Raw genomic sequence first — 115,343 nt, 5'->3', positions numbered from 1 at the left:
CTTCAACCGCAGAACTGGCGCCTGCTTGTATAATTAAATCTAAATCGCATCCATATTCACCTGCACAACTATAAGAACCTAGCTCGAGTACGTACAGTTCTCTTTGAGATTCACAAATATCTATGGTGTATAATGCTTCTGGGTACCAATTTACACAAGCTAAAACTTTGTGTACATAATTTTCAAGATATCCACCTTTGATAATTTCATTAATCCGTTCTTCACCAACTAGGTATAGTGAACCTGTGATAACTTGGTTTTTATAGACAAAAAATCTCCATTCTTTGGTGATGGGTTGTTTTGGACTGACTAACACTAAAATTGTGTCATTGGTATTTAATTCAGATTTTAATGCTTTAATTGTATTAAGTCTATTTAAATTAAAGGTGCCAGCGTTGAATGGCTTCATATTGCTATCTGGTCGGATAAATACTTCACCGTCGGAGTTAAAATATTCGAGAATTTCGTCTTTCCTTCTAATTAGCTCACCTAAAGACAGAAAAAAGTATTTATTGTTGAGTAAAAACTGGCCAAAATAATTATAATATGTAGAGCAACGTAAATTCTTCTCATCCAAATAGGCGCCGGGTATCCAAGGAGTCTTTAGAACATTGCGACCTAAATTCAGAGTACCTTTAAATATCACACAATCATCCAGAGTAAAATACTCATTGGCACCAGAACTAATATACTTAAGATAACTAGTTTGTTTATAAAAATATCCATGTCTTTCTAAGGTATCGATAAATTCTTGATGACGGTCAAATATATCTTGTTCTATTAACCAATTAGCTTTTATCATAATTATTTTGTAGTAAGTACGTTCTGGTATTATGTTTTATAGGATAACCGAATAGAAAAAATAAATACCTTGTTTGAATATATAATTCAAACAAGGTTAAGCACAATGTATGGCGTTGAGAATCATTTAGTTAATTGTGACTGCATAGGAAACTATATTTTTTTATAGTTGATATTCATTATTCGCTCTTTACAGTTACTTGTCATTAGTAATTATATTGAAGTTAAACATGTGTCATAAATATAACATAAGTGTAATTACGTATGTAATCGAATGTAGATTTATATGTAGAAACGTTACATGGTTAGTCTTTACAGGCGCCAATATAAATAGGGATATCCAAAAGATAGAGATACAAAACTTAGTATCAGGTGTTATAGAAAAGATTTAAGGAGGTGCTATATTGAAAATTGTATCGTCATTGAATAAAGTATTGATATTAATAAGCGCGGGGCTAGGCTGAAAGAATACGCTTTTAAGTAGATGTTACAAGCTTGTTACTGTCAATAATATATAGACGTATAGTTCACATATTCCTCTTTCCTTTAATAGGAGGTTTACCAATGGTTGCGATTTTTGCTTTTTTGGGTGGATATGTATTGTTCTCAGCTTTGTTTGTTTCAAAAATGGAATAATAATAACCGTGTAGAGACGGAGACGCGACATGTCACGTCTCTACATTGTGTCGGTTTCAATTTCTGACCATCCGAGTACTTGTTCGTATAGGGTTTCGTATACAGAACTTATCTTGTTACCAGTCAGGCGCCGCGAATAGCGAATAACTTGTATAGGATATGCTATAGAGTCACTTAGCTTTGCTGAAAAATCTATACCTAAAATGCCAATGAAGTCAAATTGTGATGCTGTGTCTCGAAGTGTATCTAATAACTCGGTGTTATCGAGCGGACTGGCAAAACAAAGATAATTACAGTATTCTGAATAATTTTCCCAATTTGCGAAGTATTCTAAATCATCGGTGCAACTAATAATTTTGACGGCAAATAAGTCTTTTGGCTGTTTAAAATTCCACCGAACTACACCAACTAAATCTAAACGCAGTACTTCTGATTTGATAATAGGTACTTCTTGGTGCGTTGTCCAATGTTTTGGAGCGTGTCTAATATTTGTATAGTTTTGCATCCAAGTGCAATCTTCTTTAAGCGCACGTTTGATTGTCGATGCAATTTGACGACTTGTAAAGCGACTACTTGCTGCTGGTATCGCTTTAATTTCAAGTTCTCCTTGTGTTTGCTCAATAAATGTATTAAATGCCGTTCCTCTCCAATGCCCTAAATGTTCTATTTTTCCTTCTTGTCCTTTGTGCGGGCGCCCACGATTTGTGCGTGCTTCTGTAATCGGTGGTCTATAATCTTTTTCTAGGCGCCGACACTCTGCAACCGTTGCATCTCCAGAAAAAACTCGCTTTTTTAAAGTCTCAAATACCGGAGTTGGCGCCTGACGTTGGAGTTTTTCAAGTTTTTCTAAAGCTTCGGGTGGTATACGCGCAGCTTTATGAACTTCCTCTAAATCATCGTTTCCTGTTAACTTCAGAAAATACTTCGCAGCTTTGATAAATCGCCAAAGTAATGACGGTTCACGGTCGTTGGTAACAGCTAACTGTCGCACCCAAGCCGAAAACGAAGAAAAACCACCTTGTCTATAAAGCTTTTCTTGCTGTACATTCAACGTCAGCTTCGCCATCTCTGTCCAATCTGCCCGATTTTTAGTCAGTAATTGCGATAGACGATTTTCAATATCTGTTAATTTTGGTTCTTCTGGTTCTGTCGTTAACTTTTTGCTTGTTGCCATTTAAATCCTAGACAGAATTGTTGTAATTCTTAGTATTCTTGAGATATCATATTTAGCAAATATATTCAACAATTGTTATAAAAAGTTTACCAAGTTACATATTAGTTATTTTGATGCCATCTGGCAGTGCCACTAGCTTATACTTTTTGTCAGCAGTCGGGCGCCATTGAGTTGTTTCAATTTCACTTGCAGGAATGTATATTAAGATACCATCTTGGTTCGATGCGACAATTTCGGCATATTTATTGACCTTTGTATTTGATTGTTCAACTACGGTTGTTTCTTCTACTTCAGGAATAAGAGCATAATTAGAAATATAAATTTTATCATTTTCTCTATACCCTTGACAAAGGTATATTAGATTATTAGTCATTTTAAATTTATTATTTGTTTGCACAGGAATTGTGATATTTGTACTACCTTGGGCATTAAGTAAAAGCTCTACAGCACCAGTGCGGATTGTTTGCTTGACCCTAGCTTGAATAATAAATACTTCTGATTTAGCTTTTTGATTCAACTCAATAATGTGATAATAAATAATTTTTCCACCACTATCACAAATTGGAATTATCGAAAAGTATCCTAATTTATCTATAACATCAGTGTCTTGTGAACGATAATTACCTTTGATTTTAATCGGGAAAACCAATCCATCCGATTCGCACTTAAAATATTTTTCATTATCAACTAAAATAATTTTACCTATTTGCGTAAAATTGAGGTAAAATTTATTATTCCGGTTGCTTAAGTCATTGTTATTATCGTGCATATGTTATTTACTGCAAGCGCCATCCAATTATCTAGCATACAACAAGAGTTGTTAGAAAAAATTGAAAATCACTACCACTCAGGTAAAAAATCATGCTTATTGTTTTTGCCTACAGGTGGTGGAAAGACTGTGGTAGCAGCAGATTTAATCGCGCGTTGGGTACAAAACGGTAAACGTATCTTGTTTTGCTGTCACCGTACCAAGTTAGTTGGGCAAACAGTAGATAAGCTACAACGATTTTATGGCATTGCCTCAAGTGTTATCCACGGCGCCAACCCTGTCAATTATAAGGCGCCTGTACAAGTGGCAATGCTACAAACCCTTAGTAACCGTGACTTACCACCCGATATAGACTTAGTAATTTTCGATGAGGCACACACCACAAGTTACTGGGGCACTACATATAATATTATGCTGCACTACAGCGGTGGTGTATTTGCTCTAAGTAAATGTAAATTTTTAGGATTAACGGGTTCACCCTGGCGTACAAAACAACAGCAAGGTTTTTGTCAATTTTATGATTCTTTAGTAGTTGGCCCATACCTCGACGAACTAGCAGCGTTGGGTGAAGTTACACCAGTACGCCATTTTGGCTGGGGTGGTTTAATTGACTACTCAAAGTTGACGATGGGTACCGATGATTATACCGCCGAGTCATTAGAATTGGTGTGTGATGCCACATTTAACGAAAAAGTCGTGCTTGAATACAAACGGCATTACGGGCACTTAAATTCAGTAGTCTTTTGTGGCACAGTCAAACAAGCAACAGATGTGTATACACAACTTAATAATGCTGGTTTACGTACAGGTTTAATTGTTGGAACTACATCAACTAAAGAACGCGATGACCTGTACGAACAATATAATGCGGGTATTATTAAAGCACTAGTAGGTGTTTCAGTATTTACCGAAGGGTTCGATGCGCCTATATGTAACGCCGCAGTACTTGCTTACCCTACAGCCAGCTTATCCAAACTTTACCAGATGAGCGGGCGCCCAACACGAAAATATGCGGGTAAAACCTACGCTTATTTGCTTGACTTTTGTGATAATTTTTCAAGACTAGGATTTGTGACTGAGCATCATCCAATCTCATTATGTCCAATTGAAAAAGAACCACAAACATTTGAGCCAAAATTAAAATCGTGCCCACAGTGTAACGCTTTAATTAATCGCTACGCGCGAGTTTGTGAATGCGGCTATATATATAGTAAGTGTAGTAACCTTGCCGCTGAAATTAAATCGAGAAGTCGTAAACCTGATTTTAGCCAATACGGTGAGCTTTTAACTCTCTCTGAAAGGCACCAAGTCGCTTACTTACGCAGGAAACTACATAATATCATCAATAAAGGTAGTGACCCCAGCTTAGTAGTACGAATATTCTTTGAACATTACCGAAAAGTGGCGCCTGTTGAATGGTTCTTAGGTGCGGTGTTCGATGGCGATAAATCACCTGCAAAAATGCAAGTTTGGTATGATTATCTCAAAAGGGTACGACCGTTCGGTGATGAATGGTGGTATCAATATTGGATGGAAGCGGAGTTTGGGAATAAAGCTGTAAATTTTAATAATAATAGTAATTGGTGTAAATACTTTGGGTGTGGCGCCGATGCAACATGGGAAGAAGTATTTGAATCATATCGTATGCGAGTAGTGAGCGCGAGTGAAAATGACGTAGTAAATGCGAACGTCATGTTGACATATGCGGCTGTTGCATTAAAACAATGGGATTATGTAAATACCTTTACAGCCAACCGTGCGCGCGTTTCTGGGATACAAATGAAGATGCTACAACTAGCATCAGATGTAATTGCGGCAATAAAAGAGTGTAACGTCGCAAAATTAAAAACACTAATTAACCAAGACCTACATCTGTGGCAAAGCGCGATTAAATATTTGACACATGAAGAGCGCATTCAACTAACGAATCTGCTTAAATCTTATAATAATGAAGCAGAAGAAATTTTAACCCTAAACTCGAATAGTGTACAACCAACAGATTATATTGGTAGTTGGTGTTTATTGAATGATAACAGAACATGTTTAATAATCAAATTCGATAGTAGTAGTGGTCATTTTGTTGGCATGTTAGGAGAGAAATATATCAACTTTGGATTTAATAGTATTGATTTGATAGTAACTCTTGGTTTAAACATGAACGACGAAAAATTACCAACAGAAACACCACCATTGTGGTCAGAGATAATAGCAAAACAGGCGCCACCATTTTATAAACTATTAGATAAACTGTATATTTTTGCGAATCATCATCAAACTCGTTGCGAATTGGAATTATTCGCATCCAGTATAATTTATAAACGACTTGTAGATGACTTATTTAATGGATTATTGGCGCCGATAGCATCTATATTAAAACCAGAAGATTCTGGAAATCCTCCTAGATTGTTAGTGCGACAATTCCCACACAAATCCCTGGCAACGGATATAACGGATGTAACGGATGAGGGAAAGTGACATTTGGCGCCGTAATCTTAATATTAAGCGAGTATGTAATGTATAAAATAAGTTTACAAGCTTATACTGCTTCAGATATTGTTGACCAAGGAACTTATAATCTTTTTATTACAGAGACAGAACACTACAATCCCAAGGTTGAAGATTTTGAGTCTAGCGCGCATTTATTCCATAACGCTTTTCCTGCGGGGTTCGTTTGCTCCCTAGTTGAAGTATTTTCTGGCCCACCTAATGTAAGCTTTAAATGGCGCCATTGGGGAACTTTTACAGGACGTTATAAAGATTTTGAACCAACTGGAGAAACTATTGAAGTTGTTGGGATGAGTGTTGCGCGCGTTTCGGATGATTTAAAAATAGAATCTGTGGAACATTATTTTGATACAAACGCATTTCTAGAAAAATTAACATCTGGGCAAAAATCTAGTTCTGGTGACAAGTTGGAATCTGGTTGTCCTTTTCACTCGTAGTTGATAGTTTGATTAAGAGTCGGTGCGTGAGTACTCATACACCTACTCAATAATTCCGATTAAAATTTGCATCAATATATTTAAGTCGTCAGGTACACGGTACAATGCGATATCTTGGGTAATGTGCTTTTGCTGTGCTTCTAATTTACCAAAACTCCATGCATCACCGACTGTAACCGCACCGTATAGAATATCCAAGTCTTCAAAGATTGATAATGCAATTAATTCTGCTGATAATTGTGTAAATCCTCTTGATAAGTCATCATTTTTTGCTTCTACTACAAGAAAGTTTTTCTTTGCTTCTTCAATACTATTTATTTTACGCACCAGATAATCCAAATTACCGCGCAGTTGAGAACTAACTTGTAGTGGATATTCTAAACGCAGTTGGCACTTACAAAAACGCGCTAACTCAAATAATACAGGTGCCACTAATGTTTCGCGTCGTGCCGTTTCGCTGGATAATGTTACCAAAGGTAATAACTCTTCTATTTGCTCAAGTAAAGAAGGCAAACGCTCTGGGATACGTTGGGAGGAAGGTAACGTTAGACGTACACGTGAAAAGCTATAACCCAATTCCGCAAGAATATCTTCGGTTTCATAAGGTAACTCGAAGTAGGAACGGAATGTATAAGTTTGCCCTTCTTGAAGTATTTTAGGTTTAGACATAAAAATTCCGTTTAGCAAGCGGACGTTTTAATTATATCAGCTTGGCGCCTTCAGCAATATATATTCTACAGTTAATAAAAATAAAATATAAAGTATTATAGCAATTAAGTAAAGATATCAAATATTTCCTGATATAAAATTGCGTGTGAATCATTATCAATATTAAAATAGAGGAAAATATTACTACTGAATTTAAAATGCTTCATTTTACAAAAGCTTTTGTTTGCCTTGTTGTATTAATTACCTTTAATAGTCCAGCGTTTGCCCGTTCCAAACCCCGTGCAAAATATGGTTATCCAAGAGTAACAACAAGAGAAATTCCTAATTGCTATATGATAACAAAAGACCGCACCAAGCTAAATTTAGCACGTTTGTGTGGAGAAACTGTACCCGCGCAACAAATTGGCACCAACACATCACCCCCAACCCCAGTTAAGAAGTAGTTATTTCATTCATTCTTCCATAGTGATTTATCAACAGTTTTAGGAACTAACACCCATAAACTTTCGGGTACTACTTGAAAGTTCATTGGTGTTTTTCCTAAATAATCTCCGTCTACTTGTACAGGTAATAATTTCTTGCCTTTGATTTCAATTTGCTGTGCGCGGTAATATACTACTTTTGGGTCACGATTATAACGACGTGTAAATACCGATAATAGACGCAACGGCGCCACTAACATACTATGTCCTTTAATTATACAAACATCTAAAAAACCATCATTAACAATTGCATGGGCAGTTAATTTGACAATTCCACCATAAAGTTGACTGTTGCCTATTATGATTAATAGTATACGTCCACGTACTCGTTTACCATCAATACGGATGAATGAACGTACTCCTTGATAATTCCATGCAAGCTGTAATGTTTGTTTGACATAAGCAAATATACCCAATCGCTTCTTTTCTCCGGGGTTAATTTGTGCTGTGACTGCACCGTCAAACCCAATACCTGCCATTAACAAAAAAAATCTTTCTCCTGCTTTACCGACATCTATCAGTTCTAATTGTGCTGTTAAAAAAGCATTAGCAACACGATGCAAGTCCATTGGTAAACCTAATTCACGGGCCCAAATATTAACTGTGCCAATTGGTAGTACAGCTAAAGCCGTTCGTGTCCCTACCAATCCGTTTACAACTTCGTTGACTGTACCATCACCACCAGCGGCTACTACAATATCATACCCTTGTTCTGCGGCTAGCCGTGCTTGTAATATTGCATCACCAGGCGCCTTAGTTGGACGTACTTCGACATCCCATCCTTTGCTTCGCCATATATTAGCAGCGTTTTCCAAGGTTTGTTTAAGATTATATGCTTGACCTGCAAAAGGATTAAACAGTATGAGGACACGAGGTTCAGGAGGAAGCAGTACAGCCATGATTTAAACGATTCCTGGAGGTATCCATCCAATTTAATCGATATTTATATACTATGCTACGAGGCGCCTAAATCTATTCTTAAACTTATTGATTCACAATTGTATTTCATTCAATCTTGATAAAAGTTATATCACTATATGTCACAGCAGTTATCACGCCGTCACTTTATCAAAATGTCTCTCGCTACGACTGGCACCATTATTACTGAGAACGCTTTTAATAATAAAGCTTTTGGTCAAGCTCCTGGTATTGTTATTTCCTCTAAAAGGCGCCCACAAATACCGTATGGTGTAATGAGTGGAGATATAAATAATAACAATGCCGTAATTTGGAGTAAAACTAATAAGCCTGCCCAGATGATTGTTGAGTACTCAACAAACGAATTATTCCGTAATATCCGCAAAATAATTGGCACAATTGCTACTGATAAAACAGATTTTACAGCACGATTAAATTTATTAAATCTTCCCAAAGGTCAACAAATATTTTACCGCGTGCTTTTCCAAGATGTGACAGATAAAAATATATTTAGCAAACCAGAGATAGGAACTTTTCGCACAGCGGCTGATAATAAAACTAATAAAGATATCTTGTTTGCATGGTCGGGAGATACTGCTGGTCAAGGTTGGGGTATAAATCCTGACTTCGGTGGTATGAAAATATATGAAGCCATTAGAAAATTAAAACCTGATTTCTTTATTCATTCGGGTGATACAATTTATGCTGATGTGCCGATAGAAGCAGAAGTTAAACTTGATAACGGCAAAGTGTGGAAAAATATCACGACACCAGAAAAATCGAAAGTTGCGGAAACACTCAAAGAATTTCGCGGTAACTATATATATAACTTACTTGATGAAAACGTTTGTCGCTTCAACGCAGAAGTTCCCCAGTTAATACAGTGGGATGACCATGAAGTTCGGAATAATTGGTATCCTGGACAAATTTTTGACGACAAACGCTATCAAGTCAAAGATATGTCGCTACTGACAAAGCGGGCAAAACAAGCTTTTCTCGAATATACTCCCATACGGTTTGATGCCAATGACCCAGAAAGAATATATCGTGCATTTAATTATGGTTCGTTACTAGATATTTTAATGCTCGATGAACGCAGTTATCGAGGCGCCAATTCAGAGAACCGTCAACCGATAGCAAGCAAAGACACAGCATTTTTAGCAACACCTCAACTACAATGGTTAAAGCAAAAGCTATTAAATTCCAAAGCCACCTGGAAAGTAATTGCTAGTGATATGCCGATTGGTTTAATTGTACCCGATGGTAAAGTTAATTTTGAGAACTTTGCCAATGGCGATGGCGCCGCTTTAGGTCGGGAGTTAGAAGTTGCTGATTTACTAAGATTTATTAAGCAACGCAATATAAAGAACGTTGTCTGGTTAACAGCAGATGTACATTATGCAGCAGCACATTATTATGACCCGAATAAAGCGCAATTCCAAAACTTTAAACCTTTTTGGGAATTTGTAGCAGGCCCTCTTAACTCAGGAACATTTGGCCCAAATAAATTAGATAACACCTTTGGTCCCGAAGTCAAATATCAAAGCGTTTCTGCGGGGATAAAACAAAATCAGGCGCCTTCCGAAGGTTTACAATTTTTTGGAACAGTCAAAATTGGCGCCGATAGTAAAGTAATGACTGTTGAGTTGTATAATTTAGACGGGAAAAAGCTTTATAGTACAGATTTGCAGCCGGAAGTTTAAGTAAGATGTAACCTACATATGTATGGTGGGCATTGCCCACCCTACAAGTTTAATCTGGTTTAGGCAAGTCACCAAATTGTTCTTGATAACGAGCTAACAATGCTTCCAGTTCTTTAGCGCGTTGACTTTCTTGTTCCGCACGTTGACGTTCTTGTTCAACTAGTGCTTCTGCTTCCATCCGACGCAGAGTTTCAACTCGCAGTGCTTCGACTAACTCATCGGATACTAGAAGTTTTTCGCCATTATCCAAACGATAAAAGCCAATTAGTTTGCCTTCGACTTCTAGGCGCAGTTGCAATACTTCGCTACAGTTGTTTGTTATTCGCTCATAGCCATTATCACCTAACTTATAACCAATTAATTGCTCCTCTATCCATTCGGCTTTTGGGTCAAATAACCAATATTCCTGTATCTCAAGTTTTTCATACAGGTCTTTTTTACCTTCTTGGTCTTCTTTTTGCGTACCTGGTGAAGTCATTTCAAACACGACTTTTGGTACTTGCTTCTCTTCCCAAATGTTATAGTTATCTCGTCCGCCTGGTTCCACGTTGTAAATAACCATAACATCGGGCGCCACTCTTAATTTCGGAAAGTTTTCAGCGTAATATAAAAACTGGTTTGCTAAAACTGTTGCCCGACGACCCTGAAGATAAAGTCTCAAAACTTCCAAAGTCGTCAATATGGCAAACAAATGGTCGTATGTTTCTGCCACTGGTTCTCCATCACCGCTGGGATAAAATACTTGCTTTGCTTCTTGCTCTGGTTGGGATGTTGCGATATATGTAGTCATGGCGCCGCCCAGTTGATTTGAAACTTTTGTACTATTATAATAGAGATTATACAAATTGACGAAAACATCTTTTTTTGCGGCATAACACACCTGTTTGAAGTAACTTAGTAGCAAATTACTATGAAAAGCTAAATTACTAAAAGATATTGTGTGCCAGATATTAATGCGTCACTAAGAGGTTGTTTGAAAAGTAGCCAATAATGTCATGCTGAACGCAGTGAAGCATCTAGGTATAAGTATAAAACCTAGATTCTACCTCTAAGCAGTATTGACACAGGTGTTAAATTTATGAAAACACTTTCAACAAAGCTTTTTGAAACTCAGCCGCAGTCTTAAAACGAATTTCCGGCTTTTCTTGCAATGCTAAATCAATCACCTTTGCCAATTGTTCGGGAATAGGAGGATGATATTTATGAATATGAAATAATAATTGACGAATATGAAGATGAAGACAAATATAAAAACGAAGACGAAGACGAACAGATGTAACAAATAGCTTATCCGTTACATCCGCTCTTATCCGTTGCTAGCTACTTCATGTTCTAGCTAAAAGAGGCGCCGCAGCAAGTAAAGTTTGGGTATATGGATGTTGAGGGTTAGCAAAAATTTCTTCTTTGGCGCCAAGTTCAACAATTTTACCACCGTGCATTACAGCGATGCGGTCACATAAAAAGCGCGCTAACCATAAGTCATGGGTAATAAATAAATACGTTAGCTCAAATTCTTCCTTCAATTCCAGCATTAAATCTAAAACCTGTGATTGCACGCTGGCATCTAACATACTAACTGGTTCATCACATATTACTAGTTTAGGACGAGTAATTAATGCGCGCGCAATAGCTACCCGCTGCTGTTGTCCTCCAGAAAGGTCAGATGGGCTGCGTTCATAATACATTTCGGCAGGCTTTAAACCAACCCGTTCTAACATAGCTATAACTTGCTTTTTAGCTTCTTCGGGTGTAGCAATACCATGAATTAATAGTGGGTCGGCAATACTTTGTCCTACTGTCATTGCTGGGTTTAAGCAAGCGTGGGGGTCTTGAAACACCATTTGCATTTGGCGCCTTTCTTTTCGCATATCTTGACGCGATAATGTTGTAAGCTCTGTACCTAGGAATTCAACTTTACCAGCGGTAGGACGAATTAATTGTAGTATTGTGCGTGATAATGTACTTTTTCCACATCCTGATTCACCTACCAATCCAAGAATTTCCCCAGGATATAGTTCTAAATTTATACCATCTACGGCTTTAATTGTTTGACCTTGACCTTTAAATATACGCTCGATAAAGTTAGGTTCAATTGTATAATGCTGTTGGAGTTCGGTGACTTTGAGTAAAGGCGCCTGAGATTTTATAAGTTGTGTCTCTTTAGATGGTATTTGGTCGCTCGTGACTTCATCTATAGATTGAATATGTAAAGCTGCTTTCAATAGCGACTGTGTATATTGATGCTGGGGGTTGCGGAAAACATCGTTAGTTTTTCCTGTTTCGACCATTTTGCCAAAGTACATTACACCAATGCGAGTACAATACTCTGCCACCATTGCTAAATCGTGAGAAATAAGCAACAGTGCCATATTCTCTTCGCTACATAACCGGGTAAGTTCTTGTAAAATTTGTGCGGAAACGGTGACATCTAAACTAGTTGTTGGCTCATCGGCAACGATTAACTTAGGATTTAATAGTAATGCTAACGCTATTGCTACCCGTTGTCGCATTCCACCGCTAAATTCATGGGGATATTGGTTCCAACGTGTTGCAGGAATTTTAACTTTTTCTAGAGTTGCAATTGCTCTGTCTTTAGCTTCTTTATTTGACAACCCAGGTGCGTGTGCTTTGAGAGTTTCCAAACAGTGATTACCAATAGTCATTAACGGGTCAAGACGTGTCATTGGGTCTTGAAACACTAACGCGACTACCTCACCCCGAAACTGTCGCATTTGGGGAGGTGTTAAATCTAATACAGATTGTCCTTTATATATAATTTTTCCTTCAGTGCGCGAACCATTAGGGAGCAACCGCATTACTGCACGTCCAAGCGTTGACTTCCCACATCCAGATTCACCAACTAACCCCATACGCTCACCAGGTTGTAGCGTAAATGACACATCGTCTACTGCCCAATGTACATCTTCATCCGCACGCTGTGGGTATGCTACACGTAGATTTTCGACGCTAAATAAGTCGCTCATAGCTTAATTTATAGATATTTATAGTATTAGTTTGCAGGCGCCGTATCGGGAATTTAGTACTAACCCCCGATTAGTTTCCACACACTGTATCAGATTTCAGATAGAACACCAAGGTAAATGTTCCCAAATTGCACAAAATTTGATAGTAATGAGTAAATGTTGCTTTAAGATAATAACCAACTACAACAATAATGTAAGTACTACGTGTTTTTTAGGTAAGATGGGCAAACGTTATGCTCTGGATCCCACCAGAAAAGAGTCATTATGCCTTGGTCAAGAATTCCCCAAACTCTTTGTTTACCACTAAAACGCAAAGACACAAGTTGGTCTACATCATCTTGCTTGATTTCACGTAAACGTGTTTGAGCTTCTGTACATAAATCTTCTACGTTTACCGAATGATTGAATTTTTTGGCATCCACAAGAATTTCTGACCAGGTCATACTTTCAAAGTGAGCAAGTTTATCCTTCATATAAACAAGCGTCTCGGTATCTAAATTATGCCATCCGTAAGCACCTTCCATTTCTATTTTAGAAATACGCCAACACGGGTTCATTTTATTGTAACTATCTGGAGATGAAGCTATTTTTGGCTGCTTAGTTGGAAAAGGCGTTATTTTTGTCTTCGGCTGTTTCTTTTTGCTCATACAAAATAAATTCAAGACAGTTATAGGCTGCCGTAGTATTCTGCCATCGCAGCATGAGTAATTTCTTGGTTACCACGTTCTCCAAGCGCCAATCCCTGACGAGCATTTATCCAGGGGTCTTCTTTGTGCGTTAAATCACTTAACCACTGAGAAGAATGCTCACCATAAAAGTTGATAACTTTGTCAATTGTTTCACGTTGAGTTTCGGTAAGATTACTAGCATCTCCTTTCGGTAGGTGTGAAACCTTAAATTCATTTTGATGCGTATTGTATAAGGCTGGTACTATAGGTCCATTCGCCCATGCCTCAATCTTTTCATGAAAAAGAGGTTCTTCATCCTACACTAGAGACCACGCCTGGGAATAATAAACAAGCTTTTGAAGCTTCATTGCTGTTAATGTTCCCATTTTTTCTAAAATATAAGCTGCCACATCATAAACATTCGCCATAATTACACCTTGGTTTGCCCTTTCGCTAAAATCTATTTTAAAGATTTGACAATAAATACCCAATACATTCTATACGATTATTTTAGTATGATTGTACTGTCAAGATGCCTGTTGCAAAGCAGTAATAGTTACCTACTCGTTATCGGTTATATTCGTTGCTAGCACTGCCTCACAATAACTTATAAGAGTTGTAAGACGTTCTGATATAGTATTGAGTCGAGTTTGAGTAGTTGCTTTGGTACGCGCGCTGCCCAAAAAACTGATATCAATCTCCAAAAGCCGTAATTGCTTACTAGTTTCAGTACGGAACTTGACTTCTTGGGCATTATCGTTATCTAAAGGCACAATTTCTTGGGTGAAATATTGCTGTAATGAGGTAAGCTCGGTGCGAAGTTCAGCTACACTCAACCGATTGGCGCCTACCATTGAGCGTAATTCCATCAGTTCCGTAAAGAGTGTATTATATTTATCCTTAGTTAGAGACATCTAATGCTAATTAAGATACTATTAATGTCAAGTAATTTTTCCATACACTAATTCTCTCTTGAATTGGATGCCACAAATATTAATTATTTTGGGGCTTATTTCGCTATTGTCCCCATTATTTTCCTATCATTGCTTAATATACGCGCTCAAACTACATGAGCGCGTAGCTCCCAACAATTGAATGTAGTCATTTATTGACTGCTTGCATTCAAAAGACTTGATGCGGCGCCAACCGTATCAAGAGATTCCCCTTTACAAGAGCGGGAGTCAAAAAGCAAAGGACGCTTACACACCCATTATCTAAACCCAATTGTATGAGTGGCTTACTACTAAATACCCCAGTCGATATCACCCTTCCGGATTGGCTTAAAGATTGTTTAAAAAAAGGAACTGCTGACAAGGCGGAAGAGGAACGAAGGTCAGATGATAATGACTTGATTTGTCGGGCATTCCGATTTGCTTACGATTTGCACGACGGGCAACTTCGTAAGTCGGGAGAACCTTATATATGCCACCCGGTTGCAGTCGCTGGGTTATTGCGTGACCTAGGAGGCAGTCCTGCTATGATAGCAGCTGGATTTCTTCATGATGTAGTTGAGGATACAGATGTCACAATTGAGGAAATCGAGGAGCGATTTGGTGCCGAAGTACGTCGTTTAGTTGAAGGTGTAACCAAACTCTCGAAGATAAATTTTAAAACAAAAACTGAAGGTCAGGCAGAAAACTTTCGACGTATGTTTATGTCGATGGCGCAAGATATTCGTGTTATTGTTGTAAAATTAGCTGACCGCCTCCATAACATGCGAACAATGGAAGTTATGTCAGAAGAAAGTCGGCGCCGTAATGCCCAAGAAACGCGCGATATCTTTGCTCCTCTAGCGAACCGTTTAGGAATTTGGCGTTTTAAGTGGGAATTAGAAGATTTAGCATTTAAATATTTAGAACCAGAGTCTTTCCGGCAAATTCAAAACCTTGTTGCCGAAAAACGCGACGCACGCGAAGACCGTCTTAAGAAAGTTTCCGATACGTTGCGGACTCGAATGGTGGAAGCTGGTATTCAATGTACCGATGTTAGTGGTAGACCAAAGCATCTTTATAGTATTTATCAAAAGATGCAGCGACAGAATAAGGAATTTAACGAGATTTACGATTTAGCCGCACTCAGAATTATTGTAAATAGTAACGAAGAATGCTATCGTGCGCTCGCAGTTGTGCATGATGCCTTTCGTCCAATTCCCGGACGCTTCAAAGATTACATCGGTTTGCCCAAACCCAACCGCTATCAATCATTACATACCGGAGTGATTGGTCCTTGGGGGCGCCCTTTAGAAGTGCAAATTCGCACATTAGAAATGCACCGTATTGCCGAATACGGAATTGCAGCCCACTGGAAGTATAAAGAGACCGGTGGTTCTAATTTTACCCACATGAGTACGAACGATGATAAGTTCACTTGGTTACGTCAGTTAATAGAGTGGCAGAACGACCTCAAAGACGCTCAAGAATATTTAGAAAGCATTAAAGACAATCTTTTTGAAGATGATGTCTATGTGTTTACACCCAAAGGTGATGTAGTCCCTTTAAATCCAGGTTCGACCACCGTCGATTTCGCTTATCGTATTCACTCTGAAGTTGGCAATCATTGCTCAGGCGCCCGCGTCAACGGAAAAATGGTACCACTTTCCACAAGACTACAGAATGGCGATATCGTTGAAATCTTAACGCAAAAGAACAGTCACCCCTCTTTACACTGGTTAAACTTCGTTGCTACATCTGCCGCCAAAAACCGCATCAAACAATGGTACAAACGTTCACGTCGAGAAGAAAATATAGCACGTGGACGGGAGTTGTTGGAAAAAGAGATAGGTAAGAACGGATTTGAAAACGTTTTAAAGTCGGAACCAATGCAAGCAGTTGCCGAACGATGTAATTATCAAAACGTAGAAGATTTGATTGCTGCATTAGGTTACGGGGAGGTAACGCTCAACTTACTTTTAAATCGTTGGAGAGAGTTAGTAAGGTCTCAAGAAACAAACGTAATACCCTTACCACTACCATCATCATCACCCAAACGTGAGGCGCCTCCATCTTCGCGCATTAGCGACTCACCAATACTTGGGGTTGAGGGGTTAATGTATCACCTTGCAGGTTGTTGTACACCAATACCAGGTGAAAAAATTATTGGAGTAGTAACGCGGGGTAGAGGAATAACAATACATCGTCACGGATGTAGTAACCACGAACATATCGAAGGTGAGCGTTTGATTCCTGTAACATGGAACTTCAATATGGAGCATAATGCACGCTCTTTAACATACCCAGTGAATGTGCAAATTGAAGCATTAGATAGAGTTGGTGTACTGAAAGATATTCTTTCAAAACTCACTGACCAATGCATCAACGTGCGTCACGCTTCAGTAAAAACAGCTACTAATCAACCAGCGTTAATTGATTTGGGAATGGAGATACGTGATACAGCACAGTTAGAACAGGTGTTTACTCAAATTAAAAAACTGAGTGACATCCTCAATATTCGTCGTGTGGGCAATAACGAGGAATAGTGGTAACGTGGCAACGGATAAAACGGATGTAACGGATAATTTATTTGTTATGTCCGTCTTTATATAGGTTTTGTATTATAAAATCAGTAGAGACGTGTAATCCGCAGGATTTCCCGCAGTGATTAATCACGTCTCTACAAGATTTTCATATTGATGGATTAGCACAGCTTAATCTTATCGTAGGCGGTAATAATAGCGGCAAAACAAGTTTATTAGAAGCGATTTATTTACTAGTCAATCAAAATAACCCTCAGTCGGTGATTGATTTATTAGATAATCGAGGAGAATTTGCTCTATCTAAACATTCTACTACATCTCGCGGATATCAGATTAAACATTTATTCAATAATCATCAACTTAGCTTTGACCAAAATATTAAAATAGAATCTCATCATAAAAATCCTCTCAAATTACAAATCAAACTATCATTAGCTGATAATCAAGAAGAATATTCTCAAGATATTTATGAAAATGAATCACTGTATTGACACTTAACTTTGCTTATAATTCACATAAAGAAGTTAAAATACCAGTATCTGAAGATGGAACATTAGAAGCAAGACTTGCTAAAACAAAATTTGCAAAAGTACTATTAGGTTTTACTCCGGAAACTTGCAAATTTTTAACTACAGAAAATACTAACTTTAATGACTTAAGTTTACTTTGGGACGCTATAAATTTAACACCTCAAGAAGACGAAGTGATAAAAGCATTACAAATCATTGAACCAGATGTAGAACGTATTAGTTTTACAAGTAGTCGTTCAAATAGTAGCGTAATTATAAAAATGCGTGGACAACATACACCTGTACCTTTGGGTAGTATGGGAGATGGAATGAGGCGCCTTCTGACTTTAGCATTGTCTGCGGTAAACGTTGAAAATGGTTATTTATTAATTGATGAAATCGACACTGGTCTTTATTACGAATTCCAAACTGATATGTGGCGCCTAATTTTAGAAACAGCACAGCGACTCAACATACAAGTTTTTGCAACAACGCATAGCTGGGATTGTGTTCGTGCATTTGAAGAAGCATTAGAAGACGTATCTAATAGTACAATTGGTAAACTATTTCGGCTAGATGCTAAATATGGCAAAATCCGCGCGGTAGAGTATTTAGCCGAAGAGTTAAAGATTGCTGTGCAGCAAAACATCGAGGTGCGTTAATGCCGAAGAAAATTCAATCATCACAATTACTTGTTGAAGGAAAAAACGACAGACATGTTATTTGGGCTTTATGTTACATGTATCAGCTTCCAGAAACATTTTCTGTAGAAGTAGCAAATACAGATGAGACAGAAGGAATTGAGGCACTATTAGATGGATTACCATTGAAGCTAAGAGAGAAAAATTTGGAAATATTAGGAATTGTAATAGATGCTGACCAAGATTTAGCAGCACGTTGGCAAGCTGTGAAAAGTAGATTAAAAGCAAGCGGTTATCAAAATATTCCTGAAAGTTTACCACAGTCAGGATGGGTTTATGCTGAACCAGAATTACCTAAAGTTGGGGTTTGGGTAATGGCAGATAATCAGCTTCCTGGCATGTTAGAAGATTTTGTTAAGTGTTGTATCCCTAACGATGACAAACTGCTGACAAAAGCTGAACTCGTCCTACAAGAAATTGAACAAGCTAGTCTCAATCCATACACATTAATTCATCGACCGAAAGCATTAATACATACTTGGCTCGCTTGGCAAGAAAAACCTGGTATGCCAATGGGGCAAGCAATTACAGCAAGAGTATTAAGTCATGATTCGGCGCCTGCAACTTCTTTTGTGGAGTGGCTAAAATGTTTATTCAATCTGCCTTGATAACTTATAATTAAATATAGTTATACCAAATCAGGAACATCAAAGTACTGAGCTACCGTCATAATTTTATCCATCTATGACACGTGTTACATGTTACCAATTGATAAAGTCATTTTTCTGCTGTTTTTTCCGGCTTGCGTCGGCTTATTAACCCAAGTTATTTGGGGTATAGAGTTAACTAATCAATTGGTAGCATTAGGAACGTTTATATTTTGCATTGAACAAGCTCGAATGGCTGTAAAGGATTTACGGCAAATAGAAGATGCGAAAGCTTATGTTCAAGATGGGCGCTTAAATACTTTTTATAAAGTAACTATTATTACTATTGCTGTTGAGCTTTTAGGTTTTTATACTTCGATAATTTCTTTGGGGTGGGGGTCTATTTTAATTTTACTCAGCCAAATTTGGTTTAATTTGCTTGCTAATGTGAAAATAGAGTATATCAATCAAACTGATAATTATAATTTTTATAGTACACCTGCTGTTACTTTGTCGGCGCCTGTATCTTTGTTAGATGCAGCACCAAGCTTGAAAGTGCGAGCTTGGAAAGTTTCTGAACGTTTACCAGTTTTATTTGCTGATGTATTGGGATTAATTTTAATCAGCTTTTGGATGTTGCAAATTGGCTCTCTGTTTATATCTTGGATATTATTTGCAATGGTAATAGCTTATGGAATAGCCAAGTTAGTGCTGCTTTTCTCTCGCTGAATATTACTCGCAGCGACTCACTGCAAAACACAATCTTAACAAGGCGCCTGTTTTAATTGAGGGAATTCAAGTTTGGTTACGGTCAAACTCGTAATAAGACATGAGAAGGAATTAATTTAGTCTCTCAAAAAAATTTATAAGAATATCTATTTGTTTATACGCAAATACTCTTCTTTTGCAACTTTCCAGAGATGTTCATAATTTTATAAATTCGTTGATGCGGTAAAGTGGTTATACATGTTCATCCGACCAAATACATGCATCAAAATGTGTGATGCGTCCACGCGGTTCAACTGCTGTTGCTTCCGCAATAATTAATCCGGCGCCACCTACAGCACGGGTGCCGAGATGTACTAAGTGCCAGTCGGTAACTAGTCCATCATCTGAACTATATTGGCACATTGGCGATACACCAATGCGGTTACGTAAAGTAATAATTTTAAGTTTATACGGGTCAAATAAGTTTGGCATAATCCCCCCTAATAGTGCTGAGTAGAAAGTGCTGAGTGCTGAGTATCGTTAGAAGTAGTGAGTACTGAGTATAGTTGAAAGTGATTACTCAGCACTCATAACTCAGCACTCATAACTCCTAACTCTTCACTTTGTTACAAATACTGTGATAAAGTTTTAGTCAAGGTTGCTTTTGGCACTGCGCCTACGACCGTATCTACTTGCCGACCCCCCTTGAAGACCATTAGTGTTGGAATACTGCGAATCCCGTAGTGGCTGGCGACCGTGGGATTTTGGTCAGTATTTAACTTCACTACTTTTACCTGTCCAGAGTACTCGGCAGCAACTTCATCTACCACGGGAGTCACCATCCGACACGGGCCGCACCAGGGTGCCCAAAAATCAACTAGCACTGGCATTGAGCTTTCTAAGACTTCTTGCTTAAATGTGGCTTCTGTCACATTTGTAACGGATGACATACTCGCCTCCCAAATATTATTTCGTTAGTTCGGTTTTATCGAATAAATAAAATATAGTCCTTTTTGTCAAATAATGCAAGTATGAGATTTCTATATCACCCAGACCAAAAAGATATGACCTTAGCAGGAGTCCTATATGCTTTAGGCGACCCTGTACGGTTAGAGATTGTTAGACAGCTAGCGGTGACTGGAGAACAGTGCTGCGCTGGCTTTGATTTTGCAATTGCAAAGTCTACTATGTCAAATCATTTTAAGATTCTTCGTGAATCTGGTGTGGTGTTGACACGCAAAGAGGGAACGCAGCACATTAACACTTTACGACGTAATGATTTAGAGGTGTTATTTCCTGGTTTGTTGGATGCTGTCTTACGTTCTGCACTTCCCTTGGAATTTACTACAACCGATAGAGAAGCGTCCAGGGAACCTGCTATTGCATCAAGCAACTAACCGCACATTTGAGAAACCGGATTTTATCAACAAAAAAATCCGGTTTCTAGGCGCCTTCGCGAAAATATTTGGGAGTGGCGCCAACAATTTTGCGAAATTGGGAAGTAAAATGGCTGGGATTAGAAAATCCAACTTGATACGCAATTTCAGCTGCTGAATATTGCGTAACTTTTAATAGTACTTTCGCTCTCTCAATTCTTCGCTGTAAAATATAGTGATGAGGAGGTTCTCCAGTTAAAGATTTAAAAGCGCGGGCAAAATGGAACTGACTCATTGGTACTAAAGAAGCAATGGTTTCGATAGATAATTCGGATGCCAGGTTATCTTCGATATAATCTTTTATTTGCTTTAATTTAAGGGCACCAATAACACCAGCTTCTTGTTTGGGGGTTTTAATTATACCTGTATAGTTTCTAAGCAAATGCAGTGAGAGCAAGTTACGTAGAGACTCTACATACAAGTTTCCTGCCAAACCGCCGTTTATTGCCTCTGATTTTAATAACTGTGCGACGTGTAAAATTGTTGCATCTGGAAAAATAACTTTATGCTCTAACTCAATATTAGTCGAAAGTCCGCTTTCGCTGGCTAGGCGCCGGAGTAAGGTAGGTTCTAAAAGTAAATTTACATACTCGCTTTCTTTGTGTCGCTGATGCCAGACAAACTCACGTTCTGAGTATAAAAATACGCTTCCCGCAGGTAAAGTTGTTGTTTGTGACTTACCTCCATCCACCGACCATGTTACCTTTTCATGAGGGGTAAACGCGACACTTATGGCATTCTTGGGCATTGCAAAATCAAATAGCCCCACTTTTTCTAGACGACCATACTCAATAACTAAATCATTCCACTCAGCTTTGTAGATACATGCCTTTGGTTCAGTGTTAGGTGGTTGCATATAAAACTTTATTTAACAAAATTTTAATAATTTTTATTATATGTCACCGCCGTAACTTCAACAACACGATTATGAACTGATGTAACAAATAAGTGATATCACCCTTGAAACAAATTCAATATTTCTGTATTGTTTAATTATTTGTGCCCATAACGTCGTTGAATACTTTGGCGCCGTTTTGTAGTACGTACAGGATAATATATAAAACGAAGCTTTATTAAAAAGATGCTAGAAAATCAAGAAAAACAGGCGCTACCAATCAAAAAGCCGAAACCAACTATAGAATCTATAGAAAAGGATTCTAACACCTCAAGTTCTGAACTATTTTTTAAGGCAGTAGGTATCATACCTGCTATTGTAGACTTCGACGAAGAGCAAAAATATGCTACTATAACAGTTAGTGGTAATAAATATCCATTATTCTACATTCCCACCAACAAAGGATTAAAGGCTTTTGACGCACTTAAAAAGTGTGTCGCAAATCAAGGTAATCGTCAACGATTAATAGTCTACCCAAAAATAACTCACTTTCCAGGACGAGACAAAGCGCATCAAATCGGATTTCAGCTTGTAGCATTTGATGCAGGAAATAATGAAGGAATGTGTAGAGAGTTGAAAGACTTTGAATTTAAATTAAGTGGAATATGGCAATTTATCCCTGTGTGTCAGGTTCCTTGTATTTCTGTCTTCAAAAACTTTACAGAAGATAGATTAGAATATGTAAAAAAATCAGATATTACCAAACGTGTTAGGTACATGAAAGCTAGTCACATACCTTTATTTTGGAGAGATTCGCTCGTACCACCATTTAGATTTAATCCCAAAATACCGAAAGAAGAACAGAAAAGACCATACTTTGTTTCTGTAATAGCAAAGTTTCTTCCTCAAAAGAATGCGTTTGGTTTTGAGTCACTTGCTCAAATGCCATTAGAAGAACCACCCAAGTTTTTTAAAGCGAGTAAGAAAATGAAAGCTGATGCACTTAAATTACGTAAAGAAGAAGTTGCATCTCAAAAAGAATCAACTCCACAAAATGTTTAACTAATCGTTTATGTTATTAATTTTAGGGTGTAGAAAAAACTAACCGCAAAGTACGCAAAGTGCGCTAAGGAAGAAATAAGAAGAAAGAACACACCAAAACTTTTGACACGGACTACTAAACTAATTAGCGTGGGATTTTTGTTCTCACGCTTCTTTGTTTGTGTACAATAGCGGCGCCTTTTCTAAAGGGCAGATTAAAAATGATAGTCAAGCTGATTGACGTGCATTCGCAGCATTTTTTTGCGCTTCCGCATAAATTGCTAATGCAGCAGCCATATGTTGTTCTGCTTCCTCACCTTTTGATTGGAACCATGCTAAAGTTTCAAAATCAATACGAATGGCAACTGTTGCCAATGATGATGAAGGCTTTTTTAACTTTGCTTTTGAGAAAAACTCATCTGTAAGAGGTGGAATATCTGATGTGTCAATATCATCGTCAGTCATTGCATCAATTCTAGACCAGTCGGTTCTTGAGGTATTGTTCATAACGTTTCCTTTCATGAGTGAGTGCTTTTCTCAAAGAGATAATGCGAATTGTTTTATCATCAGGTTCGGTGTATACAATGACTACAATGCGTCCATCCAGCAATCCAATTCCTATCCATCGATCCTCGCCATAATCGTTACGTTCATCAAGCTCAACCGCTATCGGCAACTGAAAAACTCGATAAGCATCGGCAAAATCAAAACCGTGCTTACTTATGTTAAGCTCGTTTTTCTGCTCGTCCCACTCAAAATTCATGTATAAAATTTATGAGTTAAACTCATTACATTTATAATAAGTGCAACAGTTCTATGCAAGCGCTAAGTGTGAATTGAAGGCCAGGAACATAAACTATGTCCTCAATTTAACTATATTAACACAACTTGATTTGCTTAGGAATGCTCCTGATTGACAGACTAAAATATTTGTCTGAAGAATAGGTTTAGAATGAAAGTAAATATTTGTTTATTTATCTTTACTTTTGGGCATGAAACGCATAGTTTTGATTGCTGGGTTTGAATCGTTCAACGCTGACTTATATCGTAAGGCGGCTGAAATGGCTGTTTTACGTTGTCCTGAATTAGATGTGTGTGTATATAGCGACAGGGATATAAGTAGTAAGCGAGTTGAGGTGGAAGCAGCACTCAAGAACGCCGATGTGTTTTTTGGCAGTTTATTATTTGATTATGACCAAGTGATTTGGTTACGTGAGAGAATCGCACGAATTCCCATTAGGCTTGTGTTTGAGTCCGCTTTGGAATTAATGGCGTTAACTAAAATAGGCGCCTTTTCTATAGGTGATAAGCCCAAGGGAATGCCTAAGCCTGTACAATTTATACTTGATAAATTCAGTAATGGACGCGAGGAGGATAAACTCGCAGGTTATATCAGCTTTTTAAAGATTGGTCCCAAACTGCTTAAATATATTCCTGTTCAAAAAGTCCAAGACCTTCGTAACTGGCTGATTATATATGGATATTGGAACGCAGGTGGCGCCGATAATGTCGCATCATTGTTTTGGGCACTTGGCGAAAAATATCTAAATCTTAAAGTCGGAGAAATACCCCCACCTGTCGAAACCCCTAACATCGGATTATTACATCCCGACTACCAAGGATATTTTGAATCTCCACGCGAATATCTACAATGGTACCAATCACGTAGAGACGCGATTAATCGCGTCTCTACAGTTGTTGGAATTTTGTTGTATCGTAAACACGTGATTACCAAACAACCTTATATACCTCAACTCATCCGAAAATTTGAAAATGCCGGCTTAACACCGTTACCTATATTTATAAATGGTGTCGAGGGACATGTTGCTGTGCGTGACTGGATGACAAGCGAGCATGAAACGACTCAGCGTGCGTTGGGTAATACAGAAACACCCTCACTTTCCAAAGAAGCTGTAAAGGTGGATGCAATAGTTTCTACTATAGGTTTTCCGCTTGTGGGTGGGCCTGCTGGTTCGATGGAGGCAGGTAGACAAATTGAAGTAGCAAAAAGAATTCTTAGCAGCAAAAATATTCCGTACTTTGTTGCGGCGCCTTTGTTAATTCAAGACATTCACTCTTGGACACGTCAGGGTATTGGTGGTTTACAAAGTGTGGTTTTATACGCATTGCCGGAATTAGACGGTGCCATTGATACTGTTCCTTTAGGTGGTTTAGTAGGAGAAGATATATATTTAGTACCAGAACGTGTCAATAGATTAATTGGTCGGGTTAAAAGTTGGGTTAGTTTAAGACAAAAACCCGCATCGGAACGTAAAATAGCTGTGATATTATATGGCTTTCCTCCCGGATATGGCGCCACTGGTACGGCAGCTTTGTTAAATGTGCCTCGTAGTTTGGTTAAGTTTTTGGAAGCTTTGAAAGCACAAGGTTATACAGTTGGGGATTTTCCGGAAGATGGGGAAGAGTTAATTAAGCAAGTTAAAGAAGCTGATGAGTGGTTGGAGGACGGGCAAGATGCCCATCCCACAAGAAATGTGAATATTAAAACTCTAGAAAAATGGCTTGGTTATTTACAAACTACGCGCATTGAAAAGCAGTGGCAGTCTTTGACGGGTAGTGGTATTAAAACTTATGGGGATGAGTTTCATGTTGGTGGTGTGAGTTTGGGTAATATTTGGATTGGTGTACAGCCACCTTTGGGTATTCAAGGTGACCCGATGCGGTTGATGTTTGAACGGGATATGACACCACATCCTCAATATGCTGCTTATTATAAGTGGTTACAAAATGAGTTTCAGGCTGATGCGATAGTTCATTTTGGGATGCATGGTACTGTCGAATGGTTGCCTGGTTCCCCTTTGGGTAATACTGGTTATTCTTGGTCAGATATTTTATTGGGTGATTTGCCTAATCTATATATATATGCTGCGAATAATCCTTCGGAGTCGATATTGGCGAAGCGTCGCGGTTATGGGACGTTGATATCGCATAATGTTCCTCCTTATGGACGTGCGGGGTTATATAAGGAGTTGGTTGCTTTACGAGATTTAATTGCTGAGTACCGTGAGGAACCAACGAAGAATTATGTTTTGAAGGAAGCTATTTGTAAGAAGATTGTTGATAGTGGGTTAGATGTTGATTGTCCGTTTGAGGAAGCGCGCAAGTTGGGGATTAGTTTTAGTCCTGAGAATGTCAAGATGTTTAGTGCGCGTGTGTTTGATGATTATTTGGTGGAGTTGTATGAGTATTTGCAGGTTTTAGAGAATAGGTTGTTTTCTTCGGGGTTACATGTTTTGGGTGAGGCACCGGATGATGAGAAGATGGAGTGTTATTTGGAGGCTTATTTTGACGAACCGCAAAGACGCAAAGAGCGCAAAGAGGAAGAGGGAAGCATTAGAGAGTTGTTGATGCAAACTACTGATGAGTTGACGAATCTTTTACGGGGTTTGAATGGTGAGTATATTCCGCCGGCGCCTGGTGGTGATTTGTTACGTGATGGTGCTGGGGTGTTGCCTACGGGGAGGAATATTCATGCTTTAGACCCTTATCGAATGCCTTCTCCTGCTGCTTATGAGAGGGGTCGGGAGATTGCTAGGAAAATTTTGGCGCAGCATTTACAGGATAATGGGGAGTATCCGGAGACTGTTGCTGTGATGTTATGGGGGTTGGATGCAATTAAAACTAAGGGTGAGTCGCTCGGTATTTTGTTGGAGTTGGTTGGCGCCGAACCTGTAAAAGAGGGAACGGGGAGGGTTGTACGTTATGAGTTAAAGCCTTTGGAGGAAGTTGGGCGCCCGCGTATTGATGTTTTGGCAAATTTATCGGGTATTTTCCGTGATAGCTTTGTCAATATTATTGAGTTATTGGATGATTTGTTTCAACGCGCGGCTGATGCTGATGAACCTGTTGAGAAGAATTATATTAGAAAACACGCTTTAGCATTGAAAGCACAAGGTATAGAAAATGCCTCTGCCAGATTATTTTCTAACCCAGCCGGTGATTTTGGCTCCCTCGTTAATGACCAAGTTGTTGATGGTAACTGGGAATCTGGAGACGAGCTTGCAAATACTTGGCAAAGCCGAAATGCCTTTAGTTATGGTCGAAACGATAAAGGACAAGCGCGTAAAGAGGTGCTAAATACTTTACTCAAAACTACAAGTCAAATAGTTCAAGAAATAGACTCTGTAGAATATGGCTTAACTGACATTCAGGAATATTATGCTAACACAGGCGGTTTGAAAAAAGCCGCTGAAAAGCAACGCGGTAAAAAAGTCACAGCAAGCTTTGTAGAAAGTTTCTCTAAAGATACCACACCTCGAAAATTAGATGATTTATTAAGAATGGAGTACCGCACCAAATTAGTAAACCCCAAATGGGCTGATGCTATGGCTAACCAAGGTAGCGGTGGCGCCTATGAAATATCCCAACGCATGACAGCATTAATAGGATGGGGTGGTACCGTTGACTTTACCGATAACTGGGTTTACGACCAAGCCGCAGATACATACGCACTAGATGCCGAAATGGCAGAAAAACTACGCAAATCAAACCCCGAAGCATTCCGCAACATCATCAGCAGAATGTTAGAAGCACACGGACGCGGTTTCTGGGAAGCAAGCGAAGATAAACTACAAAAGCTCCGCGAACTATATGAACTAGCCGATGAACAACTAGAAGGAGTAACACCTTAACATCTGTAGAAATATAGCCTCTTGTGGAGCAGCCTTCCCAGGCTGCCCAAAGAAGAAGAGAAATATTTAGATTATAATTTAAAGTTGTTATTATATATAATGAAATTGAAACTAATTATGCAGTATCAAGTTTTTGTTAAAAGCCATACAGAGAATAAATTTATTGCCTCTATTATTGGCATTCCTGATAGCACGGTTGAAGGTGGTACAAAAGAAGAAGCTATAGCCCTTGCCAAAGCTGCTTTAGAAAAACAATTGGCATCAGGTGAAATAATTACAATTGATGTGGGTAAAGAGTCCTCTCAGCAAGAAACAGACCCTTGGCTAAAGCACATGGGTATTTTCGCATCAGACCCAACATTTGACGATTTTTTGTCAGAAGTTGCAGCTTACCGTCAGCAAGTTTCAGAGGATGAGGTTTTTGAATGAACTGCTACGTAATGGATACAGACCACCTCAGTATAAACCTCTTGTTTAAATTGTAAGTTTTTGCGCTAATATTTTTTTGATATTGGAAGCTTCATAGTGAAAATTGATTGTCATTACGCCATAAAAAATAAAAGATAAAAGTGTCATAATTATGAATACATTTACAGGAGATTTATAACCACCCAAAGTAATTAAACAAATCAAAATAAATAACCCAGATGTTATTGAACCCTTGATGTCGTCATCTAAAAGGCGCATTTTTAGCTCTATAATGACTCCGTTAGTATTTGGTTCAGACATTATTTTACCTTGAGTTAAGAGACATACTCTTTTATGCATAAACGGCCCCTCAACTTTGAAAAAATCTTCGTTTATTAACCGTACATGGTACTTCACATCAATGGCGCCAAATAATACTGGTATTTTTTCTACAATTCCCGTTTCAGAAATATCTATGAGTATTTGTTGTAACTTTTCCAGAGAAAGAGGTATGTAAAGATTTGAAATTTTATAGGGAACTAGCCACGAAAAAAGCTTTTTACTTTTTGAAATTATTTTTTTCATTTAGTTCTTATGTTATTTTCTATTCTTCACAACGCATCTAGAACCCAAAAACCGGGTTTCTTTGCATAAGTCCTAACAATTCTAAGTATTTAATCTTGACCCGACATCGTTTTATTTACGGATAATACGAACCGTTGTTGGCTGGTAAGCGTGAATACCGATAGTTCTCAATACTGCGTAGGTTTTGAGAATCTGTAGGTTGGATGGAGCGCGAGTGCGGAACCCAACATTTCCCTGATTTTGTTGGGTTTTCCTACGGATAACTACGCTCATGCTTCCTCAACCCAACCTACGTCTAAACGTACTTTTGAGCTTAACCGACGACTCCTCTCTGTGTTCTCTGCGTCTCTGTGGTTAATAATCAAGGTTTAATGACACGGTAATGCAAAAATACTTCTTGTTCGATTGTTTTTACTTCTAACAATTCTAAGCGCGGCGCCATTTTTTCTATAAATCCGGCGCCTCCTACTACTGTTGGTGCTTTAGTACCACCTAGTATTAATGGACATACTGTCAACCATAGTTCGTCAACTAAGTTTTGTTCTAGCATTGAGGACACTAGTTGACCACCACCTAGCACAGCCAGCTTTTCGATACCAATTGTTGCGAAATATTCGAGGGCTGCAACAAGATTAATTTTTGTTTGGGAAAACTTTAAATTATCTTTAAATACTAAAATTTGCTCAAATTCGCTTCGATGGCGCCAAAAACTCGCCCCTTCGTCGGTTGTGAGCAACCAGCGACGCACTGGCTGTTTAAAAAAACGAATTTCCGGATTTATGTTTGCCTTTTCTGTAATAACTATATGAAGAGGCTGTGAATCTTTACCCGAATTTTCTCTATGTTCGAGTAAATTGGAATCGGTGACAGTCAATGTTGTGCCATACGCTCGTAAGGTATTAGCGCCAAATAACACTGCGTCGGCAATGGCAATTTGTTTTTCTAAATGTGCTTTGTCATGTTTTGACCCGAAGCGCGCAGGTGAGTGTTGGAAATCTGTTATTTTGCCATCAGCACTCATTGCAAGAACTACTGTAACGTCAGGACGAGGTGTGAGCATTTTGTCAGGCTTTAAACATCTACTTATTGCAAATTTTAGGAAAATGTCTAACACACGTAGGTGCTAGATGGGTGTATAATTTTTAGTCAGGGTAGTAACCCTACATAATTTGCTGTTCCTTTTGTCACCAATAATCAATTTATGCTTACCTCATAATCATTCCTTAATAACTTTTTTCATGGAGTTAAGATATTGTAGCTGTTGTGGTTTGCATATGCTAAGTGAGATTGCCGATGCCTAAACCGCGTCCTTCATCGTTTCGTCGTTTACTGTTTTCCAGGATTCTGCTATTGTCAGTTCCGGTTTTGTTGACCGGAGAATTTATAGTCTTCAGGAAAGCACGTCAAACTCAGCTTGAAACTGCACGACAAAATTTGACCGAAAGTGCTGACATCAAGGCTGAAAAAATTACCGATAATGTTGAAAGTCTCAAAAGTAATTTACTTACAGCAACTCAAATTGACTTTATTCAGTCTGGTAACAGCGCCGCTGTGCAAGAATTTATTAATAAACTTGAAGAAAATTTATCTAATATTGAATGTGTTCAGTTTAGCGATTTAGAAAATCATAAAGTTCTCGCAAGTACTTGCGGAGACGAACTGCTCGATGATATTAAACCAACGGAAGCATCTAGTGGTGTCAGAGCTACAATCGTTATTCCACCCAAGGTTTACATTAAATCTATCAAAAACTCTGAACGGGGAACTCAAAATAAATTACAGCTTCTACTATCGGCGCCTGTGGAAGATGATAACACGGGTATAATTAGATATACGCTCTCTATTCAAGCCGAGTTGCAACAAAAAGTCAGAAAAAAACCAGGACTATTAACAGGGTCAACCGTAGTTATTTCGGATGATGGGACAATTTTGTCACATCCTATTGAAAAACGTGTAGGTACAAATATCGCTCAACATGCTGATGCTGCAAGGTTACAGCAAATTGTTAAAAATGCTATATCAGGTAAAAAAAATAGCTTACAGTTTTTCTTTGAGAAGCAAGGTGAAGAATTACTCGCAGGTTACACTGCAATTAAAAATCCTATTTCAGATGTCCCTGGTCAAAAATGGATTATTTTGGACGTTACCACTTTAGATAACGCTTTGTACGGTTTAATAGAACTTAAGGTTATTTTATTTATTTTAACATTAGGTTTAGTCGGCGCCTGTCTAGTAGCATCATTATGTTTAGCACGCTATTTAGCACGTCCAGTAGAAAAACTTTGTGATTATGCGTTAAATATCAATTCGAGTTCGCAGTCATTGCGTGTTCCCCGTTTTCAAATTCGTGAGTTCAACCAGCTATCTTTGGCAATTGACCACATGGTCGAACGATTAAGAAGTTGGGGAGAAGAACTTGAAATTGCTTGGCAAGACTCAAAAACAGCTAACCAAGTCAAAAGTCAGTTCATAGCAACAGCTTCACACGAATTAAGAAACCCTCTCAATACAATTATGACCTGCGTTAAATTGGTACGCGATAATTCGTGCGATAGTAGAGAAGAAGAACTCGAATATCTCAAAATTGCTGACGATACAGCAATTCATCTACTCGAAATAATCAACGATTTGCTTGATATTTCCAAAATAGAAGCAGGAAAACTATCGGTATTTATAGAGAAGATAGATTTACGTGACACATTAAAAGAAGTTATTAACTTACAGTCAGTCAACATTCAGCAAAAAGGGTTAAAGTTAAATATTCCAGAATTAGAAAATTCTATACCTGTGAATGCAGACCCTATCAAATTAAAGCAGGTTTTGATAAATATAATTAGTAATGCTACAAAATTTACAGAAGAAGGAAGTATTACAATTCTTGCTGAAATTATCTCTCAAGATGAATTGACAAGTAATCAATCACATGTGGTAATTAGTGTTATAGATACGGGCATTGGTATAGAACCAGACCAACAGCATAAATTATTCCGTCCCTTTGTAATGGTAGAAGGCGCCAAAAATCGTAAACTTGGTGGTACGGGGTTAGGACTAGCAATATCTCGCAACTTAATCGAAATGATGGCAGGTACAATTTCTCTAGAAAGTGCAGGTATCAATAAAGGCACTACTATCAAAATTACCTTACCCTTAATTAATGCCACTAATACTACAACAGAAAATATACCGCCAATAGTAATAACTGAAGTGTCAGCTATTAAACATCTAGTAGCTCAACCTTCAACACGTGAAGAAACAAGCATAGCTAATACAATTGAAAAATCAAGCTTTAACTTGTTAAACCGAAAATTAAAAACCAGCCATAACCACAAAACCAAAAGTAAATAGACATAAATAGTGTGAATGAACTAATATGATTTATAGACGGGCAAGGATGCCCGTTCCACAAGAATAATTGTAATAAAATTTAATAATCTAAATTAATTGGTATTCCTCCAGAATGGAGTGATTTTGTGAGGATAGTTAAAATTTGTACTAGTTCGGCGCCTCTGAATGCATCGGAGATAGTAGGGTAAGTGTTAGTTTGTATACATTGTAGGAAATGGCTGCAAACTTTTTGTAATGGTTCTGCTTTTTCGAGTTCTAATATCTGTTGATTTTGGTTGACTGGAATATATACATTTCCCTGTACTTCAAATTCTCCGTTTATTAAGGTTAACGGTGCCTGTGACATTTCGTCAAATATTAAGCTACCTTTACTACCGACAATACCAAGGCGCCTTTGTTTATCATTATTTAACCAGCATAGATGAATATGCGCGGTAAAGCCACTTTTGTAAGTCAATGTTGCCCAAACTAAATCAGCTAGGTTAGATTTTTGTTGTAGCCATACTGTACCAGTTGCTTGTGCTTTAACTGGGACTTCTCCTAACCAAGTATTAAAAATAGCAATATCGTGAATTGCCAAATCCCAAAGTGCATCAACGTCTTGCCGCACTGGTCCTAAGTGAGTACGAGTTGCGTAACCGTAGCGCAAATCACCAATACTTCCCGACTCAATAACACTTTTACCACGTTCAACAGCGGGATGAAACAAATAAGTATGGTCAACCATCAATATTCGTTGCTGCGCTAATGCTAACTCATATAGTTCACGACATTCCGAAGCTAAGAGCGTCAAAGGTTTCTCTGCTAGTACATGCAGGCGCCATTTTAAAGCATCTGCAATTAAAGAATAATGAGTGACTGCCGGAGTTGCTACTACTACTGCTTCGAGTTCATTAATATGTTGCAATGTTTGAGCATCAGTAGTTAGTACAATATCATTGCCCAAATTATACTGATATTTAACCGCTTCTAAGCGTTCTGGGTTGGGGTCTACGACTGCTTTTAAATTAGCTTGCGGATGCTCTAACAAAATCCTCAGCCAATGAACTCCCCAACGTCCAACCCCAATAACCGCAGTATTAATTTTATTTAACATAGCTTGATATTTTAGTTTTCATAACAATAAGTTAGTGTTATATTATACATTCACATTTAAATACAAGCCACTACTACTCCATGTCAAAAGTTTTGGAAAGTACTAAGAAAACAGCTATTACATCCGTTACATCCGTTACATCCGTTGCAAATTAGGCATTTTTCTGTTCCGAATCTAAAGCAAAAAAAGCTACTTTAGCGGCAGCTTGTTCGGCTGCTTTTATCGAGCGTCCTTTACCTTGACCAAGTTTTTTATCGTGCAACCAAACTTCGGCGCTAAAACGGTCTTCGTTGTGCTGCGCGTTGGTAATTTCTACGACTCGATACTCAGGCAAAACCTTAAATTGTGCTTGCGTCCATTCTTGAAGTGCTGCTTTGTAATTTAGACGTGCAGGGTCTTGACGTATTTGATTGGTAAGTTCTTTAAAATGTGAGTCTAACCAAGGTCGAATTAACTCTAAATTGTTTGTACTCAAGTATAAGGCGCCAAGAACAGCTTCAAAAGAATCTGCTAAACGTGACTCTTGACCAATTTTATCGGTTGTAGCGCTGCCAGCAACGAGTAAATATAACTCTAAACCATAAAAACGTGCGAGTTGAGCAAGAATACGGTCACTGACTAATACCGAACGAATTGCCGCAAAATCACCAACACGACATTCAGGATAACTCTCCCAAAGTACTACAGCTGCTGCCAAACGCACTACCGCATCACCGACAAATTCTAATTGCTCATAATTTGCTGACTCTGAAGCTGTTGGGTGAGTCAATGCCATATCGAGCAAATTCCATTTAATAGGTGCATCTATCGATAAACCTAATTTTTTAACTAAGTTTTCAAGTTGTCGTTGACGGCGTGGGTAAGCTATGGACATGTTGATTTTAGATTTTGGATTGCGCGATTTTAGATTTTATATTTTGCATTTTCGCTCTTAGGACTGATGATAAAGCCGAATCTAAAATCCAAAATTTAAAATCTAAAATTTTAAGAGAGAGTCGGACATAAGCCGGGTTCTGTTATCTAATAAGAAACACTACGTATAGCATCTCTATATTAAACGGCAGTTATCTATCTGGGACATTTGTTACCAAACGCCTCAAGCGGCTCATTTAACGGAACTGGTAAAAGACCAACCGTAGTTCCATTACCTTGCTTCCAACCGGGGTTTACCGAGCCAGCACCTCTCGATGCTGCTGGTGCGCTCTTACCGCACCTTTGCACCCTTACCAAGATTTTAGATTTTAGATTTACGATTTTAGATTAAATCCAAAATCCACAATCCAAAATCCAAAATCGATTGGCGGTATCTTTCTGTGGCACTATCCTCACGCTCGCGCGCACTGGGAGTTATCCAGCAAGTCTGGTCTTTCGGAAGCCCGGACTTTCCTCAGACTCTTTATAAAAAGAATCTGCAACCGCCTCGCCTACTCTCTCAATATATTAGTGTAGTCTTGTTTTCTGTATTTACCATTAATATTTGTTTTATCTTTTCTTATTCCAAGGCAGCGCGTAAGTCCAGGGTAGTTTACGGATGGTAAAGGGACAGTTTACTATACACATTGGTGGTTTATTTGACCCAGGTTGCAAACCTACACGTACTTCTGATATGCGGAGTACTAATTGTAACGAGAATTCTAAGGTTGTTTCCTCGTTCATGAATTTTTTGAACAATATTCGGTTGGCTTTTACCGGATTTTTTTCTAAACTCGCTATATCAACAATAGGCTTGGTCGCTGCGTAAACTCCTGTATCTTTATCACGCGTAAAAGCGTTTTCTGACGTAATGGACATTGTTAGCGTTTTTTCTGGCGCCACTAAACTCGGTGTTTGGGGCACTCCTAAGTCGCGCGTGATATCTGGAGATTTACGAATCACTCGCATTGATTGTTTACTATGCTTGATTACTATCGTACAATTATCCCAGTCTACATATACAGCAAGATTTTTTGATTTGTTCTCAACAAACATTAATAATTCTTTTAATTCACTCAGTTCATAAGTTGCCGCAAGTTTGAACGAAATTCCAACGTCATCCGCTATTTCTTGCTCTTTTAGTTGCTCATCAACGACTGCTTTTTGAAGCGTAAAGTTTATTTTGTCGGCGATAGATTCAATCATACGATTGATTGTATATGCTATCCCAATTATATAGAACGTAAGTACCAGTAAATTATTATCTTGCATAAGGTTTTAACTTTAACTCCCACCGCGTCACAAAAAGATAACTAAAAGAATAATAAGCGTATATTTTTGGCGCCTTGTCAAGGGTTATCATCCTTTAAGGAAGAAGCATTATCAAGCCATCCCCGCCGTTTGAATATCAATAGCAGCCCGATAGCGATGGCGCCCATTGAGCCAAGACAAAGAGGATACCCCCAGTACCAATTTAATTCGGGCATATTCAGTGGTGATTTTTCGGTGTTAAAGTTCATCCCATAAATGCCCGCAATAAAAGTTAAAGGAATAAAAATCGAGGACATCACGGTCAAAAATTTCATGATTTCGTTCATTTTATTACTTACTGCCGACAAGTATACATCCATCAACCCAGATGAGAGTTCCCGGTAAGTTTCGACCATATCTATTACTTGGATAGAGTGGTCGTAACAATCGCGTAAATATAGCCGAACTTCATCGCTGATTAAATTACCACTGTCTCGAATTAAACTATTAATGACATCGCGTTGGGGCCATATGGCACGTCGCAACTTTAAAAGCTGGCGCCGAATCTTATAGATTTTTCGCAAAGTCTGAGGAGTTGGTTTGATAATTACTTCTTGCTCTAGATCTTCGATTTTTTCTCCATATCGCTCTAAAACTGGGAAAAACCCGTCAACTATAGAATCTAGGAGCGCATAAGCTAAATAATCGGCACCGTGTTTGCGAATTATACCTCGATTGTGCTTTATTCGGTGTCGAACTGCTTCAAAACAGTCGCGTGTAGGTTCTTCTTGAATAGTCAATAAATAATATTTACCCAAAACGAAGCTGACTTGCTCGCTATAAAATCCTGAACCCTTGGGTTTTGGCATTACCATCCGCGCAATAATCACAAGCTGGTCTTCATAATCTTCAGTTTTAGGACGCTCTGCCATATTGACAACATCTTCTAAAACCAAACTATTTAGCTCAAACACACGACCTAATTCTTCAATCACTTCAGGACTACCTAATCCTTGTACATCAACCCAAGATACAGATTGAGTATCTAGAAACTCTCCGCACTGCTGAGGAGTGATATCTTTTTTGTTTATCAAATATGTTTCGTTGTAATCAACTAGACGAATTTGAGTTTTCACAGCATCCTCTTGTATGTTGATTTGTCCTGGAATTTCTCCTGGCTGATGATAAAAATCTTGTATATCGTCTTCTTCTTCTTGATGTTGCATTCTCGTAAGCTTTTGCAATGATTTACGTAAATTTAGCTTCATATTTTTTTACATTCTAGGCTAGCTTTTGAGAAACCTGTTTTCTTCAAGAAACCTGGGTTCTTAGTCAATATAAATTTACATTACATTACAATTGAGGTTAAAAAGCCATAAAAAAGCAGCTTGTCTTAGATTAAAACAAACTGCTTTGAAGATTCTAATATTGGTTAGACTGAATTAGGTCAGCCATTGGTAAAACTTATGTGTTCCGTACGGCAATGAAATTACATCATACCCATGCCGCCCATACCACCCATACCCATGCCGCCCATGCCGCCCATGCCGCCCATGCCGCCCATGCCACCCATATCGGGAGCAGCAGCTTTCTTCTCAGGCTTTTCAACGACAATTGCTTCGGTTGTTAATACCATACCCGCAATTGAGGAGGCGTTTTGCAGTGCGGACCGTACAACTTTCGCTGGGTCAATAATACCAGCCGCGATTAAATCTTGGAATTCGTTTGTTGCGGCGTTGTAACCGATGTTGAATTCAGATTCGCGAACGCGAGCGACGATAACCGAACCTTCAACACCTGCGTTATCAGCCATTTGGCGTAAAGGCGCCTCTAATGAACGGGCCACGATGTCGGCGCCGATTTTTTCTTCATCACGAAGACTGTTTTTAATGGCTTCAACTTGTTTCGATAAATAAATTAAAGTTGTACCACCACCAGGCACAATACCTTCTTCAACTGCTGCTTTTGTCGCGTTTAAAGCATCTTCTATACGTAGCTTACGGTCTTTTAATTCGGTTTCGGTAGCGGCGCCAACTTTGATTACCGCAACACCACCAGCTAATTTAGCGATACGCTCTTGTAGCTTCTCTTTATCGTAGTCAGAGTCAGTTTCTTCAAGCTGTCTACGAATTTGACTAATGCGCTTTTGAACGTCGTCGCCATTTTCACCAGCAGCAACAATGGTGGTGCTTTCTTTATCGATGGTAATTTTACGTGCGGTGCCAAGCATTTCTAAGGTCGCGGTGTCCAAACTCAAGCCGATATCTTCGGAAATCATTTGTCCTTTGGTCAAAACCGCAATATCTTCTAACATGGCTTTGCGACGTTCGCCAAAACCAGGCGCCTTAATCGCACAAACAGATAGCACACCTCTAGCTTTGTTAACAACTAAAGTCGCTAACGCTTCACCTTCAATGTCTTCAGCAATAACCAATAAAGGTTGACCACTGCGCGCTACTTTTTCTAGGACAGGTACTAAATCTTGAATGCTGCCAATTTTTTTATCGGTAATCAGGATACGAGCATTTTCATACTCCACCGTCATCCGGTCATTATTAGTAATAAAGTAAGGAGAAATATAACCACGGTCGATTTGCATCCCCTCAACTACTTCGAGTTCAGTATTAAGAGACTTTGACTCTTCCACGGTTATTACACCGTCTTTTGTCACCTTCTCCATTGCTTCGGCTAACATGGCGCCAACTTCTTCATCATTACCAGAAGAAACAGTCGCAACTTGGGCGATAGCACTACCTTCAACTGGTTTGGCAACTTTAGCTATTTCTTTAACTAATGCTTCTACAGTTTTGTCAATACCTCGTTTGATAGACATTGGGTTACTACCAGCAGCAACGTTGCGTAAACCCTCTTTAACCATTGCCTGCGCTAGGACTGTAGCAGTTGTAGTGCCATCACCAGCAATATCCTTAGTTTTTGAGGCAACTTCTTGTATTAGACGGGCGCCAGTATTTTCTAACGGGTCTTCCAACTCAATATCTTTAGCGACAGTAATACCATCGTTGACAATCTGTGGAGCTCCATACTTTTTCTCTAAAAGTACGTTGCGTCCTCTGGGTCCCAATGTGATTTTCACAGCATCAGCCAGAGCATTGATACCACGCTCTAACGCTCGTCTCGATTCGTCGTTAAATGCTACAATCTTCGCCATATTGTACTTGTTAAATCCTTACGTTTAACAATTTAGCACTCAACGCTCACGAGTGCTAAGGAGTGAAAACCGTATTTATCTAAGAAATAGATACAGATAAATTCAAAAAAAATGATTAATATACAGTTGTCCGTAGAGTTCATTAATATTATTTACTGAGTCGGGAGATGAATATAAACGGGTTTCTTCAGTCTCTCGGAATAGCCGACCCTGGCGGTTCCGGCTGGTTGGCAGTGGTGTTTACCTTTATGCTGGCTTGGATTGTAACATGGCGATTTATTCCCACTGTTCGGAAATTTGCCCTACGTGTGGGATGGGCCGACCAACCCAACGCGCGGCGCCTCAACCGAGAACCATTACCAAACGCAGGAGGTTTGGCGATATACACAGGTGTAATAGCAGCGCTGGTACTAGCAAGCTTACTGCGACCAATTGAGGTTCAAAATGTATTAATACAGGTTTTAACAATCTTGTTAGGAGGTTCAATCCTAGTCTTAATTGGTTTTATTGATGACCAGTTTGGCTTACCATCGTCCGTGCGAATGTTAGTGCAAGTACTAACGGCACTATTACTCGTAGCTAACGGTATTACTATTCAAATAGCAATTGGCACTCCAATAGACTCAACCCTGTCGATTTTAGTTACCGTACTCTGGGTGGTAGGAATTACCAATGCCATTAATTTAATGGATGGTATGGATGGGCTAGTTGGAGGAATTGGATTTATTACAGCGATGAGTTTGCTTGCAGTGAGCGCCCAAATTCCTAACCGTGCTGCGGCAACATTAGTTTTAGCAGCTTTAGGGGGAGCCGCGCTAGGCTTTTTGCGGCATAACTTTCATCCATCGCGAATAATTATGGGGGATGCAGGTGCCTATTTTTTTGGTTATGTTTTAGCAGCAACAGCAATATTAGGAAAACTTCAAGCTTCTACTATTTTTGCACTGGTGCCTCCAGTCTTATTTTTGCTACTACCTGTACTTGATACAACTCAAGTAATAGTTAGGCGCCTAATGGCAGGTAAAAACCCAATGAACACTCCGGGTAAAGACCACTTGCACCATCGACTACTAGCATGGGGTTTATCGCAGCGTCATGCAGCTTTTACATTATGGTCTATTGCCTTATTCTCAAACTTATTAGCAATGCACTTTCAGCGCTTAAATTTAATGCAAATAGCTGCAACTGTAAGTAGTATAATAGTATTGTTAGCCTTTACCGTATGGCAACGCATCCGAGCCGCAAAAATGCCAATCATTAAAGAGTAGCGAGTGCTGAGTGCGCTCGTGCTGAGTATAATTAAGAGTCAGTAATTCAGAGTTAGAAATTAAAACTCAGCACGAGCGCACTTTCTACTCAGCACTCTTTAAGCCATCACCATTCCGCCATCGACGTTAAATACTTGTCCGGTAATGTAGGCGCCTGCGGGGTCAGATGCTAAAAAACGCACCATACCGGCTATTTCTTCAGGTTTACCAAAGCGTGCGAGTGGGATAAATTTGAGTATTTCTTCTGTGTTGCTGAGTTTGTCGGTCATATCAGTAGCAATAAAACCAGGCGCCACAGCATTAACTGTAATGCCACGTGATGCTAGTTCCTTTGCGACTGTTTTTGTAAAGCCAATTACACCAGCTTTGGCAGCACTATAATTTGCTTGTCCAGGATTACCCATTTGTCCTGCTACAGAGGTAATATTTACAATTCTCCCTGAACGCTGCTTGAGCATGATTTTACTGGCTGCGCGTGTACAGTAAAACACACCTGTTAAATTCAGGTCTATCACAGCTTGCCAATCTTCAGGCTTCATTCGCAGTAGTAATGTGTCGCGCGTAATGCCCGCATTATTAACTAAAATATCAACGCGCCCAAATTTTTCCATAACGGCATTAAATAGCGCATCCACTTCTGATACTGAAGAAACATCAGCTTTTATCGCAATTGCAGTTCCACCAACATTGGTAATTATATCAACTACTGCATCAGCAGCACTATTGGATGCGGCATAGTTCACCACTACACTTGCTCCAAACTTCGCCAACTCAATTGCACTCGCACGCCCAATACCTCTAGAAGCACCTGTAATAATTGCAACTTGTCCACGTAGAATTTGCAGGTTTTCTGGCAATTCCATCCTTTGTTCCTCCCGATTTTATTCTCATAGCGCGCTTGCATCAATCTTACAGGTTAAGGGGAATAAACAAGGAACCATAATTAAATATCTATGAAGGAAAATTATATATCGACTAAAAATCTATTTTATAAACTAGCCTTATGCATCTCTTAAATTTATACAGAGTATTTAAAACACAATTAAAAAATAAATTGTATTTTGTTGATTTATTGGTATATTTATTACCAGCACCACTTCTGTATAAACGTCAACTTAACAGTTTGTAACAATGTGTTTTGTATAATAAAATACATTTGTCTTTATGTTAAAAAATGTTAAGGAGGAATTATTAAGAATTGGTAATTAGTTGTTCCTATTAAAGACCTGGCTATAAATTTATGACTCCTTTGTACCAAGTTAGTGATTCTCCTGCGGTTGTCAGTAAGAAGTATTTTTCGCGCCGCGAGTTAATGCCTTCGCAAAATAGTAGCGTCTGGCAAATTCAAAGTGGTTCTGTACGAACTATGACTTATTTAGATGATGGTACAATTGTAACTTTGGGAATTTGGGGTGCAGGAGATATTGTTGGCAGTGCCTTATCGACTATAGAGCCACACATTATAGAATGTTTGAGTGCGGTCGAAGCTGTAGCGCTACCTTTAGACCGTCAAAACAAGATGGTGGAAGCATTAGCAGCACACGTTGAGCAAGCAGAAGAATTGATGGTAATTCGTAGCTACCGAACAGTAGATTCGATGTTACTAAAATTATTAGGATGGCTGGCTAAAAGGTTCGGGCGCACTGTTGATAATGGACAGTTGATTGATTTACGTCTTACGAATCAAGATGTAGCGGAAATACTTTGCTCTACTCGCGTTACAGTGTCGCGTGTTCTGACGCAGTTTGAAGACCAAGGTATAATACAGCGACTTCCTTTACATCGTATTGTTTTGTGTAACCAAGAAACTTTGCGTCGTGCTGGTTAATATCGTTAATTGCATGTGAAGTTCAGATGTCGGCGACGAAAGTGTTAACCAACTCAAATATCTACTTTAAAATGTGTCCTTTCGGAGGCACGTAGGGTGGGCACTGCCCACCTTACTATTTGGATATAATATAAGGATTTCCATCTCGAAACGCTAATAGTTGACCTGGTTGAATTTGTGTCCAAACTTCATTATCAGTCAGAGGTGTAGTGGCTATTACAGCTACTCGGTCATCTGGTGTAGTAAGTTCATTAAAATCTACTGTTATATCCTCGTCGATAAGATGAGCGCCAGCAAACGGCGCCTGACGTACTATATAACAAAGCTTAGTTGAACAATGAGCGAAAAAGTAATCACCGTCAGATAGTAAGTAATTAAAGATACCTTTTTTTGCTATATTTAATGTAATATCCTCAAGTACTGAATATAATTTTTCAATTGGTGGTCTGCCTTCTGGAAAAGCTTTGCGTAAAGTTTCGAGAATCAAACAAAACGCTTTTTCACTGTCAGTATTACCAACAGCAATGTAAAAACTAGAACTATTGACCTCAAATCCTGGCAAATCACCATTGTGGGCAAATACCCAATATCTTCCCCAAAGTTCACGTCGAAAGGGATGACAATTTTCGAGGTTAATTTCACCTTGGGTAGCTTTACGGATATGAGCAATGACATGGGTTGAGTGGATAGGGTAACTTCTTACTAGTTCCGCAATCGGTGATGCCACAGATGATTTGGCATCAAGAAAAATTCGACACCCTTTACCTTCAAAAAACGCAATACCCCAACCATCTTTATGGTCATCTGTTTTGCCGCCCCTTGCACAAAACCCCTCAAACGAGAAGCAAATATCTGTCGGGACATTACAATTCATTCCCAGCAACTGGCACATGGTCATTAGGCCTAATTTTGAGTCATCTTCATTTGCTATAGAATACTTTACTATTTCAACGTTGTTTAGTTCTTACCTCACAGAAACCCCAGAAACCGCGTTTCTTTATCGATGACCTCTAATATAAATAAGATTTTACTTAGAAACCCGGTTTCTTCTTGCGATTTTTGCATTTACTTGATTCAAAATAATTTTAATCGAGTTAAGTATTTTTAATATAAAGTATTCAAACTCCCGGTAAAAGTCTGAGATTTATGAGGATAATATATTGAAATGTAACAATCACTCGTTTCTGATTAAGAATTGTTGCAGGTGAATGATCCCGTTGCTAGCGTATGCGAGTAAGGCAAATTTTTACTAAGTCTTTATATTTACCCTAGGAGGACGCTGGAATTCATGTAAGGTATTTCTGAAGAATGCAACTATAAGCTAATTCTGGAGAATATAGGATTATGCGACTGATGCTAATGTTTTAGATGTTTACATGCGCGCAACTGTTTTCGGAATTTACGCTTCGTTTCCTATACTCGTTACTCGTTGAGAGATGATGTAGTTCCACTCGTAATGAGGGAATATTTGCCTGAAATTTTCACTTTTTATGTCGCCACTACAGCAACAACATGACATAGAAGACACGAATATTAAATAATTGGAGTGAAGTGAAATGAATATTCAAGGAAAAACTGTCCTAGTGACAGGCGCCTCTCGTGGTATTGGGCGTGCTATCGCGATTGAATTTGCACAACAGCAAGTCAAAAGATTGATACTGGTGGCTCGAAATCATCAGCGATTAAGTGAGGTTGCCTGTGAAGTGAAGAAGTATGGTGTCGATGTCATACTGCTACCTTTGGATTTAACTCAATTGGTCGAAGTGGATATTGCAATTGCTCGGACTTGGAAAGATTACGGTCCCATTCATATGCTCATTAATTGTGCTGGAGTTGCACACCAAACTCCTTTCTTAGAGTCCAAACTTAAGAGCGTGCAATCTGAACTACAAACTAATTTAATCAGCATGTACGCAATTACCCGATTAATTGCTCGACGTATGGTGACACAGCGTCAAGGAGTTATCGTCAACGTCTCTAGTTTGATGGGTAAAGTTGCTGCTCCTACAATGGCAACTTATTCTGCCACCAAATTCGCAATCGTTGGATTTACTCAAGCACTGCGTTGTGAACTTGCTGTACACAACATCAAAGTCTTGGCACTGTTACCATCACTCACTGATACAGATATGGTGCGTGACTTTACATTATTTCGCTGGGTGGCGCCTGTTTCACCTCAGCAGGTAGCGAAAACGCTTGTAATTGGATTAAAGCAAGAATCTACTACGGAAATACTTGTGGGATGGCAAAGTCATTTGGCGGTCTTATGTAACCGTATTGCCCCTTTTGTAATGGAAAAGATTATTTCCCTTGCTGCTCCTTTATCTCGACAATCTAAGTACTATTTGAAGTTAAAGGAGGCTAAGGCGGATATTTAAAGAGTTTTTCTAAAGTACTAGAAACTGGGTTTTCGCAGAAACCCGGTTTATTTGTATAGAAACAAAATAAATACCATAAATATATGATGGTAAATTGCGACTTTATGATTCAAAATTGTACAGGAAACCAAAAAAGGTAATATTGTACGAAACAGAAATGGCACAGAAGACAAAAAAAGTATTACAACAATCAGGAGTAATTCCATACCGCGTTCAGAATGGAGCTACTGAGGTCTTATTGATCACAACTCGAAATCAACAAAATTGGGTTGTTCCGAAAGGAGGTGTGGTCAATGGCATGAGCGCTCCTGACTCTGCGGCAAAAGAAGCCTGGGAAGAAGCTGGAGTTATTGGGCAAGTAAACCCAAATCAAATTGGCACTTATGAATATCAAAAAAATGGCAAAACTTATACCGTTCAAATGTACTTATTGCCCGTTGAAGTAGAAAGCGATAAATACCCAGAAGTTGGGCAACGTGTTAGACGATGGGTCAATGTTAACGAAGCAGTACGGCAAGTCAAGAAATCATCACTTAAGCGTATCCTGAAAAAATTTGTCTCGCAGGCACCTAGCAACGGATTATAAACGGATGTAACGGATAGTTAATTTTACATAATACATCCGTTGCATTCGTTTGAAGAATAAACTAAAAACTCTTATCGGTGGAATGATGCAAAAAGGCGCCAATCGTCATATACTAGTACAAGGGAACCACATAAGAAGCAGGAATGTCTGATTTAATTTTATTTTGGCATCGTCGCGATTTACGCATTGCTGACAACACCGGACTTGCAGCAGCAAGGGAACGAACACGCAAAGTAGTAGGGTTATTTTGCCTTGACCCAAACATACTAGAGCGTGATGACATTGCTGCGGTAAGAGTGAGTTATTTGATAGGCAGTTTAGCTGCACTGCAAAAACGTTATGAGTCAGTGGGTAGTCAACTGTTGATATTACACGGCAACCCAACGCAAGCTATTCCAGCACTTGCTGATACTTTAAAAGCGCATAGCGTTTTTTGGAATTGGGATGTTGAACCATATTCACATGAACGTGATACTAAGATTATCGGTGCTTTGAAAGAAAAGGGAATAGGGTTTATTGAAAAAAACTGGGATCAAATTTTGCATACCCCAGAAGAAATAAGTACTGGTTCCAAGGCGCCGTATACTGTTTATAGTCCATTTTGGAAAAATTGGAGCAGTAAACCCAAAGCTCAACCTGTGGCAACATTGAGTGATGCAGAAGGTTTGACGGAAGCAGAACTTGAAATAGCGCGTATAGCAGGAGTAAAAGAGTTACCAAGTGCTACAGACTTAGGATTTGTTTGGGATGGTGGCATGTCAATAGAACCAGGTGAAGTTGCCGCACTCGAACGCTTAGAAGAATTTGCTTACAATGCTATAAATAGCTACAAGGAAGACCGTAATTTCCCTAGTATTAATGGAACTTCAAGGTTAAGCGCTGCCTTAAAATTTGGAGTTATTGGAGTGCGAACGGTATGGAAAACTACGCTTGACGCAATGGAGAATAGTCGTAGCGAAGAAACCGAAATAAGTATTCGTACTTGGCAGCAAGAAATTGCATGGCGTGAATTTTACCAACATGCAATGTATCATTTTCCTGAACTTGCCGAAGGCGCCTTTCGTGAAACATTCAAAAATTTTCCTTGGCAAACCAACGAAAAATATTATCAAGCATGGTGCGAAGGTAAAACAGGTTATCCAATAGTCGATGCAGCAATGCGTCAAATGAACGAATTAGGATGGATGCATAACCGTTGTCGAATGATAGTAGCAAGTTTCTTTACAAAAGACTTACTACTCGACCCGCGTTTGGGTGAAAAATACTTTATGCAACGACTCATAGACGGGGACTTATCGGCAAATAACGGTGGTTGGCAGTGGAGTGCTTCGAGTGGGATGGATCCTAAACCAGTGCGAATATTTAACCCCGCTTCTCAAGCACAAAAATTTGATGCAGAAGCAGAATATATACGTGAATGGGTACCCGAACTGCGTTCTGTAGACACCGAGTATTTAGTAACAGGGAAAATTACACCCCTAGAACGCGATGCTTTAGGTTATCCTCAACCAATTGTAGACCATAATAAGCAACAGCGAATCTTCAAAGAAATATACCAGAGACAAAAAGGCGCCATTCCAGATTTAGGAGGAGCTGGCAACGGATTATAAACGGATGTAACGGATAAGTTATCCGTTACATCCGTTGCATCCGTTGCTAATCTTGATCACCAACTGAACTATCACGTTTTGGAATCAGCTTTTCTGCACAATCTTCAGAAACAATAATATATTCCGTCTCACGTTCGGGTTTTTTGCCCCACTCATCCAATACATCTTTAATTAATACTTCTTGCGTCCATATTTTCGTAACAACAGTCAAAGGTAATGCCAGTAACAACCCCAAGAAACCGAAGAAATTCAAGAAAAACAACTGGGCAATTAAAGTTACAGCAGGCAGTAGCGAAACTTTTTGCGCCATAATCAAGGGTGTAATAAAGTTACCTTCGGTTTGCTGTATTACAAAATATACTACAAATACAGCCGCAGCCTTCCACGGTGCATCTAACAGGGCAATAGCCATTGCTGGAATAACGCTAATTGTTGGGCCAAGGTTAGGAATTAAGTTCATAAAACCTGATAGCACAGCTAAAGCTAACGCTGATGGTACACGCAATATCAACAAGCCAATCATGCTCATCGCACCAACATATAGCATAGCAATACCGGCGCCTGCTACCCACCCTTCTAACGACACCTCACATTTATCTAAAATACCATCAACTCGGCGCCGATAAAACGAGGGAAATAAACGTACAAATAATTTACGGTAAGCTTGCGGTTCAGATAAAAACATCCCCGTCAAAACCAGCACCAGTAAAATTTTGAGCAGAGCTTCCAATGAACCAGAAAGAAACGCAAAAGAACTACCCAACGCACGGTTGACAAACGGTTGTGCTTGTTTAATCAAACTATCAACATTTGGTATATAAGGTGCCACCTGTGCTGGTACACGAGCCTTAAAAACATCAAGCCAATTATTAAAAAGCTGTATACCTTTGGGTACACGAAAAGTCAACTCTTGAAACTGCGTAATAAAAGGAGGTACAACAACCAGGAAGAAACCAATAATTACCGCGAAAAAAATACCTACAGACAGTAGAACAGCACCACCACGCTTTACCCCTTTACCTTGGAACCAAATAGCCAAGCGGTTTAAAGTAGTGGAAATTACAACAGCTGCAAACATCAGCAACAGCACATCTCGAATTTGCCACAATATATATAAAGAGATAACAATGGCGATTAAACCAATCCACTGACCTAATTTCACACCCAACTCCCAACTTTTAGCGAACTATTTTACTAACGATGTAGCTAGATTAGCCGATTTTATCCCTTTCGCCCAGTAATTGTAATGGTTCGTTAGTTAAAGAGGCGCCTGGTACGATAACTGATAATGCGATTATTTAAATTGACCATTTTCTAGTTGGGGAGGCATTCTATTCACTTTAATACATATACGTTAATTGTAATTTAACTTTACGAAAAAATTCAAAAACGCGCGCAGGCGTAGTTTTAAATGTGCGCCAATGGCGCACAAATTAATTAGTAAATTTGTTTTATAATACAGACTCAAGAATTTTCAACCATTTTTCGCTTTAATCAAACGGGCGCCCAGCAAAACTGCCATTATTATACTGGGGGATAATACGAGAATTAGGGCATTTATATCTGTTGCAGGAACTAAGATATCTGGTTCAGCATATTTTATCAAAAATGACAATACCCCTGAGAGCAACATGACTTTAATAATTAATCCAATCTGATTTTCCATAAAATCTATTCTATTAAAAGTACGGCTATACGAATCTTCTGGGACGGTTGACGCGAACGTCTATAAAGCTAAACTCTCTCTACAATAGAACTATTCATAATCCTTTACAATGTTTCTCATAATTAACTTGCAAGGTTATCAGGGATTTTGAGGATAAACCCTTAAATATAAATAAACGTTACATGCTGGAGGAATATATTAATGCCGGTAGAGACTAATAATAACAAAAATAAGATGAAGCCACCCCGTGTTAGGCAGTTTGGTGGTAGTTTATTAGTTCTGTTAACGTTGCTGTTGGTGCTAAATTTAGTCGTTCCTAGCTTCTCTGGTCCTAAGTTACCTCGAATTGCTTACAGTGACTTTATTGTGCAAGTGCAAGCAGGTAAGGTAAATAAGGCAATTGTAGGTCAAGACCGAATTCAATATTCCATTAAAACTCAAACTCCTGAAGGTAAAGAGGTCGAACAGGTTTACCAAACAACACCTGTTGCAATAGACCTTGACTTACCTAGAATTTTACGCGATAACAAAGTCGAATTTGCGGCGCCTCCTCCAGACCAAAATGGTTGGATAGGCACTTTATTAAGTTGGGTTTTACCTCCGTTAATATTTGTCGGTATTTGGGGTTTCTTCCTTAACCGTCAAGGTGGTGGGCCTGCTGCTTTAACTGTTGGTAAAAGCAAAGCGCGTATTTACTCTGAAGGTAGTACTGGAGTCAAATTTAGCGATGTTGCGGGTATCGAAGAAGCCAAAGCTGAATTAGAAGAAGTTGTAGACTTCCTCAAAAACGCTGATAAATATACTCGTTTGGGTGCGAAAATTCCTAAAGGCGCCTTACTTGTTGGACCTCCAGGAACAGGTAAAACTCTCTTAGCAAAAGCAATTGCTGGTGAAGCTGGTGTACCTTTCTTTAGTATCTCCGGTTCTGAGTTTATCGAATTATTTGTAGGTGTTGGCGCCGCACGTGTACGTGATTTATTCGAGCAAGCTAAACAACAATCTCCCTGTATTGTATTTATAGACGAGTTAGACGCTTTAGGAAAATCACGGGCAGGAAGCGGTGGTTTCTATGGTGGAAACGACGAACGCGAACAAACCCTCAACCAGTTACTCACAGAAATGGATGGGTTTGACGCTAATACAGGTGTAATTATTATTGCCGCAACCAACCGTCCCGAAGTTTTAGACGCTGCGCTACGTCGTCCTGGACGCTTTGACCGTCAAGTAGTTGTAGACCGTCCTGATAAAATTGGTCGTGAAGCAATTCTCAAAGTTCACGCACGTAACGTTAAATTAGACACAGATGTTGATTTAGCGGTTATTGGTACAAGAACACCTGGTTTCGCTGGTGCTGACTTAGCGAACTTAGTCAACGAAGCTGCATTAATGGCAGCACGTAACAACCGCGATGCTGTAAAAATGGCTGACTTCAACGAAGCTATCGAACGGTTAGTAGCTGGTTTAGAAAAACGTTCACGTGTTCTTAACGAAACCGAGAAAAAGACCGTTGCTTATCACGAAGTTGGTCACGCTATTATTGGCGCCTTAATGCCCGGTGCTGGTAAAGTAGAAAAAATCTCAATAGTTCCCCGTGGTGTAGGTGCTTTAGGATACACAATTCAAATGCCAGAAGAAGACCGCTTCTTGATGATAGAAGACGAGATTCGGGGTAGAATTGCAACATTGCTAGGTGGACGTTCGGCAGAAGAAACCGTATTTGGCAAAGTTTCTACTGGCGCCAGTGATGACATTCAAAAAGCAACTGAACTCGCAGAGCGCTACGTAACTTTATATGGTATGAGTGACCAGCTTGGTCCAGTAGCGTTTGAAAAAATGCAACAGCAATTCATCGAAGGATATCCTAACTCACGGCGCCAAATTAGCCCAGTAGTGGCCGAGCAAATCGACCGTGAAGTTAAAATGATAGTCGATAACGCTCATCATATCGCCTTAAGTATTCTCAAAGAAAACCGTGAATTATTAGAGAATACAGCCCAAGAGTTATTAGAACGCGAAGTTCTTGAAGGTAATGACCTACGTAGTAAACTCGAAACTGCAAAGGCGCCTTACGATATGACAGAGTGGTTACGCAGCGGTAAGTTAGACGAAGATAAACCGTTGATGCAAACTTTAATGAATTAACAGTGCTGAGTAGAAAGTGCTGAGTGCTGAGTAAAGTTGAAAGTGTAGAGTTTTAACTCAGCACTCAACACGAGCGCACTTTTTACTTATATTTTTACTTATATTGTTGGGTTAATTCGTCTAATTCCCCAACTTCATTCTCATTTAATCGCCAACCAAAGGTGCCAGCAATCGGAATTACATTACCTCTTGTTGAATGAGTTTCTTTTTAAGAAATTTAATAATGATTATCAATCAAATAACATTAACTTAACATAAAAATGCAATTCATTATATCCTTCTAACAGAGATAATTATATTGGTAATCCAGCATAATTAAATTATCCGAGCCAATGTAAGTACTATGACACAATTATCTCAAGGGCACCGCACACTCCCACCACGAACTCCAGTTGATCTAGAAGTTATTAAACGCGAGCAAGAGGCTCAAGAAGCTCTCGAAAATCGGTGTCGTCCGGTGTTTGAGCGTCTTTGCTCTACTCTTAGAGAAACATACCCGAATTGGTTTATTGCTATTGACCCTGATACAAAGGACTATCTATTAGACCCAACCCTGCGTGGTGTTTGCGAAAAAATTAGCCAAGCACCTAAAGGAAAAACAATCCGAATGATTTTCTGCCTCAACGATACAGGAACCTGTGGCAGGATATGATTCAAGGTACATTTGGGGAAAACGGCGAACTGTTCTTTGAGCTTCAACTAGTTCCTTCTTCTGGTAAGTCGTTTGCGGCTCCAGTTTTGTTAGATACTGGCTTCACTAATGGGTGGCTGGTTATAAATCAGCAAGACTTTGAAGCATTAGATTGGTCAGTTATTTTAGCGCAAAGCAAAATGCGGACAGCACGCGGAGAAGGAAATTTCTACATTTACGAGGGGAAAGTTATTATCGATGAGGTTGAGGTGACTATTCCTGTGCATGTGGGACGTAATGTTCCTGAAACTGCGATGGGTTCGGCATGGCTTGATGTTATGGAGTTGATTGTTAACAAGCAGGAAGGCATATTGACCTTAGACTTCATTGCCGCTTCATAACATCTTACGTTTGCTTCTGCGGTATAATTATGTCGCCCATCGGCGACATAATTATATCTATTTCCATTGTTGGGTTAGTTCATCTAATTCTCCAACTTCATTCTCATTTAATCGCCAACCAAGGGCGCCTGCATTTTGTACAACTTGTTCAGCAGTTTTGGCGCCAGCGATAGGAATCACATTACCTTGGCAAATTAACCAATTTAAAGCGACTTGTGCAGGGGTGCGACCGTATTTTTCTCCAAATTGACGCAATAAAGATAACACTGGCTCAATCTTTTGTAAATTTTGTTCTTTAAACCTAGGGTCTACTTTTCTTGCACCCGTAGGGGTGGCGCCACCAGAAGCACTATATTTACCAGTAAGTAAACCTTGTGCCAAAGGACTATAAGCCAAAATAGTCACACCTAATTCACGTGCGGCATTCGTAATACCTTTACTTTCAACTTGGCGAGTAATTAATGAATAGCGCACTTGGTTAACAGCCAAAGGTACACCACGTCGAGCAAGTAATTGATGAGCTTCACGCATTTGCTCTTCTGAGTAATTACTAACACCAACAGACGCAATTCTTCCCCGTTGTACTTCATCCGCAAGCGCATTCATTAGAGTATGCTGGCTCATTAAAAAAGCAAAAGGCCAATGCACCTGATATAAATCAACTCTTTCAAGCTGTAGACGCTTAAGACTTGCTGTTAACGCATCAGAAACAGCTTGACCATTAAAACGCCACGGCATTGGGCCAAACTTAGTAGCAATTTGTACAGGTCTATCAGTTTCCTTAATAAATTGCCCTAAAAACTTCTCAGATAGTCCCGTTCCGTAAATTTCTGCTGTATCAAAAAACGTTACACCTGCATCTAACGAAGCTTTAAACGCATTTTGTAATTCGTCGGCGCCGTAATTGGTGCCATAATTCCAAAACAACTTATCACCCCAAGCCCAAGTACCAATACACAGCGGTGTTACTGTTGGGCCATTTTGCCCCAGTCTAATCGTTTCCACAGTTAGCTTAAATTTGTAATTTACATTTCTTTACCTTTCTAGTTTATCGCTGCTTCATAAAAAGTAACATATAACTGAAGGTTAACTTTGAATGTGCTATTGAGAATATTCTCATTAAGTCTCAATAAGTATTGTCTTATAATTAGATTTAATTTCTAAATATAAAAATTATAATTCAAGACAGCATTTTAATATAGTAAATGTAATGTATAAAACAAAAAGCACAATTTTAAGTTGCTTATTTATAGCTTTAAATTTCTGCACCCAAGCAGCTGCCACAACTACAGCAAGTGAATATCGACAATTAGGTTTATTATATCGACAACAAGGGCGCCAGCAAGAAGCAATTGCAGCGATGAAAAAATCTGTAGAACTGGAACCTGAAAATATTACAGGAAAAATTAATTTAGGTTGGACATTGCACTTATCAGGACAAGAACAGCAAGCAGCCAAATATTTATGGCAAGCAATATACCAACAGCCACTTCAATATTCAGCTTACAACGCATTAGGTATAGTTTATCTTGTAGATGGAAACTTACCTGCTGCGATAGCAACTCATACTTGGGCAGCTATTTTAAAACCTAAAAACGAAATAGCGTTTTACAACTTAAGTTTATCGCTACATCGACTAAAAATATTTAACATAGCTATTGCTACAGCTAATTACGCAGCATCCTTAGAACCAAACAATCCACATCCTTTAATTGCCAGCGCTATCGCACACTGGGATAGCGGTAAACATAATTTAGCTAAAAAGACTTATCAAAAAGCCATTTATTTAGATAATAGATACAAAAATAGCTCCTTTCTTATAAACCTTAAACAAGCAGCTTTTACACAAGAGCAAATCAATACAGCAAAAATTATTGCTAAATAACTTCTTCCTCATTGGTTTAACGGCGCCTAACATTACCTAACATTATTTTATTGCGCTCCTGTATTGTTCATGTATTCTATAAATTAATTACTTAAGTATGCATCAAAAATTTATACTTATAATATTCCTTCATACTCGTCTAGATAAATGAAATTGGCGCCGAGTAAATTGACGCATGTTTTTATCGATACATTATGTACTGTCAATTTTGATGTTGCCAAAAAATCAGTATAAATAAACTAGTGAATTGTGCTAATCTTTCAATTAAGGCACCGAAGTATCGGATGCATGTAGATATTTGCCGCGTTTAGGATTGTTATATTGGATAAATATTTGAATAATGTTACCAATATTCGGTAGGATAATAAATCAGCTCTTCCTCAAGTAAGTGATATTGCATTAAATGCTGAACCCAAATCTAGATGAAGTGCAGCTAACGAAGGACGATTACGAACGTTACTCCCGCCACTTAATTTTGCCAGAAGTTGGTTTGGAAGGACAAAAACGCCTTAAAGCTGCGAGTGTGTTGTGTATTGGTACAGGTGGACTAGGTTCACCCTTGTTGTTGTATTTAGCAGCAGCAGGTATTGGACGTATTGGAATTGTTGATTTTGATGTAGTTGATACATCTAACCTGCAACGTCAAGTCATTCACGGGACATCTTGGGTAGGTAAACCCAAAATAGAGTCGGCAAAAAATCGGATTCATGAAATTAATCCTTATTGCCAGGTCGATTTATACGAAACTCGTATTTCTTCAGAAAATGCCCTTGATATAATTCGTCCGTATGACGTTGTAATTGATGGAACTGATAATTTCCCTACACGTTACTTAACAAATGATGCTTGTGTACTGTTAAATAAACCCAACGTTTACGGTTCTATTTTCCGATTTGAGGGACAAGCTACGGTCTTTAATTACGAAGGTGGTCCCAACTATCGTGATTTATATCCAGAACCACCACCACCAGGAATGGTGCCTTCTTGTGCAGAAGGCGGTGTTCTGGGTATTTTACCTGGAATTATTGGTATTATTCAAGCTACCGAAGCTGTGAAAATTATTTTGGGTAAAGGTACTACCTTGAGCGGGCGCCTGTTATTATACGATGCGTTGAATATGAAATTCCGTGAGTTAAAACTGCGTCCAAATCCAGAGCGTCCAGTCATCGAAAAATTGATAGACTACGAACAGTTCTGCGGTATCCCACAAGCGAAAGCGGAGGAGGCTAAACAGCAAATGGATATGTCTGAAATAACCGTACACGATTTAAAACAGTTACTTGATAGTGGCGCCAAAGATTTTGTGCTACTAGATGTTCGTAACCCTCACGAATACGAAATAGCCAAAATTCCCGGTTCCGTTTTAATACCTTTGTCAGATATTGAAAGTGGTTCTGGTGTTGGTCAAGTTAAAGAATTACTCAACGGTCATCGTTTAGTTGTTCATTGTAAATCTGGCGCCCGTTCTGCAAAAGCACTTGGTATTCTCAAAGAAGCCGGAATAGAAGGCACCAATGTTATAGGTGGCATTTTAGCTTGGAGCAAAGAAATAGATTCCTCAGTTCCAAGTTATTAATCTTTATCTTGTTCATCTTGTGGGATGGGCATCCTTGCCCGTCCTTCATAATAATACTATGACCCAGTTATCTGCTTTACGATAAAAGTTGTACAAACAAAATTATTAATATTCATATTCTAATCATATACGAATTTAGAAAGAGTCGTATAATATAAAAATATAGAATCTTAGATTTATTTCTGTAATAGATTATGACCGAAACTAAACCAAATCGCACCAAGCGCCGAGGACGTATTTTCCCAGAAATTCAGTGGACTCTTGAGCAGAGAGCGCAGTATGAAGCAGAAAGTGAAGCTTTTTACCAGCGTTGTAAACCTATCTTCGATAAAGTTAAAGCCGAATTGATTGAGACTCATTACAATTGGTACATGTCAGTAGAACCTGATAGTGGTGAGTATTTCATCGATAAAAATTTAGAAGTGGCATCATTGCAATGCCGTGAGAAACATCCCGGTAAGCTACATTATGCTTTCCGAATTAATGAAACAGGGGCTTGCGGAAGAATATGATTAACGGGTCTTTTGGTGATGAGGACGCACTACTATTTGAAATTGGTTTAATTGCGTCAAATGGATTAGAGTTTGTAGTAGATGCAATGTTTGACAGCGGCTTTTCCTACTGGTTAGCTATAAATGACCAGGATGTAAGCGCTTTTAACTGGCTGAGTTTACGAGACCAAACTATGGTAACAGCACGGGGAAACTCAAAGTTTAAAATCTACGTTGGTAAGGTTAAGTTTGATGGACAAGAATATGATATTCCTGTTCACGTTGGTAAAAATTTAGACGAGGTTTTACTTGGGCGCCAGTGGTTAACTACTAGGCGCTTGGTGGTTGATATGCCATCTAGTTTGTTGACTATTGGTTGATGGCACAGGCGGGACGCCTGTGCTACAAGAGTATCGTTTATAAGCGAGATTTTTATTTTTATGCTTTGTGGTTATGGCGTTTTTTGATGGCGATACCTGCGAGTAATCCTAGTCCTAGAATAGAAGCAGGTTCACCCATATTTGTAACGTATTGATTTTTACCGTAGACTGCGTTACCGTTATTTACTTGGCTGTTGCTCATTGTTAAGTCACCACCAGCAATAACTACATCACCACTGTTTGGCGCCAGCTTATTACCAATTCCATCCATATAATTGATATCACCAGCAGCAGCTAACTTGCCTTCGATATCTGTATATTGCTGTTGAACATCTCCTAATACAAACACGTTGTAACTTGATGCTGCTCCTAATTCAACCGCTTTTGCTGTTTCTGCAAATCCAAAAAATAAAGAAGCTGCAAAAGGAATACTTGCTATTCCCCAGTTAATTGTTTTTGATATCATGGTTTAATATTTTCAGGTTTATGCTGCTTATGCTACCCTGTTTGTCTTATTTTCTATTATTGTCACCTTGTATACGAATCGGCAATAGTAATTTTAAAGGTTCATCATTTTTTTATGATATAAAGTGTGTATATACTTAGGAAAATCTTAGAAACCTGGTTTCTTTTTGATATATTGTAATAAAAACGATAATTTTACGTAGAAACCAGGTTTCTTTAATATGGCTCATTTAAATGTTTCATCTGATGATATCATTTTGGTCGCTGGTGCCACTGGTGGTGTAGGACAATTAACTGTGGCTAAGTTACTAGAGAAGAATTTAAAAGTTCGCGCTTTGACACGCAATCCTGCTAAAGTTCAGACAATGTTTGATAACCGCGTCGAAATTGCAGAGGGTGATATTCTTAATCCTGATAGTTTACATAATGCAGTTAGCAATGTTAAGTATATACTTTGCTGCACAGGAACTACCGCTTTCCCTTCTGACAAATGGCAATTTAATTCTAACTGGAATTGGTTTGAAGCTTTATTTGACTCTCAAAAACTCAAACAGAAAGCTGCTAACACTCCCGAAAAAGTCGATTTTATCGGTGTCACTAACTTAGTAGATGTAGCACCTACCGATTTGAAACGGTTCGTTTTTGTTTCCTCTTGTGGTATTCTCCGTAAAAATAGCTTCCCATTTTCAGTACTCAACGCATTTGGAGTTCTCGACGCTAAAGAAAAAGGTGAACAAAGCATTATCAACTCAGGACTCCCCTACACCATTATTCGTCCAGTTCGATTAATTGATGGCCCCTACACTTCATATGACCTTAACAGCTTACTAAAAGCCAGTACCCAAGGTAAACTAGGGGTAAAAATAGATACAGGTGATAAAGTTGTTGGTGAAACGAGTCGTATTGATGTTGCAGCAGCTTGTGTAGAGTGTTTAGCTTACAGTGAATCCCAAAATAAGATATTTGAACTAGTAAATCAAGGCAGGCGCCCTGATATTATTGACTGGCAGGGTTTATTTGCGACATTAGAGAATTAGATAATGAGATAATAAGATAATTATAGGGTTGGGTTACGCAAAGCCTCCACCCAACCTACAATATTAAATGCGTGTTTGGGTTTCGATACATTTAGCGATAATATCTAAACGGAAGTTATCGACTAAATTAGTTAATGTCTCAGCTAAAAGATTTTGCGTTTCCGGAATATCTTTAATTAACTCAGTTATTGATTGGTCATTTAAAGATATTGCCGCATAGTGTAACTTATCTATCCATTCGGATGACATAGTACTTAACTGTTCTGATGTAAGTTCTAACAATGATGCTTCTTGAGGTTTATTCTCTTGTTTATGTTCGACACAAGATGTACAAGTAGATATATATTTAACATCTAAATATCTAGCTATTTGTTCGTAAAGTAATGTTTCGTTAACTGGCTTACCAATAAAAGCATTACATCCAACTTTGATAAACTGGTCTTGTTGTTCTTCAAAAGTACTCGCTGTTAAAGCTATAATTATTGTCTTAAATGATTTATCTTCAATAACACGAGATAAATTATGCTTTTCTTCTAATTTCTTTTCTATTTTCTCTATTTCTCTTATCCTGCGAGTCGCTTCATATCCATCTACTATTGGCATTCGCATATCCATAAATACTAAATGTGGGCGCCAATTTTCCCAAATTTGTACTGCTTCTTCGCCGTTAATAGCAATTCTTACCTCAAAACCAATTGGTTCCAACAATTTTACAAGCAATAAACGACTTTCTTCCACATCTTCTGCTATTAATATTCTATAACACGGTTGGTTTTTCTCTAACCCCGTAACTTGCTGAGTCGGCGCCAAGTTTTCTAATGACGTATATGTGGCATAATCGAATTTAATATCGAATTGGAATGTTGACCCTTCGTTCAATACACTACTTACTATTATATCCCCACCCATTAACTTCACATACTCTCGACTAATCGCTAACCCTAAACCTGTTCCTTCCATCGACTGACGACCAAGTTGAGTTTGCACAAATGGATTAAATAATTTCTCTAGGTCTTGAGACGCTATTCCATACCCTGTATCTATGACTTCAAAAACTAAATGCTGCTTATTATCTATATTTATATCATAATCAAAATTTAAAGATTCAGGCGCCTGCTTTGAAGGTTTACGCTCATATTTTCTTCTCAACATCTTATAATATCTATATCTCTGACCAAATAAACTTTGATATAAACTTTTAGGTAAAATAGTTTGCTTTGTAAAAAAATAATTCTTTATACTTTCTTGTAACACAGTAAATGAATTTTCGTGCGATTTTTTTTCTTTCTTAGTCGTACATATATCTTGTTGTGAAGCCAGGTGTGATTTAATCAAATTTGATACTTCTGCTGTTTGTAATTTAACTCGTAAAGTCACACCTCCATAAGTTGTAAATTTGATTGCGTTACCTAATAAATTAATCAATATTTGACGTAGTTTACTTTCGTCAGTAATGATGTACTGTGGAATATCACCAATTAATTCAAAGTTAAAATTTAAGTTTTTACTGTTAGCACGCAGTTGTAACATTTTATGTATGGCATCTAGTAATGCATACAAATCAAACGCACGCTCTACTAACATTGTTCTACCTGCTTCTATTTTAGACATCGATAGGACATCATTTATTAATTCCAATAAATGTTTACCACTGCGGTTAATAATTTCGATATGCTGTTTTTGGTCTAATGTTAATTTTTCTTCACGTCCTAAAATTTGACTAAAACCTAGAATTGCATTCAGTGGAGTACGTAATTCATGACTGATGTTGGCTAAAAATGTACTTTTGGCTTTGTTCGCTGACTCTGCTTCTTGTTTTGCAATTTCTAGTGCTATATTCTTTTCTACAAGTTCTTGAGTTCGTTCTTTCACTTTCAATTCTAGGTTACTAGCGTAGTTTGCTAAAGCTTTGTGCGATAACTGCAATGAACGCACCAGTAAATACAGCTTACTTCCAAGAGTTGCGCTAGTCAGTCCTAATAATGGTGATACTACATTTACCCACCAACCACTCAAAAATAGTGAGTACGTACTAAATAAAAGACTGAGGATGGCGCCAGGTAATAGTATACTAATTGTAAATACTAATGAACTGCACTGTGTAACGACTTCGCTCAATCTATGCTTCTTGAAGTAATATCTATTTAATCTAATTTTGACTCCCCACCCAATCGTAGCACCTACACTTGACCAAAACAATATCCATAACCATCCTAACTGTTCAGATATTCCTCGTAACAGTTGTCTGTCATCTAATGCTGCACTTAATATTTGACTCGTTAAGTCTGCGTGTAATTCAACACCCGACCAAGCTGTATTTACATCACGAGTAAAAGGAGTATAAAACCTTTCACTTAAACTTTCAGCTACTGAACCAACTAAAACGACTTTACCCGTCATTAAGTTTGGAGGAACCCGATTTTCGAGTACATCTAATAAACGTATTTTGGTGACTGAGGAATGTGAGTTGCGAAAATTTGCTAAAATTTGATATCCTCCCACATCCACACGCACAAAACCCCCTTCACTATCCTCCATTGGTACAAATTTGGCTTTCCCCAGTTTCAGAGCTTGTTTTTGCCCGTCATGAATTTGTTTAATATTCTGCTTCTCTAAGTAAGTTAACGCTAACTTTGCTCCTAATGTTAAATAAGTTTTAGTTTTACTCTTATCTCTTACCGCGAGTAAATAGCGTCTGACTTTACCATCGCTTTCTAATACTAAATCACAAGCTGCAATTTGGTCACGTGTCGCAAGTACAGGTGGTGGTTCAACGACTGGCCCGTTATTGTTACTTAATATTTTTTGAATTCCAATCAAATTTGGTGTCGATTCATATATGTCTAGTAGTTCTTGATGACCTGGTTCTACTGGTAAGTTGCGATATAAGTCTAACCCAATCACTGCTGGTTGCTGCTGTTTAATTTTGTTAAGCAATTTCGCAAGTGTTCTGTCGTCAATAGGCCAGCTTTTGAAACGCGAAATATCATTCTCATCAATAGTGACTATGACGATGCGGGAGTCTATTGGTTCTTGTGGACGTGCTGCAAACCACTGGTCTAGCATCGCGCATTCCATAAACTGCAAGGCGCCTGTCAGCTGTAAACTAATGATTGTCAGCGTCACAAACACCGATGTCATTTCAATGCCACGATACCGCAGAATCTGTATTTTCAACCTTTTCCACATAAACAAAGCAAGAGTGTTGGGGAAGTGAAAACTTAATTTGCCGTTGCAACTATATTTAAACTCAAACCAACCGAAGTTAATAACTCCGTCCAAGTTCGTGCTAGTTGTGGGTTGTGCGGTTCTTTTTGCTGAAGTTCCATCACTGTTGCAACTGCATCATACCAGTATCCATTTTTGGCGTACAAAGATATACGTTCGACAGAGGAAGCTTTAATTAATTTGTTTTGTAAATCCTGGTTTAGCTGTGTATACTCTATCCAACCTCCAACCACCATGTCTGACGTTCGGTCTTCTGGGTTACAAGCTAACGCAAATGACCAGTAATAAGGCTGATTTTTGACTAAAGACGGCGCTGATGGTAATTTAATCGCAATAAAACCTTTACTGTTTTCTACTGATATTTCTGTCTGATATACCCCATTCATTTTGTCATCAAATAAGCTAAACTCTCCTACTTTCGCGTTAGTTTTCGGTAAATATACATACAACACTGGGCGCCTGTCATGAGATAATCCAACATGTTTACCCGGAGTCAAAGCAGTTAAAGCTTTAGTTCTAGCTTGAATTGAAGAACTACAAGAAAGCGTATCAGTACGTGAACCTCCACCTGCTGTCCCACCACGAGGTGCATCTTTTCGTGGTGGTGGTTCAAAATTTACCGTAGTTAACCCACTTACACCACCCACCTCACTAGGAGTTACTGCACTAACTGATGATATTGATATCGATAATGGTAGGGTAACTGTTGCCGTTAACCAACCTACTACTAATTTACACCCGCATTTTTTTGTTAGAAAATCCATATACGTTTAGTATCTTTTTTTATATCTATCCAATTATGTATTCTCTATAGCCAATTGCCAACTAGTATAAAACTTGCCCAGTAATAAGGATGTTTGTATTCTTCACTCTTCATTAACTCAAGTTGCGCTTTCTGTAAAGCTTCCGCTCTTTTGGCGCCAGAATATAACTGTTTGTAAAAAACATTCATAAACACTGGTGTATACTCATCGTTGATTTGCCATAGCGATGCTAACACACTGCGCGCTCCCGAATGTGCTGCAACTCCCGCTATTCCTAATGCCGCAGAATCATCTCCAGAAGCTGTTTGACAAGCGCTTAGTATTAATAACTCTATTGGACTGGTGCCTTGCAAATTCCGCTCGGCAATTAATGAGTTTAACATGTTAATATCAAGCTGCTCATTCCATGTTTGAATATAAGTACCCGCAACATTAGAACTAAATTGACCATGTGTAGCTAAGTGTATTACTGAGTACTGCTTAGATAAATTATTCCGTAAATTCTCTATTGTAAAATTCTGATTGAGTAACACTGTCGTCGGAACTAAAGCGCGAATACTTTTAATTTCTTGCTCAACTCCTGGTAACGGTGATAAATTTTGGTTTGGTAAAGTCACTCCTCCTGCCAGAACCTTGATTTTATCTTTATGTAAAACTCCTGCTTTAAACAACTCTAAACTAGGCGCCACGGCAAGAGCATATTTTTCAATCAAATATTGTGTACCATCATGTAATGCTGCCATCGGTATATTCCGCAATGAACCATCCAGCACAAATACCAACGTTTTTATCTCGTGTTTCGCTAAAATCTCAGCAGCAGGTTTGATTAACCAGTCATATAATTGTTGAGCTATTAATAACCGTTCGCGTTCAAACGAAGTTTTTCTTTGCGAGTGTCGCATTGCTTTAATCGCAGTTTCCACTTGTGCGGAAGTCTTTAAAGTCGCATAATGACGTAACGGTTGGTTGGGAAGCGATAGAATAACTTCGAGACGGTCTTTTAAGATGATAGGATATATTACAGCGGCATTTGTATCAATTTGTTCAATCGAAATTGGTTGACCGTTTAAACAAGCTTGGCGAAAATAATTAGCAAGTTCTGCCATTTGCAACGCTTCGATGATTTCACGTGCAAAGACTAATTTTGATTGCTGCTGTTTTAATGCAATATCTGGAACATCCTGCAACAGTAAATCTACTAATTCTCGGTAGACAGGTTCAACACTTTGACGAAATGATAACTGAACATCTTGATTAATGCCTACTAAGTCTTGACGAAGTGTCTGTAAAATACGATATGCTTCTGTATAGTTAGTTATGGCTTTTTCAATATTACCCTGTGCTTTAAAAATTCGTCCTAGTTGCCATTCCCACTGATACGCAATATCAGCAGCTTTTAACAAGTGTGCTTTTTCTAATGCAAGAGTAGTAAGTTTTATTGCGTTTTGCCACTGTTGAGTTTGTTCATATAGACTTGCCAAACGTCCCAAAGCTATCGATTCAGCACGAGGATGTGCTAAAGTTTGAGCGTCTTTATAAGCTTTTGCTAATACCTGTGCTGAAATATTTAAATAATCTTGCTTTATATTCCCATGTCCCGACGATTCTTGTAAGCTTTTCATTTTAATTAAGTCAGAAGCTAACTCAATTTGGGCGTATACTTTAGTTTGGCTGAGTGGGTAGTTCGGTAATAAGTCAGTATAAATTTGTTTGAATAGTTTTTGAGCATCGCTATAACGGTCGAGATGTACAAGAGTTTTCAGTTCATAAACACTCGCTTGTAGTCTGACGGGGCTATTTGCAACGGCGCCTTTTTGGTAAAATTGTAAAGCGTTAGTTAATCGACCTTGCTCTTCGGCGAGTCTTCCTAAATTGAGTAGTATCATAAACGCTTGTGGATGTAATTGCATCGCACTCGCAATTTTTAAGCTTTGCATGTTGACTTCATTTGCACCAACATAGTTACCCACAACTCGTAACAAATTACCCAAATTCATTAGTGCAGTCACTTTCAACTCTGAGTCAGGTTGTGCTGATAGTGAAGTTTGTACTTGCTCAAGAATATTTTTCGCACGCAAAAAATATCCTAACATTTGTAAAGCACGTGCAGAATTCAACTGTGTCCCAATAACACCCATAACATCATTACTTTTTCGGTAATATTTTTCTGCTTGTTGAAAAGATAAGAGAGCAGATTCAGTATTACCCAGGTTAAATAATAACTCACCTTGATTATTCAAAACACAGGCGCCTATTTTTAGATTAACAACCTTACCGTTATCGTAAATTAACCGCTTTGCTTGGGATATAGAAGACTCAGCCAAAACTAACTGTCCATTTTGCTGATAAGCTAAAGCTAAGTAAGAAAGCATCAAAGCTTGAGATTGTTTATCATTTTTATTTTCATAGCGACTAACAGCATGACTCCAAACGCGAATCGCATCATTATACAGTCCCGCAGAATAAAACACCTGTCCATTCATCAACGAATTCGATGCAGATGCTGTTACGGCATTACTAAAAAAGATAAATAATATAACTATAGTAACTACAACAAATAAACGTAACCATCTACGTAACTTCATAAGCATAAACCCATAGTTAGGGTGCATCATCTCTTAAGTCTCGTTAGCATTACAACAGCATCCTTACGTACTTACGCGATATCACTAGGAAATTTGTACGTAATAACACTTATAAACTGGGTTTCTGTAACCTATCCGTTACATCCGTTCACCATCTGTTGCCAGTTTGCTTTATGACTCGCAACAAGTTGAATCGCACCATTCTCAACTTCCCACGCAGTTGCTTCTACAACTTGATGTTGTGTAGATACATCATCCCCTTGATTATCTTGTACCTCGTCAATATGGCGCCAGTCTATCCAACCAGAGTTGACGCTCAAAGCTTCTGTGGTATTCAATGGTAAACCACCACGTCCAACAATAACAAATCGATTTGTGGTAGCTTGGTTTGAACAAGTTTGATTAATTTGCTTTGACACATCTATTATAGATGTGGGTAACTGAGTAACACCTCGATTTGGGTCGATATTTAAAGTCGTAATATTGATGTTGCTATTACTCAAAGCAGGAGATGTTACCAAGATATCACTGCGTCCTGTTGGGGAACGACGTTTTTCTAGACCAAAGATAGCATTACTGGATATTTTAATTTTTCCGCCATCTTGCATCACGTTCGTGGTAATATCATTATCGCCATTTGGGTTGACTAAAATAAACCCTGCTTCAATATTAATATTGGCGCCATTACCTTTTCCTATGGATACAGTAGAAATAGTCGCATTTTGACGCAACGTTAACAAACTCGAAGCGTACACATTCACATTTCCACCTTCTGTGATTGTTTTTGCGCTGACAGTTCCTCCTTCAATTGTCAGGTTATCCGTTACTAATTGCAAGTTGCCACTGGCGCCACTTTCTTGACTACTCACACTAACTGTAGCTTTATCATTTATCATCAATTTATTGGTTGCTTCTAGAGTAATATCACCACTACTAGTTAGATTTCCTGTAATTGTGATGTTATTTGCTCTCAGATTCAAATTTTGAGCGGATAAATTAGCATCAACTTGAATATTACCAGTAGAACCCCACTGTACACCAATAGGCACTGATATATGTAGTAACGAAGGATTATCAACGTCTTTTACACCATGTGGAAATTTCCAAGACTCAGCAGTACTCAAATATAACGACCCTTTTATATCGAGTGCGGCATTTTTACCCAAGTAAATTCCATTTGGGTTAAATAGATATAAATTAACATTACCTGCTGTGCGTATCAAACCATCGATATTAGAGATATCACGTCCTGTCACCCGCAGAATAATGCTATTCACCCTAGGAGCATTGTCAAAATAAACGTTTTCCCCATTTTTGATGGAAAACTGCAAAAAACTGTGAAATAAATTGGCGCCTGTTTGAGTTCCACCTGTAATGGTAATATTTTGATGTTGCGATGTCACGATTGAATTATTGCGAAGGGTTGCATCAGGAACAACTTGCGCTTGTACTGCTGCATTCAATAGACTGTAAGTAATCACGTTTAACGTCACTTGTAATATATTATTTGCAACAGTAGTTATACTCACAGCACACTCATCAAAATACTGCAAGTCAAAAATAACACATCTTGGTTACACCCCCCACCCCAATAATTAAAATAGAGAAAGTGATTTTGGAGAAAATATTTTAAGATAGAAGTGGTATAACCAAATATATCGTTATATTTTTTATCTAGTTATATATACTTAATATGAAAGTTAGGCGCCTAAAAATAAAGAATTTCCGTGGATTGAGTGATTTAGAGTTGGAATTTAAGGTTCAGGAACCAATGGTGTTGGTTGGTGTTAACGGTGTAGGCAAATCCAGTATTCTGGATTGCTTGACAATTTTATTATCTCAGTTTACTGGGCGCCTGCAAGATTCTTTGTCAATGCGATTTTTTGACGACAAGGATATTATGAACGGGCGCCAGTCGTTGGAATGTGAGATTACAATAGTTGAAGGTGAGCGTGAAATTAGTTGGTCATTACAAAAAGAGCGTCCATCGTCAGTTCGCGATGTTAGAAGTACAGGGATGAAACGCTTAGAAGCAATTAAGTCAATATTATATGATGTAAATGAAGAACAACTGCAAGCGTTGAGTCAAAAGCGTAACGAGTTAAGCAAAGCATTGCAAGCTGTAACTGTTGCACTAGATTTTATCGAAGAAGAGGGTGATAATCAAACACTGCCTTCTTTACAAGCATATGTAGATGAGTTAGCGACTGGACTAAGTACAAGCAATATAAACTTACCCGTTATAGTATCTTACCCTGTCAACCGTGCGGTTTTAGAAATGCCTCTGGATATGACGCAGGAAAATATATTTAGTCAAGTTAACGCATACGACCAAGCACTAACAGGTGGGAGAATAGACTTTAAAGGTTTTTTTGAATGGTTTAGGAACCGTGAAGACCTAGAAAACGAACAGCGACGCAATAACCCAGACTATCGAGATATACAGTTAGAGACAGCACGAAATGCAATTTCTTCATTACAACCTGATTTTACCGACTTGCATGTAATTCGTGCTTCACTGCAAATGATGGTTAAAAAGCAGGGTCAAGAACTTGTAGTTAACCAACTTTCAGACGGAGAAAAATGTTTGCTTGCTTTGGTCGGTGACTTAGCAAGACGACTAGCAACAGCAAACCCATATTTAGCAAACCCACTCCTGGGTGATGGGGTAGTGCTTATCGATGAAATAGAACTACATTTACATCCCAAATGGCAACGAGAAATTGTTCCTGCATTAAAAAGGACATTCCCCAACTGTCAATTTATTGTGTCTACCCACTCACCGCAAATAGTCAGTCATATCAAACCCGATAACATCTATATTATTACCGCAACACCCGACGGTGTGACATTACAGCAACCAGAAAACTCGTTCGGTCGAGACAGCAATCAAATTTTAGAAGATTTAATGGGTGTATCGGAACGTCCGCAACAAATCAAAAACGGTTTAAGCGACTTATTTAAATTAATTGACCAGGGTAACTTGGAGACAGCGAAACAACTACGTCAAAATCTTGCAACACAAATAGGAGAAGACGACCCCGAATTTGTGCGTGCAGATGTATTAATTCGACGCAAGGAAATATTAAATCGATGAAATATATTCAAAAAAATCAAGAACCCCGAAGTTTGACCGATTGGAATATAAAGCTAGGTGGTAGGACAAAAGATTGGAAGTCTTTTAATAAATCGGTTAAGAGTGACGTTTATGAATCTTTGTTGAAAGAGCAGGGATTTATTTGTGCTTACTGTAGTCGTCCTATTATTCGCACGACTTGCCATATTGAGCATTATCGTCCAAAAAGCGTTTACAAAGAGTTAACCTTTACATATACCAACTTAATTGCATCGTGCCAAGGAGAAGACGAGAGAAAACCTCGTACACCCGTACACTGTGGACATAAAAAAGGCGCCTGGTATGATGAGGAGTTAATGGTATCACCCTTAGACCCAGGATGTGAGACATATTTTAGATATACAGGGTCAGGGGAAATAGCACCAGCACAAGGAGTCAAGGAAGAAGCAGCGCAAACAACTATTAATAAACTTGCCCTAGATATAGATAAGCTAAGAAGATTAAGGAGAACAGCGATAGATACAGCGATACAAATAAGTGAAGGATTAGAAGAGGTAGAAATACAGCAACTAATTCAAGGATACCAAAAACCAGATAATAATGGGCGCCTGACCCCATTTTGCCACGTGATAGTCTATACACTGCAAAAATTTGTGCTATAAAAGTGCTGAGTGCTGAGTGCTGAGTGCTGAGTGTTGAGTAAAAGGAGATATAACAATGATACTTGAAGCGGTAATGCTGAACGTAAAACCAGGAATGGAAAACAAATTTGAATCAGCATTCAAACAAGCATCAAAAATTATATCTCTAATAGATGGATATTTATCGCACGAACTACACCGTTGTATAGAAGTAAAAGGAAAATACTTATTACTCGTGCAATGGGATAACTTAGAAGCACATACAACAGGGTTTCGAGAATCTCCTAAATATGAACAATGGAAAAAAATATTACATCACTTTTACGACCCATTCCCCACTGTAGAACACTTTCAAATCGTAGAAAGTAAAACTAAAAATCCAGAATACTACTAGCAATCAAGCACCTCAATTTTCATTATAAAGAATGAAGCATATCAATTGTCATTATAAAGAACAAAGCATCTCAATTGTCATGCTGAGGAACGAAGCATATCAATTGTCATGCTGAGGAACGAAGCATCTTAATTGTCATGCTGAGGAACGAAGCATCTTAATTGGTATTTGAAATACTATTACCAGGCAACACCAAAGTCGAAATGGATAAAAAGCGCGACTTTTATGAAAAATATGGTCTAGAAGAATATTACCTTTACGACCCAGAAACCAATAATTTACAAGGTTGGACGCGCGTAAATCAAAGTTTAGTACCAATAGCGAACATAAATGGTTGGACAAGTCCACGTTTACAAATTAAGTTTGTACTGACAACAACGCTAGAAATTTCTTTTCCAGATGGACGAAAGTTTCTAACACCTGTCGAACTTGAACAACGCGCCCAACAAGCTGAACTTGAACGTCAACGTTATCAAGAATTATTAAAGCAGCTAAGAGACAGAGGCATTGAAATTTAATGCTCGTTGAAGTGCGAAAACACTCTGGTCATTAACCTTGTTTCAATAGAACTCTGCACTTTAATTGCTTTCAATACTATACACAGGAGAGGCGCCCAGCCAACAGGTGCCTTTCTAACTATCCTTGCCCTAATAATCATAAATTTTACATCTATCTCAAGAAGTAAAAATAAAAACTAGTGAAGATAGTAAATAAACAAAAATAAGATAAATTGTAATACTAGTTATTGATATTTTTTTGGAACATGGCAATTAAAAACAACATTATCAAGGTATTTAGCTTGTATATTATTAACTAAATAATGTATTGTATTTATGTACAATCATTAAATTTTACACCGCAAGTTGAATGTAGTTATTGTCAAAATAATTACATGTGGTAACTGTATAGTTACTTAGAAATAAGATTAGATTTGCTATCTACCGGAGTACACATGACTATGATTTCAATTTTGATCAAATCATTCATTTGGTTTATTGCAGGAATCGTATTAGTTGTTGTAACTATTTTTCAACCACAACAATTAGCTGCGGCGCCTGCACCAGTATCTATAGCTCAAGGTAATCAAGTACAATCGGTAATAAGCCAAGGATTAAGCGCAAATCCTGCACAGCTAGCTCCATTACCATATGCTTACAATGCATTAGAAAAAGCTATAGATGCAGAAACGATGAAAATCCATCACGATAAGCATCATAAAGCATATGTCGATAATTTGAATAATGCTTTGAAAAAGTACCCGCAATTACAAGGTAGAACTATAGAAGCAATGTTACGTGACCTTAATAGTATACCAGAAGATATTCGTACCACTGTACGTAACAATGGTGGGGGTCATCTTAACCACACCATGTTCTGGGAAATTATGAGTCCTACAGGTGGAGGTCTACCTACTGGAAATATTGCTCAAGAAATTAACAAAACTTTTGGAAGCTTTGAAAATTTCCAAAAACAGTTTAATACAGCAGGTGGACAACGTTTTGGTAGTGGATGGGTATGGTTAGTGCGTAACCCCAAAGGTCAACTTCAAATTACGAATACAGCAAATCAAGATAGTCCTATTATGGATGGTTTATATCCAATTATGGGAAATGATGTATGGGAACACGCTTACTATCTAAGATACCAAAACCGTCGTGCAGACTATTTGAGTAACTGGTGGAATGTAGTTAATTGGAATGAGGTGAACAAACGCGCACAAGCTTCACGTTCTTCAACATAAAAGCGCAACAATAAGTGTAGAGATGTTACATGTAACGTCTCTACAATGTTTTTGAAGATACTCTAACGTCTCTAGTTGTTCTTTTAGTTAGCTCAAAAATTTAAAAAGATGTTTGTTAAAGAAAAAGAGACGCGCTGTGCGTCTCACTCCAGAACTATTTCTCTAATACTTGTCGAATGCGTCGTTCGAGTAGGTCTAAGTCTAAACTGCCTTCGTCACGACTAATTCGTCTAACTGTTGAGTTTACATTGTTTAAATCAACGAGTAAATCTTGGAGAATTTCTTGTTGTTGTCTTGCTTGGGTGACTTCACGTGGTTCTTGCACTAGGTCACGCACTATTGTATCTTCGGCTCTTGATGCAATTATAGGGTCATCGTCACCTTCTAAGTAAACAAATGTCCGGCGCCCTGGTCCTCGGTCTTCTTCGATAGGTACAACTGCTGTAACTTGGTCGGAACGCACATATTTACCAAATCCGAGATGAACTAATACTGAAGACTGTATTTTCATATGTATACAAAGTTCTTTATTTCTTATAATTCTATTTTAATGCCTAAATAAAGAGTTGTGAGGTATCAAGGAAGCGGGTTTTACCCTTTTTTATGTAGTGCTTACCTGTCGCAATTATTGAGTGTTTTTGGTAAAAATATATGTATTGTAAATTACTTTATATAAACCTTCATGTGGGTTGGGTGTTGGGTTCCGTTCCTCCACCCAACCTACAATCTCATCCGTTACATCCGTTTATCATCCGTTGCCAGGGTTGTCTAATGAGAGTAAATATTCGATGAGGTTGTTTTGGTCTTGGATGGTGAAACCTGCTTGTTTGTCTACCCAGTAGTTGTGTCCGCTACCGTCTGCGTTGGATAATACTAGGTCGGGGTTTGCACGGTTTGCTGCTATTACCTGGTTTCGTAGGTTACGGTCGATTAATGCGCGTAAGCTGGCGCCTGCATCCGGTACTATATTATTTAATGAGGTTCCTGCTAGTCCTAGTTGGTTTGGGTTGACTATTTGATAATCGTTTTCGTTGATTTGTAGTGCGTCTTTACCTACGGCAACTCCTCCATCGTGTAAATATGGCGCCGTTACATGCAAACCTATTAAACTAGGCACTTTATAACCTCCTGAGTTACCAATTGCGTATGCTAGTTTGTAATCTTGTTCAGATACGCTATCTGTTGGGATGTTGAGTATAGATAAATTAGCTGGTAGTGGAGTTCTTGTGTCTGGTGTGTAAGTTTGAGGTTTGGCAAAGACTTTTGGAAATTTGGCTAAAGCTAGCGCACGTGAAGGTTGTGATTGAATTTCGTCTTCGGCAATAACGTGATTATTGGTAAAGTAGCGTCCGCTATGGCAAGTTACACAACCTGCGTTACTGAAAATTTTAGCTCCTTGTTGTATTGATTTTATATTATTCGATTCGTAAGCTGGTGGCGCCAACGAGTTTTGGAATGCTGACATCCCGTTGAGTTGTAAAGCTACTGGCATTCCGGGACTGTTTGCCATTAACCCATCGAGTATAAATCTTGAACCAAGGGGAAAACCTGGCATTTTGATAACTTCGTTTATCGCAGGTGTTCCGGGTGTTGGGTCTATTTTATTTAGAAATTGCGAAGGTTTGGCGCCGGATGGTAATTTAAATTTCGAGTTCGCTGAGTTTTGTAGCAGAATTCCTAGGTAGGTTTCTTTGTCGATGCCTAGCAAATCTTGACTCGAATCGCCACCTGTTGTTAAATCAGAATTTGTGGCATGAACGTTACTATTGAGTGTTGTTAGTCCTTTAAACCAACCAAGTGCTGCGAAACCACTCCATCCATATGGATGGGCGCCTAATGTGTACGATGATGGATTTTGGGCAGGATTATTTTTATTATCCCCCGATGAATCAAAATTACCAGGCGCCCAACTGAGTAAATGTTCATCAACTGCACGTTCTAATGCTTCTACATTAGGTAAATGCTCTGTTTTCCCATTGGCATCTATATAAGTATTATTACCACTAGCAATTTGTGTTGGATTTACACCAGTCTGTCGAAACCAAGCAGCCGAATTACTTGCTAGCGCTAGTATTGTACCAGTGTCTAAATCATTATTTGGGGCGCCTTCAATAATTTTGCCTTCATCATTTACTTTTGCATGACACGCAGCACAAGTAATACCAACACGTACCTTACCATTATTGATATTAGCAACAACACCCAAAGGAAACAGAGAACCAGTAGCAACATCGAGTCCAGTATTGATAATATCACCCTTCTTAAACTCGCGATTACCAACCTGCATATCTCTGTCCATTTCAACTTGCAAGTTAGTTGTATGCCCACCTCGCAAAGCTAAAATAGCTTTAGTTAAATTACCAATATTGAGAGGACCGTTTAATATACCAGTAACATCGGTTATAAAAACTTCATTCCCAAAAGTTTCCTTATAGAAACTATCACGTCCGAGTTTAATTAAATCTTTGTTAATTTCAACAGCACCATTACCAGGAGATAAAAATGCTTTACCTGCATCAGTTTGTAATAAACTAGCAGCTTCATCTTTACTAACTGTTTGTCCTAACACATCGTATGAACCTATTTCTTGTGCAGTTGGTTGAATAGATGGTGTTAAAGTTTTCTGCAAACTTGGTGTATTGGGCAGTGTAATGTCAATTTGGAAACCCCAAAATACAATAAAAGAGATTAAAAACACCAAAATTGCAGTTCGACGCAATGCAGCACTATTTAACCAGCTAGTACTAGATGTTTCAGATTCGTTACTTGGCTGAGATTTAGGAGAAGACAACATAATTTATTCTACATTTTGCCGATTCTCAACTACATTAAGAAATATTGTCTATTTACTTCACTACAATAAGATAGAATCTAAAGTCATACTATACAATCAAAGATACATACCCATAGATAGATGTGAATAAAATAATGGTAATTACATGCAGGAATTATTAAGTTTATTGGCTCTCCAGCAGGCGCCAAATTACCTTTACCTGGAGCGGATACATCAAAGGCGCCTAGACCAAAATTTCTGACTTTTCCGCCACTTTTCATAAAATCAGCAAGATTTGCCTGTGGACGACTTGCTTTTAATTCGTTATTTATATAAACTCTTATAGTTGGAAATGTTGTACTATCTATATTAATAACGCTTGAACCATCAAATTTAAAATATCCATTCATTTTAATATAAATAAATGGAGCATCATAATTAGTAATATTAGCCTGTCCAACTCGTAAAATTCTTGAAAGTCTTGCTGCACGTTGCTCTTGTACAACTAACGTATCATTTTGACTGTTTGTTGTTACAGTAAAACCATTAAATGCTGAAGCAGTATAAGGTTCGGACTCCTCGTACCCAAAAATGGGTATATTAGTATAACCGTAACTAAATTCAGTCGCAGGTGTTGCGTAACTAACTATTAAGCCATTAGTAAAAGTAACTTCAACAGAAGGTATATGAATAAACCCTCTATAATCCTTGCTGTTCTTAAAAGTATTCCAAGAACTATCAGTAAAATAATCTGCGGGTTTATAATTAGCAGATGCATTCAAAGTGGCGCAAGCAATCGCAGCATTGAATGGCTCTAAAATACTTTTTGATAACTCTTGAGTACAACTCAGAACCGAAAAAGCCTCTATATATTGCACTATTTTAATATCAGGTGTTCTAAATACTCCTGATATAGTTGAGGCTTTGACTATTTCTACTGAGTTAAAAGAAGTTGTCACTTGAAAACAGCGATTGGTAATATTAACTTTACTTTAAGTGTATTCAATCGCTTCTCATAAATATGTAACACAAATATTAAATCTTTATTAAATATTGATAAAGCTCTTATTTTCTCCGTCCACTGACAAAATAACATTGTAAATAATTTAAGTATATATGCGGAATTTATTAAGATGTGTGGTATATATAGTATCAAAACTGTTTTAAAACACACGCAGGAATTAATCAAGTGAAAAAAAATAGTAAGTCCGTGTTATTATTTAGCTTAGTTAGTTTAACTTTGAGTTTTACTCAAAACTTTGAAATTCAAAGTGCAAATGCTCAAACAACGAAAGTTTGTAGAGTACCTGCTTTAAGCTCTGGATATCGCAAATTAGGCGAAGTTCCTATTATAGAAAGAAAAACAAACGGCGCCAAATATAGTAGTACAGCGTATAGTGCAGGAAATAGACGTTTTACTTATCTTGTTATAGAGTCAGAAAAGCAGAATATTGTAGGACGTGTAGATTTGAACTATTCTACAGACAGAAGAGGTCGCAACGTTGCTAACATCAAAGTCTGTGGAAATGTTCAACAAACCTCAGATTTTCCAGGTCTTAAGTTTAATTTCTTAGATGGAAAATCGGTAAGCGTTTCTGTACTGGGTACTCAAAGTGTAACTCATGTTATTCCAAAACCAGCACATACAACAAGTGTCTTGACGGTGATTGATGCCATATAGTACAAACAAGCTACTTTTAGTCAAGCAAAAAAATAACGAGTCAGGCGCCTTTGAAAGCAAATTAAAATGCTAAAATTCATGTTTATCTTAAATAGCTAAAGCGTAGGTTGGGTGGAGGCTTTGCACAACCCAACATCTTAGCGTTGCCAACCTACACAGGTTTATTTATTTAATTTATAATTACTTGAATGGAAAAGCTTAGTAGAAATTTAAAAGCATTAATTCGTCAAAAGTGGAAAGATACAAATTATATTTGGCGTGGTTATGCTGTCAATTATTCAAGAATACAAAATATGAATAATTTCTCCGATTATTTATATAAATGGAGCGAAATTAGCACTGATATCAAAAAACGTTCTGGGTTGCCAGAAATAAATGAAAATCGGATTTGGAATATGAAATTAGCCGCAAAACATATTCACGGTTTAATGTTGGCACCGGGACAGATTTTTGATTTCTGGCACTGTATTCCCCGTCCAATTCTTGCTAATGGTTATAAAGAAGGACCTACTTTAGTTGCAAATCAATTAAAGTATGATGTTGGTGGTGGATTATGTCAAATTTCTACTAATGTTTTCCAAGCTATGCTATGGGCTAATTTGGAAATTTTAGAACGTTCTAACCATTCAATTGATGCTCATGGAGAAGGACGTTTTTTTACTTTAGGGCAAGATGCGACGGTGGCTTATGGGTATAAAAACTTAATTGCCCGTAACTATAGTCAAACTTCGCTACAGCTACGTTTAGAGGTATTGCCTGAAGAATTAAGGGTTGTTGCTAGTGTTTGGGGAACGACTCCAAAACCTTTCAGTGTAAATATTTCTTCTACTGTTTTAGAAAAGTTGGCGCCTTCTTGCGATAATGGAAAGTCTGGTTGGCGAGTAGAAACTGTCCGCTCAGTTGGTATGGAAACCTCTCCCATCAGTGAATGGCAAGTTAATTACCGCGCGATTGATATTTACCATCCCCATGTCTGAATATATTACGGTTTCAGCTTTATCTCTCCATAAGTTTCTCGAACGGGTACTGTCACCCTACGAGTTATTACCAGAAGTTGCCAGCGCTCTAATAACTCATTTGGTCGAGGCAAATCTTTGTGGTATGGACTCGCATGGTTTGCAGCAGATTTTTGGTTATGTTAAAAGTCTTGAAAATGGACGCATTAATCCGAAACCACAAATACAAATAAATTCCAAGCGTCCGGCAATGATTCGGATTGATGGAGATGGCGCCCCTGGTCACTATGCTGGTAAGGTAGCAATGGAAACTGCTATTTCACAAGCAACTAAATTAGGTATGGCAGTGGTTGGAGTAAATAACAGCAATCATTTTGGCATGGCAGGTTACTATACCCGGATGGCAGCAACTGCGGGAATGATAGGTTTTGCAACTAGTGATACTAATGCTGTAGACTTGGCGCCTTATGGAGGACGAGTAGCTAAAATTGGGAATAATCCCATTTCTGTGGGAATTCCTACGCTTACGTCTCATCCGATAGTATTGGATATGGCAACAGGAGCGGTAAGCGGTGGTAAAATAAAACACTTTAAATATCAAGGATTACTGATACCAGAAGGTTGGGGAATTACAGCGACAGGACAACCAACTCAAAATCCTAAAGATGTAGCGGTAAATTTGCCTGCTTCTTACAAAGGTGCAGGTTTAGCATTTATTACAGATTTATTATGTGGGCCCCTACTTGGTACTACTGCTTCGATGTTCAAACAAAAGGCAATTCATGATGCTGCAAATGGAACTGGGCATTTTTTCTGGGTGTTGGATATTGAAGCTTGGACGGAAAGAGAGGAATTTATGCAACAAGTAGAAAAGGCAATTGCATCTTTAAAAGAAACACCCCTTTTAGATGAGAAACAACCTATTTATTATCCGGGAGAATTAGAGGCAATTACACGGGAACATCGTTTAATCGCAGGAATTCCTGTTCCTCGCAGTTTAGTTAATGAATTAAAGGATGTATTTGGTGAAGAATTTGCAACGGATGCAACGGATGTAACGGATGTAACGGATGTAACGCAATAAGTTATTTGCTTATAAATAAAATCTGGTTGTTAAAAATCAATCATCCGTTACATCCGTTCATCATCCGTTGCCAAGCGTCTCACTAATAAATCTACTTCTGGTAATCGTAACAAACTTGCTAACACTGCAAAAATTCCTAATCCTATACAAGCAGCGATGCTAACTTCTAGCAGTTGCCATCCTAAACCCTGACTACTCAAAAACCCTTCCCAAACCTTAACAAATCCCCAAGTTATAAACCCTGCAAGTCCAGAAGCTCCAGCTAATGCTAAAATTGACAAACCCCATTCTCTCAAAGCCAAACCATTCAAACGACGGTGTAAACACCATAACATCATTAGCATGGCGGTTACATTTACTCCCATTGATGCTAAAACTAACCCAGGCGCCCCAAATCTATTTACCAAAAAGTAATCTAAAATCATATTCAATAAGATATTCACCAGCGAAATTTTTAACGGTGTTTTCCCATCTTCCAAGGCATAAAACACCCGCACTAATACGCCAACTCCCACACTGGTAAATGCTCCTAAACCATATGCTACTAATATTGATGCCACTAGTCGAGATGCTTCTTCATCAAATGCTTGACGTTCGTAAACTATCTTTGTAATTGGTAAAGCTAAAGCTGCCAGTAATGCACCCAAAGGTAACATTGTCAAGGCTGTAAGAATTAGGCTTTGACGAATTTTTTGTTTTAAGTCCGTCCATTTCTCTTTGGCGCCTAACTGAGAAAATAGGCTCATGTAAGGAATTAAGATTGCGCTGGTAATAATACCTTTGGGAGTTTGAGCAATTAATCCTCCGTAGTTTAAGCCAGCAGCAGCATGGGGAATATAGGAAGCAAAAAATAAATCTATATATGTATTAATTTGAGTCATACCTGTAGAAATAGTCGCAGGAAGCATCAGCCCAAGTGCTTCTTTGACACCCGGTAAATTCCAGTTGAAGCTTATACGTAGTGTTCCCATTCCTTGGCGCCATTGAACAATTAACTGCATCAACCACTGCCATATTGCACCAGCTAAGGTTCCGAGCGCTAATATCCAAGCTCCAAGGCGCCAATATTCGGGAGAATTAATTTTATTGCCCAACTGCAACGCAAACCACCCTAACCCTAATATTACAGCTAAACTAGAAAACATTGGACTTACCGAAGGAAGCCAATAATGTTGCGCTACATTTAGAGTTCCAAAACCAATCCCAATTAACCCTGATAATAAGGCAATAGGCGCCATAATTTGTAATTGGAGAATGGTAATTTCTCTGATTTGAGGCTGTAAACCAGGTGCTATGATATCAATCACTAACCCAGCACCCAACATCAAACCAACCGTAACGACTATTAATATAGTACCAACAATGGTGGTAATCGTTTCCACTAAAGGAGCTACATCATTGCGCGCGCGTTTTGCCAAAACACTAACTAAAGCACTATGTAAAGGGCCATTAATTCCACCAAGAATAACTAATAAAAATCCAGGGATTATATAAGCATAATTATAAGCATCCGCAACAACCCCCACACCAAATACAGCTGCAATAATAGTTGCCCTTAACAAACCAAAAAATTTGCTAATTGTAGTGGCAATTGCAACAATACCAGCAATGCTAAAAAGTGACCGCTTCATTTTTGCCACCTTTCCCAAGAAACATTAAAAATTATCTCTATCAATTCTTGATATGATAAACCAGCAACATAAGCAACTTGAGCCAAAGAACGTTGAGGGTGTAAAGTCGCATCAGCATTGATATCTAATAAATAAGGTTGTCCCGAAGTGGAGATGCGAAAATCAAAAGTAGCATAATCTAATGGTTTTAAAAGCTGCATTAATTGCAAAACTATTTGATTCACATTTTCTAAATCAGGTGAAGATAAATCAACACCAACTTTTTTATATTTACCTTGACGTTTAGCTGTCAAATCTAAAATTTCTGATTGTAATGATTCACCTTCAGCATTTACTGTTTCTACTCCTCCCAAAAGTAGAGGCAACCCATTACCAACAACACCTACGGTAATTTCTCGACCAACTATAAATTCTTCACATAATATCGGCGCCGAAAATAATTCTCTCATTTCACCAACAATTTGTTGAAGTTTTGTTAACCCCTCTTGACTATCAAAGCATTGTAAACCTAAAGAATAACCTTCACAGCTAGGCTTTAAAATCGAAAATGACCAATTTGGTAAAGATTTAATATCTTCTGGTGAGTCATAGCGATGCCAACTAGGTGTAAGAATTCCGCTCCACTGTAATAATGGTTTAAGAAAATCTTTGTTAAGAGTTAAACTTTTTACCGTTGCATCACCACCAGTATAAGGAATATTTAGTTGTTCTAATATAGCAGGCGCCAACGCAGTGCGATTGCGAGAAACAACTCCTACAGAAATATTCCACACAAAATCCGGTAAATCCTCTACATTTCGAGTGAGTTTAAGTAAAGCATCTAATGTACCAATTTTATTAACGTGATGACCTAAAGCAGTTAAACTTTCTGCCACTGCTTCAACTTCTTCTAATTCTCGCCAATGATAATGAGTTGCTTCATTATCATTCGGCAACGACATAATGTCAACTTGGCGTTCAAATAATAATCCAATTTTAAGGGGTTTACAATTTTGATTCACAAGAATTAACTTAAATTTAATTATCAAGCCAGCAAGTATCTTTATCGATATTAACGAGCATTAACTCAGGTTTTTCCACACCTATTCTAACTTGCTGCCATTTTGTCACCAACTGCGTAGACGCTCCAGGTATGATACCTACCAATTCTAATTTGCCGTCAGCATGAGTTAAAATATAGCGAAAGCGTTTTACAGAACCATTACAATTTTTTCTCACAGCTTCTACTAACTCAATTCCATAAACTATCGGAAATTGAAAATGAGTAGCGTGCTTAACAGGACGGGGATGAAATAAATATTGGGGTATTACACCATAGCGATGCAAGCGTTTAAAAAGTTCGGTTAAAGTATCTACAGAATTATTAACACCTTTCATCAAAGCAATTTGAGAAGTTAGCAAGCAACCAGCTTTTTGCAATGCTTCTAGAGCTTCTATTGATGCTAGTGTAAGTTCCCGTGGGTGATCGTAATGACACTGAATTACAATTTGAAATCTTGATTGATATGCTTGTAACACCTCTAATAGCTCTGGGTCGCTAGTAAATCGACTTGGTAAAAACGCAGGTAATTTACTACTAATACGAACTTGCCAAATATGAGGGATTGCAGCTAGAGACTTCAAAATATTTTTCAAACGATTGGTATGGCAAATCATTGGGTCTCCCCCAGAAAGTAATACATTATCAATTTCTGGATGAACCGAAATATAAGCTATCGCTTCTTGTAAATCTTCTATAGTCTCTTTTACCAAAATATCACGACTCATGAGGCGCCGGCGAAAGCAATAACGGCAGTGTCCAGCACAAGCCTGAGTTACAATTAATACTGCTGTTTGGTGATATTTATGCTGCAAACCTTGAACTACCGTAGAAAATTCTTCTCCACTAGTATCAAAACTACCAGCATCATCAAGCTCCCATTCCGAAGGAAGTAACAATTGACGCAAAGGGTCATCAGGATTTTCCCAGTCAACCAAATCAGCATAACCAACAGGAACCATCATTGGGAACTGCTGCTTTGCTTGAGATATCCTTGCACGCTCTACAGTAGACAAAGGTAATACACTCTCTGCCTGCTGAGACATTTTGATGCTTTCTATTAACTCTTCTTTCCACTTCATGTTTATTTAAAAACTTGCTTTATCGCAAACAAGTGCTTTCAGCTTACCAGATAATCGCCTGTGTAAATTAACGGCAATAATTATCTACAAACTTGGAGTTGTGGAATAACGATGAACCAGTCTTCTACGACACCTGATGCATTATCCATTTGTAAGTGACGGTATATGTTTTTGACTTTTACCTCACCTAAACGGAATTCAAATTCTCCTGGAATACACCCAACAGATGCTAAATTACTATTTCCTTGTTGGGATAAGGCGCCGACTTTTTGCCCATCTACTGTAAAAATATCCCAACCATTAAAATATGAGTTTACTTTTACTGACAGTTCGGCGCCTTCTGTTAAGTTTATAATTACTTCCTGATTTTTCTTGGTGCTGTAATGTCCTGGAAAAATATCATCGGGAATTAAATCTAAACAGAACATTAGTTCTGGTAAAAAGTCGATTTTGACGTTCAAACGCTCTGGTTCGGCGCCTGTTTCATTAATAAACTGTGATTGTTCAGTAGTACACATCACAAGTTCAGATTTAGCGCGGGTCATTGCAGTGTAAAACAATCTTCGTTCTGCTTCAATTTTGTTAGCATCGGTACTAAACCCGTCTGCTAATAATATAACTTTTTCATATTCAAACTTTTTGGCGCCGTGACAAGTTGTAACTAAAACTGCATTCTCATCTCTCACAGCTTCAAAGTTTGCGTTGTATTCAAACAGCGCATCTAAAACCTCAACAATATTAATAGGTCGTGCAAAATCAGTAATACCATATCCACGCTCTATATCAATATCATGGGCAATTCTAAGCAAAATTTGTACTGTGGGTTCATTTAATTGGCGCCCCCACATATGAAAACAATTTTCAAACCATTCTAAAACTGATTTGTCTGGTAGAAAAAGTTGATTGCGGTTGAGTTGTAATTCGTCGATGAGCTTGCAAGTTATGTGATTTTTCACAAGTTCTATATTATCTTGCTTCAAATTACAAGTTGGAATACCTGCTTTTTCTAAAAGTAATCTAATTATATCTAAACTATCCCAACTTTGAGCAAAAACAGCTATGTCTTTTAAACTGGCACCTTGTTCAATACGAGAACAAATACGTTGCTGTATCCATATTGCTTGACTTTTTGTACTATCAAATATGTAAGCCTCTATTGGAAAACCTTTATAAGACTGTCCCATTTTATCTAACCGTACTTCTTCGTTAATAGTAAAATTTTCTTGTCCTTGATTATGACTAATTAACTTATTCGCAGCAGAAATAATTGATTCACTCGAACGATAATTTTCATAAAAGAGTAATCGTTTGGCTTGATACTCTTGCTCAAATTTATGATATTTACCATTACAGTCATTATCACCAATTATACAAATATTTGTTTGTAATAATTGGCTATTATCATTTAAACCAGAAATTAATTTAATCAAACGATACTCGTTATCATTGATATCTTGATATTCATCAATAAATAAATATTCAAGATTACCAAGCAATTCGATTCTGTGTTGTAAAGAGTTAGATTTACCATTCTGTTCAAAAAGTAAACATGCGTCGGAAATTAATTTATTAACATCAAATTGAGTTTTAGAATTTACGTCTAAAGTTCGACCTAAAAGAGTTAGAGATAATTTTGGAAAGGTGAAAATACGAACTTGCGTGCCAAAGTCTCCAATGAGTTGTTGTAATTTGACTCGCATTTCTGTAATAGAGTTGCGGTTAGGAGCTAACACTAAAATGCTTTGTGGGTCAACAAGCTTTATTTTAACTAAATACGCAATGCGGTGAACAAGAGTCATTGTTTTACCTGAACCCGGATTACCAATAACAGTTAATGCTTGGTCATCGGATAAAACAATTTCTTTTTGATAATCGTCAAGTGGGTCTATTATATTTTGGTAATCTTCTATATCGTTATCGGAACGGAAGATATAATCTGGCAAACTATAGCAGAAAGTCTCCGAATCGGAAGTATAAGAAAATTCTTGTTTTAAATTAAATTGAATTGGAATGTCATTAAAACTTTCTCCAAATAGATTATCTAGCACTTTTTCAAAAGGTGGCAAATTTGAAAGCCAATTAGAATAAGCTATTTTGGATTGAGTTAGATTATTTTCATAATTCCACACTAATAATGCAGCTACACATAACCGTGTATCAAAATCATAAGACTGTGCATTTAATAATAATTTTTGTAAATATGAACAATTTATCCCTGCTAGCATCTCTTCTGGCAGTTTTTCAATCGTTACTGGCGCCATATTCCAACCTAACGTATCACAAAACAGTTGCCGATATGCAATACTGCTAGAGTCTACCCCACTACCGAGTAACCAAGCTATCAATTCTTGACAAAATTCGGGTTGCGTTGAAAGCGTCTGGATTTGTTCGTATAGCATTAGTTTAGTCGCACGTGCATCTTCCAATGGACTACTACAATAATATTTACCTGATTTACTGAAATTACTTAATTCAAATGTAGGTTCGAGAGGAAATGCTAGAACAGATAGTTCTAAAGTATCAATAATTTGACAATTAGATAATTGAGGTGCAACCTTAACTAAACGTGGATGATGCTCGCGGCGAAAATTATGCCCGCAAACTCTTAAGCTACAATTTTCTGGACAAGTAAGTTTTTCAAAAGCTTGGATTAAATTTTCAATAGCGAACTCGTCTGCCATATCATTAGACACCAATTCTAGACAATAGGCATTTTCTTGGGCGCCAACCTCTAAGTCAACATAGGTATATGCTAAATCAATAAGTGGTAATGTTTTCATCTTTTCTCTTACCTTTCGTACAACAAGAACCTAAAAATGTATAAAACAGAACTGCTTCCATACGGCGCCTATACAGTTCATCAATCTCTAGCCTTTAGGAACACGTAATACAATTAGTAATCTTTTCAACAACACACGTAGATGCAATAACCATATACAAAGTAAAACTACAGCATTTCGGCTTTAGTTGCTATCTAGAACAGGCAAGGATGCCTGTGGAACAAGATTTTATCACACAACAATTAATTTTGGGTGGGTGTTTGTTGGCAGAAGTTATCGGTATATTTTTTGAGTAACTCTGTATATTCGGCAGAAGGATTATTTATTTCATGTAGTAATTGTAATACATCTGACCATAAGTTAGTAGGCTCACTATTTTGATGTTTAATTTGATAGTTAGAAAAATATGCAGCTTTTCGTAGCGCTATTTCTTCAGACGGCGCCTTATTTATTTTTAAGTTTTGTTCTAATGCTTGTAAATCAGATTGAATTTTTTCGCGTTCAGATGATGGCATAATTTGAATTGTTTGCCAATCTGTAATTTTATTTAAATTGTTTTCTGCGTTTACAAGGCGCCATTGATAAAATTTGCCAGCTTCAAGAGGCGTATTTTTACTGTATAATAATTTTTGAGTAGAAAGAGTAACAGGTTGTTCCCATACTGTATCTTGGTTGCCTTCGTACTCGCGCAGAACTATTTTGACTTGTTTATCTGCTCCGGAATATTTCCATAAAAATAGTGGACGGTTGTGCCAAACTATGTATGTGCCGTATGGTGGTGAAATAGAACAAATTGAACCGCGCGATGTTTTAGGTTTGCGGGGTGGACGACGAGGCCATATCGAAATTAAATTTGATGCTCTTGTTTGGGCAAAGCTTTGAACTGATTTTATTTCAGTAAAACTTTCGCTTGTGATAGTAGAAGTTATTATCAACGGCAATATAATTAGTAATAGCCGATAATTTATATTAAGCATGAGATTTCCTGGTTGCTGAAAATACATAGGCTAAAAATATAGATGATGGTAATAACCAAGAAATTAAAATAGCAACTGATATATATATTTGTAATACTATTATACCATATAAAATAACTAAGATAATAGAAGAAGCTAGTACTTTTTGTCTCTGAAGTTTGGATAGCTGATATTCAATGGTTAATGCTGCAATTTTACTGAAAATAATTGCAGTTCCAAGCATGAGAATATCAGGAATGACAAAGACTAAACGTTGTCTTATCAAATGATGAGTTGGATATGCTAAATATTCACCTCCTGTTAATGATGACTGATTTACCCAATAACTCATTGCACTAGGTATTGTTACTTGGTCGGGTGTACCAGGCGCCATTCCCAAGCGTTTATCATCTCCTGATGCAATTAATACAACTTGTTTAGATATAGCGTTAGATTTATTTACATTCAAATTACCCAGAAATTCATGGGCAGGAATTTTTGTGTAAATACGGCCGGGAGGTATTGAATAATCAACTAAGGGAAATATTCCAAAAATAGGGCGTAATTTACTTATAATACTTAAATTACTTTTTTGTGGACTTTGTTCAATTTTATTAAATAATTGGGTACGTAAATCTAGTTTATTATTACGAGGTTGAGGTAATTGATTAATTTCTTGTTTTGCCATGTGTGTGAGTGCCATTAAATAGGATATAGGGCACATTTGACGACAATCGGAGTTAAAAGGTATTTCAATATAATCAGTAGATGCATTAGTATAAGCTTTTAACATCGAATTAGAATTATAAATACCAGCTTTAGAAATATCTAATTCGCCGTCTTCGCTTTGATTGAGTATTGTACCAAATATGAAAAAAATATTTTGATTGACAGCGTTATTTACTGCTAGTTTTAAATCTTTATCTCCAGATGGAATATTATCTTGTGGTGCATCGATAAGAAAATCTAAACTTATTATAGGTGCTTTTAACTCGCTAGCACGTTTTACTAACTTCGCTAAGTAACTACGGTTCATCGGGTATAACTGAGAGTTAGTAAGTTGAGCATCGACGATAGACTGAGTATCAATTTCTACTAAGGCAACAGGCGCCGCTTCATTTGGTATTTGTGATGTAATATCACGATAAGCTGCTTGAAATAATAAGCGTGTATCTAGAAGTAAATTATCAACAGGGTTCAAAACGCAAAGAGTCAAACTAACAAACAAAGTTGCTGTTTCAATCGGAGTTGGGAGAAGACGCTTTAATAGTTGTTGCCATATTGAAGCAGGTGGAATACGAAATAATTTGGCGCCAGGATGGCAAAATAGTGAAGGTATTAGAAATGAAGAGGGATATGTTCCTTTATGAAGCAAAACTTGACGCGCTTGCAGCATAGACTCGTATATATCTAAATGCTTCGCAAGTCCCCTTAAAAAGCTTACCAAAAATTCTTGCGCCACATTATTATGAATAGGTTCGCGCATCACAATAACTTGGCTAAACCCTAAATTAATCAAAGCATCGGCAATATTCAAACCGCTACACGAATTAAAAATGGCAACTTTTAACCCACGCTCACGAGCTATACTTAACTTCGATGCTATTTGACTAATAGGTATTGATACTTGTGGAGCAACACTAATTTCACCTCCCGTAACTTCACACTCATTACTATGTCCCGCGAAAAATAATATATCCCAACCGCGTTCATCAACAATTGCACTATTAATATCTTTAATTATCTGAGTAGAACTTATTCCAGGTTGCCAACCAACGAACTCGACATCAGCAACTTTGATTAATGACTTTAAAGCATGACGCTCTTTTCTAAAATCAAGTCCAGTTTCATCACCCAAAATTGCTAAAATACGAGGGCGCCTCGACGCTTGCTCATCAATAACACCATTACCTATATTTAAAGGCGCCCGAATAATGTAAACTTTTTTATTGTTAGCGATTTCAGTCCCCAACTCCCAAGCTTCCCAAGGAAAACGGTCTAATTCAGTTGAACCGCAAGTCAGAAATATTTGTACAGTCTTAGCATCGTGACTCGCCTTAGTAATCGCCGAACGTATATCGTATAACTCAGCACTACGTAACCAATTATTAAAAATCTTGAGTAAATTCGCTTCAAAATTAGTGAGTTCCTTGTACCAGTTAGTATTCGGCGTTAAAATTCCTCCATCTAACTTGCGTCCCCGCATTTGTGCCGACTGGTAAAAATTAAGATAAGCACGGCGCCAGTCTTGGTAAGACTGAGTTAAAGAAACTGGAAAACTAAGCTGTGCAGTTAACCTTTGCCCTTTTCCCCAAGACAACTCAAACAAACATAGCTGTTCAACATGAAGAACCTTGAGATGAAATACACATAACTCAGGCGCCATAGATAACTCCCTAACCCTTCACCCCAATACTTTGCTTGAACAATGTAGAGTTTATCGCATCCGTATTAAAAAAGTAAATTACATTTCAGTATTTGTAACATTATAGGCGCCTGTTACATCCCTAATAAAAATCTGATAATAACCCCAAATGGCGCCCGTCCCAATATAAATATAAACATCCAGATACAAGCCTCACTTTCAAATTTGGAACAGTCAAGCTACTAACATACTCGAACCGTTGGCAAGAACTTGAAGACAGCGATAACGTTTTTGCAACAGTTGTAATGACACATCTAAAAATGCAGGAAACCGAGAAACAACCACAGGAACGTAAAATATGGAAACTCAACTTAGTTCGACGACTATACGAAAAAGGTCTAAACCAAGAAGATATCCGTAACCTTTATCGATTTATAGATTGGGTTATCATGTTACCAAAGGACTTGGAAGACGAGTTTTGGCAAGATTATCAAAAAATTGAGCAGGAGCAAACTATGCCTTATGTAACTTCAGGTCAACGCATTGAGACTAAACGTGAACTACGTGGTTTAATTTCACGCCAATTAAAAAAACTAGTAGGAGAGGTGCCAGAAAATGCAGAACTAGGCATTAAGGCTCTTTCTTGCTCTCAGTTGCGCTCTTTAGGTGAGGCAATACTCGATTTTACATCAATTGACGACTTACATAACTGGCTGCAAGCAAATCCACCACTATCTGACATAGACGACAGATACGATTACTAAATAGTTTTGTAGGTTGGGTGGAGGAACGGTGCCCAACTTACTATTTTATGGTAAAGATTATTACCACAGAGGCACAGAGTTCGCAGAGAAGATGAGAGTTATGAACTAAGGTAAACGCATATAGTCAATTGTGTTTTCGGGTGGACAATATATTGGTCTGCTCAAAATATCGCCAGTTTCAGCATCGATTACTTCTACAATTTTTGCATTATCGGTACAAATACTGCTACCTCCGGACATTCTAAATTCACCAGGAACAAAACCAGTTACTATCCATACCATTCGATTTGTCGAAATAGCTGATTTGTATTCTCCTGTTTTGGCAGCAAACTCTTCATATGTTGTTAATTTTACTTCTGTTAAACGCATAGGAATTGCTCTTTTAATCGCACTTTTAATTGTCATCAAGCGACTAGCCGGCAGGTTATTATTTGCTGCATATGTTTTTATTGTTGTTGTAGGTTCTAATTTTACTGGCTTTTTTATCTGTACTGGTTTAGCTATGACGCTTGGTGCTAAAAATAAGGTTGCGGCGCCTGCTAATGCAATAAAGACTGCTATTTGTTTGGTGATATTATTCATGATTATATTGTGACAATTGTGATGTGTGACTAACAGTTTGTAAGTTGGGTTCCGTTCCTCCACCCAACCTACAGTAATCCGTTACATCCGTTGTATCCGTTGCCAGTGTGGTATATGTACGTAATTATTTTTACAGATGACAAATATTATCTACTGAGAATAAAATTTGTATAAGACGGCGCCATGCCTCTTTAATAAAAAGCTCTTTTAGTTTATCGGGTATATATGGGATTAGTAATTTTTTTGGTTGTTGTGATTGCAACTGCTGCTGCTATATTCATTAATTGTTATAACGATTTGGTAAAGTTTCGGAATCGCTATAAAAATGCTTATTCTCAAATTGATGTTCAGTTGCAGCGTCGTTATGATTTAATTCCAAATTTGGTGGAGACGGCAAAGGGATATATGAAGCATGAGCGCGAAACCCTTGAGGCTGTGATTAACGCTCGAAATTCGGCTATAAATGCTAGTGGTAATGCAGCGCGTAACCCCGGAGAACCAGGAGCGATGCAACAGTTGGGTAGTGCGGAAGCTGCACTAAGTGGCGCCTTGAGTCGATTGATGGTAATTTCTGAGTCTTACCCTGAACTCAAAGCTGACCAAACGATGGCGCATGTTATGGAGGAGCTTTCTTCTACAGAGAATCGTGTTGCTTTTGCACGTCAAGCTTTTAATGATGCGGTGACTTTGTATAACACTAAGCGCGAGGTGTTTCCTAGTAATTTAATTGCTGATTCGTTTAATTTCGTTTCTGCGAATTTGTTAGAAGAAGTTGCACCCGAAGTTAGAAATGTTCCGCGCGTATCTTTTTAAGTTGCTATGAATTTTTTTGAAAATCAGGATAAGGCACGCCAAAATACTCAGCATTTATTTGCGTTCTTTGGTGTGTCTATTTTTATTATGATTGTGGCAGTTTATATTGCCATGTTGTTTTTCTTTCGTCTGGCGCCTCGTGTTTGGTGGCATCCTCAGTTATTTCTCGCAGTAGCATGTGTAACAACGGTTGCTATTGGACTTGGGAGTGCTTATAAAATTGCCTGTTTGCGTGAAGGTGGTTGGGTTATTGCTGAAGAGTTGGGGGGACGCGAAATTATAGATGATATGGCGAGTGAACGCGAGCGTCAGCTATTGAATATTGTCGAGGAAATGGCGATTGCATCGGGTATTCCCGTTCCACCTGTTTATATTCTGGATAAAGAATATAGTATTAATGCGTTTGCTGCTGGGTTTACAATTAATGATGCGGTAATTGGTGTTACTCGTGGTTGTTTGGATAGCTTTGACCGTGATGAGTTACAAGGTGTAATAGGGCATGAGTTTAGCCATATCTTGAATGGTGATATGGGTATCAATCTGCGATTGATGGGTTTGTTACACGGTATTTTATTTATTTACATCACTGGTGAATTGCTACTGCGTACTCGTGGTGGTTCGCGTGATAAAGGTATGCCTCTATGGGCGTTAGGATTGATTCTAATGGCTATTGGTGGTATTGGTTTATTATGTGGGCGCCTAATTAAAGCTGCTGTTTCTCGACAAAGAGAGTTTCTTGCTGATGCTTCTTCTGTACAGTTTACCCGTAACCCAGATGCAATTGCAGGCGCCTTGGAAAAGCTGCAAAGAATGGATACACGATTAATTTCACCTCATGCTGAAGCTGCTAGTCATATGTTCTTCGGCAAAGTCACAAATATTTACTTCTGGGAAGAAATGCTCGCAACTCATCCACCAATTCAAGAACGAATTCGTCGTGTCCGTGGAGTGAAAGTTAAACAGGCGCCTTATTCAAGAACACCCAGAAATAATTCTACTACACAAGACTCTTTAGCTATGGGGTTTGCGAGCAGTACACCAACTAGTCCATCTCAAGTTGTTGCCAAAGTCGGAACAGTGGCGCCAGAAAATTTAACTCATGCTCAAGGTTTACTCGCGCAGTTACCAGAATCTTTACGCGCAGAAGTCCGAGATACTACTAGTGCAATGGCAATTTTATTTGCGCTTGCTTTAAGTACTACAGATGCTCAACAAAAAAGTCAGATAGAGTGGCTGCGACAAGTACAACCAGAAGATATAGTAGAAAAAACCCTAACAATAAATATCAAAATCAGACTATTAAATGAAAACATTCGTTTACCCTTAGTAGATTTAACTATACCAGCATTACGACAACTGCCCACTATTGAATGCCAAAGGGTATGTAAAACGGTTCAAGGTTTAGCCAAAGCAAGCGGTAAACTAGACTTATGGGATTTTCTATTACAGTTAGTACTGTGGCATCGCTTACAATCACCCCTAAATTTCGATATGATGACAACACAAATTAATTCAATCGAAGACGTTTGGAATGATTGTTTACAGGTACTATCAGTAATAGCACGAATTGGCGACTCTAACATAGACGCAGCAACATATGCATTTCGTTCAGGAATTTATAGATTACCCAATCAAAGTCAACTAGAAAAACCAGATACACTTGTTAAATGTAATTTTGCGGAACTTAAAAAAAGCCTAGAACGTTTACGACTTGCTAACGGTAAGCTTAAACAAGCAATTGTCGATGCTTGCGCGCATACAGTATTAACAGACAGTAAAGTAACGAGTCAAGAAGCTGATTTATTACGTGCTATTTCAATGACCCTAGACTGTCCTATCCCCCCATTCTTAAACAAACACAACACATCTACCAAAAAATAATTGTCTCATGTAATTATCTTGTGGGATGGGCATCCTTGCCCGTCCAATTAAAACTATATCTATTGGACTAGGAAAAAAGTCATGTTTCAACAATTATAAGTATTATATTAAAAATTTCAGCGAATTAAGTATACAGCTAGTAATAAAAGTTTTAAGTCAAATATCTGCCATTTTAAAGATTTATTAAGCAAATTGTTGAGATTATATAGTAATTACTACACAGTCCTCGACCAAGAGAGCGGGAGCTTATATTTTAGTCACACAACTACTTTGGAGAATATATTTATGTTACAACGGCTTTCTGTATTATTAGTTCTTGCTTCTATGTCAGTGTTTGGAAGTTCCTTGACAGCTAAAGCAGAAACCCCAAGCGGTACTATATCAACTAGTGCAGCAGATTTAGTTGCTAAACCTTCAAACACATCAAACACGGCGCCTGTAACTGCACAAGTAGGGCAAACTCAGGTAGCGCAAACCATTGACCCAGGTCGTCCTACACGCGGTGTATCTAGTTATATCGGAGTTGCAGGTAATATTGGTTTAGGTGGAGATTCTGCGCTAGGTGATACTAACTTTACTGTAATTAGTAAGATTGGATTAACGAATAACTTTTCTGCACGTCCTTCTGTAGTTATTGGTGACGACCCTGTAGTTTTAGTACCTTTGACATATGACCTGACGGCACGCACAGCAGATGCTTTTGAAGATACGTTAGCTATAGCACCATTTGTTGGCGCCGGTGTGGCAATAGAAACTAGTGAAGATGCTGATGTTGGTTTGTTATTAACGGGTGGTGTTGACGTACCCTTGAGTACTAACTTCACTGCAAATGCAACTGTGAATGCTGCATTTTTAAGTGAGACTGATGTCGGTTTAGTTCTAGGTGTCGGTTACAACTTCAACGGCTTGTAAATCATTATATATAGTACTAGTGCCAAGGGTAAGGTGGGCACTAGTACTATACAGCTTTCTACAAGTTATAAGATTTTGGAGTATTTATAAGCAAACACATCAAACGTTTAACTATACCTACCATTTTATCAGGATTCTTGCCATCAAGATGATGCCCTTCTCTTCTCTTCTCTTCTATTATGGAACGGGCAAGGATGCCCATTCCACAAGATGATTAGATGCTTAATTTATTTTTTGGAAGTTTTTTAGAGTTCACGTTTAGGCGCCAATGCATATATTCAGCCATAAACACGGTTAGATTTGTCGTATTCAATTTTTCCATAATCTAGTTTAATAATGCGGTCTGCAACAGCAAAAAAGTGGTCGTCGTGACTAATTACAATCACTGTTTTACCTCGTTGCTTGAGATTCATGATAATTTGTTTATAGAAGATTTCTCTAAATATAGGGTCTTGGTCTGATGCCCATTCGTCGAATAAATAAATAGGACGGTTTTCTAAATATGCTGCAAGTAATGCTAAACGTTTACGCTGTCCTTGTGAAAGTGATGTAGTTGATAGTTTATTGTCTTTAATTTCAACTTTACTGTCTAGCTGCAATTCTCTTAAATATTCACTTGCTTGTGTTTTCGCTAATTTACTATCTAAGCCTGTGATGCGTTCAAATAAGTAGTAGTCAGAAAATACTACTGAAAAGTGCTGCCGATACCATTCGCGGTTATCGTCTGTAATTAATTTGTTATTTAGACGTATTTTACCAGATTCGGGAGTATATAATCCTGTAATGAGTTTGGCTAACGATGATTTACCGCTACCGTTACCACCAACTATAAATACGACTTCGCCTTGATTAAATGTTAAGTTTATTGGGCCAAGTGTAAATTTACTGTCTTCTTTCTCGCTTCTATATGTATGGGTGACTTCTTCTAGTTCTAATTTATTCCAATTGTGGGTGATGGGGTGCAATATAAATTGGTTGTTTTCTGTCTGCGCTGCTAGTGATAACCCCATTGTGTGTATTTTTTCTAATGCTACACTTGCTCTTGCTAACTGTTGAAGTTTATCTAATATACTTTGCATCGGTAGCATCATATACGTCAAAGTTAGCACATACGCAGAAAGTACAGATGGAGCAATACTAATAAACTGCGGTACGGTAAATAAGAGTAGTCCTATTAAAATAAAAAATAGTAAGTTTCCCCATCCTGTTGAAACTGAGTAAGTAAATAGTGCTGCTGAATTTTGATTTCGTGACTTAGCTGCACTCACTTGCAAGTCTTCAGTAAAAAAATCTTGGCGCCTAGTTGCATTCAACTTCAGTTCTTTAACACCGTCGGTTATGGCACGAAAATGTTGGAATAAATTATCTTGTTCGCCACGCGCTAGCTTCAGAAAATAATCAGCACGACCTATTAGTATCTGAACGCTTCCAACTCCCATCATTAAAAAGCCGATGGTAAAAGCAAAGACTGTGCCCGATAACCATAACATGTAACCCAAACACCCAACAATGACGGCTATATCCACACAAATAAACGGTATCGCGTAAACTGTACTTGATAAAGTTGATACATCCTCTGTTAACGTCGCCAGCAACTTTGAGGCGCCGAGTTCTTCGAGATGACGCAGTGGTGAATACAAAATTCCATCACTCAACCCTAACCGCAGCTTATATACCGCATTTTGCGAAAGCTTAATTAATAGAACTTGCGAGACTATACTGCTAACGAGAACCACTAATGCCAAAATTGGGAACTGCGTCGCCAAATCTTGAGTATAATTACCACTAATCGCACTGTTAATTAGCGCAATTAGTCGGGCAGAAGTTCCACCGCTAATTAAGCCCGTCAGAATTGCAATTGCAACCTGTATTCGTGACGCGCGCAATAGTAACCAAATCAAATTCATTTATAAATACCTTTATTTAAGCGGTGTCTCCGTTTGGTTTATATCCAGGTTGCAGAAAACTCCACCATCATTGAGTAAGTCAAATATTTCAGCGTATAAACTTCGCTTGCGTGGGTGTGTGAGGTGATGGATAGCAAAGCTAGAAACAACCACATCAAAACGACCTTTTACTATATGAAGTAAAGAGTCATCAAGTTCTGGTGTATTTATTTTTAGTAGAGACAGTAATCTCCCATCACCGGTTCCCAAGTCAAGAATATTTCTTGCCGTTTTCGGTACCAGTTCTAAAAGCACTTTCTCTCCCTCCGTGCGATGGGGGATTGTATCTGCTATAGCCAAGTAGCCTAAAGCATGGTTTTCAGATGACCAAAGGTTAGTATGAGCCATTAGGAAGTACTATTTCCATCGCAAACTTTTTTACCTTAACAAATAAAATTACTAGATTAACTAATCACGAAAAATTTCTTATTATGAACATAATTTTAGTAATCTGAGTTACATTGCTATTTGCTATACATTTCTTTATTCAGCCTCAACCCCTTGCTATCCGGTCAATTTTTCACAAATTATGGTGCCTGTTACAATTATTTTATTAATGCTCAGTAGTATCAAAATTAGCACTCGTTACCCAAATACCCTGAATTATCTTTCATTCAATCACAGTACAAAAAATGACTGAGTAAGTACGTCTTATACGTCTAATATTGCCAGCATATTTTACAGATTTACTGGCAATATTTAATACCTCAATAATGGTGATAAATCATACACCAAAAATTACAGCTTAAATTTTAGGAACAGGTACAGCTTCGTTAAATACTACACCGAAGCATATTGATACTATTTGTTCGATTTTCTCATCAAAACTAATGTTTCCAAATGCGGCGCCATCTAGTAACGTTTGAGCTAATATTACAAAAATCATACTCAATAACGCATCTGTTGCAATTGGCCGAACTGGATATTGTGCGCGTAGTTGCTGCACTATATCTAATAACATGAGTTCAGTGTTAGATAATTCTTTACCCTCTACCTCACTCACCAGTTTCTTTTGCTCTTGCATCATATGAAAAATACACTCCGTTGGATGTAATGATGCCCATTTGATTAAACCACGAATCACCATTGTAAAACGCATTAATGGTTCTGCTATATCATTACCATCAATAATTACAGCCTCTATTTGACCCAATATTCCACTTGTCAACGCTTGCGATAGTTCGTCTTTACTCTTAAAATGAGTATACAAACTCGCCTTCGACTTAAAACCCGCCCCCATTCTAATCTCATCTATTGAGGCGCCTTCGTAACCCTTCACTGTAAATAACTTCAGCGCAACCGCTAAAATTTTACTTCGACTGTCTTGCCCCTCTGCCTTTGGCGATGCTAGTAATGCACTCTCACTCATGGTTTTATGACTTTATTAATATATACCATTATGTCCGAACGTTCGGATGTTGTTTTAAAGTTAAAATATAACTTTGTGTTTTGTCAAGGAATTAGTAGGAATTAATAATTATGTTTTTCTGGGAAGAAGATTCGATAGAGTATGAATTATTCAAACAATATGAACTTCCACTGATAGCGTTAGGTGTAGATTTTAGTAACCAAGATGTTTGCGATGCGCTTGAAGGGTGTACTTATGGGTTAGAGGATGCGTTTAGAAGTGCGATTGAGTATATATTATGGTTGAAAGAACATGATAGAGAAGTGTTTCCCAACGCTGTATTAATTAGTGCGTTGCAGCGACAGTGGAAACCTTCCCATTGGCATTCTGGATATTTTGATAAACCAGATGTACAGTCTATTGGGCAAAAATGGTGGAACGGCGCCGCTAAAATGTGGGGGTGGGATATACGTAACCAGCTTGTCTCTGATGTGTGTTACGAAGACGGCAAAGAATTTATTTTATTTATGAATGGCAAGTCATTACTAGTGGAAACTGCTTGGCGTTGGGGATGGGAACGTGTACGCGAGTTTGCTGAAACGTAATATATTACCTGGGTGTAGCTTGCATTTGCATTTTGGGAGGGACTACTATTGTTAAACCTCGACGCGCTGGTTTGATAGGGCGCCTTGTTGAAGATGAAATTTGGTATTGGCTTAAAATGGTTCCTAGAATGATTTTCATTTCGTACATAGCAAATGCCATACCAATACATTGACGGTTGCCACCACCAAAGGGCAGATATTCGTAAGGTGAAAATTGGCGTTCTAAAAAACGTTCTGGAATAAATTGCTTTGGGTTGGGGAATACTTCTTTACGGTGATGCGTGAGGTAAATATTAGGGATAATCAAAGTCTTAGCAGGTAACTCATACCCCATAACATTTAAAGGAGATTTTACTACTCGACTAAAGCAAATTGTGAAAACAGGATAAATTCTCAGCGTTTCTTGACAAACTGCTGTTAAATAAGGAAGTTTGGCAAGTTGTGATGGTTCAAAGATATTTTGACTGAGTTCTTTTTGTAGTTTTTCTTGCACTTTTGGTAATTGGTCAATCCAAGATAACGCCCAAACCAAAGATGAAGCACTTGTCTCATGTCCGATTACGAGTAATGATACCAATTCATCGCGTAACTCTTCATCTGTCATTGCTTGACCGTCATCATAACGAGCAGTCATCATCAGGCTTAAAATATCTTTACGATTTTCGTCAAAGTTCTTGCGAGTTTCTTGAATATGACTATAAATTAACTCATCCACCTTTTTTAGCAGATGCATAATTCTACCCCAAGGACTCCATACACCTAAATCTTTTTTCCAAAACTGAAATAATAAGGCACCAGAAACTACAGGATGACAGACTAACTCTAAAAGTGATATCAAGCAGTTACGCAGCTTTTCTAAATGTGTACCTTCATCTAAACCAAACACAACTCGTAAAATTATGCGTAGAGTAATTTCTTGCATAGCATTACGAACATTAAAAGGTTTCGTATCTTGCCAGCGCTCAATAACTTGCTGAGTAATATCTTGAATAGTGGCGCCATATGCACGCATTCTATCACCATGAAAAGGAGGCGCCAACAATTTGCGTTGATTACGATGAGGTATACCGTCTAATACAACAACAGAATGACTACCAAAAAGATACCTTAATATTTCATTTTCGCTACCAACATCTAACTTACTGGCATCAGCAGTAAAAATTTGTTCCAGTGCTTTCGGATGACTAAAATATACAGTATGATTACCGTTCTTATTTCTGACAGTAAAATTATCACCATAAACCTTTGCAAAATCTTCCAAATATTGCAAAGGCTGAAAAACTAGTTTCATCTGACGTAACAAAGTCGGCATACTTGGACCATTAGGCAAATTTGTATCAAACATACACCAATTGATGAAGCGTTAATATAGTGCATTCATTATTGGTCGTAATGTTAGAAACGATTAACTAGAAAATCTGTACATTTTGAAACCAAATCTTTGTAGAGACCGAATTAATTCGGTCTCTACTGCGTCTCTGTGGTAAAATATAACGTTGTAATCAATGGCGGACCGTGATCGAACGTTATACCCTGCCCGAAATGGGCGCCCTTTGGACTGATGCCTACAAGTTTCAAACTTGGCTACAGGTAGAAATTGCCGTTTGTGAAGCACAAGCTCAGTTGGGTTATATCCCGCGTGAGGCAGTTGCCGAAATTAAAGCAAAAGCTAATTTTGACCCCGAACGCATCCTCGAAATTGAAGCAGAAGTCCGCCACGATGTGATTGCTTTTTTAACCAATGTTAACGAATATGTTGGTGATGCTGGACGCTACATCCACCTCGGTATGACAAGTTCTGATGTACTAGACACCGCATTAGCAGTACAAATGGTGGCGAGTTTAGATTTAATATTACGGCGCTTAGAGGATTTAATTGAAGCAATTCGTAAACGCGCAGGCGAACACCGTTATACAGTAATGATAGGACGTTCGCATGGAATCCACGCCGAACCAATGACATTTGGTTTTAAATTAGCGGGATGGTTAGCAGAAGCATTACGTAACCAAGAGCGTTTACAAAGCGTCCGCAAAAATATCGCCGTAGGTAAAATTTCCGGCGCCGTTGGTACGTATGCGAATATAGAACCGCGTGTAGAAGCATTAGCATGTGAGTCATTGGGACTTCGACCAGATGCAGCATCAACACAAGTAGTATCGCGAGATATACATGCTGAGTACGTACAGCAACTAGCATTACTAGCAGCATCTATTGAAAGATTTGCTGTAGAAATTCGTAACCTGCAAAAAACCGATGTCCTCGAAGTCGAAGAATATTTTTCTAAAGGACAAAAAGGTTCCTCAGCAATGCCACATAAACGTAACCCTATTCGTTCAGAACGTTTAACAGGAATGGCACGAATGGTTCGTAGTTATGCAGTAGCAGCAGTAGAAAACGTTGCACTTTGGCACGAACGCGACATATCCCACAGTTCAGTAGAACGAGTTATGTTACCAGATGCGTGTATAATAACGCATTTTATGCTTGTAGAAATGACCGAGCTAGTAAAGAACTTACTCGTTTATCCTGACAACATGGCCAGAAACATGAATTGTTACGGGGGTGTTGTATTTAGTCAAAGAGTCATGCTCACATTAGTAGAAAAAGGAGTACGACGCGAAGAAGCATATAAAATAGTGCAAGAAAATGCCCATATCGCATGGAATAAACTTGACGGTAACTTCCGTGATTTAATAACTCAAGACGCACGGGTAAAAGAAAAACTATCACCCCAAGAAATTGAAGCTTGTTTTAACCCACAGCACCACCTTCAACATCTAGATGAGGTATATCAAAGACTAGGAATTTAATATAAACTGTCATTCTGAGCCAATGTACACTGTCATTCTGAGCGCAGCGAAGAATCTCCTTAACTTTCAAGCTTTTTAGATGCTTCACTACGTTCAGCATGACATGATTGTAAATTAAAATAAAAACTTATTAATACAAAAAATGAAGTCGTATCCAGAAGGGCAAATTTCAGTTATTGCACTGACAGCTTATGCTAGTGCCACCCATCAAGAGCGCTCATTGCAAGCAGGGTTTACACGACACCTGACTAAACCCGTGGAACCTGATGATTTAGTTGCAGCAATTATTAATTTGGTAAAAATATAGAAAAAATAATGCTAGGGTTATTGTTAATGTCAGTTAGGCGTTTACAATCGCGGTAATCGGCGCCAATTAATCCGTCTACAAATATAATTAAAAATCATATAATATTCTAAGAGTTAAGCAGTAAAATTATGTCTCATCTTAAAATTAGTATTAACGCATCAACACATGACCACTTGGTAAAACTAGCGGAAGCTTCTGGTGAATCAATTCAGACAGTTTTAGATAAAGCAGTAGATAACTACCGTAGACATATATTCTTAACACAAGCTAATCAGGAGTTTGCAGCTTTAAAAGCTAACAAACTACTTTGGGAAGAAGAAGTTGCTGAGAGGCAAGCATGGGACGTAACTATTGCTGATGGAGTAGACGACTAGTGACTAATATTACAAGAGGTGAAATTTGGCTAATAGACCTTAATCCTGTTAGAGGTCATGAACAAGCCGGAAAACGTCCCTGTTTAATAATTTCAGTAGATTTATTTAATCAAGGTGCATCTGGTTTAATTATAGTATTGCCTATCACCTCAAAAGATAAAGGAATAATATTTCATGTGGAAGTTGTACCACCCGAAGGAGGTTTAACAATACGTAGTTTTATTAAGTGTGAAGATGTAAGGTCTATTTCTGTTGAAAGGCTAGATAAGCGTTTGGGTGCAGTTAATTCTGAAATATTGCAAGTGGTTGAAGAAAGGTTACGAATTTTAATGGGTTTATGAATGATGGTCTGTGACGCTACGAGTCTTATCGCTACGTTTAAGTTTGTTCGTAGCGTCACGCACCCTACGATTGAATATTGTTTACAATTGCGGTAATCGGCGCCAATTAATCCATTAATACTCTTATTTATAAGATACCATAAAACAAAAATCATCAAAAAAATTATGGAAATTACTGGTTTTCACGCACATGTTTACTTTGACCCCGAAACTCATGATGCAGCAGCACGTGTACGTGAAGGGTTAGGCGCCAATTTTGAGGTAACATTAGGACGTTGGCACGAGAAACCTATTGGCCCACATCCTAAGTCAATGTATCAAGTTGCGTTTGCATGTGAACAGTTTGCTCAAGTTGTTCCTTGGTTAATGTTAAACCGAGAAAATTTAGATATACTTGTTCATCCAAGCACAGGTGATGATGTGGCAGACCATACCAAACACGCTTTGTGGTTGGGTAATAAATTAGAGTTAAATGTCGAGTTTCTTCAACGAATTAATTTATAACCCATTTTGCTTAAACCATTTTTGAAGCTGTCTCCAACCATTTTTTGCCTCCTTCTCACGATATGATGGACGATAATCAGCAAAAAAGGCGTGTGGTGCATCAGGATAAACAATTATTTTAGATTTATTATTCAACTTTGCACGCATTTGCTCGACTGTGTTTAATGGAATACCCGTATCTTTACCACCATATAATCCTAAAACCGGAACAGTTAATGTAGAAGCAATATCAAGGGGATGTTGTGGGGTAATTTCTGTTTTGTCTCCTACCAGGCGCCCATACCATGCAACTCCAGCTTTAACTCTCGGATTATGTGCAGCATATAACCATGTTATTCTACCACCCCAACAGAAACCTGTAATTCCTAATTTTGAAGCATTTCCCTTAGAAGATTTTACTGCCCAGTTAACAGTCGCATCAAGGTCAGATAGCACCTGAGCATCTGGAACTGTAGCAACTATAGGACGAATTTCTTCAATGCTGGTTAATTTAGATACATCCCCCTGACGTACAAATAATTCTGGAGCTATGGCAAGATATCCTAATTTTGCAAAGCGACGAGTTACATCTTGAATATGTTCGTGAACACCAAATATTTCTTGAATGACTAAAATTATCGGAAAATTTGCACCTTTGCTAGGTTGCGCGCGGTAAGCTGGTATTTCTTCATCTGCAACAGGAATTTTTACGGCGCCTGCTATTAGTCCTTTTGTATTGGTTTTAATAACTTTGGCTGAAATAGGTTGCACGGCAAGCGCAAAACCTGTAGCGAGGGTAGCTGTTGCAATAAATTCCCTGCGGGACACTCTGTGAATGCGTCGCGTTATTTCTGGCATGATGTTTAATATATAAGTAATTCAATAGTATACCGATGAACAGTCGATATGGGTTAACACTAGGTAAATATGCTCCTCTCCATAAGGGACATCAGTTTGTCATTGAGACTGCCATTTTAGAAATGAATAAGGTAGTTGTAATGATTTATGATTCTCCTGAAGTTACTAATATTCCTCTGGCTGTTCGTGTAAATTGGTTACGTTCTATTTATCCTAGTGTTGAGGTGATTGAAGCTTGGGATGGGCCAAGTGAAACTGGACTTACTCCTGAAATTAAGAAAATGCACGAAGATTATATTATCAAGCAGTTAGCAGGGCGGAAGATTACACATTTTTATAGTAGCGAATTTTACGGTGAGCATGTTAGTGAAGCGCTTGGCGCCATAAATAGACTTGTAGACTGTGAGCGTAATACTGTGCCTATTTCTGCTACTCAAATCAGGGAAAATGCTTATGCATGTCGTTCTTATTTACATCCATTAGTATACCGTGATTTGATAAAAAATGTTGTTTTTCTTGGCGCCCCTTCAACTGGCAAAACAACGATTGCATCACAGTTAGCTCAAGAGTATAATACCGAATGGATGCCAGAATACGGACGCGAGTATTGGGAAGAGCATCAAGTTAACAAAAGACTTTCGTTGATGCAATTGGTGGAGATTGCACAAGGTCATTTAGAACGAGAAGAAGCTTTATTACGTCGAGCGAATCAATATTTATTTACAGATACAAACGCACTAACTACTTATCATTTTTCGTTATATTACCATAATGCAGCGGCGCCGGAGTTAGTACAACTTGCGATTGAATCGGCGTCACGTTATGATTTGGTGTTTGTATGTTCGGATGATATTCCGTATGATGATACTTATGACCGTTCAGAAGAGGTAAACCGTAAAATATTTCAAAGACAAATTGAGAATGAGTTGATTATTAGGAAGATTCCATTTTTTCGTTTATGTGGCAATATTGATGAGCGAGTTAAGTATGTTAAAAATGTGTTGGGTCAATATATAAAGTATAGTAATATAGTTGATTGTATATAAATGTTAGATTAAATGTTAGATTAAATGCTAGATTTTTGGAGTATTAATAATATTGCCTTTGAGGTGATTGGGTATCCAATGAGCTATATTGAGTTTATTGGAACAATTTTATATTTGTGGGCAACTTGGCTTGTTGCTAAACAAAAAATGCTGAATTGGTTTGTTGGTATTGTCAGTTCAGTGTTGTATATGGTGCTTTTTTTTCAAATCCGATTGTATTCGGATATGTTAGAGCAGTTATATTTTATCATTGTTAGTGTGTATGGGTGGTGGCGTTGGAGTACGCCTTTAAAGGATACTGGTAAAGTTTTGAGAATTAAATATAGTGAGCGGCATAAAATTATTTTTGTTGCTGCTATAACTTTAGGGGTTGCTTTTGCTTTGGGTGGTTTGATGAGTCGAGTGCATTTGTTGGTTCCTGTTTTGTTTCCGGAGAAAGCTTCTTTTCCTTTTTTGGATGCGCTTACTACTATTATGAGTTTTACGGCTATGTGGTTAATGGCGCTTAAGAGGTTGGAAAGCTGGTTTTATTGGATTGTTGTGGATGGTGTTGGGGTTTGGCTTTATTATGTTAAGGGGGTTAAGTTTGTTGCTTTGCTTTATGTGATTTTGTTGTTTTTGGCTGTGTATGGTTTTAGGTGTTGGTTGAGGGGGGGAGAGTATGAGGGGAAGCACTGAAGTGCTTATTACGACGAGGGTGTTTGGGGGTTATCCTAGTTTCATGGGGATTACTGGCGCCCCTGGTGTTGCTCCTAGTACTAGTTGTAAGCCTTCGGGTAATGCCTCTGGGTGGATAACTATGAAACCAAAGCGAGTGTAAAAGGGTATTAATTCTTTGAAACAAGATAAATAAATGGGTTCTCTTGCTTCTAAAATTAAATGCTCAATCATACATGATGCTAGTTTTTGGCGCCGGAATTCTTTTTTAACGCACAGATTAAATATTAAGGAATATTTTTTAAAGACACGTAATTCGGCACACCCAACAACGGCGCCATTATAATCGATAACCCAAAAATCAGAATAATCTTTTAATCTAACTTCATATAACAAATATATAAAGATAATAATCGCAAATACAATCGCGTTGAACCATAAGAATACACAACACAATAAAATCAGTGCCAGCGAGTAAAAATTGATGGGCAAAATGTTATTAGCCTCATTCCACGTCAGCAATAATTGTTTAATTTTCCATTTGTCCCTCGAACGCGCGCGTCGAATAAAAAAAGCAGGAGGCAAATAATAGCGATTTTGCATCTTCACGCAAAAATATAACAGTTATACAAATATAGCCTGCCAAAGCTTGCTTTGTTTGTATGGCGCCATATCGTCTATAAATAGCACCCAAAAGGGTACCGCCAATACCTTGTTGATTGCACAATACTACGAATAAGTAAAAATCAAACAAAAATCACAAGGTATACATTATGGCAAGAGGACACGGATTTAGCGCTCGCAATGGAGAAAATCAACCTCTAGGAGAGTTCACTCAAACAGGTAAATTTGGCAGATTGTTCCCTCGACTTCCTGCTTTTACTCCCAGCGTGGAAAAGCTAACTGAATTGGGTAATGCAATGATTGACCCAAATCCAGAATTACCAGAAGGCGATAATAATCAAGTTCCAGCAGGATATACTTACCTTGGTCAGTTTATAGACCATGACATTACTTTAGATACAAGCAGTTTACAAGAAGTTTTAGTTGACCCATTGGCTGTGAGAAACTTTCGCACTCCAATGCTAGACCTTGATAGTATATATGGCTCAGGACCTTTAGCACAGCCTTATCTTTATCGTTTAGATGACCCTAGCTTATTTTTAATTGGCGAAACTTCACAAGGAGGAGGAGACCCTAGCATTCCACCTGGGTTCCCTAATGATTTACCGCGCGTAAAAAGCGGTTTAGCAATTCTTGGTGATTCGCGTAACGATGAGAATTTAATAGTTGCACAGCTTCACTTGGCTTTTTTGAAGTTCCATAACAAAGTTGTTGCAGGTTTGAGAGATGGTAGTATCAAAGCACTTCATTCTATAGATAAACCAATTTTTGAGCAAGCAAGAGAGTTGGTTATTTGGCATTACCAGTGGATAGTACTCTTTGACTTCCTCGCGCGCGTTATTGACAAAGACCAATTAGAGTCTGTGTTGAAAAACGGTAGAAGATTCTTTAAATTTAAAGAGCAACCTTTTATTCCTGTAGAATTTTCTGTGGCTGCTTTCCGTCTCGGACACAGTATGATACGCGCGGTATATGATTACAACAGAGTTTTTACTCCTCTTCCTGGTGGAGTAGTACCTGCAACACTAGATTTATTATTTACTTTTACTGCTAAGTCTAACCGAGACGGCGCCATAAATGTTCCAGTTCCTAGTGACTGGATTATTGACTGGAGAAGATTCTTTGATATTGACTCGAATGTAGCAACTAATCCTAGCCGCAAATTAGACACATCTTTAGTTGACCCTCTCAAAAATATACCAAATATTCCGGCGCCTACTTCTTTAAGTGTTAGAAATTTGTTACGCGGTCGTAGCATGGGTCTACCATCGGGTCAAAGTGTTGCTCGGTTTATGAGATTCAAACCTTTATCTCCTGCTGAAATTGCTCAAGGTAAAGATGGCGCCGTTGCAGCGAAGCACAATTTGCACGTAGAATCACCTTTATGGTATTACATTCTCAAAGAAGCACAAGTTCAAGGTAAAGGGTTACGTTTAGGTCAAGTTGGAAGTCGTATTTTGGCTGAGGTGTTTGTTGGATTGCTAGAAGCTGATAGTAGTTCGTTTATAGCACGTAACCCTGAATGGAAACCAACGTTACCTGCTAAGGTACACGGTACATTTTCAATGGCTGATATGCTTAAGTTTGTTGATGATGTAAATCCTATTGGGTAATTTTATCCCCTAATTCCCAAAATTCGAGAGGCTAGAGGGATTAAAAATGTGCGTGACTTTCATATTAATAGCCAAGTATAATTTGACGTATGTGTCAACAAACCTTGACAAATAAGTCTCTTTTTACCTGAAAATACGTAATCTAACTCTAAGAAAATAGCTACAGTACAAGCAATACGTCTATAAAATAGATACATATATATAATCTCTCCAAAAGACCAGTGCCTTTAAATATCTATATATATGTAATATGAGCAACTTAGCTATAGTTATCATTAATAGCGGCAGCTTTGATGGAGGATTTAGAGTCGATTTACGCATCCGTAAGGGAATGAATGATTTTGATTATCATTTTAATGTGGCTGCGGCGCCAGATATACCTCGGTTATATGAAGAGTTTGCCACATCGTACCACCAACTAGGGAGCAAGTTTAATTTTGCTCCCATTACCATGCCCCCTGCTCAAATTACAAATTGTTCGTTAGTGGAAGACTGTCAGACAGCAGCAGAGAGATTGCAAGACAGCTTTATTTTATGGTTGGCTCAGTTTGGGTGGCAAGAAATAAGGCTGAAAATAGAGAATACTTTCAAAAGCGATGAATTTTTTCGGGTTATATTTCACTTTGATAACATTCAGAAAAATAATACACAAATTGGTAATTCGCAAATAGATAGTGCTTGTTTGAAAAAGCTACCTTGGCATTTGTGGGATTTATTTGAAAACCGGGAGAATACATATTTTGCATTAAGTCTTCAAGATACTCCAGCGAATCCACCGTTAAGATATCCAGTGAGAATATTGGCTGTGTTTGGTGGTAGCGATGAGGGACTAAAGCTAAAAGAAGATAAACAGTTATTGAATAGTTTAAGAGCGAAAGGAGCAGAAGTTACACAAATTACAAAACCAACCAGAGAACAATTAAGTGACGAGCTTTGGAACCAAAAGTGGGATGTATTATTCTTTGCTGGTCATAGTTCTAGTCATCCAGGGTTAAAAAGTGGAGAATTAGCGATTAACGATACTGAGCATTTATCGCTTAGAGATTTAAAGCAAAGTTTAAAGAAAGCAGTCAAGAAGGGTTTAAAGTTAGCTATTTTTAATTCTTGTGATGGACTTGGTTTAGCGGCAGTTCTAGATAACGTTAAAGTCCCGCAAATTATTGTAATGCGGGAACTGGTGCCCGATGAAGTCGCACGCAAATTTTTACAATATTTTTTAGAATGTTTTACCACAGGAAAATCACTGTATTCATCAGTGCGAGAAGCTTGTGAACGTTTAGAAGCATTAGAAGGTCGTTACCCGTGTGCTTCTTGGCTACCTGTTATTTATCAAAATCGTAATGCCGAACCATTACGGTGGTCTAAAAGGTCAAAAATTCTTTCATGGCTATCTAGTATTCAACGTTTTGTTGCTAGTACTTCTCGTCGCACGAAGATTTTATTAGGTTTAATGGCATTATCACTATTCTCGTTTGTTTTAATTTTAGTTTTACAGAATTATCCAAAAATTGTAACAGATTCGGAGCCACCAAAACTAATACCTACGAATAAAACGCTAGTTCAGACACCAATGACACAAGCACAAGTCAGTTTATCAAGCTACGGGCAAAAGTTTTTTACCGTTTTAAACAATAACAATAATACCAGAGAAAACGGCGCCAAAGCTTTTAAAGAAGCTCTAGACTTTTTAAAAAACGATAAAAGCTCTGCAATATTGAAATTAGATAAAGCTATTAACTATTTTTCGACATCACTTTCAAATAATCTAAATGACCCAGAAGCAAGAATTTATTTAAATAATGCTATCAGCTACTACCCCAAAGAAGAATATTCAAGTAAAATTAAATTTCTGGGTCAAAAACTTGATGTAGAGAAAAATAAATGCACTTTACCACAATCTCAAAATAATCCTATTGAAATTGCTGTTGTAATTCCACTTAGTTTTGCTGAAGCAGCTAAACCTGATATAGCCTTAGAAATGTTGCGAGGAGTAGCACAAGTCCAAAACGAGGTAAATTGTAAAGGCGGAATAAAAGATAGAATGTTGCGGGTAGCGGTTTTTGGAGATGGAAGTAAAGATGATTTAGCAACCAAAGTAGCTCAAGAAATTGTTCAACAAGATTTTCTAGCAGTCGTTGGTCATTCTACCAGTAACACAACAGCCAAAGCGGGTAATGTATACGACGAAAATAGAATAGTGGCAATATCTCCTATTAGTACTGCGGTTAGAGACTCAGTTAAAAATCATCGCACATATTTTTTAGGTAAATATATTTTTCGTACTCCAGCAAATGATATGGTTGCCATTGACACATTATTTGATTACTGGAAAAACAACGTTAATCAAAAATTTGCTATTGCTTATAGTAATAATTCTGAATATAGTAAGCTTTATAGAAATGACTTTATAAACAAACTAAATGATAAGAGTCTTTATTTTAATGACAATATGAAGTGCATTTTTAATAGTAGTAATTTTGACCAAACTGATTGTTTAAATGCAATTAGAGGTCAAGCAGGAGCTTTGTTAGTAGTACCTGGTTCAAATGACTCTCCAAAAGCATTAGATTTATTAAAAGCTTTGAATGACAGTGATAAAATTCAAGTTTTAGGTGGAGATACAATGTATAGCTCAGACACCTTATATTTAAAGGAAAAATCTAAAAATTTAATTATTGCGGTACATTGGTTAAGAAATCGTCAACAGCCAACCGAATTTGAAAAACAAGCTAAAGCTTTTTGGGGTAATGCTCCTATCAACTGGCGTACTGCTACAACATATGATGCAACTAAAGTAATTACCACAGCATTAGATAAAAGTCAGCAGTTACAAAACTCAAAAGAAAATATTCGCCAAGATTTACAGAGAATTATATCTGCTCCTGGCTTTTCTGCACAAGGCGCCTTCAATGACAATATCAGATTTGAAGAGGGCGACCGTAAAATTGACGCAAACTCCAAATTTGGTGTCATAGGTAAAGTTGAAAAAATTGGTGTCAACAAAGACGGGCAAGACCAGTATGATTTTAAACCTATTTGATGTAACTGTTCAGTCGGCGCCAATTAATTTTATTTGTAAAATTTTGTAAGTATAAAACCACCAATTGAATTTTGGATGTAACAATTTTTGTGTTTGAGAGTAATAGAAAACTCTAAAAACAAAAAACACGTGTGTAATTTGATTCCATTAGAACATTATGACTACACAAGGAAAACTGGAAGTCACTATCAAAATTAATGAATTTCCAGCCGCAGTTAAAACGGTGGAGAATAACTGGAAATCCTTTGATATCGACTGTGATGGTCGAGTTGTCAGCATTACTGTAAAGCCAAAAGTTTTTAAAAAGTTAGAAGATGCTCAAGCAAACTATCCAATGTGGGTAGCTGCAATTGCTGGTAAAATGGGTGAGAATACTGAATCGGGGTTTGTATTGACTGAACCAAATATACAAGTATTTGAGAAAAAACCCAAACCAGAACCCCAAGCTATTGCTTCATAATTGTGATTAGTTGAGCAAATTGTCATTTTGAGCGCTTCACTACGGGCGGGGCGGGCAGGGATGCCCGCTCCACAAGATAGATGTAAACATTAAGATTAAGATTAAGATTAAGATAAAGAACCTCCACCGTCAATCCAGACTTCGGTACCTGTAATATATCTAGATGCGTCTGATGCTAGGAATAATACGAGTTCTGCTACATCTTCGCTACCGAGGGCAGTATTTTTTGTCAGGGGAATATTATCTTTGATAAATTCGCCTAAATTTGGTATCCAATCTAGGTGACGTTTGGTAACGCTTTCTTCAATACCTGTTAATACTCCACCTGGACATATTACATTAACTCGAATTTGATTGGCAGCTAGTTCGAGTGCTAACATTTTTGCTAAAGTTACTTGAGCCGATTTAGTACATGCATATGCAGTGGCGCCTACTTTTCGGAAGCTGCGGGTACCGTTGATGGATGATGTGATTATGATTGAGCCACCTTGTTTTTTGAGATGAGGCACTGCATACTTTAAAGTTAAAAATGTGCCATTCAAATTAATATCGATTGTTTGTTGCCACTCGTCGATTTCAATATCTTCTATTGGCGCCCATACTCCATTAATACCCGCATTCACAAATAATATATCAATTCTTTCAAATTCATCAATAATTTTTTTAAATGCTTGCTGCATTTGATTAGCATCGGCAATATTAGCAGCAATCGCTATAGCTATACCTTCAGCATGTTGAATTTTGCTGACTGTTTCATCTGCTGCTTCGATATTACGGTCAATAATCACAATTTTTGCTCCTTCTGAAGCTAACAAAACTGCTGTAGCACGACCAATTCCAGAACCACCGCCAGTTATAACTGCAACTTTATTTAAGAGCTTCATATTATTAAATTATATTCTTTATCATTAACAATTTTGAATTAAATAATTAGGCGCCAGCATATACCCTCCGACATAAAAAAGAGACGTGGTACACCACATCTCAAGAATTGGCTTAAATTTAGACTTGATAATTCTATGCTTTTTGAGGAACCCATACCGAGACTGAACCCGCAGGACAACCGAATTCTGCCCAACCTTCTTCGTTAGTCGTAACAGGTTCGCTGATATGTTCGGTAATGTCTATATAAGTACAGTTAGGTTGTCCGACTTCCATGTACTTAGTACCTTCACTACCGTTACTGACTACAACTGCCATTCCACCTGGATGCTCTTCGTCACCTAGTCTAGTCCAACCAATTGTGTTTGCATGGTCAAAATAATCATACTGGTCGCCGTATGCGTATGTTTGACGCGCAAATAAATATTTATCAATTAACCACTTGTGACTATCTATCCAAATTTCGTACTCATTTCCATCATTCGCATAGTCTTTGTAATGGGCGCCGTAGTAATCAGGATAGAATATGCATGGATATCCATCGCGACGCAGTAAGATTAACGCATATGCTAATGGTTTAAACCAAGATTCAACGACTGACTCTAAAGACTGTAAAGGTTGAGAATCATGATTATCTACTAAAGTTACAGCTAAAGTAGGTTGTTGCTGTACTAGTGTATTATCAAAAATGGTTCGTAAATCGTAGTTATTACCAGATTTACTAGCAACGTGGAAGTTGTAGTGAAGAGGTGCGTCAAATAATGTTACTTTACCATTGGTGACAGAAATAAAGTTGTGTAAAGCCTCTACATCATATGACCAATACTCACCGACTGCAAAAACTTCACGTTGTACATAGTTGCGGACATGTTCCAACCATTCCAAAAAGAAATGTGATGATACATGTTTGACAGCATCAAAGCGAAAGCCATCAACGTTAGTAGTATCTAAATACCACTCACCCCAATACTTTAACTCTCCTTTGACTTCTGGGTTGTCCATATCTAAATCACAACCCATCAAATAGTCAAAATTGCCTTTTTCTAAATCAACGTTGTGGTCAAATTCTTTATCTCTAAGTAAATAAATTGCGTTTGCTTCCCCATTGTAAGCATTGTAATCGATTGCATCGAAGTGCCACCAATGCCATTCCATAGTGGAATATTTACCATTGCGACCTGGGAAAGTAAAATGTGTCCAAGCCTTAATGTTTTGATATTCTCCAACTACATCACCACGGTTGTCGGGATTAAAGGGTGTTGCTTCTGCTTCTTCTTCATGGTCAGCGCCCATTTTATGATTGAATACAGCATCAGCATATATTCTAATGCCTGCTTTTTGTGCGGTTTTTATCGCGTGCAAATACTCTTCTTTGGTTCCGTATTTTGTCCGCACAGAACCTTTTTGGTCAAACTCACCTAAGTCAAACAAATCATAAACACCATAACCAACATCCATTCCACCACCTGTACCTTTATAAGCAGGGGGTAGCCAAAGCGATGTTACACCAATTTTCGCTAATTCTTCGGAATTTTCAGCGACTTGTTTCCATAAACTACCATCCTCTGGATTGTACCAGTGGAAGTATTGCATCATTACACCATTTACTGCGGTCATATTTTTTAAGTATTTGTTTAATAAAGAAGTAGTAAAGCAGGATATGCGAAAAATGCCGCTTCAGCACTGCTATTGAGCTAAATTATGTACTTTTGCAAATGGTTATGTAATCAGTCTTTAGTTGATTTAAATTACTATCTTTAGGAGAGGTAAGTAACTATGCTTACTATCTTAAGATAGATATCCTGGCAACGGATGAACGGATGTAACGGATAAGTTATCTGTCACAAACAAGGATTTGCCCTCTAAAATAACCCATCCGTTACATCCGTTGTATCCGTTGCTAATCTTCGTTTAGCATGGTTTCGATGGTGGCGAGCATTTTTTCTAGTTGCTTACGCTTTTTGGGATTGTCCCATAATTTTGCTTTCAGAAATTGGCTTGATAGGGTTTTGTAGCGTTCTTTAAGAGTTGCTGTTTCATTATTACCTGTTGCAGGCGCCGAGAGTTCGCGAATCAGATTTTTTATTGCTGACAATGATAAATCTTCGGCAACTGCTTTTTCTAATAATGATGCTTGTTGTTTTGGGTCTTTGATTCTAGATATTGCTAACGCTTTGGTATATTCTAATTTACCACTACTGAGTATTTTTAATACGTCGTCTGGTAAGTTTAGTAATGGTAAGCGAACTTTAATGAATGATTCCCATGTCAGGCGCCCTAGGGTTTTGAAGAGTTCTTGAATTGCGATACTCTCTGGTTGGGAGAAAACGTTTTCCTTCTGGGAATCATCACCTCTGTCACATGCGTTACGCATTCTATAGAAGTGGCTTGTAATTTCACTTTCTTGTTTGTGAAGTTGTATTGCGAGCAGTGAAATTATCGCACTCGCTTCTTCGACTGGGTTGAGGTCTTCGCGTTGAAGGTTTTCGACGAGACGGACTTGAGCGGTGGTGTAGTCGTCGAGGTCGAGAATATTGACGGGTACTTCTGTGAGTTCGGCAATTTTGGAGGCTCGCAGGCGCCTTTCTCCAGAAATTAGTTCGTATCTGTTATTAGCTACTGGTCTAACTAATAATGGTTCGAGGACTCCAAATTTTTCGATTGAGCGAGCCAGTTCATATAGCTTTTGCTCGTCAAAGTAATGTCGAGGTTGAGAAGGTGGTAAGTTAATGAGAGAAATGGGAATGCTGTTGGTTCTGATTTCTTGAACTTCATTATCATAGGCACCGCTTTGGTTACTGAGTAAAGCGGCCACTCCTTTGAGTTGACTTGTGTAGGGTAGTTCTTTTTTGGTTTTCACTTGAGTTTCTCTAATTTAGAAGCTGTTTTTTTGAGAACTTCAACGGCTGGATTTTTAGGACTAGATAAAGCAATAGGTAGTCGCGCTTCGCTAGCGTCGGCAAATGCAATTGTTTTTGGTATCGGGTCAAAGACCGTAGCAAGGGGTGATAACTGTTCAAAAATTGCTTTACTAGTTCTGCTTTCTTGAGCAGTACGGGAATCATACATTGTTGGAATGAATCCGGCAATAGCTAATTGTCGATTGGCGCCTTTTTTTAATGCTGCGACGGTTTTAAGTAATAAATCTGTTCCTTGAAATGATTTAAATTGACATTGAATTGGGACTAATACGTGAGTTGCAGCTACTAAACTCACTACACTCAAAATGCCTAAAGATGGTGGACAATCGATAAGAACGTAATCGTAATTATCTAATATTGGCGCCAATGCATTTTTTAAACGCATTTCTCGCATTAAAGCAGAAACTAACTCAAGTTCCGCTGCACTCAAGTTGATATTAGCAGGCACCAGTGCCATATTGTGAATCAATTCGGGATATATAGGTAAATCCTCTTCTCCAACAATTGCTTCATATACAGTTTTGTTTAAAGAATCAGGGTCTAAACCCATGAAAGTAGTTAGACTTGCTTGGGGGTCCATGTCTACAAGTAAGACACGGTTTTTTTTCCTTCGTGCAAGGTGATAACCCAAGTTCATGGTTAAACTTGTTTTACCAACGCCTCCACTTTGGTTAAATAAAGCCAGAATGCGAGTTGTGGACACTGTTTTAAGTTAGAACATTTGCATTAGACAAGTGGTGATTGTACCGCTCGATGGGATTTATTACAACTGATTTTAGTAATAATTTTTGAATTTAACCAAAAAACAATGTAGAGACGTGATTAATCACGTCTCTACATGGGGCGCCTATTATCTATTGATTATGCATTTTTCCACCAACTCAAAAATTCATCCCAATTTGTATCTGATGTAAAAGCTTGGTATGAGTTGTTGTAATTCCAAGCTCCGTACCCTCTTTCCTGTAAATAAATGCATAAACCAGTCGCGCGTCCATTGACAGCAGAAAAATTGTTGATAATTGCGGTGTTATAAGTGCCTAGGGCAGATTCAGCAGCGACACGAAGAGCCAAACTCATACTATTATCACTCGCAATTCTAGAAAGAAGAATACCTAAGTCGCAGTACTCGCTAAAATACCCTTCTCCAAAATTTGCGGAATAATAGCTATGCGTTTCTAAGCGACTGCGGTCAAGAGATGTCGAACTACTCATAAAAGTTGATGCAAAATTGCTCAAACGGTTTGATAATGTGCTAATGCTTTCCAAGTTAATTGCAGACAAGGTTGTATCAAAATATGTCACGTTTCTATACTCTTGAGCATAGCGATTCACTATTATCGAACCTAAATCTCTGGCTCCTATTTTAGAACTAGCTGTTAGGTCAGATAAAACTTTGGTGTAATTAAAGCCTGTTCCCGGAACTAATTCTTGTGAACCTACAAAAACTGATGCTTGATTTCTGATTCCATATGCATATTCAGTCATACCCATTAAACAAGAGTCTGCTGCAACTAAGCTCATGCGACTAGAAAGACCAGCTAGTACGCTACTTAATTCATTGCTAGTAATACCATCTTGGTTGATATCGTCATAAGAAGCAGATGCACCGTTTCCATGACCCCACAATACTAAGGCGTAGTTATTTGCTTGATAGTTGGTGGTACCCCAAGTTAAGAAGTTTCTGAGAGTATTGGTATCACCCATGTTAACTTCACCAATGCTTGTACTCCAGTTTAAGTCTGGAGTATCTCCCCTTCTTACAATTCCCCGACGAGTATCCGTCCAGTTACCGTGGGAAGTATCATCCTGCCAGTCAGGGTCAGAAACATTCTGCTTGCTTGTGCGGTCAAATTGAACAACAATATTAACGTTTTGGCTGGAACCGACGGCAGACATTTCTACAAAGTCTTCAATGCCAAAGTCCTCTAAATTATCTCCAGCCATGTAGACAAAGAATGTCCAGTCAGCTTTAGGAGGGGTAACAGGTTGATTTAGTACTGTAAATTGCCGCTCAAAAACACTGCTTCTAGCTCCTGCTTTATCATAGGCTACTGCCCACAAGCTATAATCATCTGTTGCTAAATTCAAATTTGACAGTGATAAATTGTAGTTGAAATTTGCCAAGCGGTTATCGGAGTTACTTATACTGAAATTTGATACATTCGCAACATCAATAAAGGTTCCATTACTGCGACGAATCTGAAAATCTATCGTCGAAATATCACTAGCGCCGTTTGCATCAAATACTGAACCGTTGGAAATACTGATTGTTTCTGTATTGTTATATGCTGTTTTATTAATTTGGAACTGTAACGAAGTCGGTACGGTGTTAACTGGAAGTTGTGTAAACGAAAATCTTTGTTCAACAACATTACTTGTGGCGCCTGCTTTATCGTATGCTATTGCCCACAAGCTATGATTCCCTGTCGTTAAACCTAAATTCGCTAGCGATAAGCTGTAATTAAAAATACCTAGACGATTATTAGAACTTGCTGGTGTAAAGCTTGTCGCATCATTAACCTCTACAAAAACACCATCACTTCTACGAATTCTAAAGTCAACGCGAGAAATATCACTGGCGCCGTTTGCATCAAATACTGAACCGTTGGAAATACTGATTGTTTCTGTATTGTTATATGCTGTTTTATTAATTTGGAACTGTAACGAAGTCGGTACGGTGTTAACTGGAAGTTGTGTAAACGAAAATCTTTGTTCAACAACATTACTTGTGGCGCCTGCTTTATCATATGCAATAGCTCGTAATGTATAATTCCCTGTCGTTAAATTTAAACCTGCCAGCGATAAATTGTAGTCAAATCTTCCCCAGTGGTTTTCATTAATACTAGGATTTACACTAGTAATATCCGCAACATCAATAAAAGTTCCATTGTTGTGAACAACTCGAAAATCAATTCTAGCAATATCATTAGCTCCATCTGAGTCAAAAACCCAACCATTGATAGTGCTTAAAGTATCTCCGGTTCTAATGCTGGAGTTTTGAAGACCGAATTGTAGGGCACTTGGAGCTGCATTGACACTTTGTGCAGAAACATTTAGACTATATTTCGTGCTACTTGAGCTTAACCAACTTAAGCTATTTGACCCTGGATAAATACGAATATAATAATCACCCGCTTCCAAAGTTGCTCTAATGGATTCACTTGCAGTCCCAAGTACATAAGAACCATTAATAATTTCGCTTGTGCCATCAATAAGGAAATTTGAATTTATATCTCGGATGATTTGCACATCCGCATTGGCTGTTAAACCATTTAATGTAAGGTTAAAGCTACTGCGACTACTGACAGTAAAGCGGTAAAAGTCGTTTAAGTCGCTTGAACCAACCCAGTCTGTAAACGTTTGTGTATTGGATGTAAGATTAAGTCTTCTTGCGTTACTCAATACATTTCCAGCATTATCAAGCATTGTATCTACCCCTGTTGAAAGCGCGTTAGTAATCTTTAGACAAAAATGAAGAGACACTTCAAAGCCTTATAAATCAAGGCTCAATAGTCATACTCTACGGATATATTTATATATTTTGGTACTAATTTTTACTATTAGACTAGGGTAGGCTTACGTAATTTATTTTTAAAGAGAAAATAAAAATACAGGCTTTATTTTAAAGAAATGGCTTTCATAAAGATTTGCACTAGCGAAAAGTGACTGAGAATAATAATCTCAATCACTTTTAAGTTTGTATGAAAGTATTCGTAGAATGCTATTTAGAGTCATACTAAAGTTTGAGATGTTGGTTGGGACGGGCAAGGATGCCCGTTCCACAAGAGAAGTTTACTTGTATCCGGATGCTTGTAATGTAAATAATTCGGCATATCTGGCGCCTTTTTTGAGGAGCTGTTCGTGGGTTCCTTCTTCGATGAGTTCTCCACCTTCGATGACGATGATTTTGTTTGCCATTCGCACGGTAGAAAAGCGGTGTGATATTAAAAAGACCATTTGGTGTTTGGTCAAGGTTCGTAGTCGTTCAAAAATTTCAAATTCTGCTTGGGCATCAATAGCGGAAGTTGGTTCGTCTAATACTAGAATATCTGCATCGGTTCGCATGAAGGCGCGCGCAAGGGCTATTTTCTGCCATTGTCCACCCGATAGTTCTTGTCCGTCTTTAAACCATTTACCCAACTGGGTAGAAAAATTATCGGGCAATTTTTCAATAAATGGTGTTGCCATACCCTTTGATGCCGCCATTTCCCATTGCTTTTTATCATCGATGCGCTGCACATCTCCCACACCAATGTTCTCACCGACTGTAAACTGGTAGCGGACAAAGTTCTGGAAAATAACTCCAATACGTTGACGTAATATATCTACATCCCACTCTTGTAAATCCAAACCATCGAGTAAAATTCTTCCAGAGTCAGGATTATATAGTCGAGTTAGAAGTTTGATTAAAGTTGTCTTACCTGAACCATTTTCACCAACAATTGCCAGCTTTTCTCCTGGTTTAAGGTGAAAGGATATATTTCTAAGCGCTGGCTGATTAC

103 protein-coding genes, 1 other RNA gene and 2 pseudogenes (2 of these 106 only partly in view) are annotated in these 115,343 nt (G+C 38.1%); 50 read left to right on the top strand and 56 right to left on the bottom strand.

What is annotated here, in order from left to right; translation table 11 throughout:
• From DSM106972_RS20650 to DSM106972_RS20640, 3 genes are all read right to left on the bottom strand, one after another.
• Window positions 1–802 carry the 5' portion of an ATP-grasp domain-containing protein gene (locus DSM106972_RS20650; RefSeq protein WP_127082473.1) on the bottom strand. Its footprint begins 23 nt before the window's first position, so 802 of the gene's 825 nt are visible here — the first part of the coding sequence; the start codon lies at window positions 800–802; its stop codon lies beyond the left edge, outside the window.
• Between the two features lie 675 nt (window positions 803–1,477).
• Window positions 1,478–2,611 (bottom strand): DNA repair protein MmcB-related protein, encoded by a 1,134-nt coding sequence (locus DSM106972_RS20645; RefSeq protein WP_127082472.1) that lies wholly within the window; start codon window positions 2,609–2,611, stop codon window positions 1,478–1,480.
• A 94-nt stretch (window positions 2,612–2,705) separates the two neighbouring features.
• Window positions 2,706–3,380 (bottom strand): hypothetical protein, encoded by a 675-nt coding sequence (locus DSM106972_RS20640; RefSeq protein ID WP_127082471.1) that lies wholly within the window; start codon window positions 3,378–3,380, stop codon window positions 2,706–2,708.
• On the opposite strand from DSM106972_RS20640, the gene DSM106972_RS20635 reads away from it, so the two are divergent.
• Window positions 3,381–5,855 (top strand): DEAD/DEAH box helicase, encoded by a 2,475-nt coding sequence (locus DSM106972_RS20635; protein WP_127082470.1) that lies wholly within the window; start codon window positions 3,381–3,383, stop codon window positions 5,853–5,855.
• 56 nt (window positions 5,856–5,911) lie between these two features.
• Window positions 5,912–6,322 (top strand): annotated as a pseudogene (locus DSM106972_RS20630) (SnoaL-like polyketide cyclase); the annotation flags it as partial.
• Window positions 6,323–6,364: 42 nt separating this feature from the next.
• Here DSM106972_RS20630 and DSM106972_RS20625 read toward each other — a convergent pair.
• On the bottom strand, window positions 6,365–6,991 hold the full coding sequence (locus DSM106972_RS20625; RefSeq protein ID WP_127082469.1) for a hypothetical protein: 627 nt from the start codon (window positions 6,989–6,991) through the stop codon (window positions 6,365–6,367).
• Between the two features lie 197 nt (window positions 6,992–7,188).
• Between DSM106972_RS20625 and DSM106972_RS20620 the strand changes: the two genes are divergently transcribed.
• Entirely contained in the window at window positions 7,189–7,434 is a 246-nt protein-coding gene (locus DSM106972_RS20620; RefSeq protein ID WP_127082468.1) for a hypothetical protein, read from the top strand.
• 5 nt (window positions 7,435–7,439) lie between these two features.
• Here the strand turns inward: DSM106972_RS20620 and DSM106972_RS20615 are convergent, their stop codons facing one another.
• Entirely contained in the window at window positions 7,440–8,372 is a 933-nt protein-coding gene (locus DSM106972_RS20615) for a diacylglycerol/lipid kinase family protein (protein WP_127082467.1), read from the bottom strand.
• A 138-nt stretch (window positions 8,373–8,510) separates the two neighbouring features.
• On the opposite strand from DSM106972_RS20615, the gene DSM106972_RS20610 reads away from it, so the two are divergent.
• Window positions 8,511–10,094: an alkaline phosphatase D family protein gene (locus DSM106972_RS20610; protein ID WP_127082466.1), complete on the top strand. Its 1,584-nt coding sequence runs from the start codon at window positions 8,511–8,513 to the stop codon at window positions 10,092–10,094.
• A 49-nt stretch (window positions 10,095–10,143) separates the two neighbouring features.
• Here DSM106972_RS20610 and DSM106972_RS20605 read toward each other — a convergent pair whose 3' ends face one another.
• The 5 genes and pseudogenes from DSM106972_RS20605 to patD form a co-directional block, all read right to left on the bottom strand.
• A complete protein-coding gene (locus tag DSM106972_RS20605; RefSeq protein ID WP_127082465.1) occupies window positions 10,144–10,884 on the bottom strand; it encodes a Uma2 family endonuclease in 741 nt (246 codons plus the stop codon).
• 535 nt (window positions 10,885–11,419) lie between these two features.
• Complete coding sequence (locus DSM106972_RS20600) at window positions 11,420–13,078, bottom strand: dipeptide ABC transporter ATP-binding protein (RefSeq protein ID WP_127082464.1); 1,659 nt, start codon at window positions 13,076–13,078, stop codon at window positions 11,420–11,422.
• A 200-nt stretch (window positions 13,079–13,278) separates the two neighbouring features.
• Window positions 13,279–13,725, bottom strand: coding sequence for a hypothetical protein (locus tag DSM106972_RS20595; RefSeq protein WP_127082463.1), 447 nt, complete (start codon window positions 13,723–13,725; stop codon window positions 13,279–13,281).
• Between the two features lie 20 nt (window positions 13,726–13,745).
• Window positions 13,746–14,048 (bottom strand): annotated as a pseudogene (locus DSM106972_RS53615) (Panacea domain-containing protein); the annotation flags it as partial.
• A gap of 258 nt (window positions 14,049–14,306) precedes the next feature.
• Entirely contained in the window at window positions 14,307–14,660 is a 354-nt protein-coding gene (gene patD / locus DSM106972_RS20585) for a heterocyst frequency control protein PatD (protein WP_127082462.1), read from the bottom strand.
• Window positions 14,661–14,974: 314 nt separating this feature from the next.
• Here patD and DSM106972_RS20580 point away from each other — a divergent pair, with 314 nt between their 5' ends.
• From DSM106972_RS20580 to DSM106972_RS20560, 5 genes are all read left to right on the top strand, one after another.
• Window positions 14,975–17,221 (top strand): RelA/SpoT family protein, encoded by a 2,247-nt coding sequence (locus DSM106972_RS20580; RefSeq protein WP_127082461.1) that lies wholly within the window; start codon window positions 14,975–14,977, stop codon window positions 17,219–17,221.
• A gap of 125 nt (window positions 17,222–17,346) precedes the next feature.
• Entirely contained in the window at window positions 17,347–17,709 is a 363-nt protein-coding gene (locus tag DSM106972_RS20575) for an AAA family ATPase (protein WP_127082460.1), read from the top strand.
• Window positions 17,706–18,389: an AAA family ATPase gene (locus DSM106972_RS20570; protein ID WP_201800760.1), complete on the top strand. Its 684-nt coding sequence runs from the start codon at window positions 17,706–17,708 to the stop codon at window positions 18,387–18,389. The genes DSM106972_RS20575 and DSM106972_RS20570 overlap by 4 nt, the downstream gene beginning before the upstream one ends.
• A complete protein-coding gene (locus DSM106972_RS20565) occupies window positions 18,389–19,036 on the top strand; it encodes a DUF3226 domain-containing protein (RefSeq protein WP_127082458.1) in 648 nt (215 codons plus the stop codon). Before DSM106972_RS20570 ends, DSM106972_RS20565 begins: the two co-directional genes overlap by 1 nt.
• A 90-nt stretch (window positions 19,037–19,126) precedes the next feature.
• Window positions 19,127–19,744, top strand: coding sequence for a hypothetical protein (locus DSM106972_RS20560; RefSeq protein WP_127082457.1), 618 nt, complete (start codon window positions 19,127–19,129; stop codon window positions 19,742–19,744).
• 231 nt (window positions 19,745–19,975) lie between these two features.
• Here the strand turns inward: DSM106972_RS20560 and DSM106972_RS20555 are convergent, their stop codons facing one another.
• Window positions 19,976–20,215 carry an oxidoreductase gene (locus DSM106972_RS20555; protein WP_201800759.1) on the bottom strand — a complete coding sequence of 80 codons (240 nt, stop codon included), beginning with the start codon at window positions 20,213–20,215 and terminating at the stop codon, window positions 19,976–19,978.
• Window positions 20,216–20,349: 134 nt separating this feature from the next.
• A complete protein-coding gene (gene trxA, locus DSM106972_RS20550) occupies window positions 20,350–20,673 on the bottom strand; it encodes a thioredoxin (RefSeq protein ID WP_019488796.1) in 324 nt (107 codons plus the stop codon).
• Window positions 20,674–20,754: 81 nt separating this feature from the next.
• Here trxA and DSM106972_RS20545 point away from each other — a divergent pair, with 81 nt between their 5' ends.
• Window positions 20,755–21,120, top strand: coding sequence for an ArsR/SmtB family transcription factor (locus DSM106972_RS20545; RefSeq protein WP_127082456.1), 366 nt, complete (start codon window positions 20,755–20,757; stop codon window positions 21,118–21,120).
• A 46-nt stretch (window positions 21,121–21,166) separates the two neighbouring features.
• Here DSM106972_RS20545 and DSM106972_RS20540 read toward each other — a convergent pair whose 3' ends face one another.
• Window positions 21,167–22,015 (bottom strand): helix-turn-helix domain-containing protein, encoded by an 849-nt coding sequence (locus tag DSM106972_RS20540; protein WP_127082455.1) that lies wholly within the window; start codon window positions 22,013–22,015, stop codon window positions 21,167–21,169.
• 225 nt (window positions 22,016–22,240) lie between these two features.
• Here DSM106972_RS20540 and DSM106972_RS20535 point away from each other — a divergent pair, with 225 nt between their 5' ends.
• Window positions 22,241–23,056 (top strand): hypothetical protein, encoded by an 816-nt coding sequence (locus tag DSM106972_RS20535; protein ID WP_127082454.1) that lies wholly within the window; start codon window positions 22,241–22,243, stop codon window positions 23,054–23,056.
• Between the two features lie 207 nt (window positions 23,057–23,263).
• Here DSM106972_RS20535 and DSM106972_RS20530 read toward each other — a convergent pair whose 3' ends face one another.
• Window positions 23,264–23,542 (bottom strand): hypothetical protein, encoded by a 279-nt coding sequence (locus DSM106972_RS20530; protein ID WP_201800758.1) that lies wholly within the window; start codon window positions 23,540–23,542, stop codon window positions 23,264–23,266.
• A complete protein-coding gene (locus DSM106972_RS20525) occupies window positions 23,511–23,798 on the bottom strand; it encodes a BrnT family toxin (RefSeq protein WP_127082452.1) in 288 nt (95 codons plus the stop codon). The genes DSM106972_RS20530 and DSM106972_RS20525 overlap by 32 nt, the downstream gene beginning before the upstream one ends.
• Window positions 23,799–24,027: 229 nt before the next feature.
• Between DSM106972_RS20525 and bchH the strand changes: the two genes are divergently transcribed.
• Complete coding sequence (gene bchH, locus DSM106972_RS20520) at window positions 24,028–27,687, top strand: magnesium chelatase subunit H (RefSeq protein ID WP_127082451.1); 3,660 nt, start codon at window positions 24,028–24,030, stop codon at window positions 27,685–27,687.
• Window positions 27,688–27,804: 117 nt separating this feature from the next.
• Entirely contained in the window at window positions 27,805–28,116 is a 312-nt protein-coding gene (locus DSM106972_RS20515; RefSeq protein WP_127082554.1) for a type II toxin-antitoxin system HicB family antitoxin, read from the top strand.
• Window positions 28,117–28,161: 45 nt separating this feature from the next.
• Here the strand turns inward: DSM106972_RS20515 and DSM106972_RS20510 are convergent, their stop codons facing one another.
• From DSM106972_RS20510 to DSM106972_RS20505, 3 genes are all read right to left on the bottom strand, one after another.
• Window positions 28,162–28,680 carry a hypothetical protein gene (locus tag DSM106972_RS20510; protein ID WP_127082450.1) on the bottom strand — a complete coding sequence of 173 codons (519 nt, stop codon included), beginning with the start codon at window positions 28,678–28,680 and terminating at the stop codon, window positions 28,162–28,164.
• Window positions 28,681–28,791: 111 nt separating this feature from the next.
• Window positions 28,792–28,953, bottom strand: coding sequence for a hypothetical protein (locus DSM106972_RS51470; protein WP_158632855.1), 162 nt, complete (start codon window positions 28,951–28,953; stop codon window positions 28,792–28,794).
• Between the two features lie 88 nt (window positions 28,954–29,041).
• Window positions 29,042–29,740, bottom strand: a complete 699-nt coding sequence (locus DSM106972_RS20505; RefSeq protein WP_127082449.1) for a RibD family protein — start codon at window positions 29,738–29,740, stop codon at window positions 29,042–29,044.
• Between the two features lie 233 nt (window positions 29,741–29,973).
• On the opposite strand from DSM106972_RS20505, the gene DSM106972_RS20500 reads away from it, so the two are divergent.
• Window positions 29,974–32,025, top strand: coding sequence for a sensor histidine kinase (locus tag DSM106972_RS20500; protein ID WP_127082448.1), 2,052 nt, complete (start codon window positions 29,974–29,976; stop codon window positions 32,023–32,025).
• A 79-nt stretch (window positions 32,026–32,104) separates the two neighbouring features.
• Here DSM106972_RS20500 and DSM106972_RS20495 read toward each other — a convergent pair whose 3' ends face one another.
• The 6 genes from DSM106972_RS20495 to groL form a co-directional block, all read right to left on the bottom strand.
• On the bottom strand, window positions 32,105–33,121 hold the full coding sequence (locus tag DSM106972_RS20495; protein WP_127082447.1) for a Gfo/Idh/MocA family protein: 1,017 nt from the start codon (window positions 33,119–33,121) through the stop codon (window positions 32,105–32,107).
• A 151-nt stretch (window positions 33,122–33,272) separates the two neighbouring features.
• Window positions 33,273–33,995: a ribonuclease III gene (rnc, locus tag DSM106972_RS20490; RefSeq protein WP_127082446.1), complete on the bottom strand. Its 723-nt coding sequence runs from the start codon at window positions 33,993–33,995 to the stop codon at window positions 33,273–33,275.
• Between the two features lie 113 nt (window positions 33,996–34,108).
• An RNA gene (gene rnpB / locus DSM106972_RS20485) (RNase P RNA component class A) lies at window positions 34,109–34,552 on the bottom strand.
• 51 nt (window positions 34,553–34,603) lie between these two features.
• The gene (locus tag DSM106972_RS20480) at window positions 34,604–35,239 is read right to left on the bottom strand and encodes a hypothetical protein (protein ID WP_233787434.1); all 636 of its coding nucleotides are present in this window, start codon (window positions 35,237–35,239) and stop codon (window positions 34,604–34,606) included.
• 143 nt (window positions 35,240–35,382) lie between these two features.
• Window positions 35,383–36,552, bottom strand: coding sequence for a magnesium/cobalt transporter CorA (corA, locus tag DSM106972_RS20475; protein WP_127082444.1), 1,170 nt, complete (start codon window positions 36,550–36,552; stop codon window positions 35,383–35,385).
• 221 nt (window positions 36,553–36,773) lie between these two features.
• A complete protein-coding gene (gene groL, locus DSM106972_RS20470) occupies window positions 36,774–38,453 on the bottom strand; it encodes a chaperonin GroEL (protein ID WP_127082443.1) in 1,680 nt (559 codons plus the stop codon).
• Window positions 38,454–38,620: 167 nt separating this feature from the next.
• On the opposite strand from groL, the gene DSM106972_RS20465 reads away from it, so the two are divergent.
• Entirely contained in the window at window positions 38,621–39,721 is a 1,101-nt protein-coding gene (locus tag DSM106972_RS20465) for an MraY family glycosyltransferase (RefSeq protein WP_127082442.1), read from the top strand.
• A gap of 98 nt (window positions 39,722–39,819) precedes the next feature.
• Here the strand turns inward: DSM106972_RS20465 and fabG are convergent, their stop codons facing one another.
• Entirely contained in the window at window positions 39,820–40,584 is a 765-nt protein-coding gene (gene fabG / locus DSM106972_RS20460; protein WP_127082441.1) for a 3-oxoacyl-[acyl-carrier-protein] reductase, read from the bottom strand.
• A 377-nt stretch (window positions 40,585–40,961) separates the two neighbouring features.
• Between fabG and DSM106972_RS20455 the strand changes: the two genes are divergently transcribed.
• Complete coding sequence (locus DSM106972_RS20455; RefSeq protein ID WP_127082440.1) at window positions 40,962–41,549, top strand: Crp/Fnr family transcriptional regulator; 588 nt, start codon at window positions 40,962–40,964, stop codon at window positions 41,547–41,549.
• Between the two features lie 115 nt (window positions 41,550–41,664).
• Here the strand turns inward: DSM106972_RS20455 and DSM106972_RS20450 are convergent, their stop codons facing one another.
• On the bottom strand, window positions 41,665–42,441 hold the full coding sequence (locus DSM106972_RS20450; protein ID WP_127082439.1) for a class II glutamine amidotransferase: 777 nt from the start codon (window positions 42,439–42,441) through the stop codon (window positions 41,665–41,667).
• A 664-nt stretch (window positions 42,442–43,105) separates the two neighbouring features.
• Between DSM106972_RS20450 and DSM106972_RS20445 the strand changes: the two genes are divergently transcribed.
• The 3 genes from DSM106972_RS20445 (at window position 43,106) to DSM106972_RS20435 (ending at window position 46,123) form a co-directional block, all read left to right on the top strand.
• Window positions 43,106–43,927 carry an SDR family NAD(P)-dependent oxidoreductase gene (locus DSM106972_RS20445; protein WP_127082438.1) on the top strand — a complete coding sequence of 274 codons (822 nt, stop codon included), beginning with the start codon at window positions 43,106–43,108 and terminating at the stop codon, window positions 43,925–43,927.
• 157 nt (window positions 43,928–44,084) lie between these two features.
• Window positions 44,085–44,513: an NUDIX hydrolase gene (locus DSM106972_RS20440; protein ID WP_127082437.1), complete on the top strand. Its 429-nt coding sequence runs from the start codon at window positions 44,085–44,087 to the stop codon at window positions 44,511–44,513.
• Between the two features lie 143 nt (window positions 44,514–44,656).
• Window positions 44,657–46,123 (top strand): FAD-binding domain-containing protein, encoded by a 1,467-nt coding sequence (locus tag DSM106972_RS20435; protein WP_127082436.1) that lies wholly within the window; start codon window positions 44,657–44,659, stop codon window positions 46,121–46,123.
• A gap of 46 nt (window positions 46,124–46,169) precedes the next feature.
• Here DSM106972_RS20435 and DSM106972_RS20430 read toward each other — a convergent pair whose 3' ends face one another.
• Window positions 46,170–47,285: an AI-2E family transporter gene (locus tag DSM106972_RS20430; protein ID WP_127082435.1), complete on the bottom strand. Its 1,116-nt coding sequence runs from the start codon at window positions 47,283–47,285 to the stop codon at window positions 46,170–46,172.
• A 312-nt stretch (window positions 47,286–47,597) separates the two neighbouring features.
• The gene (locus DSM106972_RS20425; RefSeq protein WP_127082434.1) at window positions 47,598–47,789 is read right to left on the bottom strand and encodes a hypothetical protein; all 192 of its coding nucleotides are present in this window, start codon (window positions 47,787–47,789) and stop codon (window positions 47,598–47,600) included.
• Window positions 47,790–47,990: 201 nt separating this feature from the next.
• Between DSM106972_RS20425 and ftsH the strand changes: the two genes are divergently transcribed.
• The 3 genes from ftsH (at window position 47,991) to DSM106972_RS20410 (ending at window position 50,963) form a co-directional block, all read left to right on the top strand.
• Window positions 47,991–49,931, top strand: a complete 1,941-nt coding sequence (gene ftsH, locus DSM106972_RS20420) for an ATP-dependent zinc metalloprotease FtsH (RefSeq protein WP_127082433.1) — start codon at window positions 47,991–47,993, stop codon at window positions 49,929–49,931.
• Between the two features lie 343 nt (window positions 49,932–50,274).
• Entirely contained in the window at window positions 50,275–50,583 is a 309-nt protein-coding gene (locus DSM106972_RS20415) for a hypothetical protein (RefSeq protein WP_127082432.1), read from the top strand.
• Window positions 50,580–50,963, top strand: coding sequence for an aspartyl protease (locus tag DSM106972_RS20410; RefSeq protein ID WP_127082431.1), 384 nt, complete (start codon window positions 50,580–50,582; stop codon window positions 50,961–50,963). Before DSM106972_RS20415 ends, DSM106972_RS20410 begins: the two co-directional genes overlap by 4 nt.
• A 57-nt stretch (window positions 50,964–51,020) precedes the next feature.
• Here the strand turns inward: DSM106972_RS20410 and DSM106972_RS20405 are convergent, their stop codons facing one another.
• The gene (locus DSM106972_RS20405) at window positions 51,021–51,968 is read right to left on the bottom strand and encodes an aldo/keto reductase (protein WP_127082430.1); all 948 of its coding nucleotides are present in this window, start codon (window positions 51,966–51,968) and stop codon (window positions 51,021–51,023) included.
• 205 nt (window positions 51,969–52,173) lie between these two features.
• Here DSM106972_RS20405 and DSM106972_RS20400 point away from each other — a divergent pair, with 205 nt between their 5' ends.
• The 4 genes from DSM106972_RS20400 (at window position 52,174) to DSM106972_RS20385 (ending at window position 55,295) form a co-directional block, all read left to right on the top strand.
• Window positions 52,174–52,848, top strand: coding sequence for a tetratricopeptide repeat protein (locus tag DSM106972_RS20400; protein WP_127082429.1), 675 nt, complete (start codon window positions 52,174–52,176; stop codon window positions 52,846–52,848).
• A gap of 403 nt (window positions 52,849–53,251) precedes the next feature.
• Window positions 53,252–54,424, top strand: coding sequence for a molybdopterin-synthase adenylyltransferase MoeB (gene moeB, locus DSM106972_RS20395; RefSeq protein ID WP_127082428.1), 1,173 nt, complete (start codon window positions 53,252–53,254; stop codon window positions 54,422–54,424).
• A gap of 194 nt (window positions 54,425–54,618) precedes the next feature.
• A complete protein-coding gene (locus tag DSM106972_RS51465) occupies window positions 54,619–54,936 on the top strand; it encodes a hypothetical protein (protein ID WP_158632854.1) in 318 nt (105 codons plus the stop codon).
• Window positions 54,933–55,295: an aspartyl protease gene (locus DSM106972_RS20385; RefSeq protein ID WP_073619835.1), complete on the top strand. Its 363-nt coding sequence runs from the start codon at window positions 54,933–54,935 to the stop codon at window positions 55,293–55,295. Before DSM106972_RS51465 ends, DSM106972_RS20385 begins: the two co-directional genes overlap by 4 nt.
• A 58-nt stretch (window positions 55,296–55,353) precedes the next feature.
• On the opposite strand, the gene DSM106972_RS20380 is transcribed toward DSM106972_RS20385, so the two are convergent.
• Complete coding sequence (locus DSM106972_RS20380) at window positions 55,354–55,761, bottom strand: collagen-binding domain-containing protein (RefSeq protein WP_127082427.1); 408 nt, start codon at window positions 55,759–55,761, stop codon at window positions 55,354–55,356.
• A 220-nt stretch (window positions 55,762–55,981) separates the two neighbouring features.
• Between DSM106972_RS20380 and DSM106972_RS20375 the strand changes: the two genes are divergently transcribed.
• Window positions 55,982–56,797: an SDR family oxidoreductase gene (locus DSM106972_RS20375; protein WP_127082426.1), complete on the top strand. Its 816-nt coding sequence runs from the start codon at window positions 55,982–55,984 to the stop codon at window positions 56,795–56,797.
• Window positions 56,798–56,860: 63 nt separating this feature from the next.
• Here the strand turns inward: DSM106972_RS20375 and DSM106972_RS20370 are convergent, their stop codons facing one another.
• From DSM106972_RS20370 to DSM106972_RS20355, 4 genes are all read right to left on the bottom strand, one after another.
• Complete coding sequence (locus DSM106972_RS20370) at window positions 56,861–59,974, bottom strand: CHASE2 domain-containing protein (RefSeq protein ID WP_233787436.1); 3,114 nt, start codon at window positions 59,972–59,974, stop codon at window positions 56,861–56,863.
• 44 nt (window positions 59,975–60,018) lie between these two features.
• Window positions 60,019–60,789: a DUF928 domain-containing protein gene (locus tag DSM106972_RS20365; RefSeq protein WP_233787437.1), complete on the bottom strand. Its 771-nt coding sequence runs from the start codon at window positions 60,787–60,789 to the stop codon at window positions 60,019–60,021.
• 44 nt (window positions 60,790–60,833) lie between these two features.
• The gene (locus tag DSM106972_RS20360; RefSeq protein ID WP_127082425.1) at window positions 60,834–63,374 is read right to left on the bottom strand and encodes a CHAT domain-containing protein; all 2,541 of its coding nucleotides are present in this window, start codon (window positions 63,372–63,374) and stop codon (window positions 60,834–60,836) included.
• Between the two features lie 131 nt (window positions 63,375–63,505).
• Entirely contained in the window at window positions 63,506–64,903 is a 1,398-nt protein-coding gene (locus DSM106972_RS20355) for a two-partner secretion domain-containing protein (protein WP_158632853.1), read from the bottom strand.
• A gap of 164 nt (window positions 64,904–65,067) precedes the next feature.
• Here DSM106972_RS20355 and DSM106972_RS20350 point away from each other — a divergent pair, with 164 nt between their 5' ends.
• The 5 genes from DSM106972_RS20350 to DSM106972_RS20330 all read left to right on the top strand — a co-directional run bounded on the left by DSM106972_RS20350 (window position 65,068) and on the right by DSM106972_RS20330 (window position 69,226).
• Window positions 65,068–66,471: an AAA family ATPase gene (locus DSM106972_RS20350; RefSeq protein ID WP_127082423.1), complete on the top strand. Its 1,404-nt coding sequence runs from the start codon at window positions 65,068–65,070 to the stop codon at window positions 66,469–66,471.
• Window positions 66,468–67,112, top strand: a complete 645-nt coding sequence (locus DSM106972_RS20345) for a retron system putative HNH endonuclease (RefSeq protein ID WP_127082422.1) — start codon at window positions 66,468–66,470, stop codon at window positions 67,110–67,112. Before DSM106972_RS20350 ends, DSM106972_RS20345 begins: the two co-directional genes overlap by 4 nt.
• A gap of 55 nt (window positions 67,113–67,167) precedes the next feature.
• On the top strand, window positions 67,168–67,485 hold the full coding sequence (locus DSM106972_RS20340) for an antibiotic biosynthesis monooxygenase family protein (protein ID WP_127082421.1): 318 nt from the start codon (window positions 67,168–67,170) through the stop codon (window positions 67,483–67,485).
• Between the two features lie 161 nt (window positions 67,486–67,646).
• Window positions 67,647–68,003: a Uma2 family endonuclease gene (locus DSM106972_RS20335; protein ID WP_233787438.1), complete on the top strand. Its 357-nt coding sequence runs from the start codon at window positions 67,647–67,649 to the stop codon at window positions 68,001–68,003.
• A gap of 440 nt (window positions 68,004–68,443) precedes the next feature.
• Window positions 68,444–69,226, top strand: coding sequence for a superoxide dismutase (locus tag DSM106972_RS20330; RefSeq protein ID WP_127082420.1), 783 nt, complete (start codon window positions 68,444–68,446; stop codon window positions 69,224–69,226).
• Between the two features lie 154 nt (window positions 69,227–69,380).
• Here DSM106972_RS20330 and DSM106972_RS20325 read toward each other — a convergent pair whose 3' ends face one another.
• From DSM106972_RS20325 to DSM106972_RS20315, 3 genes are all read right to left on the bottom strand, one after another.
• Window positions 69,381–69,737 (bottom strand): hypothetical protein, encoded by a 357-nt coding sequence (locus DSM106972_RS20325; protein ID WP_127082419.1) that lies wholly within the window; start codon window positions 69,735–69,737, stop codon window positions 69,381–69,383.
• A 237-nt stretch (window positions 69,738–69,974) separates the two neighbouring features.
• Window positions 69,975–72,020, bottom strand: coding sequence for a di-heme oxidoredictase family protein (locus DSM106972_RS20320; protein WP_186538724.1), 2,046 nt, complete (start codon window positions 72,018–72,020; stop codon window positions 69,975–69,977).
• A gap of 83 nt (window positions 72,021–72,103) precedes the next feature.
• Window positions 72,104–72,958, bottom strand: coding sequence for a hypothetical protein (locus DSM106972_RS20315; RefSeq protein WP_127082418.1), 855 nt, complete (start codon window positions 72,956–72,958; stop codon window positions 72,104–72,106).
• Between the two features lie 230 nt (window positions 72,959–73,188).
• On the opposite strand from DSM106972_RS20315, the gene DSM106972_RS20310 reads away from it, so the two are divergent.
• The 3 genes from DSM106972_RS20310 to DSM106972_RS20300 all read left to right on the top strand — a co-directional run bounded on the left by DSM106972_RS20310 (window position 73,189) and on the right by DSM106972_RS20300 (window position 75,720).
• Window positions 73,189–73,680: a hypothetical protein gene (locus DSM106972_RS20310; RefSeq protein ID WP_127082417.1), complete on the top strand. Its 492-nt coding sequence runs from the start codon at window positions 73,189–73,191 to the stop codon at window positions 73,678–73,680.
• A 188-nt stretch (window positions 73,681–73,868) separates the two neighbouring features.
• Complete coding sequence (locus DSM106972_RS20305; RefSeq protein WP_127082416.1) at window positions 73,869–74,657, top strand: VanW family protein; 789 nt, start codon at window positions 73,869–73,871, stop codon at window positions 74,655–74,657.
• The gene (locus DSM106972_RS20300; RefSeq protein WP_127082415.1) at window positions 74,650–75,720 is read left to right on the top strand and encodes an Ldh family oxidoreductase; all 1,071 of its coding nucleotides are present in this window, start codon (window positions 74,650–74,652) and stop codon (window positions 75,718–75,720) included. Before DSM106972_RS20305 ends, DSM106972_RS20300 begins: the two co-directional genes overlap by 8 nt.
• Window positions 75,721–75,767: 47 nt before the next feature.
• Here DSM106972_RS20300 and murJ read toward each other — a convergent pair whose 3' ends face one another.
• From murJ to DSM106972_RS20270, 6 genes are all read right to left on the bottom strand, one after another.
• Window positions 75,768–77,351: a murein biosynthesis integral membrane protein MurJ gene (gene murJ / locus DSM106972_RS20295; RefSeq protein ID WP_127082414.1), complete on the bottom strand. Its 1,584-nt coding sequence runs from the start codon at window positions 77,349–77,351 to the stop codon at window positions 75,768–75,770.
• The gene (locus tag DSM106972_RS20290; RefSeq protein WP_233787439.1) at window positions 77,348–78,352 is read right to left on the bottom strand and encodes a D-alanine--D-alanine ligase family protein; all 1,005 of its coding nucleotides are present in this window, start codon (window positions 78,350–78,352) and stop codon (window positions 77,348–77,350) included. The genes murJ and DSM106972_RS20290 overlap by 4 nt, the downstream gene beginning before the upstream one ends.
• A gap of 16 nt (window positions 78,353–78,368) precedes the next feature.
• On the bottom strand, window positions 78,369–79,472 hold the full coding sequence (locus DSM106972_RS20285) for a KamA family radical SAM protein (RefSeq protein WP_127082412.1): 1,104 nt from the start codon (window positions 79,470–79,472) through the stop codon (window positions 78,369–78,371).
• 80 nt (window positions 79,473–79,552) lie between these two features.
• Complete coding sequence (locus DSM106972_RS20280) at window positions 79,553–82,252, bottom strand: UvrD-helicase domain-containing protein (RefSeq protein WP_127082411.1); 2,700 nt, start codon at window positions 82,250–82,252, stop codon at window positions 79,553–79,555.
• Between the two features lie 242 nt (window positions 82,253–82,494).
• The gene (locus DSM106972_RS20275) at window positions 82,495–83,229 is read right to left on the bottom strand and encodes a hypothetical protein (protein ID WP_127082410.1); all 735 of its coding nucleotides are present in this window, start codon (window positions 83,227–83,229) and stop codon (window positions 82,495–82,497) included.
• A complete protein-coding gene (locus DSM106972_RS20270) occupies window positions 83,222–85,594 on the bottom strand; it encodes a CHASE2 domain-containing protein (protein WP_127082409.1) in 2,373 nt (790 codons plus the stop codon). The genes DSM106972_RS20275 and DSM106972_RS20270 overlap by 8 nt, the downstream gene beginning before the upstream one ends.
• A gap of 284 nt (window positions 85,595–85,878) precedes the next feature.
• On the opposite strand from DSM106972_RS20270, the gene DSM106972_RS20265 reads away from it, so the two are divergent.
• Window positions 85,879–86,337 carry a DUF4351 domain-containing protein gene (locus DSM106972_RS20265; RefSeq protein ID WP_233787440.1) on the top strand — a complete coding sequence of 153 codons (459 nt, stop codon included), beginning with the start codon at window positions 85,879–85,881 and terminating at the stop codon, window positions 86,335–86,337.
• A 105-nt stretch (window positions 86,338–86,442) separates the two neighbouring features.
• Here DSM106972_RS20265 and DSM106972_RS20260 read toward each other — a convergent pair whose 3' ends face one another.
• Entirely contained in the window at window positions 86,443–86,919 is a 477-nt protein-coding gene (locus tag DSM106972_RS20260) for a hypothetical protein (RefSeq protein WP_127082408.1), read from the bottom strand.
• A gap of 225 nt (window positions 86,920–87,144) precedes the next feature.
• On the opposite strand from DSM106972_RS20260, the gene DSM106972_RS20255 reads away from it, so the two are divergent.
• The 3 genes from DSM106972_RS20255 to DSM106972_RS20245 all read left to right on the top strand — a co-directional run bounded on the left by DSM106972_RS20255 (window position 87,145) and on the right by DSM106972_RS20245 (window position 90,525).
• Window positions 87,145–87,732, top strand: coding sequence for a LemA family protein (locus DSM106972_RS20255; RefSeq protein WP_127082407.1), 588 nt, complete (start codon window positions 87,145–87,147; stop codon window positions 87,730–87,732).
• A 6-nt stretch (window positions 87,733–87,738) separates the two neighbouring features.
• The gene (locus DSM106972_RS20250; protein WP_127082406.1) at window positions 87,739–89,613 is read left to right on the top strand and encodes a M48 family metallopeptidase; all 1,875 of its coding nucleotides are present in this window, start codon (window positions 87,739–87,741) and stop codon (window positions 89,611–89,613) included.
• A gap of 285 nt (window positions 89,614–89,898) precedes the next feature.
• Complete coding sequence (locus tag DSM106972_RS20245; protein WP_127082405.1) at window positions 89,899–90,525, top strand: hypothetical protein; 627 nt, start codon at window positions 89,899–89,901, stop codon at window positions 90,523–90,525.
• 278 nt (window positions 90,526–90,803) lie between these two features.
• On the opposite strand, the gene DSM106972_RS20240 is transcribed toward DSM106972_RS20245, so the two are convergent.
• From DSM106972_RS20240 to DSM106972_RS20230, 3 genes are all read right to left on the bottom strand, one after another.
• Window positions 90,804–92,432 (bottom strand): cyclic peptide export ABC transporter, encoded by a 1,629-nt coding sequence (locus DSM106972_RS20240; protein ID WP_127082404.1) that lies wholly within the window; start codon window positions 92,430–92,432, stop codon window positions 90,804–90,806.
• Window positions 92,433–92,444: 12 nt separating this feature from the next.
• Window positions 92,445–92,819 carry a class I SAM-dependent methyltransferase gene (locus tag DSM106972_RS20235; protein ID WP_127082403.1) on the bottom strand — a complete coding sequence of 125 codons (375 nt, stop codon included), beginning with the start codon at window positions 92,817–92,819 and terminating at the stop codon, window positions 92,445–92,447.
• 397 nt (window positions 92,820–93,216) lie between these two features.
• Complete coding sequence (locus DSM106972_RS20230) at window positions 93,217–93,840, bottom strand: TetR/AcrR family transcriptional regulator (RefSeq protein WP_127082402.1); 624 nt, start codon at window positions 93,838–93,840, stop codon at window positions 93,217–93,219.
• Window positions 93,841–93,950: 110 nt separating this feature from the next.
• Between DSM106972_RS20230 and DSM106972_RS20225 the strand changes: the two genes are divergently transcribed.
• On the top strand, window positions 93,951–94,424 hold the full coding sequence (locus tag DSM106972_RS20225; RefSeq protein ID WP_127082401.1) for a hypothetical protein: 474 nt from the start codon (window positions 93,951–93,953) through the stop codon (window positions 94,422–94,424).
• A 4-nt stretch (window positions 94,425–94,428) separates the two neighbouring features.
• On the opposite strand, the gene DSM106972_RS20220 is transcribed toward DSM106972_RS20225, so the two are convergent.
• Entirely contained in the window at window positions 94,429–95,769 is a 1,341-nt protein-coding gene (locus DSM106972_RS20220; RefSeq protein ID WP_127082400.1) for a cytochrome P450, read from the bottom strand.
• A 170-nt stretch (window positions 95,770–95,939) separates the two neighbouring features.
• Between DSM106972_RS20220 and purB the strand changes: the two genes are divergently transcribed.
• From purB to DSM106972_RS20195, 5 genes are all read left to right on the top strand, one after another.
• Window positions 95,940–97,235, top strand: coding sequence for an adenylosuccinate lyase (gene purB / locus DSM106972_RS20215; protein ID WP_127082399.1), 1,296 nt, complete (start codon window positions 95,940–95,942; stop codon window positions 97,233–97,235).
• Window positions 97,236–97,377: 142 nt separating this feature from the next.
• A complete protein-coding gene (locus tag DSM106972_RS20210) occupies window positions 97,378–97,542 on the top strand; it encodes a response regulator (RefSeq protein ID WP_127082398.1) in 165 nt (54 codons plus the stop codon).
• Window positions 97,543–97,670: 128 nt separating this feature from the next.
• On the top strand, window positions 97,671–97,916 hold the full coding sequence (locus tag DSM106972_RS20205; RefSeq protein ID WP_127082397.1) for a toxin-antitoxin system protein: 246 nt from the start codon (window positions 97,671–97,673) through the stop codon (window positions 97,914–97,916).
• Window positions 97,916–98,257, top strand: a complete 342-nt coding sequence (locus tag DSM106972_RS20200; protein ID WP_127082396.1) for a type II toxin-antitoxin system PemK/MazF family toxin — start codon at window positions 97,916–97,918, stop codon at window positions 98,255–98,257. Before DSM106972_RS20205 ends, DSM106972_RS20200 begins: the two co-directional genes overlap by 1 nt.
• Window positions 98,258–98,422: 165 nt before the next feature.
• On the top strand, window positions 98,423–98,761 hold the full coding sequence (locus tag DSM106972_RS20195; RefSeq protein ID WP_186538726.1) for a DOPA 4,5-dioxygenase family protein: 339 nt from the start codon (window positions 98,423–98,425) through the stop codon (window positions 98,759–98,761).
• Here the strand turns inward: DSM106972_RS20195 and DSM106972_RS20190 are convergent.
• Complete coding sequence (locus tag DSM106972_RS20190) at window positions 98,756–99,598, bottom strand: dienelactone hydrolase family protein (RefSeq protein WP_411675322.1); 843 nt, start codon at window positions 99,596–99,598, stop codon at window positions 98,756–98,758. The two genes, DSM106972_RS20195 and DSM106972_RS20190, sit on opposite strands and share 6 nt — an antisense overlap.
• 35 nt (window positions 99,599–99,633) lie before the next feature.
• On the opposite strand from DSM106972_RS20190, the gene DSM106972_RS20185 reads away from it, so the two are divergent.
• Together DSM106972_RS20185 and pnuC are read left to right on the top strand one after the other, a co-directional pair.
• Window positions 99,634–100,644: an AAA family ATPase gene (locus DSM106972_RS20185; RefSeq protein ID WP_127082394.1), complete on the top strand. Its 1,011-nt coding sequence runs from the start codon at window positions 99,634–99,636 to the stop codon at window positions 100,642–100,644.
• Window positions 100,645–100,668: 24 nt separating this feature from the next.
• Entirely contained in the window at window positions 100,669–101,322 is a 654-nt protein-coding gene (gene pnuC, locus DSM106972_RS20180; protein ID WP_127082393.1) for a nicotinamide riboside transporter PnuC, read from the top strand.
• 30 nt (window positions 101,323–101,352) lie between these two features.
• On the opposite strand, the gene DSM106972_RS20175 is transcribed toward pnuC, so the two are convergent.
• A complete protein-coding gene (locus DSM106972_RS20175) occupies window positions 101,353–101,904 on the bottom strand; it encodes a GNAT family N-acetyltransferase (protein ID WP_127082392.1) in 552 nt (183 codons plus the stop codon).
• A 170-nt stretch (window positions 101,905–102,074) separates the two neighbouring features.
• Between DSM106972_RS20175 and DSM106972_RS20170 the strand changes: the two genes are divergently transcribed.
• From DSM106972_RS20170 to DSM106972_RS20160, 3 genes are all read left to right on the top strand, one after another.
• A complete protein-coding gene (locus tag DSM106972_RS20170) occupies window positions 102,075–103,538 on the top strand; it encodes a peroxidase family protein (RefSeq protein ID WP_127082391.1) in 1,464 nt (487 codons plus the stop codon).
• 250 nt (window positions 103,539–103,788) lie between these two features.
• Complete coding sequence (locus DSM106972_RS20165) at window positions 103,789–106,578, top strand: ABC transporter substrate-binding protein (protein WP_127082390.1); 2,790 nt, start codon at window positions 103,789–103,791, stop codon at window positions 106,576–106,578.
• Between the two features lie 157 nt (window positions 106,579–106,735).
• The gene (locus DSM106972_RS20160) at window positions 106,736–107,038 is read left to right on the top strand and encodes a fertility inhibition FinO-like protein (protein ID WP_127082389.1); all 303 of its coding nucleotides are present in this window, start codon (window positions 106,736–106,738) and stop codon (window positions 107,036–107,038) included.
• Between the two features lie 107 nt (window positions 107,039–107,145).
• Here DSM106972_RS20160 and DSM106972_RS20155 read toward each other — a convergent pair whose 3' ends face one another.
• The 6 genes from DSM106972_RS20155 to DSM106972_RS20130 all read right to left on the bottom strand — a co-directional run.
• Window positions 107,146–107,922: an SDR family oxidoreductase gene (locus tag DSM106972_RS20155; protein WP_127082388.1), complete on the bottom strand. Its 777-nt coding sequence runs from the start codon at window positions 107,920–107,922 to the stop codon at window positions 107,146–107,148.
• 133 nt (window positions 107,923–108,055) lie between these two features.
• Entirely contained in the window at window positions 108,056–109,537 is a 1,482-nt protein-coding gene (locus tag DSM106972_RS20150) for an alpha-amylase (protein WP_127082387.1), read from the bottom strand.
• Window positions 109,538–109,820: 283 nt separating this feature from the next.
• Complete coding sequence (locus tag DSM106972_RS20145; protein WP_127082386.1) at window positions 109,821–110,780, bottom strand: ParB/RepB/Spo0J family partition protein; 960 nt, start codon at window positions 110,778–110,780, stop codon at window positions 109,821–109,823.
• Window positions 110,777–111,544, bottom strand: a complete 768-nt coding sequence (locus DSM106972_RS20140; RefSeq protein ID WP_127082385.1) for a ParA family protein — start codon at window positions 111,542–111,544, stop codon at window positions 110,777–110,779. The genes DSM106972_RS20145 and DSM106972_RS20140 overlap by 4 nt, the downstream gene beginning before the upstream one ends.
• A 158-nt stretch (window positions 111,545–111,702) precedes the next feature.
• Entirely contained in the window at window positions 111,703–114,267 is a 2,565-nt protein-coding gene (locus DSM106972_RS20135; RefSeq protein ID WP_127082384.1) for a clostripain-related cysteine peptidase, read from the bottom strand.
• A gap of 366 nt (window positions 114,268–114,633) precedes the next feature.
• On the bottom strand, window positions 114,634–115,343 hold the 3' portion of the coding sequence (locus DSM106972_RS20130) for an ABC transporter ATP-binding protein (RefSeq protein WP_127082383.1). The gene runs 1,105 nt beyond the window's last position; 710 of the gene's 1,815 nt are visible here — the last part of the coding sequence; its start codon lies off the right edge, out of view; it ends in the stop codon at window positions 114,634–114,636.

The sequence above is a fragment of the Dulcicalothrix desertica PCC 7102 genome, from assembly GCF_003991905.1.
GTDB lineage: Bacteria > Cyanobacteriota > Cyanobacteriia > Cyanobacteriales > Nostocaceae > Dulcicalothrix > Dulcicalothrix desertica.
The sequence above is the reverse complement of the archived record's forward strand: the minus strand, read 5'-3'. Positions and strand labels throughout refer to the sequence as shown.

Coding starts and splice junctions, on each gene's coding strand:
- DSM106972_RS20160 (WP_127082389.1), top strand. CDS start 106,736: ATGACTACACAAGGAAAACTGGAAGTCACTATCAAAATTAATGAATTT.
- DSM106972_RS20625 (WP_127082469.1), bottom strand. CDS start 6,991: ATGTCTAAACCTAAAATACTTCAAGAAGGGCAAACTTATACATTCCGT.
- DSM106972_RS20535 (WP_127082454.1), top strand. CDS start 22,241: ATGCTAGAAAATCAAGAAAAACAGGCGCTACCAATCAAAAAGCCGAAA.
- DSM106972_RS20400 (WP_127082429.1), top strand. CDS start 52,174: ATGTATAAAACAAAAAGCACAATTTTAAGTTGCTTATTTATAGCTTTA.
- DSM106972_RS20340 (WP_127082421.1), top strand. CDS start 67,168: ATGATACTTGAAGCGGTAATGCTGAACGTAAAACCAGGAATGGAAAAC.
- DSM106972_RS20440 (WP_127082437.1), top strand. CDS start 44,085: ATGGCACAGAAGACAAAAAAAGTATTACAACAATCAGGAGTAATTCCA.
- groL (WP_127082443.1), bottom strand. CDS start 38,453: ATGGCGAAGATTGTAGCATTTAACGACGAATCGAGACGAGCGTTAGAG.
- DSM106972_RS20525 (WP_127082452.1), bottom strand. CDS start 23,798: ATGAATTTTGAGTGGGACGAGCAGAAAAACGAGCTTAACATAAGTAAG.
- DSM106972_RS20155 (WP_127082388.1), bottom strand. CDS start 107,922: ATGAAGCTCTTAAATAAAGTTGCAGTTATAACTGGCGGTGGTTCTGGA.
- DSM106972_RS20300 (WP_127082415.1), top strand. CDS start 74,650: ATGTCTGAATATATTACGGTTTCAGCTTTATCTCTCCATAAGTTTCTC.
- pnuC (WP_127082393.1), top strand. CDS start 100,669: ATGCTAGATTTTTGGAGTATTAATAATATTGCCTTTGAGGTGATTGGG.
- corA (WP_127082444.1), bottom strand. CDS start 36,552: ATGAAGCTAAATTTACGTAAATCATTGCAAAAGCTTACGAGAATGCAA.
- DSM106972_RS20545 (WP_127082456.1), top strand. CDS start 20,755: ATGAGATTTCTATATCACCCAGACCAAAAAGATATGACCTTAGCAGGA.
- DSM106972_RS20375 (WP_127082426.1), top strand. CDS start 55,982: ATGGCTCATTTAAATGTTTCATCTGATGATATCATTTTGGTCGCTGGT.
- DSM106972_RS20235 (WP_127082403.1), bottom strand. CDS start 92,819: ATGGCTCATACTAACCTTTGGTCATCTGAAAACCATGCTTTAGGCTAC.
- DSM106972_RS20170 (WP_127082391.1), top strand. CDS start 102,075: ATGGCAAGAGGACACGGATTTAGCGCTCGCAATGGAGAAAATCAACCT.
- DSM106972_RS20425 (WP_127082434.1), bottom strand. CDS start 47,789: ATGGAAAATCAGATTGGATTAATTATTAAAGTCATGTTGCTCTCAGGG.
- DSM106972_RS20165 (WP_127082390.1), top strand. CDS start 103,789: ATGAGCAACTTAGCTATAGTTATCATTAATAGCGGCAGCTTTGATGGA.
- DSM106972_RS20240 (WP_127082404.1), bottom strand. CDS start 92,432: ATGAATTTGATTTGGTTACTATTGCGCGCGTCACGAATACAGGTTGCA.
- DSM106972_RS20480 (WP_233787434.1), bottom strand. CDS start 35,239: ATGATTGAATCTATCGCCGACAAAATAAACTTTACGCTTCAAAAAGCA.
- DSM106972_RS20255 (WP_127082407.1), top strand. CDS start 87,145: ATGGGATTAGTAATTTTTTTGGTTGTTGTGATTGCAACTGCTGCTGCT.
- DSM106972_RS20530 (WP_201800758.1), bottom strand. CDS start 23,542: ATGAACAATACCTCAAGAACCGACTGGTCTAGAATTGATGCAATGACT.
- DSM106972_RS20455 (WP_127082440.1), top strand. CDS start 40,962: ATGACTCCTTTGTACCAAGTTAGTGATTCTCCTGCGGTTGTCAGTAAG.
- DSM106972_RS20415 (WP_127082432.1), top strand. CDS start 50,275: ATGACACAATTATCTCAAGGGCACCGCACACTCCCACCACGAACTCCA.
- patD (WP_127082462.1), bottom strand. CDS start 14,660: ATGTCTCTAACTAAGGATAAATATAATACACTCTTTACGGAACTGATG.
- DSM106972_RS20465 (WP_127082442.1), top strand. CDS start 38,621: ATGAATATAAACGGGTTTCTTCAGTCTCTCGGAATAGCCGACCCTGGC.
- rnc (WP_127082446.1), bottom strand. CDS start 33,995: ATGTCCATAGCTTACCCACGCCGTCAACGACAACTTGAAAACTTAGTT.
- DSM106972_RS20320 (WP_186538724.1), bottom strand. CDS start 72,020: ATGTTGTCTTCTCCTAAATCTCAGCCAAGTAACGAATCTGAAACATCT.
- DSM106972_RS20250 (WP_127082406.1), top strand. CDS start 87,739: ATGAATTTTTTTGAAAATCAGGATAAGGCACGCCAAAATACTCAGCAT.
- DSM106972_RS20210 (WP_127082398.1), top strand. CDS start 97,378: ATGAAGTCGTATCCAGAAGGGCAAATTTCAGTTATTGCACTGACAGCT.
- DSM106972_RS20150 (WP_127082387.1), bottom strand. CDS start 109,537: ATGACCGCAGTAAATGGTGTAATGATGCAATACTTCCACTGGTACAAT.
- DSM106972_RS20285 (WP_127082412.1), bottom strand. CDS start 79,472: ATGAAGTGGAAAGAAGAGTTAATAGAAAGCATCAAAATGTCTCAGCAG.
- DSM106972_RS20305 (WP_127082416.1), top strand. CDS start 73,869: ATGGAAAAGCTTAGTAGAAATTTAAAAGCATTAATTCGTCAAAAGTGG.
- DSM106972_RS20410 (WP_127082431.1), top strand. CDS start 50,580: ATGATTCAAGGTACATTTGGGGAAAACGGCGAACTGTTCTTTGAGCTT.
- DSM106972_RS20185 (WP_127082394.1), top strand. CDS start 99,634: ATGAACAGTCGATATGGGTTAACACTAGGTAAATATGCTCCTCTCCAT.
- DSM106972_RS20275 (WP_127082410.1), bottom strand. CDS start 83,229: ATGCTTAATATAAATTATCGGCTATTACTAATTATATTGCCGTTGATA.
- DSM106972_RS20540 (WP_127082455.1), bottom strand. CDS start 22,015: ATGCAACCACCTAACACTGAACCAAAGGCATGTATCTACAAAGCTGAG.
- DSM106972_RS20580 (WP_127082461.1), top strand. CDS start 14,975: ATGAGTGGCTTACTACTAAATACCCCAGTCGATATCACCCTTCCGGAT.
- DSM106972_RS20385 (WP_073619835.1), top strand. CDS start 54,933: ATGATTAACGGGTCTTTTGGTGATGAGGACGCACTACTATTTGAAATT.
- DSM106972_RS20135 (WP_127082384.1), bottom strand. CDS start 114,267: ATGCTTGATAATGCTGGAAATGTATTGAGTAACGCAAGAAGACTTAAT.
- DSM106972_RS20560 (WP_127082457.1), top strand. CDS start 19,127: ATGTTACCAATTGATAAAGTCATTTTTCTGCTGTTTTTTCCGGCTTGC.
- DSM106972_RS20495 (WP_127082447.1), bottom strand. CDS start 33,121: ATGTTAAATAAAATTAATACTGCGGTTATTGGGGTTGGACGTTGGGGA.
- DSM106972_RS20610 (WP_127082466.1), top strand. CDS start 8,511: ATGTCACAGCAGTTATCACGCCGTCACTTTATCAAAATGTCTCTCGCT.
- murJ (WP_127082414.1), bottom strand. CDS start 77,351: ATGAAGCGGTCACTTTTTAGCATTGCTGGTATTGTTGCAATTGCCACT.
- DSM106972_RS20260 (WP_127082408.1), bottom strand. CDS start 86,919: ATGAATAATATCACCAAACAAATAGCAGTCTTTATTGCATTAGCAGGC.
- DSM106972_RS20220 (WP_127082400.1), bottom strand. CDS start 95,769: ATGTTTGATACAAATTTGCCTAATGGTCCAAGTATGCCGACTTTGTTA.
- DSM106972_RS20190 (WP_411675322.1), bottom strand. CDS start 99,598: ATGCCAGAAATAACGCGACGCATTCACAGAGTGTCCCGCAGGGAATTT.
- ftsH (WP_127082433.1), top strand. CDS start 47,991: ATGCCGGTAGAGACTAATAATAACAAAAATAAGATGAAGCCACCCCGT.
- DSM106972_RS20360 (WP_127082425.1), bottom strand. CDS start 63,374: ATGAAGTTACGTAGATGGTTACGTTTATTTGTTGTAGTTACTATAGTT.
- DSM106972_RS20450 (WP_127082439.1), bottom strand. CDS start 42,441: ATGTGCCAGTTGCTGGGAATGAATTGTAATGTCCCGACAGATATTTGC.
- DSM106972_RS20620 (WP_127082468.1), top strand. CDS start 7,189: ATGCTTCATTTTACAAAAGCTTTTGTTTGCCTTGTTGTATTAATTACC.
- DSM106972_RS20365 (WP_233787437.1), bottom strand. CDS start 60,789: ATGGATTTTCTAACAAAAAAATGCGGGTGTAAATTAGTAGTAGGTTGG.
- DSM106972_RS20445 (WP_127082438.1), top strand. CDS start 43,106: ATGAATATTCAAGGAAAAACTGTCCTAGTGACAGGCGCCTCTCGTGGT.
- DSM106972_RS20270 (WP_127082409.1), bottom strand. CDS start 85,594: ATGGCGCCTGAGTTATGTGTATTTCATCTCAAGGTTCTTCATGTTGAA.
- DSM106972_RS20350 (WP_127082423.1), top strand. CDS start 65,068: ATGAAAGTTAGGCGCCTAAAAATAAAGAATTTCCGTGGATTGAGTGAT.
- DSM106972_RS20245 (WP_127082405.1), top strand. CDS start 89,899: ATGTTACAACGGCTTTCTGTATTATTAGTTCTTGCTTCTATGTCAGTG.
- DSM106972_RS20225 (WP_127082401.1), top strand. CDS start 93,951: ATGTTTTTCTGGGAAGAAGATTCGATAGAGTATGAATTATTCAAACAA.
- moeB (WP_127082428.1), top strand. CDS start 53,252: ATGCTGAACCCAAATCTAGATGAAGTGCAGCTAACGAAGGACGATTAC.
- DSM106972_RS20600 (WP_127082464.1), bottom strand. CDS start 13,078: ATGAGCGACTTATTTAGCGTCGAAAATCTACGTGTAGCATACCCACAG.
- DSM106972_RS20500 (WP_127082448.1), top strand. CDS start 29,974: ATGCCTAAACCGCGTCCTTCATCGTTTCGTCGTTTACTGTTTTCCAGG.
- DSM106972_RS20265 (WP_233787440.1), top strand. CDS start 85,879: ATGACACATCTAAAAATGCAGGAAACCGAGAAACAACCACAGGAACGT.
- trxA (WP_019488796.1), bottom strand. CDS start 20,673: ATGTCATCCGTTACAAATGTGACAGAAGCCACATTTAAGCAAGAAGTC.
- DSM106972_RS51470 (WP_158632855.1), bottom strand. CDS start 28,953: ATGAGCGTAGTTATCCGTAGGAAAACCCAACAAAATCAGGGAAATGTT.
- bchH (WP_127082451.1), top strand. CDS start 24,028: ATGAAACGCATAGTTTTGATTGCTGGGTTTGAATCGTTCAACGCTGAC.
- DSM106972_RS20595 (WP_127082463.1), bottom strand. CDS start 13,725: ATGAGCAAAAAGAAACAGCCGAAGACAAAAATAACGCCTTTTCCAACT.
- DSM106972_RS20195 (WP_186538726.1), top strand. CDS start 98,423: ATGGAAATTACTGGTTTTCACGCACATGTTTACTTTGACCCCGAAACT.
- DSM106972_RS20435 (WP_127082436.1), top strand. CDS start 44,657: ATGTCTGATTTAATTTTATTTTGGCATCGTCGCGATTTACGCATTGCT.
- DSM106972_RS20505 (WP_127082449.1), bottom strand. CDS start 29,740: ATGCTCACACCTCGTCCTGACGTTACAGTAGTTCTTGCAATGAGTGCT.
- DSM106972_RS20565 (WP_127082458.1), top strand. CDS start 18,389: ATGCCGAAGAAAATTCAATCATCACAATTACTTGTTGAAGGAAAAAAC.
- DSM106972_RS20280 (WP_127082411.1), bottom strand. CDS start 82,252: ATGAAAACATTACCACTTATTGATTTAGCATATACCTATGTTGACTTA.
- DSM106972_RS20510 (WP_127082450.1), bottom strand. CDS start 28,680: ATGAAAAAAATAATTTCAAAAAGTAAAAAGCTTTTTTCGTGGCTAGTT.
- DSM106972_RS20230 (WP_127082402.1), bottom strand. CDS start 93,840: ATGAGTGAGAGTGCATTACTAGCATCGCCAAAGGCAGAGGGGCAAGAC.
- DSM106972_RS51465 (WP_158632854.1), top strand. CDS start 54,619: ATGACCGAAACTAAACCAAATCGCACCAAGCGCCGAGGACGTATTTTC.
- DSM106972_RS20615 (WP_127082467.1), bottom strand. CDS start 8,372: ATGGCTGTACTGCTTCCTCCTGAACCTCGTGTCCTCATACTGTTTAAT.
- DSM106972_RS20175 (WP_127082392.1), bottom strand. CDS start 101,904: ATGCAAAATCGCTATTATTTGCCTCCTGCTTTTTTTATTCGACGCGCG.
- DSM106972_RS20605 (WP_127082465.1), bottom strand. CDS start 10,884: ATGACTACATATATCGCAACATCCCAACCAGAGCAAGAAGCAAAGCAA.
- fabG (WP_127082441.1), bottom strand. CDS start 40,584: ATGGAATTGCCAGAAAACCTGCAAATTCTACGTGGACAAGTTGCAATT.
- DSM106972_RS20380 (WP_127082427.1), bottom strand. CDS start 55,761: ATGATATCAAAAACAATTAACTGGGGAATAGCAAGTATTCCTTTTGCA.
- DSM106972_RS20345 (WP_127082422.1), top strand. CDS start 66,468: ATGAAATATATTCAAAAAAATCAAGAACCCCGAAGTTTGACCGATTGG.
- DSM106972_RS20555 (WP_201800759.1), bottom strand. CDS start 20,215: ATGCCAAACTTATTTGACCCGTATAAACTTAAAATTATTACTTTACGT.
- DSM106972_RS20635 (WP_127082470.1), top strand. CDS start 3,381: ATGTTATTTACTGCAAGCGCCATCCAATTATCTAGCATACAACAAGAG.
- DSM106972_RS20205 (WP_127082397.1), top strand. CDS start 97,671: ATGTCTCATCTTAAAATTAGTATTAACGCATCAACACATGACCACTTG.
- DSM106972_RS20325 (WP_127082419.1), bottom strand. CDS start 69,737: ATGAAAATACAGTCTTCAGTATTAGTTCATCTCGGATTTGGTAAATAT.
- DSM106972_RS20330 (WP_127082420.1), top strand. CDS start 68,444: ATGATTTCAATTTTGATCAAATCATTCATTTGGTTTATTGCAGGAATC.
- DSM106972_RS20645 (WP_127082472.1), bottom strand. CDS start 2,611: ATGGCAACAAGCAAAAAGTTAACGACAGAACCAGAAGAACCAAAATTA.
- DSM106972_RS20515 (WP_127082554.1), top strand. CDS start 27,805: ATGCAGTATCAAGTTTTTGTTAAAAGCCATACAGAGAATAAATTTATT.
- DSM106972_RS20640 (WP_127082471.1), bottom strand. CDS start 3,380: ATGCACGATAATAACAATGACTTAAGCAACCGGAATAATAAATTTTAC.